This is a genomic window from Nocardiopsis alborubida (assembly GCF_012396365.1).
In the GTDB taxonomy this organism is placed as follows: domain Bacteria; phylum Actinomycetota; class Actinomycetes; order Streptosporangiales; family Streptosporangiaceae; genus Nocardiopsis; species Nocardiopsis alborubida.
In genome coordinates, this window is record NZ_JAAXPG010000002.1 from 167,007 (window position 1) to 279,756 (window position 112,750).

The 112,750-nt window shown below is 69.2% G+C and carries 111 protein-coding genes and 1 pseudogene (2 of these 112 only partly in view); 71 read left to right on the plus strand and 41 right to left on the minus strand.

Annotation, left to right across the window (positions count from 1 at the left end; genetic code table 11):
• The 6 genes from HGB44_RS03050 to HGB44_RS03075 all read right to left on the minus strand — a co-directional run.
• A protein-coding gene (locus tag HGB44_RS03050) for a DsbA family protein (protein WP_061080779.1) crosses the window boundary here: on the minus strand, positions 1-280 show its beginning. The gene continues 416 nt to the left of window position 1, outside the view; only the first 280 of its 696 coding nucleotides appear in the window; the start codon lies at positions 278-280; the stop codon falls past the left edge of the window.
• A gap of 130 nt (positions 281-410) precedes the next feature.
• On the minus strand, positions 411-809 hold the full coding sequence (locus tag HGB44_RS03055) for a hypothetical protein (protein ID WP_061080780.1): 399 nt from the start codon (positions 807-809) through the stop codon (positions 411-413).
• 96 nt (positions 810-905) lie between these two features.
• Positions 906-1,889, minus strand: a complete 984-nt coding sequence (locus tag HGB44_RS03060) for an arsenic resistance protein (RefSeq protein WP_061080781.1) — start codon at positions 1,887-1,889, stop codon at positions 906-908.
• Complete coding sequence (locus HGB44_RS03065) at positions 1,890-2,690, minus strand: MerR family transcriptional regulator (RefSeq protein WP_061080782.1); 801 nt, start codon at positions 2,688-2,690, stop codon at positions 1,890-1,892. It lies immediately after the preceding gene.
• A gap of 348 nt (positions 2,691-3,038) precedes the next feature.
• The gene (locus HGB44_RS03070; RefSeq protein WP_061080783.1) at positions 3,039-3,665 is read right to left on the minus strand and encodes a methyltransferase family protein; all 627 of its coding nucleotides are present in this window, start codon (positions 3,663-3,665) and stop codon (positions 3,039-3,041) included.
• 32 nt (positions 3,666-3,697) lie between these two features.
• The gene (locus HGB44_RS03075) at positions 3,698-4,318 is read right to left on the minus strand and encodes a methyltransferase domain-containing protein (RefSeq protein ID WP_061080784.1); all 621 of its coding nucleotides are present in this window, start codon (positions 4,316-4,318) and stop codon (positions 3,698-3,700) included.
• 43 nt (positions 4,319-4,361) lie between these two features.
• Here HGB44_RS03075 and HGB44_RS03080 point away from each other — a divergent pair, with 43 nt between their 5' ends.
• The 6 genes from HGB44_RS03080 to HGB44_RS03105 all read left to right on the plus strand — a co-directional run bounded on the left by HGB44_RS03080 (position 4,362) and on the right by HGB44_RS03105 (position 9,906).
• Positions 4,362-4,745 carry an ArsR/SmtB family transcription factor gene (locus HGB44_RS03080; protein ID WP_061080785.1) on the plus strand — a complete coding sequence of 128 codons (384 nt, stop codon included), beginning with the start codon at positions 4,362-4,364 and terminating at the stop codon, positions 4,743-4,745.
• The gene (locus HGB44_RS03085; RefSeq protein ID WP_168443918.1) at positions 4,738-6,711 is read left to right on the plus strand and encodes a heavy metal translocating P-type ATPase; all 1,974 of its coding nucleotides are present in this window, start codon (positions 4,738-4,740) and stop codon (positions 6,709-6,711) included. Before HGB44_RS03080 ends, HGB44_RS03085 begins: the two co-directional genes overlap by 8 nt.
• Positions 6,711-7,217: a signal peptidase II gene (locus tag HGB44_RS03090; RefSeq protein WP_061083659.1), complete on the plus strand. Its 507-nt coding sequence runs from the start codon at positions 6,711-6,713 to the stop codon at positions 7,215-7,217. The genes HGB44_RS03085 and HGB44_RS03090 overlap by 1 nt, the downstream gene beginning before the upstream one ends.
• On the plus strand, positions 7,214-7,816 hold the full coding sequence (locus HGB44_RS03095) for a cation transporter (protein WP_061083658.1): 603 nt from the start codon (positions 7,214-7,216) through the stop codon (positions 7,814-7,816). The genes HGB44_RS03090 and HGB44_RS03095 overlap by 4 nt, the downstream gene beginning before the upstream one ends.
• 160 nt (positions 7,817-7,976) lie before the next feature.
• The gene (locus HGB44_RS03100; protein ID WP_168443919.1) at positions 7,977-8,402 is read left to right on the plus strand and encodes a hypothetical protein; all 426 of its coding nucleotides are present in this window, start codon (positions 7,977-7,979) and stop codon (positions 8,400-8,402) included.
• A gap of 478 nt (positions 8,403-8,880) precedes the next feature.
• On the plus strand, positions 8,881-9,906 hold the full coding sequence (locus HGB44_RS03105; protein ID WP_231972679.1) for a cytochrome c oxidase assembly protein: 1,026 nt from the start codon (positions 8,881-8,883) through the stop codon (positions 9,904-9,906).
• A gap of 3 nt (positions 9,907-9,909) precedes the next feature.
• Here HGB44_RS03105 and HGB44_RS03110 read toward each other — a convergent pair whose 3' ends face one another.
• Positions 9,910-10,638, minus strand: a complete 729-nt coding sequence (locus HGB44_RS03110; protein WP_061083656.1) for a ZIP family metal transporter — start codon at positions 10,636-10,638, stop codon at positions 9,910-9,912.
• A gap of 251 nt (positions 10,639-10,889) precedes the next feature.
• Here HGB44_RS03110 and HGB44_RS03115 point away from each other — a divergent pair, with 251 nt between their 5' ends.
• The 5 genes from HGB44_RS03115 (at position 10,890) to HGB44_RS03135 (ending at position 15,952) form a co-directional block, all read left to right on the plus strand.
• Positions 10,890-11,264, plus strand: a complete 375-nt coding sequence (locus HGB44_RS03115) for a hypothetical protein (protein WP_061083655.1) — start codon at positions 10,890-10,892, stop codon at positions 11,262-11,264.
• A gap of 177 nt (positions 11,265-11,441) precedes the next feature.
• Complete coding sequence (locus tag HGB44_RS03120) at positions 11,442-12,593, plus strand: PLP-dependent cysteine synthase family protein (RefSeq protein ID WP_269458497.1); 1,152 nt, start codon at positions 11,442-11,444, stop codon at positions 12,591-12,593.
• A complete protein-coding gene (locus HGB44_RS03125) occupies positions 12,590-13,915 on the plus strand; it encodes an MFS transporter (RefSeq protein ID WP_061083654.1) in 1,326 nt (441 codons plus the stop codon). The genes HGB44_RS03120 and HGB44_RS03125 overlap by 4 nt, the downstream gene beginning before the upstream one ends.
• Before the next feature lie 141 nt (positions 13,916-14,056).
• Positions 14,057-14,464 (plus strand): hypothetical protein, encoded by a 408-nt coding sequence (locus tag HGB44_RS03130; protein WP_061083653.1) that lies wholly within the window; start codon positions 14,057-14,059, stop codon positions 14,462-14,464.
• A gap of 210 nt (positions 14,465-14,674) precedes the next feature.
• The gene (locus HGB44_RS03135; protein ID WP_082768655.1) at positions 14,675-15,952 is read left to right on the plus strand and encodes a L,D-transpeptidase; all 1,278 of its coding nucleotides are present in this window, start codon (positions 14,675-14,677) and stop codon (positions 15,950-15,952) included.
• A gap of 158 nt (positions 15,953-16,110) precedes the next feature.
• Here the strand turns inward: HGB44_RS03135 and HGB44_RS03140 are convergent, their stop codons facing one another.
• Complete coding sequence (locus HGB44_RS03140) at positions 16,111-16,485, minus strand: ArsR/SmtB family transcription factor (RefSeq protein ID WP_061083660.1); 375 nt, start codon at positions 16,483-16,485, stop codon at positions 16,111-16,113.
• 60 nt (positions 16,486-16,545) lie between these two features.
• Positions 16,546-17,341 (minus strand): IS5 family transposase gene (locus HGB44_RS03145; protein ID WP_231972698.1). Its coding sequence is split into 2 segments (ribosomal slippage): positions 16,546-17,011 and positions 17,010-17,341, totalling 798 coding nucleotides; the frame shifts between segments, so codons are not numbered across the junction.
• Between the two features lie 140 nt (positions 17,342-17,481).
• Between HGB44_RS03145 and merA the strand changes: the two genes are divergently transcribed.
• Together merA and HGB44_RS03155 are read left to right on the plus strand one after the other, a co-directional pair.
• The gene (gene merA / locus HGB44_RS03150; protein ID WP_061080242.1) at positions 17,482-18,882 is read left to right on the plus strand and encodes a mercury(II) reductase; all 1,401 of its coding nucleotides are present in this window, start codon (positions 17,482-17,484) and stop codon (positions 18,880-18,882) included.
• A gap of 292 nt (positions 18,883-19,174) precedes the next feature.
• Entirely contained in the window at positions 19,175-19,612 is a 438-nt protein-coding gene (locus HGB44_RS03155) for an NADH-quinone oxidoreductase subunit A (RefSeq protein ID WP_082768317.1), read from the plus strand.
• Between the two features lie 502 nt (positions 19,613-20,114).
• Here HGB44_RS03155 and resB read toward each other — a convergent pair.
• From resB to HGB44_RS03170, 3 genes are read right to left on the minus strand one after another with little or no spacing between them, the layout of a single operon-like run.
• Positions 20,115-21,746, minus strand: coding sequence for a cytochrome c biogenesis protein ResB (gene resB, locus HGB44_RS03160; RefSeq protein WP_061080243.1), 1,632 nt, complete (start codon positions 21,744-21,746; stop codon positions 20,115-20,117).
• A complete protein-coding gene (locus HGB44_RS03165; RefSeq protein ID WP_061080244.1) occupies positions 21,746-22,564 on the minus strand; it encodes a cytochrome c biogenesis CcdA family protein in 819 nt (272 codons plus the stop codon). Before HGB44_RS03165 ends, resB begins: the two co-directional genes overlap by 1 nt.
• Complete coding sequence (locus HGB44_RS03170; RefSeq protein ID WP_082768318.1) at positions 22,564-23,280, minus strand: TlpA family protein disulfide reductase; 717 nt, start codon at positions 23,278-23,280, stop codon at positions 22,564-22,566. The genes HGB44_RS03165 and HGB44_RS03170 overlap by 1 nt, the downstream gene beginning before the upstream one ends.
• Before the next feature lie 170 nt (positions 23,281-23,450).
• Here HGB44_RS03170 and HGB44_RS03175 point away from each other — a divergent pair, with 170 nt between their 5' ends.
• Entirely contained in the window at positions 23,451-23,882 is a 432-nt protein-coding gene (locus HGB44_RS03175) for an ASCH domain-containing protein (RefSeq protein ID WP_231972392.1), read from the plus strand.
• 430 nt (positions 23,883-24,312) lie between these two features.
• Complete coding sequence (locus HGB44_RS03180; protein ID WP_231972393.1) at positions 24,313-25,014, plus strand: DUF6879 family protein; 702 nt, start codon at positions 24,313-24,315, stop codon at positions 25,012-25,014.
• 502 nt (positions 25,015-25,516) lie between these two features.
• Here HGB44_RS03180 and HGB44_RS03185 read toward each other — a convergent pair.
• Positions 25,517-25,990 (minus strand): hypothetical protein, encoded by a 474-nt coding sequence (locus tag HGB44_RS03185; RefSeq protein WP_061080247.1) that lies wholly within the window; start codon positions 25,988-25,990, stop codon positions 25,517-25,519.
• A gap of 116 nt (positions 25,991-26,106) precedes the next feature.
• Between HGB44_RS03185 and fxlM (HGB44_RS03190) the strand changes: the two genes are divergently transcribed.
• The 7 genes from fxlM (HGB44_RS03190) (at position 26,107) to HGB44_RS03220 (ending at position 31,896) form a co-directional block, all read left to right on the plus strand.
• Positions 26,107-27,348 carry a methyltransferase, FxLD system gene (gene fxlM / locus HGB44_RS03190; RefSeq protein WP_061080248.1) on the plus strand — a complete coding sequence of 414 codons (1,242 nt, stop codon included), beginning with the start codon at positions 26,107-26,109 and terminating at the stop codon, positions 27,346-27,348.
• A gap of 38 nt (positions 27,349-27,386) precedes the next feature.
• The gene (gene hemC / locus HGB44_RS03195) at positions 27,387-28,307 is read left to right on the plus strand and encodes a hydroxymethylbilane synthase (protein ID WP_061080249.1); all 921 of its coding nucleotides are present in this window, start codon (positions 27,387-27,389) and stop codon (positions 28,305-28,307) included.
• A 162-nt stretch (positions 28,308-28,469) separates the two neighbouring features.
• Entirely contained in the window at positions 28,470-29,123 is a 654-nt protein-coding gene (locus tag HGB44_RS03200) for an HAD family hydrolase (RefSeq protein WP_061080250.1), read from the plus strand.
• A gap of 165 nt (positions 29,124-29,288) precedes the next feature.
• Entirely contained in the window at positions 29,289-29,897 is a 609-nt protein-coding gene (locus tag HGB44_RS03205; RefSeq protein WP_168443920.1) for a hypothetical protein, read from the plus strand.
• 37 nt (positions 29,898-29,934) lie between these two features.
• On the plus strand, positions 29,935-30,504 hold the full coding sequence (locus HGB44_RS03210) for a C39 family peptidase (RefSeq protein ID WP_231972394.1): 570 nt from the start codon (positions 29,935-29,937) through the stop codon (positions 30,502-30,504).
• A 119-nt stretch (positions 30,505-30,623) separates the two neighbouring features.
• The gene (locus tag HGB44_RS03215; RefSeq protein ID WP_061080253.1) at positions 30,624-30,944 is read left to right on the plus strand and encodes a MazG nucleotide pyrophosphohydrolase domain-containing protein; all 321 of its coding nucleotides are present in this window, start codon (positions 30,624-30,626) and stop codon (positions 30,942-30,944) included.
• A 226-nt stretch (positions 30,945-31,170) separates the two neighbouring features.
• The gene (locus HGB44_RS03220) at positions 31,171-31,896 is read left to right on the plus strand and encodes a protein kinase family protein (protein WP_168443921.1); all 726 of its coding nucleotides are present in this window, start codon (positions 31,171-31,173) and stop codon (positions 31,894-31,896) included.
• Between the two features lie 530 nt (positions 31,897-32,426).
• Here HGB44_RS03220 and HGB44_RS03225 read toward each other — a convergent pair.
• From HGB44_RS03225 to fxlM (HGB44_RS03240), 4 genes are all read right to left on the minus strand, one after another.
• Entirely contained in the window at positions 32,427-32,864 is a 438-nt protein-coding gene (locus HGB44_RS03225) for a hypothetical protein (RefSeq protein ID WP_168443922.1), read from the minus strand.
• Between the two features lie 336 nt (positions 32,865-33,200).
• Positions 33,201-33,863 carry a 3'-5' exonuclease gene (locus tag HGB44_RS03230; RefSeq protein ID WP_061080257.1) on the minus strand — a complete coding sequence of 221 codons (663 nt, stop codon included), beginning with the start codon at positions 33,861-33,863 and terminating at the stop codon, positions 33,201-33,203.
• A gap of 64 nt (positions 33,864-33,927) precedes the next feature.
• Complete coding sequence (locus HGB44_RS03235; protein WP_061080258.1) at positions 33,928-35,064, minus strand: hypothetical protein; 1,137 nt, start codon at positions 35,062-35,064, stop codon at positions 33,928-33,930.
• A gap of 5 nt (positions 35,065-35,069) precedes the next feature.
• Positions 35,070-36,593: a methyltransferase, FxLD system gene (gene fxlM, locus HGB44_RS03240; protein WP_082768319.1), complete on the minus strand. Its 1,524-nt coding sequence runs from the start codon at positions 36,591-36,593 to the stop codon at positions 35,070-35,072.
• A gap of 45 nt (positions 36,594-36,638) precedes the next feature.
• On the opposite strand from fxlM (HGB44_RS03240), the gene HGB44_RS03245 reads away from it, so the two are divergent.
• The 5 genes from HGB44_RS03245 to HGB44_RS31555 all read left to right on the plus strand — a co-directional run bounded on the left by HGB44_RS03245 (position 36,639) and on the right by HGB44_RS31555 (position 40,689).
• The gene (locus tag HGB44_RS03245) at positions 36,639-36,950 is read left to right on the plus strand and encodes a hypothetical protein (protein ID WP_061080259.1); all 312 of its coding nucleotides are present in this window, start codon (positions 36,639-36,641) and stop codon (positions 36,948-36,950) included.
• 116 nt (positions 36,951-37,066) lie between these two features.
• Positions 37,067-37,594: a putative phosphothreonine lyase domain-containing protein gene (locus HGB44_RS03250; RefSeq protein WP_061080260.1), complete on the plus strand. Its 528-nt coding sequence runs from the start codon at positions 37,067-37,069 to the stop codon at positions 37,592-37,594.
• Positions 37,595-37,742: 148 nt separating this feature from the next.
• Positions 37,743-37,880 carry a hypothetical protein gene (locus HGB44_RS03255; RefSeq protein ID WP_168443923.1) on the plus strand — a complete coding sequence of 46 codons (138 nt, stop codon included), beginning with the start codon at positions 37,743-37,745 and terminating at the stop codon, positions 37,878-37,880.
• Between the two features lie 319 nt (positions 37,881-38,199).
• Positions 38,200-39,561: a hypothetical protein gene (locus HGB44_RS31550; RefSeq protein ID WP_210751119.1), complete on the plus strand. Its 1,362-nt coding sequence runs from the start codon at positions 38,200-38,202 to the stop codon at positions 39,559-39,561.
• 681 nt (positions 39,562-40,242) lie between these two features.
• On the plus strand, positions 40,243-40,689 hold the full coding sequence (locus HGB44_RS31555; protein WP_231972395.1) for a hypothetical protein: 447 nt from the start codon (positions 40,243-40,245) through the stop codon (positions 40,687-40,689).
• 243 nt (positions 40,690-40,932) lie between these two features.
• Here HGB44_RS31555 and HGB44_RS03270 read toward each other — a convergent pair whose 3' ends face one another.
• A complete protein-coding gene (locus HGB44_RS03270; protein WP_061080262.1) occupies positions 40,933-41,223 on the minus strand; it encodes a hypothetical protein in 291 nt (96 codons plus the stop codon).
• A gap of 342 nt (positions 41,224-41,565) precedes the next feature.
• On the opposite strand from HGB44_RS03270, the gene HGB44_RS03275 reads away from it, so the two are divergent.
• From HGB44_RS03275 to HGB44_RS03285, 4 genes are all read left to right on the plus strand, one after another.
• Positions 41,566-42,471, plus strand: a complete 906-nt coding sequence (locus tag HGB44_RS03275) for a LysR family transcriptional regulator (protein ID WP_231972404.1) — start codon at positions 41,566-41,568, stop codon at positions 42,469-42,471.
• Positions 42,472-42,635: 164 nt separating this feature from the next.
• Complete coding sequence (locus tag HGB44_RS03280; protein WP_061080264.1) at positions 42,636-43,526, plus strand: MBL fold metallo-hydrolase; 891 nt, start codon at positions 42,636-42,638, stop codon at positions 43,524-43,526.
• A 218-nt stretch (positions 43,527-43,744) separates the two neighbouring features.
• Positions 43,745-43,876, plus strand: a complete 132-nt coding sequence (locus HGB44_RS32365; RefSeq protein WP_267909041.1) for a hypothetical protein — start codon at positions 43,745-43,747, stop codon at positions 43,874-43,876.
• Positions 43,873-45,045, plus strand: coding sequence for a methyltransferase domain-containing protein (locus HGB44_RS03285; protein WP_168443926.1), 1,173 nt, complete (start codon positions 43,873-43,875; stop codon positions 45,043-45,045). Before HGB44_RS32365 ends, HGB44_RS03285 begins: the two co-directional genes overlap by 4 nt.
• Before the next feature lie 150 nt (positions 45,046-45,195).
• Here HGB44_RS03285 and HGB44_RS03290 read toward each other — a convergent pair whose 3' ends face one another.
• Together HGB44_RS03290 and HGB44_RS03295 are read right to left on the minus strand one after the other, a co-directional pair.
• Complete coding sequence (locus tag HGB44_RS03290) at positions 45,196-45,381, minus strand: DUF397 domain-containing protein (RefSeq protein ID WP_061080265.1); 186 nt, start codon at positions 45,379-45,381, stop codon at positions 45,196-45,198.
• Positions 45,371-46,189: a helix-turn-helix domain-containing protein gene (locus HGB44_RS03295; protein WP_061080266.1), complete on the minus strand. Its 819-nt coding sequence runs from the start codon at positions 46,187-46,189 to the stop codon at positions 45,371-45,373. The genes HGB44_RS03290 and HGB44_RS03295 overlap by 11 nt, the downstream gene beginning before the upstream one ends.
• Before the next feature lie 417 nt (positions 46,190-46,606).
• On the opposite strand from HGB44_RS03295, the gene HGB44_RS03300 reads away from it, so the two are divergent.
• From HGB44_RS03300 to HGB44_RS03330, 7 genes are all read left to right on the plus strand, one after another.
• On the plus strand, positions 46,607-47,407 hold the full coding sequence (locus HGB44_RS03300) for an ATP-binding protein (protein ID WP_082768325.1): 801 nt from the start codon (positions 46,607-46,609) through the stop codon (positions 47,405-47,407).
• A gap of 284 nt (positions 47,408-47,691) precedes the next feature.
• Positions 47,692-48,012, plus strand: a complete 321-nt coding sequence (locus tag HGB44_RS03305; RefSeq protein ID WP_061080268.1) for a hypothetical protein — start codon at positions 47,692-47,694, stop codon at positions 48,010-48,012.
• 221 nt (positions 48,013-48,233) lie between these two features.
• Positions 48,234-49,091 carry a DUF6879 family protein gene (locus tag HGB44_RS03310; RefSeq protein ID WP_061080269.1) on the plus strand — a complete coding sequence of 286 codons (858 nt, stop codon included), beginning with the start codon at positions 48,234-48,236 and terminating at the stop codon, positions 49,089-49,091.
• On the plus strand, positions 49,088-49,957 hold the full coding sequence (locus HGB44_RS03315) for a DUF6879 family protein (RefSeq protein ID WP_168443927.1): 870 nt from the start codon (positions 49,088-49,090) through the stop codon (positions 49,955-49,957). Before HGB44_RS03310 ends, HGB44_RS03315 begins: the two co-directional genes overlap by 4 nt.
• On the plus strand, positions 49,951-50,328 hold the full coding sequence (locus tag HGB44_RS03320) for a hypothetical protein (protein WP_061080271.1): 378 nt from the start codon (positions 49,951-49,953) through the stop codon (positions 50,326-50,328). Before HGB44_RS03315 ends, HGB44_RS03320 begins: the two co-directional genes overlap by 7 nt.
• Before the next feature lie 50 nt (positions 50,329-50,378).
• Positions 50,379-50,975, plus strand: a complete 597-nt coding sequence (locus HGB44_RS03325) for a DUF6879 family protein (protein ID WP_168443928.1) — start codon at positions 50,379-50,381, stop codon at positions 50,973-50,975.
• Positions 50,972-51,766, plus strand: a complete 795-nt coding sequence (locus tag HGB44_RS03330) for a helix-turn-helix domain-containing protein (RefSeq protein ID WP_061080273.1) — start codon at positions 50,972-50,974, stop codon at positions 51,764-51,766. The genes HGB44_RS03325 and HGB44_RS03330 overlap by 4 nt, the downstream gene beginning before the upstream one ends.
• A 527-nt stretch (positions 51,767-52,293) precedes the next feature.
• Here the strand turns inward: HGB44_RS03330 and HGB44_RS03335 are convergent.
• Positions 52,294-53,202: an aminoglycoside phosphotransferase family protein gene (locus tag HGB44_RS03335; RefSeq protein WP_061080274.1), complete on the minus strand. Its 909-nt coding sequence runs from the start codon at positions 53,200-53,202 to the stop codon at positions 52,294-52,296.
• A gap of 32 nt (positions 53,203-53,234) precedes the next feature.
• The gene (locus tag HGB44_RS03340) at positions 53,235-54,629 is read right to left on the minus strand and encodes a hypothetical protein (protein WP_061080275.1); all 1,395 of its coding nucleotides are present in this window, start codon (positions 54,627-54,629) and stop codon (positions 53,235-53,237) included.
• A gap of 200 nt (positions 54,630-54,829) precedes the next feature.
• Between HGB44_RS03340 and fxlM (HGB44_RS03345) the strand changes: the two genes are divergently transcribed.
• The 8 genes from fxlM (HGB44_RS03345) to HGB44_RS03380 all read left to right on the plus strand — a co-directional run bounded on the left by fxlM (HGB44_RS03345) (position 54,830) and on the right by HGB44_RS03380 (position 64,162).
• Entirely contained in the window at positions 54,830-56,068 is a 1,239-nt protein-coding gene (gene fxlM / locus HGB44_RS03345; protein WP_061080276.1) for a methyltransferase, FxLD system, read from the plus strand.
• Positions 56,069-56,103: 35 nt separating this feature from the next.
• A complete protein-coding gene (locus HGB44_RS03350; protein WP_061080277.1) occupies positions 56,104-56,298 on the plus strand; it encodes an FxLD family lanthipeptide in 195 nt (64 codons plus the stop codon).
• 228 nt (positions 56,299-56,526) lie between these two features.
• A complete protein-coding gene (locus HGB44_RS03355; protein WP_231972397.1) occupies positions 56,527-59,466 on the plus strand; it encodes a lantibiotic dehydratase in 2,940 nt (979 codons plus the stop codon).
• Positions 59,463-60,695: a lanthionine synthetase C family protein gene (locus HGB44_RS03360; protein WP_231972398.1), complete on the plus strand. Its 1,233-nt coding sequence runs from the start codon at positions 59,463-59,465 to the stop codon at positions 60,693-60,695. The genes HGB44_RS03355 and HGB44_RS03360 overlap by 4 nt, the downstream gene beginning before the upstream one ends.
• Complete coding sequence (locus tag HGB44_RS03365) at positions 60,677-61,690, plus strand: thiopeptide-type bacteriocin biosynthesis protein (protein WP_061080279.1); 1,014 nt, start codon at positions 60,677-60,679, stop codon at positions 61,688-61,690. Before HGB44_RS03360 ends, HGB44_RS03365 begins: the two co-directional genes overlap by 19 nt.
• A 425-nt stretch (positions 61,691-62,115) precedes the next feature.
• On the plus strand, positions 62,116-62,376 hold the full coding sequence (locus HGB44_RS03370) for a hypothetical protein (protein WP_168443930.1): 261 nt from the start codon (positions 62,116-62,118) through the stop codon (positions 62,374-62,376).
• A gap of 52 nt (positions 62,377-62,428) precedes the next feature.
• Positions 62,429-63,382 carry an aminoglycoside phosphotransferase family protein gene (locus HGB44_RS03375; protein ID WP_061080282.1) on the plus strand — a complete coding sequence of 318 codons (954 nt, stop codon included), beginning with the start codon at positions 62,429-62,431 and terminating at the stop codon, positions 63,380-63,382.
• Between the two features lie 204 nt (positions 63,383-63,586).
• The gene (locus HGB44_RS03380; RefSeq protein ID WP_061080283.1) at positions 63,587-64,162 is read left to right on the plus strand and encodes a radical SAM protein; all 576 of its coding nucleotides are present in this window, start codon (positions 63,587-63,589) and stop codon (positions 64,160-64,162) included.
• A gap of 254 nt (positions 64,163-64,416) precedes the next feature.
• Here the strand turns inward: HGB44_RS03380 and hisG are convergent, their stop codons facing one another.
• The 5 genes from hisG to HGB44_RS32625 all read right to left on the minus strand — a co-directional run bounded on the left by hisG (position 64,417) and on the right by HGB44_RS32625 (position 70,214).
• Positions 64,417-65,274 (minus strand): ATP phosphoribosyltransferase, encoded by an 858-nt coding sequence (gene hisG / locus HGB44_RS03385; RefSeq protein ID WP_231972400.1) that lies wholly within the window; start codon positions 65,272-65,274, stop codon positions 64,417-64,419.
• A 68-nt stretch (positions 65,275-65,342) separates the two neighbouring features.
• Positions 65,343-66,521, minus strand: a complete 1,179-nt coding sequence (gene dgt / locus HGB44_RS03390; RefSeq protein ID WP_061080284.1) for a dGTP triphosphohydrolase — start codon at positions 66,519-66,521, stop codon at positions 65,343-65,345.
• Positions 66,518-67,234: a hypothetical protein gene (locus HGB44_RS03395; RefSeq protein ID WP_061080285.1), complete on the minus strand. Its 717-nt coding sequence runs from the start codon at positions 67,232-67,234 to the stop codon at positions 66,518-66,520. Before HGB44_RS03395 ends, dgt begins: the two co-directional genes overlap by 4 nt.
• The gene (locus HGB44_RS03400; protein WP_061080286.1) at positions 67,231-68,835 is read right to left on the minus strand and encodes a carbamoyltransferase C-terminal domain-containing protein; all 1,605 of its coding nucleotides are present in this window, start codon (positions 68,833-68,835) and stop codon (positions 67,231-67,233) included. The genes HGB44_RS03395 and HGB44_RS03400 overlap by 4 nt, the downstream gene beginning before the upstream one ends.
• Entirely contained in the window at positions 68,835-70,214 is a 1,380-nt protein-coding gene (locus tag HGB44_RS32625; protein WP_061080287.1) for a glycosyltransferase family 4 protein, read from the minus strand. The genes HGB44_RS03400 and HGB44_RS32625 overlap by 1 nt, the downstream gene beginning before the upstream one ends.
• A gap of 143 nt (positions 70,215-70,357) precedes the next feature.
• Between HGB44_RS32625 and HGB44_RS03410 the strand changes: the two genes are divergently transcribed.
• A complete protein-coding gene (locus HGB44_RS03410) occupies positions 70,358-71,497 on the plus strand; it encodes a hypothetical protein (RefSeq protein ID WP_061080288.1) in 1,140 nt (379 codons plus the stop codon).
• 139 nt (positions 71,498-71,636) lie between these two features.
• Here the strand turns inward: HGB44_RS03410 and fxlM (HGB44_RS03415) are convergent, their stop codons facing one another.
• The 8 genes from fxlM (HGB44_RS03415) to HGB44_RS03450 form a co-directional block, all read right to left on the minus strand.
• Entirely contained in the window at positions 71,637-72,890 is a 1,254-nt protein-coding gene (gene fxlM, locus HGB44_RS03415) for a methyltransferase, FxLD system (protein WP_061080289.1), read from the minus strand.
• A 120-nt stretch (positions 72,891-73,010) separates the two neighbouring features.
• Positions 73,011-74,057, minus strand: coding sequence for a methyltransferase domain-containing protein (locus HGB44_RS03420; RefSeq protein ID WP_061080290.1), 1,047 nt, complete (start codon positions 74,055-74,057; stop codon positions 73,011-73,013).
• A 27-nt stretch (positions 74,058-74,084) separates the two neighbouring features.
• Positions 74,085-74,510 (minus strand): lasso peptide biosynthesis B2 protein, encoded by a 426-nt coding sequence (locus HGB44_RS03425; RefSeq protein WP_061080291.1) that lies wholly within the window; start codon positions 74,508-74,510, stop codon positions 74,085-74,087.
• Positions 74,507-74,749, minus strand: a complete 243-nt coding sequence (locus HGB44_RS03430; RefSeq protein WP_233458568.1) for a PqqD family protein — start codon at positions 74,747-74,749, stop codon at positions 74,507-74,509. Before HGB44_RS03430 ends, HGB44_RS03425 begins: the two co-directional genes overlap by 4 nt.
• A gap of 38 nt (positions 74,750-74,787) precedes the next feature.
• Positions 74,788-76,608 (minus strand): albusnodin/ikarugamycin family macrolactam cyclase, encoded by a 1,821-nt coding sequence (locus tag HGB44_RS03435; RefSeq protein ID WP_061080293.1) that lies wholly within the window; start codon positions 76,606-76,608, stop codon positions 74,788-74,790.
• Positions 76,609-76,679: 71 nt separating this feature from the next.
• Positions 76,680-76,823, minus strand: coding sequence for a hypothetical protein (locus HGB44_RS03440; protein WP_168443933.1), 144 nt, complete (start codon positions 76,821-76,823; stop codon positions 76,680-76,682).
• A 262-nt stretch (positions 76,824-77,085) separates the two neighbouring features.
• Positions 77,086-78,285, minus strand: a complete 1,200-nt coding sequence (locus tag HGB44_RS03445) for a helix-turn-helix domain-containing protein (protein ID WP_210751120.1) — start codon at positions 78,283-78,285, stop codon at positions 77,086-77,088.
• Positions 78,286-78,339: 54 nt separating this feature from the next.
• Positions 78,340-78,789: an NUDIX hydrolase gene (locus HGB44_RS03450; protein ID WP_061080295.1), complete on the minus strand. Its 450-nt coding sequence runs from the start codon at positions 78,787-78,789 to the stop codon at positions 78,340-78,342.
• A 358-nt stretch (positions 78,790-79,147) separates the two neighbouring features.
• On the opposite strand from HGB44_RS03450, the gene HGB44_RS03455 reads away from it, so the two are divergent.
• A complete protein-coding gene (locus tag HGB44_RS03455) occupies positions 79,148-79,810 on the plus strand; it encodes an HAD family hydrolase (RefSeq protein ID WP_231972401.1) in 663 nt (220 codons plus the stop codon).
• Here the strand turns inward: HGB44_RS03455 and HGB44_RS32630 are convergent.
• The 4 genes and pseudogenes from HGB44_RS32630 to HGB44_RS03470 all read right to left on the minus strand — a co-directional run bounded on the left by HGB44_RS32630 (position 79,807) and on the right by HGB44_RS03470 (position 83,129).
• On the minus strand, positions 79,807-80,652 hold the full coding sequence (locus tag HGB44_RS32630) for a hypothetical protein (RefSeq protein WP_231972405.1): 846 nt from the start codon (positions 80,650-80,652) through the stop codon (positions 79,807-79,809). The two genes, HGB44_RS03455 and HGB44_RS32630, sit on opposite strands and share 4 nt — an antisense overlap.
• 183 nt (positions 80,653-80,835) lie before the next feature.
• Positions 80,836-81,237, minus strand: a pseudogene (locus tag HGB44_RS32635) (helix-turn-helix domain-containing protein); the annotation flags it as partial.
• A gap of 38 nt (positions 81,238-81,275) precedes the next feature.
• Positions 81,276-81,983, minus strand: a complete 708-nt coding sequence (locus HGB44_RS03465; protein ID WP_061080297.1) for a 5-formyltetrahydrofolate cyclo-ligase — start codon at positions 81,981-81,983, stop codon at positions 81,276-81,278.
• A 15-nt stretch (positions 81,984-81,998) separates the two neighbouring features.
• On the minus strand, positions 81,999-83,129 hold the full coding sequence (locus HGB44_RS03470) for a helix-turn-helix domain-containing protein (RefSeq protein ID WP_061080298.1): 1,131 nt from the start codon (positions 83,127-83,129) through the stop codon (positions 81,999-82,001).
• A gap of 303 nt (positions 83,130-83,432) precedes the next feature.
• Here HGB44_RS03470 and HGB44_RS03475 point away from each other — a divergent pair, with 303 nt between their 5' ends.
• Positions 83,433-84,329 (plus strand): phosphotransferase enzyme family protein, encoded by an 897-nt coding sequence (locus HGB44_RS03475; RefSeq protein WP_061080299.1) that lies wholly within the window; start codon positions 83,433-83,435, stop codon positions 84,327-84,329.
• On the opposite strand, the gene HGB44_RS03480 is transcribed toward HGB44_RS03475, so the two are convergent.
• Complete coding sequence (locus tag HGB44_RS03480) at positions 84,326-85,594, minus strand: helix-turn-helix domain-containing protein (RefSeq protein ID WP_168443934.1); 1,269 nt, start codon at positions 85,592-85,594, stop codon at positions 84,326-84,328. The genes HGB44_RS03475 and HGB44_RS03480 overlap by 4 nt on opposite strands.
• A 312-nt stretch (positions 85,595-85,906) precedes the next feature.
• On the opposite strand from HGB44_RS03480, the gene HGB44_RS03485 reads away from it, so the two are divergent.
• A complete protein-coding gene (locus HGB44_RS03485; protein WP_082768331.1) occupies positions 85,907-86,803 on the plus strand; it encodes a phosphotransferase enzyme family protein in 897 nt (298 codons plus the stop codon).
• A gap of 1 nt (position 86,804) precedes the next feature.
• Here HGB44_RS03485 and HGB44_RS03490 read toward each other — a convergent pair whose 3' ends face one another.
• The gene (locus HGB44_RS03490) at positions 86,805-88,145 is read right to left on the minus strand and encodes a helix-turn-helix domain-containing protein (protein ID WP_168443935.1); all 1,341 of its coding nucleotides are present in this window, start codon (positions 88,143-88,145) and stop codon (positions 86,805-86,807) included.
• Positions 88,146-88,422: 277 nt separating this feature from the next.
• Here HGB44_RS03490 and HGB44_RS03495 point away from each other — a divergent pair, with 277 nt between their 5' ends.
• The 21 genes from HGB44_RS03495 to HGB44_RS03595 form a co-directional block, all read left to right on the plus strand.
• A complete protein-coding gene (locus tag HGB44_RS03495) occupies positions 88,423-88,881 on the plus strand; it encodes a roadblock/LC7 domain-containing protein (RefSeq protein WP_061080303.1) in 459 nt (152 codons plus the stop codon).
• 92 nt (positions 88,882-88,973) lie between these two features.
• A complete protein-coding gene (locus HGB44_RS03500) occupies positions 88,974-89,732 on the plus strand; it encodes a GTPase domain-containing protein (protein ID WP_168443937.1) in 759 nt (252 codons plus the stop codon).
• Positions 89,732-90,970: an NAD(P)/FAD-dependent oxidoreductase gene (locus tag HGB44_RS03505; protein ID WP_061080305.1), complete on the plus strand. Its 1,239-nt coding sequence runs from the start codon at positions 89,732-89,734 to the stop codon at positions 90,968-90,970. The genes HGB44_RS03500 and HGB44_RS03505 overlap by 1 nt, the downstream gene beginning before the upstream one ends.
• 60 nt (positions 90,971-91,030) lie before the next feature.
• A complete protein-coding gene (locus HGB44_RS03510) occupies positions 91,031-91,717 on the plus strand; it encodes a class I SAM-dependent methyltransferase (protein ID WP_061080306.1) in 687 nt (228 codons plus the stop codon).
• Positions 91,714-94,632 (plus strand): type I polyketide synthase, encoded by a 2,919-nt coding sequence (locus HGB44_RS03515; protein WP_168443938.1) that lies wholly within the window; start codon positions 91,714-91,716, stop codon positions 94,630-94,632. The genes HGB44_RS03510 and HGB44_RS03515 overlap by 4 nt, the downstream gene beginning before the upstream one ends.
• Before the next feature lie 18 nt (positions 94,633-94,650).
• Complete coding sequence (locus tag HGB44_RS03520; RefSeq protein WP_061081291.1) at positions 94,651-97,113, plus strand: acyltransferase domain-containing protein; 2,463 nt, start codon at positions 94,651-94,653, stop codon at positions 97,111-97,113.
• A 156-nt stretch (positions 97,114-97,269) separates the two neighbouring features.
• Positions 97,270-97,992 (plus strand): HAD family hydrolase, encoded by a 723-nt coding sequence (locus HGB44_RS03525; RefSeq protein WP_061081290.1) that lies wholly within the window; start codon positions 97,270-97,272, stop codon positions 97,990-97,992.
• A gap of 36 nt (positions 97,993-98,028) precedes the next feature.
• Positions 98,029-98,346, plus strand: a complete 318-nt coding sequence (locus HGB44_RS03530; RefSeq protein ID WP_061081289.1) for a WhiB family transcriptional regulator — start codon at positions 98,029-98,031, stop codon at positions 98,344-98,346.
• Positions 98,347-98,665: 319 nt separating this feature from the next.
• A complete protein-coding gene (locus HGB44_RS03535; protein WP_061081288.1) occupies positions 98,666-98,947 on the plus strand; it encodes a hypothetical protein in 282 nt (93 codons plus the stop codon).
• Between the two features lie 189 nt (positions 98,948-99,136).
• Complete coding sequence (locus tag HGB44_RS03540; protein ID WP_168443939.1) at positions 99,137-99,919, plus strand: SAM-dependent methyltransferase; 783 nt, start codon at positions 99,137-99,139, stop codon at positions 99,917-99,919.
• Positions 99,916-101,043 carry a Scr1 family TA system antitoxin-like transcriptional regulator gene (locus HGB44_RS03545; RefSeq protein WP_231972480.1) on the plus strand — a complete coding sequence of 376 codons (1,128 nt, stop codon included), beginning with the start codon at positions 99,916-99,918 and terminating at the stop codon, positions 101,041-101,043. The genes HGB44_RS03540 and HGB44_RS03545 overlap by 4 nt, the downstream gene beginning before the upstream one ends.
• Before the next feature lie 8 nt (positions 101,044-101,051).
• The gene (locus HGB44_RS03550) at positions 101,052-101,435 is read left to right on the plus strand and encodes a hypothetical protein (protein WP_061081285.1); all 384 of its coding nucleotides are present in this window, start codon (positions 101,052-101,054) and stop codon (positions 101,433-101,435) included.
• Between the two features lie 69 nt (positions 101,436-101,504).
• Entirely contained in the window at positions 101,505-102,818 is a 1,314-nt protein-coding gene (locus HGB44_RS03555) for a tetratricopeptide repeat protein (RefSeq protein WP_061081284.1), read from the plus strand.
• 75 nt (positions 102,819-102,893) lie between these two features.
• A complete protein-coding gene (locus HGB44_RS03560; protein WP_061081283.1) occupies positions 102,894-103,430 on the plus strand; it encodes a Scr1 family TA system antitoxin-like transcriptional regulator in 537 nt (178 codons plus the stop codon).
• 203 nt (positions 103,431-103,633) lie between these two features.
• Complete coding sequence (locus HGB44_RS03565; protein WP_061081282.1) at positions 103,634-104,482, plus strand: CPBP family intramembrane glutamic endopeptidase; 849 nt, start codon at positions 103,634-103,636, stop codon at positions 104,480-104,482.
• Between the two features lie 133 nt (positions 104,483-104,615).
• Positions 104,616-105,458 (plus strand): DUF6879 family protein, encoded by an 843-nt coding sequence (locus HGB44_RS03570; protein WP_061081281.1) that lies wholly within the window; start codon positions 104,616-104,618, stop codon positions 105,456-105,458.
• Positions 105,459-105,489: 31 nt separating this feature from the next.
• Positions 105,490-106,191: a hypothetical protein gene (locus HGB44_RS03575; protein WP_061081280.1), complete on the plus strand. Its 702-nt coding sequence runs from the start codon at positions 105,490-105,492 to the stop codon at positions 106,189-106,191.
• A gap of 31 nt (positions 106,192-106,222) precedes the next feature.
• The gene (locus tag HGB44_RS03580) at positions 106,223-107,152 is read left to right on the plus strand and encodes an endonuclease/exonuclease/phosphatase family protein (RefSeq protein WP_061081279.1); all 930 of its coding nucleotides are present in this window, start codon (positions 106,223-106,225) and stop codon (positions 107,150-107,152) included.
• Positions 107,149-110,277 (plus strand): DEAD/DEAH box helicase, encoded by a 3,129-nt coding sequence (locus HGB44_RS03585; protein WP_061081278.1) that lies wholly within the window; start codon positions 107,149-107,151, stop codon positions 110,275-110,277. Before HGB44_RS03580 ends, HGB44_RS03585 begins: the two co-directional genes overlap by 4 nt.
• A 116-nt stretch (positions 110,278-110,393) precedes the next feature.
• Complete coding sequence (locus HGB44_RS03590; protein ID WP_061081277.1) at positions 110,394-112,319, plus strand: ATP-binding cassette domain-containing protein; 1,926 nt, start codon at positions 110,394-110,396, stop codon at positions 112,317-112,319.
• Between the two features lie 53 nt (positions 112,320-112,372).
• Positions 112,373-112,750: the start of an endonuclease/exonuclease/phosphatase family protein gene (locus HGB44_RS03595; RefSeq protein ID WP_061081276.1), read on the plus strand. Its footprint extends 528 nt past the window's final position; the window shows 378 of its 906 coding nt (coding positions 1-378); its start codon is at positions 112,373-112,375; the stop codon falls past the right edge of the window.

Below are 112,750 nucleotides of genomic sequence, written 5' to 3' on the forward strand. Positions count from 1 at the left end.
CCATGACCGGGAACTGGGCGCGGCAGGCCTCGCACTCGAAGTCGAGGAACTCCACGACCGTCACTTCGGCGTTCTCCACCCGGTCGAGGTAACGGCTGTCCTCGCGCACCAGCAGTTCAGCGGGTGCGGTGGGCGTGGTGGTGGGGTCTGGGCTGTTGGGGTTGCTTTGGGCGGTCGTGGTGTTGGTGGAACCGCCGCGGTCGTTGAGGGCGACGAGGAGGCCCGTTCCGATGACGGCGACCATGATCAGGCCGAGGGTGATACCGAGGTTCTTGCTCATGTGAATGTCCTGGGGTGTGGGGCACACGGGAGGGCGCCCGCGAAACGGTCAAGGAGAGGTGGCCGCACCCGGTGTTCGGGCGCAGCTGCTCATCCCCGCACGAAGTGCGGAGGTGAAAGATGACCGTGTTCTAGACCCGTTGGACGCAGAGCAGTGTCAGAAGCCCGTACCCGTGGGGGGCGAAGGGCGCGAGGCTGACGGGACGCGCTGCCGGGCCCGGTCGTGGGGCCAGCAGCAGCAGCACGAAGGTGAGAACGACGCCGAGGGCGATGAGGAACAGGGGCGAGGCGGTGGGCAGTCCGTGCCCCTCAGCCGCCTCGCACGGGTGCGTGGGGGCTTGCACAGGGATCTCGACCGAGGCCGCAGGAGACTCCTGTACCTGATCCGGGCAGTCAACCGCCGCGAGGGAGGAAGCCGCGGCCTGCGGTGCGGCACTGTGGCACAGGGCGCACAGGAAGCACATGACCACCAGGAAGATCAGCGGCACCGCGAGGGTGCGCTGTCGCCGTGTGTGGGTGTGCCTGGCCATACAGGGAACTGTAGCGGCGACTTCACCCAGACGTGCGACGGATACGGGATAAGGAGAACCATCACGAGGTCCGGCGGTAGACCGTGGCCTCGTCTTCTACCGCTTGTCACGAGGGAACGGCTGCCTTGGGAGTCGACGTCTGACCCGCACCAGTTGGGCGAGCAGGGCCAGTACCGGCAGCTCCACCAGCGGGCCGACCACGAGGGCGACCGCGATCAGGGGCCGGTCGGGGAAGGCCGCGACCGCGATCGCCAACGCGATGGGTGAGTTGCGTGAGGTAGTGGTCATGGTCAGCGTGACCCTCTGCTCCGGAGGCAGGCCCAGTAGGCGGGACAGGCCAGTGGCGACTAGGGGCAGCACGGTGAAGAAGACCGCCAGCGGCGCCAGCAAGGCAAGCAGGTCGGCGCCGTGCGCGAGGACGGTGCGGGCCTGCCAGGCGAACATCGCGAACACGGCCACGTACAGCAGCGGCAACACCAAGCGCCCAGCCGGGGCGGTGACGTGGCGCTCGCGCCAGGCGGCGCCCCCAAACCGGGCCGAGGCCCAGCGCACCGTCAGCGCCAGAGCCAGGGGCACGACGAGGACGAGCAGGACCGACTCGGCCAGCGTTCCGGCGTCGACCATCGCGGCCTGTCCGCCCAACAGCAGCACGTACACCGGCAGCAGGACGAGCTGGAGGACCAGGTTCACCGGCAGCAGAGCCGCGGCGATACCGGTGTGCCCGCGCGCCATCGCGGTGAAGACCAGGTACCAGTCCGTGCACGGGGTCACCAGCAGCAACAACAGGCCGATGCGCAGGTCCGGTTCGCCCCCGAGCAGCCCAGCACCCAGGGCCCAGGCCAGAGCCGGGGTGAAAACGAAGTTGAGCACCAAGCTGGTGACCACCAGGGTCCTGGCACGCCTGACCTCGCCCACGTGGGCGGCATCCATCTGCACGAACACGGCGGTGAGCATCACCAGCAGGGCAGGTAGCACCACGTGCTCGGCCGCCGGACCGATCGGCAGCAGCAGGCCCGCGGCCAGCCCGGCCACGGCGGCCAGGGCCACGAACAGGCTCTGAAGGCGTTCGGCGAGCGACACCTACTGCTCCTTCGTGGTGCTGACGGAGGCGTCGTTGATGGCGCCGAGCAGGCGGGTGGCCTGTTCGGCAGGGCTGCCGGGTTCGGGGAGGCGATGGGGGGCCATGCTCACGTGCAGGCGCACCCGTTGTGTGGTGAAGTCCAGGTGCAGGCGCAGGAACGAACAGCACTGGCGTTCGGCCGCGGCCAACTCGGCCAAGGGGCCCGCTTGGGACAGGGGAAGGCTCCAGGTGCACCCCTGAGAGTTGGGTGCCTTGTGCGCGTCCTGAAGCATGAGGTGCCAGCGGTCGATTCGCTGCTGGTAGTCGGCTCCGTCCAACGAGCACGACGGTGCCTCGGTGACCGTCGCGATCGCCAGGTGCGCACGTGGGGCGGGCTCTATCGGTGCGGATGGGTTCATCGTGAGGAAGGAGCAGCTGGGATCGCAGGGGGTCTCGCGGTCGGGCAGCTGCTCCAGGCTTCGTAGCGCGTTCCTGAGCAGGGTCCGGAACTCCTCCAACTCTGCGCTCTTGCGGTCGGCCTCGGCGAGCCGGTTGGTGATACGTGGTTTCAGGGTGGCCTTGACCTGGGCGCAGTGGTGGTCGGCCCAGATCGCGGTGAGCTCGCCGATCGCGTCCAGGTCCAGACCGAGCTGTTTCGCGGCCGTGATGAACGCCAACCGTTCCAGCGCCCGCTGGTCGTAGAGGCGGTAGCCGGCCGGGGAACGCTGGGCCGGAAGCAGCCCCCGCTCCTCGTAGTAGCGCAGGGTCGAGGCCGGGACACCGGAGCGTTCGGCCAGCTCAGAGACACGCATCAACACCATGCGCCCAAGGTAGACCTTCGAGTCGGCTTGAAGGTCAACACCGGTTCGCACCCCATGCCGGACGTTGACCAAACGGCACCAGTATCCGGCCTGGCCTCCTACGGGCAGTGAGGAGTGGATACCTCTGCCTGGCATCGCGACACGGGCGGGGACGATCAGTGTGGGCAGTTTCCCCGCCGAATCGGCCTGAGACGACCACGAACGTTCGTGGCCCCGTTTACCCCCGGACGAGGACGCCGATGGTGGCCAGGGTCGCGACGCTGATAGTGAGAATGACGGCCAGCGCGATTCGACCTACGCGCTCCTCCTGTGGTGTGGGCTCATGGTCACTGGGAGTGCAGCAGCCGCTCACCGGGGCTCCTTGGTGATGGTGTCGTGGACGGCGAGCCGACCGATTCCAGGCAGGAAGCGGCCGGTGCGTGCAGCGTAACCGGAGTAGGCGGCGCCGTGCGTGCGCAGAAGGTAGGGCTCCTCGATGGCTCGGACTTGCACCTGCACGGCGGCGACGAAGACCGCTAAGGCCGCCACGGACGCCGCCGAAAGAATGATGAGTGCCTGCCCGGCGAGCAGTATCCCCATGCCGGTGAAGACCGGATTGCGCATGAGCGCGAAGGCGCCGCGGGTGACCAGCTCCGTGCGTTCGTCCTCGTCCACGCCGATACGCCAGGAGGTGCCCATCGCGGCTTGGGAGACGAGCACCAGGACCAGGCCGAGCAGCATCAGGCCCAAACCGGTGGCTCCCACACTCCGGGGCGGAGTGGCCGTGGCCAGGTCGAACAGGGCGGCCACGGGTGCGGCCAGGCCCAGGACGAGTGCGCCGACGAAGAGCACACTCCCCCACCAGGAGGTGGTGAAGGCGGTGGTGTCCGGTCGGCGGAACCCGGTGTCGCCGGTGCGTCGCCGCGCGGCCAGGGTGCGCACACCGAAGGCCAGGATGAGGCCGAGCAGGTAGAGGGCGAGTGCGGTCACGACCACGGGGGTCTCCGTTCAGGTGGGGTGGATGGGGCTCAGGTGCGGGTGGCGACGCCCAGGAGGTAGTCGCTGCCGATGCGGGTGCGCCAGGCCTCCCCGATGTGCAACCCGTGGCGGGGCAGCTCAGCAAGGAACTCACCCGCGCTGAACCGGTCGGTGGTGGGGTGGTCGAACAGGGCCTTGTAGGTGGGTCGGGCCAGGGCGGTGGCGGTGACCTCGTCGAAGAAGAACCGGCCGCCCGGGGCGAGGACGCGGGCGACCTCGGCCAGGGCGCCGCGCCAATTGGGGATGTGGTGGATGATCGCGAAGTCGAACACCGCGTCGTAGGAGGCGTCCTTTCCGCCACCGACGGGGCCGAAGGCGGCGGCCAGGTCGGTGGCCGAGCCGCGCGCGAGGTAGACGCGCTCGCCGTGGCGCTGAAGGCGGCGCCGGGCCCTGGCCAGCAGTTTAGGGTCCAGATCCACGGCGTCCACGGACGCGGCACCGAAGGTGTCCAGGATGAGTTTGGTGCCGTATCCGGGCCCGCATCCCAGCTCGGCGACGTGGGCGCCGGTGGTGCGCCCGCCCAGCTTGATGAGCAGGTTGGCCTCGTAGTGCTGGAGCAGGCGCCGGGGCGGTGAGTCGATCAGCGCTGACTCCACGCGGTTCATGAGCATGCCCACACCTTCTATTATCGCCATAATAGGATATGATCGTCTCATGACGATGAATAGCATGGATGAGTGTCAAGCCACAACCACCGGCCTCGGCGCGGCCGAAGCCCTCTTCCACAGCCTCTCCGACGGCACCCGGCTGGCCATCGTGCGCCGCCTGGCCAACGGTGAGGCACGGGTGGCCGACCTGGTGGAACAGTTGGGGCTGGCCCAGTCCACGGTCTCCAAGCACGTGGCGTGCCTGCGCGACTGCGGCCTGGTCGACGGGCGCCCCCAGGGGCGCCAGGTGTTCTACTCCCTGACCCGCCCCGAACTGCTCGACCTGCTGGCCTCGGCCGAGGTCGTATTGGCCGCGACCGGCAGCGCGGTCGCGCTGTGCCCCAACTACGGAACCGACAGCACGACGACGATGGAGGTGCGCGGTGAGTGACGCGTGCGGATGCGGCGGCGACGAGCCCCGCAGCAGCGAAGAGACCGAAGAACACGAGCCCCAGACGCTGTGGCAGGTGAGCGAGGTCCGCTTCGCCGCCGTCGCCGCGGTGCTCCTGCTGGCCGGGTACGGCGCGGGCTGGGTCGGCGCCCCCGATCTGGTGGGGTTGGTACTCAAGGCCGCAGCGCTGGCCGTCGCGGGGTGGACGTTCGTTCCCGGTACTGTGCGCAGCCTGGCCAAGGGCAAGATCGGCGTGGGCACGCTGATGACCATCGCCGCCGTCGGCGCCGTGCTGCTGGGCGAGGTGGGCGAGGCCGCGATGCTGGCGGTGCTCTACACCATCGCCGAAGGGCTGGAGGAGTACTCCGTGGCCCGTACCCGGCGCGGTCTGCGCGCCCTGTTGGACCTGGTTCCCGACCAGGCCAGGGTGCTGCGCGACGGAGCTGAGCACACCGTCGACCCGGCCGAACTGGTCGTGGGTGACACGCTGGTGGTGCGCCCCGGCGAGCGCGTGGCCACTGACGGGGTCATCGCTTCCGGGCACACCAGCCTGGACACCTCGGCCATCACCGGCGAGTCCGTCCCCGTCGAGGCCGGTCCCGGAAACGAGGTGTTCGCCGGGTCCATCAACGGCACCGGCGTACTGGAAGTGACCGTGACCACCACGGCCGCCGACAACTCCCTGGCCCGCATCGTGTCCATCGTGGAGGCCGAACAGTCCCGCAAGGGCGCCGGACAGCGCCTGGCGGACAAGGTCGCCAAACCGCTGGTGCCCGGGGTGATGGTCGCCGCCGTGCTCATCGCCGTCGTGGGCGCGCTGTTCGGTGACCCGCTGACCTGGATCGAACGCGCCCTGGTCGTGCTGGTGGCCGCCTCCCCGTGTGCGCTGGCTATCTCCGTACCGGTCACCGTGGTGGCCGCGATCGGTGCCGCCTCCAAGCACGGTGCCCTGGTCAAGGGCGGAGCGGCTTTGGAGGTCATGGGCCGGGTCCGTACCGTGGCGCTGGACAAGACCGGCACCCTGACCCGCAACCGCCCGGCCGTCATCGAGACCGCCCCGGCCCCCGGGCACACCGCCGAGCAGGTGTTGGCGGTGGCCGCCGCGCTGGAGGAGCGCAGCGAACACCCCCTGGCTCGCGCCATCCTGGCCGCCGCCCCCGCACCGGAGCGGGCCGACGGCGTGGAGGCGGTCACCGGCGCCGGGCTCACCGGCACGTTGCACGGCCGCAACGTTCGGTTGGGCAGACCGGGCTGGATCGAGGCCGGTACCCTGGCCGAGGACGTGGAGCGGATGCAGCACGCCGGGGCCACCGCCGTCTTGGTCGAGGACGATGGTGCCGTGATCGGTGCGGTGGCGGTGCGCGATGAGCTGCGCCCCGAAGCGGGTGAGGTCGTCTCCGCGTTGCGTGGTGCGGGCTACCGGGTGGTGATGCTCACCGGCGACAACCACGCCACCGCCACCACCCTGGCCGCCCAGGCGGGCATCGATCCGGGTGACGTGCACGCCGACCTGCGCCCCGAGGACAAGTCCCGCATCGTCGGCCGGCTCCGCGAACACGGGCCCGTGGCGATGGTGGGCGATGGGGTCAACGACGCCCCGGCGCTGGCTACCGCCGATCTGGGGATCGCCATGGGGGCGATGGGCACGGACGTGGCCATCGAGACCGCCGACGTCGCCTTGATGGGTGAGGACCTGCGTCACCTGCCCCGGGTGCTGGCGCACGCCCGTCGCTCCCGGGCCATCATGTGGCAGAGCGTGGGACTGTCGTTGGCCATCATCATCGGTCTGATGCCTCTGGCGCTGTTCGGAGTGCTCGGGCTGGCCGCGGTCGTGTTGGTGCACGAGGTGGCCGAGGTCGTGGTCATCGGTAACGGCATCCGCGCCGGACGCACACGCCGCCTGGGACTGGCTCCCGGTGGTCCCGCCACCGCCGCACCGCGCGAGCGCGTGGAGGCCAGGGCGTGATGCCGACGGCACCGGCCACGGCCGGCACGCTTCCCCGTTGGGGCGTGCTGGCCGTCGCCCTCGCGCTCACAGCCGCCGACCTGGCTCTGAAGGCCCTAGCCGAAGACCGGCTGACCGGCGGGCCCGGACCACAACTCCTGGGACTGCTGGAGTTGCGCCTGACCTACAACCCCGGCGTCGCCTTCAGTCTGGGCGCGAGTATGCCCGCCTGGGTCATCGTGGCCGTCACCGGGCTCATCACCGCAGCCTTGGCCGCCTACGCCTGGTACATCGCACCCGCTGCCCCGCCGCTGGGCCGCGTCGGTCTGGCCGGGATGTTGGGCGGTGCGCTGGCCAACCTCATCGATCGCGGCCTGGACGGTGTGGTCACCGACTATCTGCACAGCGGCTGGTGGCCCACCTTCAACCTCGCCGACGCCTTCATCGTCGGCGGCGCGGTACTGCTCGTACTCACGTCCGCCCGCCATCGCGCACCGGAGTCCATGCAACGAGGGAAGACACCATGACCCGACACCATGGCGACCGGCTCGTACAACGCGGGATGGCGCTGGCCTGGCTGATCGTGGTCTGGGACGTCATCGAAGGCGCGGTGGCGATCAGCGCGGGAATCGCGGCCAACTCCATCGCCCTAATCGGCTTCGGTATCGACTCCGCCATCGAGGTCTTCGCCGCTGGCGTGGTCATCTGGCAGTTGCGCGGCGGCTCCAGAGCACGGCAACGCCCAGCACTCAAGCTGATCGCCGCCACCTTCTACCTCTTGGCCGCCTACGTCGCCTTCGAGTCGATCAGCGATCTGATCGCCCAGAACAAGGCAGGCGAATCCCTCATCGGCATCATCCTCAACATCGTCGCGCTGGCCGTCATGGTGCCCACCGCTATCGCCCAACGCCACACGGGACGCGCACTGGGCAATCCGGTCCTCACCGCCCAATCCACCGAAACCTGGATGTCCAACGCTCTGTCGATCAGCGTGCTGGCCGGGCTGGGCCTCAATACGTTCCTCGGCTGGTGGTGGGCCGACCCCATCGCCGCCCTGGTCGTCGCCGCGCTGGCTGCCTACTCCGGTTGGGAATCCTGGCACGAGGCAAACGAGACCACCGAGTAGCACCAGTGCCCTGGTCGCACTAGGCCGTTCAAACACATCACCGTGGCCCTGAGACCGATCACGGACGAACCGGCACACTCATTTCCGCATGTCACAGCCAGTGGCGAGAAACCCGGGGGTACTTTCGCGGCCTTGTGATGGCCTGGGTAGTGTTCGACCCGTGACCGAGGTGACCAGTGCGCGACGACAGCGGAGCCCCATGCGGGTCCTGCTGCTCTCACTGCTGGTGTTTGGCCACTTTCTCTGTTTGGTCTGTCACGCCACCGCCACCAGCGCTGAGGCCCTGACCGATGCGGACATGGTCCCGGTCTCCGTCCAAACGGCGAGCGGAACAGCCAGCGGCGTGGCGCTGCACGGTCTGAACGAGGACGGCCAGTCCATCTTCGACGCCACCGAAGGCGACGTCAGCGTCGACCAGCGTCTCATCGCTGAGGAAGTGCTCATGCTGTTGGTCCTCGGCGTGATCCTCGTTGTCGTGTTCTGGGCAGTGCCACCGCGACCGGGTCCGTGGTTCGTCCGCCGTCCCCTCGTCATGGCGCGCAGCGGACCGCCCCTCTTTCTGTCGCTGTGCATCCAGCGGGTCTAGGCCGAATCCTCCGTCGCGGGCTTCGGCGCTGACACGCCTGACCCGCGGCGCTTCTCCCTGTTCCCGGGTCGTTTCCAGAGCCTGTACCGGATCAGCGCGCTGTGCCCTCACTAGGTGGCCGTGCGCGCGGTGACCGTCTCGACTTTCTGGTGCATCACCCGGCACAACCCACGCACCGGCCGCATCCCCTGCCTGCCGACCGATCGACGCGCTCACCCTGTGGGGTCTCGCAGTCGTCGCCGCCATCGTCAGACGTTCTGGACCTCCTGGACGTCGCTGTCGTGGAAGCGGCCACTTCCGACACCGCCCACACGATGAGCGCCTGCCGGTCACCGCCCGCCGAGCGGCGGGGCCGGGTTCTCAGGGGACGGATCGGCATGCACGTGCGCCACATAGACCAAGGAACACCGGCAGTGCGCGTCAGCCGCTACGAAGCGCTATCCGGCGCCCCCAACGCCTTTACCTTCCCGGAGGGACTGTGAACGACAACATGAACATGGACCACGGCATGAGCGGCCCGATGTGGGTACCCGTGGAACCGCCCACCCTGGAGGGACTGCTCGCCTGGCATCCGCAGCCCTATGCGATCTTCCCGATCCTGTGCGCCCTGCTCGTCGGCCTGTACGCGGTCGGCTTGGTCCGCCTGTGGCAGCGCGGCATCCACTGGCCGATCGGCCGAACCGTGAGCTGGCTCGTAGGAGTCGCCCTGGTGCTGTGGGTGACGGCCACCGGCATCGAGGGCTACGGCATGGCGATGTTTAGCGTCCACATGTTCCAACACATGATCCTGACCATGCTCGCGCCGGTCTTCCTACTGATGGGCGCACCCGTGACCCTCATGCTCAGGACGCTGCCCGCCGGTAAGGGGCGCCGGGCGGCGCCGCGGCGCGCCCTGGTGTGGCTGTTGCACAGCCCGATCGCCAAGGTGGGCGCGCACCCGGTGTTCACCCTGTCACTGTTCGTCTTCAGCCTCTACGGTGTCTACTTCACTCCGATCTTCGACACCCTCATGAGCACTGTGTGGGGGCACTACTTCATGCTGCTGCACTTCCTCGTCACCGGAATCATCTTCTTCGGGCCGGTGCTGATGGTGGACCCGTGGCCCGGAACGAAGAACCACCTGATGCGGATCATGCTCATGATGGCCGGTCTGCCCTTCCACGCCTTCTTCGCGATCGCGGTGATGATGTCACCGGGCCCCATCGTGCGGTTCTTCGCCTCCCCGCCCCCGTCGTGGAACGTGGACGTCATCAACGACCAACTCTGGGCGGGTGGCCTCACCTGGGTGTTCGGGGACGTGCCCACCATCGTGGTGATGCTCGTGCTCGCCGTGCTGTGGATGCGCTCCGATGACCGGCTCGCCCGCCGCAAGGACCGCCAGGCCGAGCGCGACGGAGACTCCGAACTGAACGCCTACAACGCCTACCTCCAGCGGTTGGCCGACCATGAGGCCGCGGCACGGGAGGCCGGTGGCCGTCCCGCCCCGTTCACCGTGAGGCTCTGACGGTCAGCCCAGGTAGAGGGACACGGCGGCGAAGATGACGAAGCCGACGGTGAGGTAGAAGCTGTCCAGGCGGCTCTGCTTGGCTTCGTGGGCTTCGGGGATCATCTCCTCGATCACCACGCTGAGTAGCGCGCCGCCGGTGAAGGCCAGGACCGACAGGGTCACCACCTCCGGTGCGTCGCGTAGGGCGAGATAACCCAGGACCGCGCCGAGCAGGATCGGCACCACGAAACCGGCGCCCGCCAGCACCCGCCACCTCCGTGCCACACCGGCGCGGCGAAAGGCCGCCTGGGCGGCGAAGCCCTCGGGCAGGTCGGCGGGTGCCTGCCCCACGGCCAGCAACAGCCCCAGAGCGGGGTTGATGACGCTTCCGGTACCGATCATGACGCCGTCGCTGAACAGGTCCAGCGCGACACCGAAGTAGATGCCCAGGGCCCCGCCCGTGCCGCGTTTCCCAGCGCGGGCCTGCAAGAAGCCGGACAGGGCGTCCACCCCGAGGAAGAGCCCTGCTCCGACAATGAACGCGACCAGCGGAACCCAGACGGGGTTGGCCTCCAGGGCACGGGGCATCAACTCCAGGCCGATGACCGCGATGACGATACCGACGGCCAGATGGAGTGCGGCGCTGAAGACCCTCTCCGACAGGGAGACGACTTCGGCGACGAGTCCGCCCAGCATGTTGGCCGCCGCGGGCACAAGCGCCAGCAGTACGACGAGCAGCAGGTTGTCCATGTGGCTCCCTCTGCCCTCTTCCTTCCCGTGTGGAACTCCGGGGGCAGAGGGTGAAAGTCGCAGAAGCTGACTGGTGGGTCAGCTCAGCAATGCGACTTGTTACCGCTTGTGACTGATTGGTGACGCAGATCACTTCGCTCGCGACCGTAACACTGATGCAATCATGTAGTTACTTTAAGTAGTCTCCGTGTGTGCGCGTAGGAATGGCAGCGATCGTGGAGCGGCGGGGGCCATGGCCTCTTCTGCTACTGGTGTTCGTTGCCGTCGCGCATCTGCTGTGCCTGGCCGGGCATGCGGCTGATGCGGTGGGGGTGCCGTCGGTGTCCCCGGCGGTCCAAGCGGCGGCCGAACAGTCGGGTACACAGGCCGTTTCCACCACCGCGGCCCCTCACACGCATTCCGTGGGCAAGCACCAGACCCACGACGGCACGGCCGCGTGCACCGCCGATCAGCGCGGTTCCGCCGCGAAGCTGTGGCTGCTGCTGTCCGACGCGGGCATGGCGTTCACCGCCGTGCTGTGGTGCTCTCCGCCGTGCGGCCATCGCCGACGGCCCAGCGAAGAACGGCGGATCCGGCGGCGAAACGCCGCCCGGCTCCTGCTCTCACTCTGCGTCTGGCGGGTCTAGAAGGACCTTCTTCTGTTCCGGCCCATCACGTCGGCCCGAACAGGACCTCATCCGTCCTTCACCGTCTTCGCGTCGCGGCCCCCACCGAGACGCGGACACGGCGGGCCGCCGTACCTTCAAGGTGCGCGTCCCGATGGTTCACGTATCCCGCTGTGACGCAGCGGGTGGGAGAGACCCGTGCAGACCAACACCATGGGCGCAGCCGTGCCCGAAACCAGCCCCGGCCGACTCCTGGCCACATCCACGGCGATGGCCCAGCACACACCGGCCGGTGTCGTCGGCAACACGCCCCTGCTGTGGATCGGAGAACCGTTCTGCGGTGCCGGGCAGGGGTTCTGGGCCAAGCTCGAAGGCCACAACCCCGGCGGCATCAAGGACCGGCCCGCGCTGTACATGGTCGAGCGCGCCCGCCAACGCGGGCAGCTCGCACCGAAGGCGATGATCGTGGAGTCCACCAGCGGAACCCTCGGCCTGGGGTTGGCCTTGGCCGGCATCACCTACGGACACCCGGTGGCGCTGGTCACCGACCCGGGGATGGAACCGCTGATGCAGCGGCTACTCACCGCCTACGGCACGACCGTGCACACCGTCACCGAGCCCCATCCGAGTGGTGGATGGCAGCAGGCCCGCCGGGACCGCGTGCGGGAACTCCTCGCGGACGAGCCCGGCGCCTACTGCCCCGACCAGTACAACAACCCCGACAACGTCGGGGCCTACACCTCACTGGCCCACGAACTCATCGCCCAGATGGGGCGGATCGACACCCTGGTGACCAGTGTGGGAACCGGTGGCCATTCGGCCGGGGTCTCCCGGGCGCTGCGCCGGTTCTTCCCCGATCTCACGGTGGTGGGCGTGGACACGGTCGGCTCCACCATCTTCGGCCAGCCCGCCGGGAAACGGCTGATGCGGGGCCTGGGCAGCAGCATCCATCCCCGCAACGTCGACTATGCCGCCTTCAATGAGGTGCACTGGGTGGACGCCGCCCAGGCCGTGCACACCGTCCGCACCCTGACGGCATCCCACTACGCCAGCGGAGGATGGAGTGTCGGCGCGGTCGCCACGGTGGCCCGCTGGCTCGCACGCACCCGCCCGGCGACCGAGCGCATCGTCGCGGTCTTCCCCGACGGCCCCCAGCGCTACTTCGACACCGTCTTCAACGACGACTACTGCGCCGCGCACGGCCTGCTCCGGCGGCCGGTCCTGGAGGAGCCCGACCAGATCGCTCATTCCCGCGAACGCGCCGTGACCCGCTGGACCCGCTGCACGGAGGTCACCAATCCGCGCCAGCACGACGCCGACACGGCCATGGCGGTGGAGGGGCGGCGATGATCGAGACCTGGAGGCGCCTGCGCGACTTCGACCTCAGCGTGAAGCTGTTGATGATCAACCAGCTGACCATCAACACCGGCTTCTACATGCTCATGCCCTACCTCGCCTTCCACCTCACCAACAGCGTGGGCATGGCCGTGTGGGCCGTCGGGCTCGTTCTGGGCATGCGCAACCTCAGCCAGCAGGGCATGTTCCTCGTCGGCGGCAGCATCGCCGACCGGCTCGGCTACAAACCGGCGATCCTGGCCGGCTGTGCCCTGCGCACCGTGGGCTTCGCCGCGCTGGGCTTCGCCGACTCCCTGCCGGTGCTCCTGCTGGCCTCGGCCGCGACCGGCTTCGCCGGGGCGCTGTTCAACCCGGCCGTGCGCGCCTATCTGGCCCAGGACGCCGGTGATCGGCGCGTCGAAGCCTTCGCCCTGTTCAACGTCTTCTACCAGACCGGCATCCTCATCGGACCGCTGATCGGCATGGCATTGATCGCCGTGGACTTCTCGATGGTGGCGAGCGTCGCCGCGGCACTGTTCCTGGCTCTGACCGTGCTCCAAGCCCGGGCGCTACCCGCCCGGCGGGCCCCCGCCGTCCAACAGCGCGCGGGCGTCCTCGGCGTGCTGGGAGACTGGCGCACCGTGTTGGCCAGCCGCGGTTTCGTCGTCTTCACCATCGCCATGGCCGGGTCCTACGTCTTGAACTTCCAGGTGTACCTGGCGATTCCGTTGGCGGTCCAGGACTCCGTCGCGGCGGTGGGCCTGGGTCCGGACATCGGGAGCGTGGCGGTCGCGGCTCTGTTCGGGGTCTCGGCCCTGGTAGCGATCGTCGGGCAGGTCCGCGTCACCGACTGGGCCAAACGCCGCTGGAACGCCGCGCAGGCACTCCCGCGTGGCCTTGCCGTCATGGCTCTGGCCTTCCTGCCGATCCTCGCGATGTCGCCCGTCGTCGGGTCCGTGCGCGATTCCACCGCGCCGTCCCTGGCCGTCGCCGCACTCGTCGTGGCACCGGCGATGCTCACCGTCGCCCTACTCAGCCTCGGTACGGCGCTCGTCTATCCCTTCGAAATGGACACGGTGGTCCGTCTGTCCGGGGACCGGCTGGTCGCCACCCACTACGGCCTCTACAACACCGTCTCCGGAATCGGCATCACGCTGGGCAACCTCCTTGTTGGAGCCGGTCTGGAACTCGATCCGCCGATCTCCACCACGGTTCCCTGGATCGCCCTGGCGGCACTGGGAGCGGTGTGTGCGCTGAGCGTGGGACTGATCGGCCGGACCGGCGCGATCACGGCCTCGCCCCCGTCTGGTGAGCCCGCCGCCTCGTCGGTGGACTGACCTGCCGGGCCGCGGTGTGGGACGCAGCACCGCGGCCCGGCAGACGCACACACTCGGCGGAACGGACAGAGGGCGCGGCGGTGGCACAGCAATGCATCCTCGCAACATTCGTTGCCGGGCTCTTTGGGTAGGGTTTGTGCCGTGTTGGCGATGATCCCGAGGCGGCGATGGCGAGCCGGAGCATGGGCCGTACTGCTGTCGCTGCTGTTCGTCGCCCACTTCTTCTGCGCCGCCGGCGCGATGGACACCGCCGCGGCGGCGGAGCCCGACGAAACCACCGCCGTTACCGGACCGGCGTCGGCGGTAGCCGACTCTTCCGTCTCCGATGACGCCGCCGAAGAGCACCATCTGTGTCAGGCGGGTTCGAGCGCCGGCGCCGACCAGCGCGCCTCCGCGGTCGCGGAGGCCGTGCTGCTGGGTCTGGGCACTGGCACGGCCCTGCTGCGAGCACCCTCTCCACGCGCGGTCTCGTGGCGGTCCTCAACCGCTGCCGCTGTTCCCTGGAGCGGTACGCGGCTGCTCTTCTCGCTCTGCGTCCAGCGGGTCTAGTCACCCGACCTGTTTCCCGCGCGGAGTCGCCGCACCACCACAGGCACGGCTTCCTGTTCGCACCGGGCGTCGTCGACGTCCATGACCTCGACCACCGCCCGGCCCGGGTGACACCGCCGCGTTCAACCTTCCCCATTCCCCCGACTTCCTCCCGGGCATCGCCTGTTCTCACAGAACGGCGACCCCGAGAATCCAGACGGAGAATCCACGATGACGGGAACCACCCCTCCCCCTCCGAACAGACGCCTCGCGCTCGGCCTGCTCACCCTCGGCGTGCTGGGCGCGACCGCATGCTCGTCCCCCCAAGCCGACACCTCAGGTAGCGAAGAACCGCAAGAGACCGCCGCCCCGCTCACTGTCCAGATCTCCCCTGAGGACGGTGCGACCGGCGTTCGGCCCGACCTGCCGATCATCGTCGAGGCCGAGGGAGGCACCCTCACCGACGTGCGGGTCAACACGGCCGGGCAGGAGGGTTCCGGTGCCAACAAGATGACCGGCTCCCTCAACGACGCCAGGACCGAGTGGACCAGCGACTGGACGTTGACTCCCGGCGCCGACGTCACGGTGACCGCCACCGCCGAGACCGCCGACGGAGAGAAGACCGAGGTCACCAGCGCCTTCTCCACGCTCGCCGCCACCGAGGGCCAGCGCCTGGAACTGGCGTCGAACTTCCCCGTCAGCGGCCAGACCGTCGGCGTGGGCATGCCGATTATCGTCGAGTTCGACCTGCCCGTGCAGAACAAGGCGCGCGTGGAGTCGACTATGGAGGTGATCTCCGAGGAACCGGTACAGGGGGCCTGGAACTGGTTCGGCGACCAGACGGCGGTCTTCCGTCCCCAGGAGTACTGGCAGCCCAACCAGAACGTCACCGTGAACCTGCGTCTGGCCGGTGTCCAGGCGAGCGAGGGCGTCTACGGCATCGAGAACCACCAGCTCAACTTCACCGTCGGTCGATCCCAGATCAGCACCATCGACAGCGACACCCACCGCATGACCGTCGAACGCGACGGACAGCAGATCAAGGACTTCCCCACCAGCATCGGCCGGGCCGACGTCGAGAGGTACACCACCACCAGCGGCGTCCACCTCACCATGGAGAAGTACGAGACCCTGGTCATGGACTCCTCCACCGTGGGCGTCCCGGTCGACAGCCCCGAAGGCTACAAACTCGAAGTCCAGTACGCCGTCCGCTTCTCCGACAGTGGCGAGTTCACCCACGCCGCCCCGTGGAACAACCAGCTCGGTGAGGCCAACCTCAGCCACGGCTGCCCCAACCTGGCCACCGCCGACGCCAGGTGGTTCTACGAGAACTCCTACATGGGTGACCCGCTGATCGTCACCGGAACCGACCGCGAACTCGCAGTCGACAACGGATGGGGCTACTGGCAGCGCTCCTGGGACGCATGGCTGGCCAACAGCAACACCGGCACGGCCGACGACACCGGAAAGCCCGGTACCCCTGGCTCCCCGCACGAGGAAACCGAGTAAGACGGCCTGGACCGGTCGGGGCCGCAGCAGGCTCCGGCCCCCGCACACAGCACGTCTGTCTGTCCGCAGGAACCCCCGGGACGCCCGGCGCGGCTCCCGGCCTGGGGGCACACTATGTCTTCCCCATTGAGCAAAGCCATGGAGAGAGTGATGTCCCTCTAGTGGGTGTGGGCATCGATGCGATCGCAGCAGGCCAGGGCGGCCCGGTTGTCGGCGGCCAAGGCGTGGGCGAGCACCACCAGGTCGGCCACCCGTGGGTCGGCGACCCGGTAGTAGGCGCGTCGGCCCTCACGACGAGCGGTCACGTATCCGCAGTCGGCCAGGCACGTCAGATGCGTCGACACGCGTCCCTGGGACAGCCCAACGTGTTCGACGCACTCGGTGACGGTGTGCTCGGCGTGTAGCAGAAATTCCAGCAGCCGTAGCCGGGTGGGATCACCCAGAGCGCGGAAGAACTTGGCGACCACCCCCACCCCGGCCCCTGAATCGGGGAACAGCGTCTGCGTCCCGGGCTGAGCCTGGTCTGCGCTCATGGTGTCGTTCACAGGAACACGCCCTCCCGCTCCCTTGATGCATTTGCCTAAGAGCTCATCTCAAAAGCCGTCAGCATGCTTGGCCAGGTGCTTGTAGCAGATGAGGATGCAGGCGATGCCGAGCATGGCCAGGAAGGTGGAGGCCTTGCGCTCCCAGCGCACGTTCAATCTGCGGTAGGAGCCCAGCCAGGCGATAGAGCGTTCGACCTTGTACCGGTGGCGTCCCAGACGTTGGGAGGACTCGATGCCGGGACGGGCCAGGCGCACGCCGATGCCGCGCTCGCGCAGCCAGCGGCGCTGGTCCCGGGAGTGGTAGGCCTTGTCGCCGTGAAGTTTGGCTGGACGCCGCCGCCGGGGACCTCGCCGCGATCGCACCGCCGGAACGCCCCGGACCAGGGGCTTGAGCGCTTCGATGTCGTTGACGTTGGCCGCGGAGACCGCGCAAGTCAGCGGGAGGCCCTGGTTGTCGCACAGCAGGTGGAGCTTGGAGCCGGGTTTGCCGCGATCAGTGGGGTTTGGCCCCGTGCTCTCCCCCTCTCTTGGCGCGGATCGACTGGGAGTCGACAGTGGCGCGGGACCAGTCCAGCAGGGCGCGTCTGCCCAGCTCATCCAGGATCGTGCGGTGGATCGTGGGCCACAGGCCCATCTCGGTCCAGGTCTGAAACCAGCGGTGGGCGGTGGCACGGGTAACGCCGAACAGGCCATCGGCCTTCTCCCAGGAACAGCCGGATGCCTGGACGAACAGCACCGTGGTCAACACGGCTCTTTGGTCCGCCCGGGGTCGGCCGGTCCGCGGCGCGGGAGGCAGTAGCGGCTGGACGATCTCCCAGAGCCCATCGGGCAACACATCGCTCACAGCACGTGATCATGCCAGGCTCAGGAGCATCTCGTAGGGCTTTTGAGATGAGCTCTAAGCGGATACTATCCGAACAGGGTGTATTCGCTAAGGCGAATAAAACTAGGTGGTCCGAGTAGCTGACGCGCAGGGGAACGGTCATGGCTTTCGATCTGGCAGTTATCGGTTCGGGCGGGGCTGCGTTCGCCGCCGCGATCGCCGCGCGGCGCAAAGACCGCTCGGTGGTGATGATTGAGCACGGAACCATCGGCGGCACCTGTGTCAACACCGGATGCGTGCCCTCCAAAGCGCTGCTGGCCGCGGCCGAGGCACGTCACGTCGCCCTGTCCGCAAACCGATTCCCCGGCATCCGGACCAGTGCCGAGGACGTGGACCTCGCCGAGTTGATCGAAGGCAAACGTGCCCTAGTGGAGGACATGCGCGCCGACAAGTACGTGGACCTGGCCGCCGAGTACGGCTGGGAGATCGTGTCCGGGCACGCCCGTTTCGCCGAGGGCCCGGCGCTGGCGGTGGAGTTGGCTGACGGCGGGTCTCGCCGCATCGAGGCCGCCCACTATGTGATCGCCACCGGTTCGCAGCCCTGGGCGCCGTACATCGAGGGCCTGACCGAGGCGGGGTACCTGATCTCCACCACCGCCATGGAGCTGGAGGCACTGCCCTCGTCGCTGCTGGTGGTGGGCGGAAACTACATCGGCTTGGAACAGGCCCAGCTCTTCGCCCGCCTGGGTGTCGAGGTGACCGTGGTGGAGGCGCTGGACCATCTGGCCCCCAACGAGGAGCCCGAGGCCGGTGAGGCCATCGCTCAGGTCTTCGCCGACGAGGGCATCACCGTGCGCACCGGCGCCACGATCTCACGTCTGCGGCGCGAGGGCGGTCGGGTAGTGGCCACGGTCGATGGCCAGGAACTGGTCGCCGAGGAGGTGCTGGTCGCCACCGGACGCCGCCCGGTCACCGACGGCCTGAACCTTGACGCGGTCGGGGTCCAGGTGGATGCACATGGCGAGGTCGTGGTCGATGAGTACCTGCGCACTACCAACCCGCGGATCTGGGCGGCGGGGGATGTGACCGGGCACCCGCAGTTCGTCTACGTCGCCGGAGCCCACGGAGCGGTGGTGGCCGACAACGCCCTGGACGGCGCCGACCGGGTGCTGGACTACCGCCACCTGCCGAGGGTGACCTTCACCAGCCCGGCCATCGCCGGTGTCGGACTCACCGACGCCCAGGCCGAGCGGGCGGGCCTGGACTGTGAGTGCCGGGTCCTTCCCCTGGAGAACGTGCCCCGCGCTCTGGTCAACCGCGACACCCGGGGGTTGATCAAGGTTGTGGCCGAACGCGGCACCGGCCGCGTGGTCGGGGTGACCGCGGTGGCCGAGGGCGCCGGGGACGTGATCGCCGCCGCGGTCTACGCCGTTCAAGCGGGGATGAGCGTCGATCAGATGGCCAACACTTGGTGCCCCTACCTGACCATGGCAGAGGGGTTGAAGCTGGCCGCCCAGACCTTCACCCGCGACGTCGCCAAACTCTCCTGCTGCGCCTCATGAACCACCACACCTGACGAGAAGTCCAAACATGACCGTCGCGACACCGAATCCCTGACCGGCGTTCAACGGGATCCTGCATGCGGAACAACCGTACGAAAACCGGGTGGACCCACGAATGGTCCCGGGCCGAATCATGGTCGCCACTCCCCTGATCAGCGTGCTTCTTCCCCGATTCGTCACCTGTTCTCCTCTAGCGTGGTCCCGGTATGGGCACCATGCCGCATCCTCGGAGTTTGCGACCTCCGACGCCGAGTAGCCGCAGGTGGTAATCGGCCACGGCAGGAGGTATCGAGTGGAGGATTTCGGATCGGCGCTCGTCCTCGCCGGTGTGGTGGCCGCCCTCGTCCTCGGCGTCTACGGCGTGTCCGCGGCGGTACGCCTCCGGCGCGCGCCGGTGACCGTGGCGCCGTTCCTGTCGGGCGAGGCCGTAACCGAGCACGCGGTCTCGCGGTACCACGTGCGCTGGTACACGGTGACGCTGCTGTTCCTGGCCTTCGACATGGAGATGGTCTTCATGTACCCCTGGGTGCTCGTCGTGACGGACAAGGGGGCGCCCGCCGTCGTCGAGATGTTCGCCTTCCTCGCCGTCCTGGCCGCGGCGGTCGTCTACGCGTGGCGGAAGGGGCATTCCGGTGGACCTGACGGGATGGCTGCTGCGCCGCGCCGTACCGCGCGCCTTCATCGTGACCGTGACAGGCATACAGCCGATGGTGTCTCGTGCCGGGTGTGATGGAGACTCTGTCATGTACCGGCTTTGATGGAGCCGTGTTTTCGGATCCTCAGGCCATGGTGCTCGGTTGTCTCTTCTCGAACTCGACGGGTGTCCACCAGCCGATCGCCGAGTGCCGGTAACCGGCCCGGCACCACTACCGACACCAGGCCCACAAGATCGCCGAGTTCGAACATGAGAACCGTGAGCTGCGCAGGGCCAATGCCATCTTCAAGTCCGCGTCGGCATTCTTCGCGTCGGTGCCGGTTGTGTCAGGAGATACTGGTCCGCCTCCCAGAACCCGTTCGGCCTGCTCCGGAAACTACGTGTGTTCGGCTATTGCGTGCGCCATAAGCAGTTCGTGCGCACCGATCAGCGCGAACGAGGGCCAAGCGTCGATGGTCCTCGATCACACCATGTTCGCGGCCGGTGAAGCGCCCGAGCCAATGATCAACAGCGTCTAGGGCAACACACCACCCTTGCGGCCTTGATGAGCAGAGGCGTCGAGGGCCCAACGATCACGTCACGTAGCCGTCAGCTCCGGCGGGCCGGATGGCGTGCTACTTCGGGGGTTGCCGTCTGACTTGCTCTGAAGGCGCCTGGCGAGCTCGGTGGTGAGTTCGTGGAACTCCACGTTGTTTCCGGCCACCTCGGTCTTGCCGAGACCGGCCAGCTCCACCCGGGTACGGCCGTCCTCGCCCCTGGTCGCGCGCACCCACACGCGACGCGGACGGACGAACAGGGTGATAATCAGGCCGACGACGATCAGGGAGGCCGCGGCCAGCGCGGGCAGTCGGGCGCCGTCCCGGTTGATCTGAATGCTGATGTAGTCCTTGTATCCGGAGAAGGTGATCGACCCGGCGCCGTCGGGCAGTTCCCAGGTGTCGCCGATCTCCATCACGGGCGAGCTGCCGAGCTTCTCCATGTCGCTGGTCTTCAGCTGGTAGACCGACTGCGGGTCGATCAGGCCGAGGTCGCCCTGGTAACCCTCCAGCGTGACCCGGGGGTTTTGCACGCCGGGGAATGTGGAGACCAGTTCGCCTTCAGCATTCTCTGCGGCAGTAGGCAGGAACACCCCAACGAAACCAAGCTGCTCGCCTCCGGTGTCGGGCACCTTGACCACACCGTCGGAGGTGTAGGTGGCGGTCTCGCGAAACAGGAACGGAACCGCCTGTTCGAAGACCACCTCGCCGTCGGCGTTGCGCACCTCGAACTCCGGCGCGTACCCGTGACCGAGCAGGTAGACCTGCACGCCGTTGACGCTCAGCGGGTGGTTGACCTCCAGCTGGTGCCGTTCCTCCTCGCTCTGCGGTGTCTCCCTGTAGGTGAGGTCGGCGACATAGGACTCCGCCTGCCCCCGCAGCTCACCCTCCTCAATGAACTCCGCCTCGAAGTCCTCCAGGTGGAGGGAGAACGGCTCCAGGTCGCCGGTGTCGGTCCAGTGCCCGGGGTAGAAGGCGTCGTAGGAGGTCAGGGTGTTGGCGAACCCCTGGCCCTCCACCAGCAACTGGTTGCCCCGGTAGCCGAAGAAGGACCCGGCGGCCAGCGCCAGCAGCAGGCCCAGCAGCGCGAGGTGGAACAGGACGTTCCCGGCCTCGCGCAGGTAGCCCGTCTCGGTGGAGAGGGAGTCGCCGTAGCGCTCGATCCGGTACCGCCCGAGGACCCCGCGGGCCCGTTCCAGCACCGTCTCGGGGTCGGCGTCCGTGGTGAACCGCGCCGCGTACGGCATGCGGCCCAGGTTCCTGGGTGTGCGCACCGGCCGCGACCGCACCGCGCGGGCGTGCGCCATCGCGCGGGGGAACACACAGCCCGCCAGGGAGACGAACAGCAGCAGGTAAATCGCCGCGTACCAGGGCGAGGAGAACACGTCGAAGAGGTAGAACCGGTCCAGCCAGGGGGCCAGCTCGGGGTTCTCCTCGAAGTAGGTCTGGACCTCGGCGACGCTCACCACGTTCTGCGGCAGGAACGAGCCGGGGATGGCCCCGACCGCCAGCAGGAACAGCAGGATCAGCGCGGTGCGCATCGAGGTGAGGACGCGCCAGGCCCAGCGCAGCCAGCCGACCGGACCCAGTCCCCTGGGCTGGTGCCCATCGTTCTTCCCGTCGGCCACGTCGGCCTTCCCTGCGTTCTCAGTCTCAGTTTTAATCGTGCTCATCAGATCACCGTCTGGAAACCGGCGGCCCAGCCCTGCATGGCCATGGTCAACTGCGTCCACAGTCCGGTCACCATCGCCAGACCGACCAGCACGAGCATGGCCCCGCCGACCACGGTGACCGCGCGGGTGCGGCGCTTGAGCCAGTCGAAGGTGCCCAGGGCGCGCCGGTAGAGGAGCGAGGCCAGGACGAACGGCAGCCCGAGCCCGACGCAGTAGACCAGGGACAGCAGCATGCCGCGGCCCGCGCCGCCCTCGACGAAGGCCAGGGTCTGCACGGCGGCCAGGGTCGGCCCGATGCACGGGGTCCAGCCGAGGCCGAAGAGAACGCCGAGCAGGGGCGCGCCCGCCAGTCCGGCGCGGGGCAGCCGGTGGAAGCGGAACTCGCGGCCGAAGCCCGGCATGACGCCCATGAAGGCGAGGCCAAGGACGATGGTGAGAACACCGAGCACCCGCGTGATGGGATCGGTGTAGTCCATGAGGATCTCGCCGAGCCAGCCGATGAAGCCGCCGACGGCGACGAACACCAGCGTGAAACCGGCGATGAACAGGACGCTGCCGGTGACCATGGTCCAGCGGCGGGAGGCCAGTTCGGCGTCGATGTCGGCGACGGTTCGCGTGGCCGAGGCATCCCCTGCGCTTACGTCCCCCTTTTGGTGCTCCCGAACATGGGAACCGCTCACACCGGAGATATAGGACAGGTAGCCCGGCACGAGCGGGAGCACGCACGGGGAGAGGAAGGAGACCAGTCCGGCGGCCAGTGCCAGCGGGATCGCGGCGAGCAGGGAACCGGTGAGGACGGTGGCGCCAATCACATCCATCAGTTGGTGCCTTCCTCGATCGCTGCGTCACCCTTGTTTTCGAGTTCCTTTGGCGATTCTTCGGCGTCTTGTTCGGCGACCCGGGGGCGTTCCTCCGGGTCACCGAAGCCGAACTCGACCACCAGCGGGTTGAGCAGGTCGGTCAGCTGCCCGTAGGTGGTCGCGCCGATGACGCGCGCGGCGATGCGACCCTCGGGGTCGATGACGAGCGTGCTGGGGATGGCCCGGGGCGGGACGGTGTCGCGGAAAGCCTGGGGCACCGCGCCGGGCTGGTCGTACAGGCTCGGGTAGACGACACTCTTACTGGAGGTATAGGCCTCTGCCGCAGCTCGGCTGTCCTTGATGTTCACACCGAGGAAGCCAACGCCGAGTCCTTCGTATTCAGTGTGGACCTCGTCCAGGACCGGCTGCTCGGCCCGGCAGGGGCCGCACCAGCTCGCCCAGAAGTTGAGGACGACGATGCCGCCCTCGTAGTCACTGAGGGAGACCTCCTCGCCGTCGAGGGTGGTTCCCGTGACGTCGGGCGCCTCGGTGCGCTCGGCGGTCTCGAAGGTGGTGGCGCTGCCGTCACCGGAGACGAACCGTTGGTCTTCGTTGGTGGCCTGGATCTCGTTGCCCCCGGCACAGCCGGACAAGGCGAGCACGGCTGCCAAAGCAATCGTCACAGGTCGCGGCACGGCACGATGGCGCCATGTGCCAGGGGTGCTACTGGGCATGGAGGAAACCTCGTGGACACGTATCAGCGGGGCGGACTACAACTACGACGGAGTGTAGTAGTTGCTTTGAGGATCCTTCAGGCGCCCCTACACAAGGGGCGTTCGGCCCGTACACGTGAGGACGTGTGGACTGAAGAAGCTCTGACAGCAGTCGACGAGCAGAGCACATCATGTTGGAGGTCGACAGACCGGGATTTCGCGTCAACCATTTTCGAAGAACACTAGGGCGACTGATGAATTCCCGAACCGCCGACCTCGACCAGCGCCCTCGCACACACGAGTTGGGTATCGACAAGCGGTACTTCGACCTGATCGCCTCGGGCAAGAAGACGACCGAGATCAAAGTCAACGACAGCAGCCGCAAGCGGTTGAAGGAAGGTGACCTTCTCCGATTCAAGTGCCGCGACGAGAAGGTGCTCACCCGGATCACGCGAATCGCTCGGTACGCCGACTTCGATGGGATGTTCGAGCAAGAGCTAGTCTCGTCGGTCAACCCGACCGCGGCCAAGGCCCACCAGTTGCGCAGCATCCGAGAGATCTATCCACCTGAGCGCGAAGCCCTGGGTGTGGTCGCGATCGGTATCGAGCTCGTCGAATCATAGCCGGGCCTGAGAAATACGCCCCGCTTCTGAGCGAGAGTGGATCCGTTCCACACCTCAACGGGTCTAGACCACCGTTGACCGACAACCCTGCTTCCGACAACTGACTTGCCTAATGAACGCCGGGCGCGTTCCACATACCCGCGTCCTAGAGGATCACCACCCGCCTCTGTCGCCGACGTAGGCCCGGCGCGTGTTGTCCGGGACCGCGTCGGCAATCTTGGCGGACGCCGCCTCATGGAGATCCCGGATCCGGCCCCGTACCTGAACGGAGGCGGGGCCTGGACCGATGCCGGGATCGGGAGGGCGTATTCGTTCTCCTGTTGTGTGTGAGGCACCGCGTCTGCGTCTCCTGCTTCAACCTCACGTACTGGACCGGGTATGGACCACATGATCTCCTACACAGAGGTCATAGCACACCGGAAGGAAGGCCGTGGACGGGACCACCGGATCCCCCAGCGCTGAGCACCGCGACACAGCGCTCCCCGATGCGCTGGCTGCGGCAGACATTCGACGGTTGGCTCGTGGTGATGCCGCCTTCGAGGAGGCAGACCGTATCCGCCGCCGGTACCTGCAGGACAGTCGATCCCGTCCATTGACGGAGGAGGAGTTCGACTACCTGTTCCAGGAGTGCCGCTACACGGCCTTCCGGCTGGAAACGCTCCAGGCCTACGACGTCGGCTACGAGCGGGAAGCCTTTGCTGCCTTCATGGCTGATGGAGAACTGATCGAATCCGACTCCCAGCAGGAGTGGGACCGCATCGTCAGCCGCGGCCCCCAGTTCCGTCGGGTCCACGTGGTCACCGAACCCCTGACGGACTACGTGCGGTTCGAATGCGCCTGCGCCTACCGTCGCAGTGTCCGGGCGGGCGAGGGCGTCCACATCCTGCCTATCCAGGAAGGCGCGTGGCCCGAGGGCATCCCCCAGTACGACTTCTGGCTGTTCGACTCACAGCATCTGGTCCGGATGCACTACACCGCCGATGGCACCATGCTCGCCCCTGAACTGGTCACCGACCTTCACCAGGTCGTGAACGCCAACATGGTGCGTGATCGGGCACTTCACCTGGCCATACCCTTCAGCGACTACGACCAGCGGTTCGGTACCCACATGCGTCCCCCTCGTCCGGCGTAGGGGAATCCGGCGCGCGTGCGAGCGGACCCCGTCGGCACCGGAGCGAAGGCGCCGATTCCTTCGGGTGGGTGGGCGATGGAGCCGAGCTCGGCCGCGGCCCCGCGCTGGCGGGCAACCTCCACAGCCCCGGGGGGACGGGTCGAGTCCTAACACGTCCTTTCCCTGCTGTTGGAGGGCCAGGGCGTGGCGTCCGGCCCCCGTATCCACGTCCAGGATGCGCCCTTGGGTCAGCGCTACCGCCCTCTGGTCCAGTTCGGACAGCTCCTCGGCAGGGGTGAAGTAACGGACGGCGTCGGCAGCACTGATGTAGCCGTCATCGCGTTCGGTGATCTCGAAAGCGGCGCCCGGTGCGGCGCCGGCCGCCCAGCAGCGTTGGAGTGTGCGCCCGAACGCGTCACCGGTCCGGGGTTCAGGGATGGTGTGTTCCATAGCGGGTGAGCCTTGCAGCTCTTGGGTTGTGGTGCAGCGGGTTTCTTTCGGCCGCTCAGGTTCGGGCGGGAGCTCACGTGCGCGGCTGGTCGCTGGCCGAGGGGGCAGGAACGAGCAGGCCCTTGCGGTAGAGGGTCAGCGCCAGGTCCACGACCGTGGTCGTGGCCTGGGAGCGGCTGTAGTCGAGGCGGCGCCTGGTGCGTTGGACCGCTTGGGTCAGCCCGCTGGTGAAATGGACCGACTCCATGACGGCCAGGCACTCGTGGTTGAAGTGCCCCGCTTGCCCGGTGCGTTCGTCCCCCACCGCCAAACAGCCCAGGCCGTCATCTGTCCAGCGCACGTACTCAGCGATACCCAACCCGCCTTGAAGGCCTTCGGTCACGGCCAAGTGGTCGATGTCCTGCGCAGGGTGCGCCTGGTGCCAGGCGATCAGGGACTCGGTGTAGCCCTCGTGCAGGTCCTCATCCAGGAGCTGGCGCCATCCGCAACCGGGGCACTCGATCCTGGTCTGGTGCAGGTCTGTGATGGGCGTGTGGGGAGCAGCCATGTCTTGACGGTAGTGCTCCAGAGCGCTTGGGGGGCCTTTTCTCAGAATAGCCCTGCCTGCGGGTGGCCGGCGTTCTACGCTGGCCCTGCCCGCATACTGCCCCCAGGAGAGGTGCGATGACCTCGACCACCACCGGACATCCCCACGCTGCGCTCCGCGAGGCCATGGTGGACCGTCTGACCCAGCAGCAGACTCTCACCGCCCCGGTGGCCGAGGCGCTGCTCGCTGTGCCCCGGCATGTGTTCGTGCCCCACGCTCCGGTGGAGGAGGCCTACGCCGATCGCACGGTCTCGGTCAAGGACGGCCCGGATGGGGATTCCATCAGCTGCGCCTCACATCCGGCGGTGGTGGCCCGCATGCTCGTCCAAGCGCAGATCGAGCCGGGGATGCGGGTGCTGGAAGTGGGAGCTGGCACGGGCTACAACGCTGGCCTGCTCGCCCACCTGGTCGGCCCCCACGGGCAGGTGGTGAGCATCGACGTCGGCCACGACTTGGTCACCGATGCCCGCACCCACCTGGAGCAGGTCGGGGCAGACCAGGTGCAGGTGCGGTGTGCCGACGGCGCCCTGGGGGCGGAGGATCTGGCGCCGTTCGACCGGATCATCGCCACCGTGGGAGCCCACCATCTGCCGATCGCCTGGCTGGAACAGCTCGCCCCCGGTGGGGTGCTGGTCGTGCCGATGCGGGTGGCCGGGGACGTGGGCTATGCGTTGGCTCTGCGCGCCCACCAGGACCACTGGGTGTGTACCAGTGCTGAGCTGTGCAGTTTCATGCCGTTGCGCGACGGGATCGGGGACGACTCGCGTCGGCTGGTGGATGTGTCCGGTGACGCGGGGGTGAGGTTGCAGGTCAACCGGGAACAGGACATCGCCGACGCCCAGGTGGTGGGGGTGTTGGCCGAGCCGGAAGAGACAGTGTGGACTGGGGTGCGGTTCGGTGGCATGGAGTCGCTGGACGGCATGTGGTTGTGGCTGGCGCTGCACCTGGACAACACGCTCTCGCGGTTGATGTACAGCCGAGAGGAAGAGGCTCGCAAGGGGTTGGCGCGCGGTCTGGGGTGGGGGGCCATGGCCAGCGTTCCGGACGGCGAGCGCGGACTGACCTACCTCACCCACCGGATCCTGGAGCCTGAGGGCGAGCAGGGGCCGCGTACGGAGATCGGCGTGGTCGGGCACGCCCCGGCCGGTCAGGCCCTGGCCCGCCGCGTGTGCGAGCTGATCAACGCCTGGGCGCTGCACCGGCACGCCAGGCCCACCTACACCGTGTACCGCGTCGGGGCGCACACGCCCACCCCTGGGCCGGGGGTGTTCGTGTTGGACCGGGGCCCGGTCCAGCTGGTCTTGTCCTGGGACCTGTAGGCGCTCAGACCATAGCCGTTCCGTCAGGAAGAGAACGTATGCCCACGTGGAGGATCGGCTCCAGGGGGAGCCGTCTGGCCCAGACCATGGTGACCGAAGTCCTGGACCACCTGAACGCCGCCCATCCGGAGCACACCTGGGTGCGGCGCACCATCATGAGCGCGGGAGATCAGGACCGCACCAGCAGTCTGCGCGACCTCGCCTCCGCCTCCTCTGGGGCCGGGGTGTTCGCCGGCGCCGTCGAACAAGCCCTGCTGGCTGGTGAGATCGACGTGGCCGTCCACTCCCTCAAGGACCTGCCCACCGCCACCACCCCGGGGACGATGGTCGCTGCGATCCCGCGCCGCCACGAGGTGCGCGATGCCCTGTGCGGCACCACTCTGGACGCGCTCTCCCCCGGACACCGGGTGGGCACCGGTGCGCCCCGTCGGGTGGGCCAGCTCCACCACGCCTGCCCCGGTGTGGTGGCGGTCCCCATCCGCGGCAACGTCCCCCCGCGCCTGCGGCAGATGCGCGAGAAGGGCTTGTCCGGGGTGGTGCTGGCCGCAGCCGGGCTGCACCGGCTGGGCCTGCAGGAGAACATCACCGAGTACCTGGACCCCGCCTGGTGGCCGCCCTCTCCTGCCCAGGGGGCGATCGCGGTGCAGGTGCGCACCGACGACACCGCGTTGGCCCGTGTGGTGGCCGCGGTGCACGACGAGGAGGCAGCGGCCACCACACGGGCCGAACGTGCGCTCATGAAGATCCTGGGGGGTGGCTGCCATGTGCCCATCGGCGCTTATGCCACCACCCGCGCCGGAGGGCTACATCTGCTTGCCCAGGTGACCTCAACCGACGGCTCCACCACCATCCGCGCCGAGGCCACCGGAGTGACCGACCAACCGGAGATGGTGGGTGAGCACGTGGCTCAGCGGCTCCTGGACGAGGGGGTAGAGGCCGTCCTGGCCTCCAGTGTCTGAAGCACAGGGTTCTGACAGGTTCCGCATCCGACAGCGAGGGCGACGGGGGTCGTTCGGGCGGTGTGAAGGCGGGCGGGCAGGGAAATCACTGTTCTGGCTGAAGACTCGCCGAAGCGCGAGAACCCGGTTGTGTCCTTCCCCCTCCATGAACGGACAGACCCCATGTGCTCCGCCCCTGCCGCTCCCCCGTTTCGCGGGCTCATCCTCGACTTCGTCGGCGTCCTCACCACTGAGGTGGGCCCCTCATTGCGACGCTGGTGCGTGAGCCAGGGCCTGCCTGCCCACGCCTGGAGACACACCCTGGGGTACCACCCCGAAGGGCGCCGCCTGTACCAGGAGCTGGAGGCTGGACGTTTGGCCCAGGCCGAATGGAACCGGCTGACAGCCGCGCTGCTGCAGGTTCAGGAGCACGACAACCTCATGGGACGTGCCTGGGCGCAGGTGCAGCCTGCCGCACAGATGATCGAGCTGGCACACGCAGCACGCCGTGCTGGTCTGAGGACGGCGCTGCTGTCCAACAGTTTCGGCCGCGACCCCTACGACCCCTACCAGGCACTCGGTGTGACTGGGCTATGTGAGGTGACGGTGCTCTCCGAGGTGGAGGGCATCGCCAAACCCGATCCGCGAATCTACCAGCGCACGCTGGACCGGCTGGGTCTGGACAGCGCAGAGTGCATGTTCGTGGACGACAACCCCGACAATCTCGTCCCTGCTCAGGAACTGGGGATCATGACCGTGCACGCCGACGGCAGCCCTGGTCTGGCTCAGCGGGTCCAGAACCTGCTGGGCCTCGGTCACACCAAGGAGGGCATCTGAAGGTTCACCCCTTGCCCGCGGTGCGGCCCCAACTCGAGGAGCGTGCCGGCCCGACCCTGCTCCCCCGGTCGGACGTGGCCGAGGCCAACCGGGGCGGTTCCGATGGCGGAGTGACCTTCACGCTCATCCGGTGCCCTACCTACCCCTTCGACAGAATGGGCGCCCATGAACTCCCGACAGCACTCGCCAACTCCGGCTGGTTGCTCAACCACCCTCACCTACGGCTCCTTCACCGTCGGTGTGACCCCGGGCGTGCTCACGGCACCGACGATCGCCTGGTTCCGGCAGGGGGCGTGCCCGCTCATGGCTTGGGCCCTGATCCATCAGGCTGCCCAGCACGGCCGCGAGTGGGAGCTGGCCATCATCGGAGACGCCCTCAATTGGGGCGATTGGTGGCACATGGGAGCCGTGACCGAGGACCAGCGCTACTTCGTTGACGCCGGCGGGGCCACGGGGGTAGAGGAGGTGTGCGAGCAGTGGCAACAGGAACACCGCGATCGTCGTCACCCTGGCCACGACACCGCGCTGCGAACGGTCCAGACCTCCTTCTTCCTTTTCCTCTGGCCTGACCCGCGCACGGTAGACCCCTCTACCCGCAAGGTGACTCTGGAGTTCGCCGAGCACATCCTGACCGCCGAAGGGCTGGTGGGGTCGACCCACAGACGCCGAAGGACCACCTCACGCTCGCCCTCCCAGGGCCGTGAAACCGCACACGAAGGGGAGGACGATGCATTCACAGTGCGGAGCCTGTACGGGCCTGGCCACACTGCATGAGCCCGTACCGGCGATTACCCAGTACGCCTCGCCTGCCTTGATTGAACAGATCGCCTACCAGGGGTACGACCCTGGAGAAGACCCTGCCTGGGAGGTTTCAGGGGCGGCGTCGCAGGAGGAGTATGCCCGGTGGTGCCGGCACGCCTGCGGGATGGCGAGTTTGCGTATGGTACTGCTCCACCGTGACGGGCATGCCCCGCCCCTGATGGAGCTCCTGCACGGGGTACGTCGGGCAGGGGGGTATCTGGAGCAGGCTGACGGATCGGTGAAGGGCTTGGTGTACGCGCCGTTCGTGGAGTACGTCCGTGACCATCACGGTCTGCGCGCGCAGGTCCGCACCGACCTGGACACCACAGCGATGCGCGCGGAGCTGGACCGTGGGCGGATGGTGCTGGCCTCGGTCCACAAAGAGATCCGCCGCCCTCACCTTCCACCGCCGGGAAAGGGTGGACACTTGGTGTTGGTGATCGGTCACCGCAACGGCCGCTTCCATATCCGCAACCCATCCGGGCACACCCCCGAGGCGGTCTCCGCTGTGCTGTCCGAGGCACAGGTCTCCCAGTTCTCCGCTGAGCGCGGCATCGTCGTTGACCCCACTGGGCTCTGATACGGGTCCAGAGCCGGGGCCGTTTCTCGGATCTGGCGTGTTCGCCCGTTTGCCCACCTACGGGGGCGCTGCGCTGGTAGCGTCCGTGCTCTGATCCCTCCTCTGTGAAGGCGCTCTGTATGCAACCGCTGTCTCCCGGCCCGCTCACCCTGGCGCAGATCCAGGAGTACGTGGCGAGGATGGAGCTGGAGCGCGGCTTCGCCGGCAGCACCACGATCGAGCAGGCCCTGAAGCTGGCAGAGGAGACCGGGGAAGTGTGCAAAGCCGTGCGCAAGGGCGCTTCGCTCAGCATGGACCCCAACAGCTCGGTCGGGGAGCTCGGTGCAGAACTGGCCGACGTGCTGATCTATCTCGCGTCGATCGCGAACCGGGAAGGCATCGACCTGAGCCAGGCCCTGCGGGACAAAGAGTGCGTGAACGAACAACGCATCTGGCAGTGACTCCCCCAGCGCCCACCCCTTGCTGGCAGGTCGGGGACGCTCACAGAGGGTTCTCGGCGCCCGGCCGCGTAGAAGACGTAGGCGGCTCACGTCGTCCGCCTCCTGCCCGGGCAGAAGGGGCGCTGGGCGATGAACCGCGGACCCGCCTGCTGGCTACTCCCAGAAACCGAGGACATGGATTCCGAGCTCACCGAACTCATCACCCCACACCGGGCGCATCACCGACGTGAGCCCTGTTGCCGAGGGCAGTGACTACTCGACCACTGCCGTGGGCACCGGCCAGGAAGGGCGCGTGTTCCTCAAGGCCGTCCCCGACCGTCCCGGAGGCGTGCTGGCTGAGGTGGAACGTGAGGGGCAGATCAACGCGCACCTGGACGGGCTGGCCCCGCCCCTGCTGTGGCAGGCCCGCGGGGCCGGGTGGTTCGCGCTGGGGTTCGAGGTGATCGAGGGCAGGTCGGCCGACTTCGCCCCGGGCTCACCGGACCTGCCCCGAGTGGTGCAGGCGGTGGACCAGATCGCCGCTCTCCCCGTCCCGGAGGTGGCCCGCTCGTGGGTGGAGACCCGGTGGGACCGTGCTCTGCCCGGGGAGACGGTCGAGGTGGTCCGTGGCAACCACCTGACCCATGCCGACCTGCACCCCCGCAACATCCTCATCGACCGCACCGACCGGGTGTGGGTGGTCGACTGGGCATGGCCCACCGTGGCCTCGGCGCTCGTGGCACCGTCGTGCCTGGCCGTGCAGCTGGTCTCCTCGGGCCATGACGCGGCCGAGGTGGAAAAGCTCCTGGCGGCGTCCACCCTGTGGGGGCAGCTCGACCTCGACGCGCTGGCGGTGTTCGCTCGGGCCGATGTGTTGATGAACCGGCATTACGCGAAGATCCGCCCCGAGCAGGAGTGGCGGAAGGCCTTGGCCGAGGCCGCTCAGCGGTGGGCCGACCACTGGACTGAGTAGCAATACGTCGCAACTATTTGTCGCTGGCCCACTCCTTGACCTGCGGTGTTCTCGGGCGGTGAGACTAGCCTTCTAGGGGTGAGCCGGCCCGAGCGCGAGCTCGGCGCATCGCCACGACAGTTTCTGGGCGTAGTCGACGTGTCCCAGGGCCGTCATCTCTACGTCTCGCACGTCCTCGAGTGTGACAGCGGGCAGAGCGCGCCGGGCTCGCTCAGTGTTGATGGCTTCCAGCAGTAGCGCCCGTTCAGCGAACACCCAGGCCGGGGCTGTTTCTCCCCCATGTGTGCGAAAGCCCGGCCGTGTGTCTCGTCGGGCAGACTCGCGCCTCAGCAGACGAAGCAGATCCCCGTTGATGCGATGCACCTCTACGTGGTCCATGGAGAGGCCTTTCTTGAATGTTCGCTGTCTCGTGCTGCTACGGGGCGGTTGCCCAAGGCCTACTGCGCGCGAGTTCGTGTGGTGTCCCCCGGGACCGGCCTCCCGTTCTGCTGCTCCTGCGATGGTGGCTGGTGTGGCAGGCGGGAGCCAGGTCAGAACGGCGGCCCGTCCTTGAAAGCGTCAGTATCGATGACGCGCAGGCCTACAGCCCTCCACCCCTGGACGCTGACACGGTCCTCGTGATCGCTTGCCCACCAGCGGCTGACGGCGTCGTGTAGAGCGTGGTCAGCAGTGGGTCCGAGCGTGCGCAGGTAGTCCAGCAGGGCCTGTTCGTCGATGTCCCACCGGGAGCCGTAGGTGGCTAGGGGCAGATGATCGTTGTTGGCCAGGCCGAAGGCGTCAGCGACGTTGGCATAGACCGCGGGTACCCGAACGGCTACGCCCGACGTCACCTGGGTGTCCATGAGAGCATCGGCGATACAGTTGGCCTGGTTCAGGGTGAGCCGGATACGGCGTAGTTCGGCGGCCAGCGCGTAGCGGAACGTGCTTACCTCGACGCGGACCTGCTCGGGGCGGGAGTTGCCCTGCATTCGTTCAGCACGGTCGTCCAGCCAGGTAGCAGTGTCCTCATCCAGCCGGACTTGCACTCGGTTATCACTCATCGTTCTCCCTCGCAGGTGGGGTACTGGGCCGAGGCGACTGCTCGGTGCCGTCAGCCTCAGACACACCATGACACAGACTGGTGACAACTGTCAGCAGAATGAGTCAAGCTCGATGTGGTCAGCTCCCCTGCGATGTGTAAGCAGCGCTACCTCGAGATCCGACCGGCCCTTCCCCACGGCGCGCCCTCGGCACACCCACCCTGGTACCACGCGTAGAGGCCACAGCTGCACGACCTCGGCGAGGGTGTCAGTGATAACGGTCGGTCACAGGTCGAACAGGTCCTGTTGGACGGGCCGGTTGGCCTTGGCGGTGCGTCCAGCGATCTTGACCAGCCCAGCGAGGTCTCCGATGGTTCCTTCGCGGTCGGCAGCGTCAATGAGCCGCATGAACACCAGCGCTGTGGCGTCGACGTCGGCGTAGGCCCGGTGGCGGTCCGCGGGGCGGGGAATCGCGAAGTGGGTGAGCAGCGTGTCGAGCCTGTAGTTGTCCAGATTCGGGACCAAGTGCTTGGCGAGCGGGATGGTGTCGATCAGGTTGATGCGGGCCAGGGTCGGGCAGTGCTCGCGCTGGTGGTAGAGGAGGTTGGCCTCGGTGGTGGCGTGCTGGGCCACCAGCAGATACCGGGTGCCCGCGGTGAAGCGCCGGTCCAGCGCACCCAGCGCCTGGGCGGGGGACGGCGCCGTCGCGAGCTGTTCCGGGGTCAGGCCGTTCAGAGCCGTGGTGGCGGCCGTCACGGGAGCGAAGGCTGGCGGGCGGATGAGGGAGGTGCTGCGGCCGGCCTCCCTCCAGCGGCCGGACCCGTAGCGCAGCGCCAGAGCAGCGACCTCGATGGGCTGAGGGGGGCGGCCTGCGGGGGTGGTCGCCTCGAAGTCCAGGACTACCCACACAGTGCCCAGGAAACCCGGATCCTGCGTCAACCCGCCCATGTGCCCTTCCTCGTGCTGTCGTGGGGCCTGCCAAGCACCGCTGCGAGGCCCGGGCCCTTTCTGTTCACCGAGTCGGTGGTGTGGATACAGGTGAGGTGGAAGGGCATTCGAGGGTCCTGCGCACAGTGAGTGCGGCCTGGTCTATGGCTGTGGTGAATGCGCAGCGGTGGGTGGTGGGTAGTTCGCCAGTGTCGATCCCTGCTGCTGTCAGGACGTTCGTGAGGCGCTGGTGGTGTGCGTGGCTCAGGTACGGGCCGAGCCCGCAGTGGGCGAGCGCCTCCCGGGCCGCGTAGGCGTCGAGTGCGGCCGCTGCGGCGGTGGCCTGCCGCAACGGTTCCAGGTCTGGGTTGGTGTGCTCGTGGGGCAAGTCCAGGGCGGCCAGGCCGACGCGGGTTTGGAACACAGCCGCCTCAGGGTGGGGAGAGGACAGGGCTGTGCTTGCTTCGCGCAACGCGGTGTCGATGTCCTCATCGGGTGCGAAGGCTCCCTGGGTCGGGCAGGAGGCGCGCAGAAGCGCCAAGACCGTGCTCTCCCAGGGTTCGGTGGGGGCGGAGGCGTCGATCGTGGCGCGGGCCTGCTCGTAGAGGTCCTGTTCCAGCAACGACATGATCAGCACCTGGCGGCCGTCCAACAGCCGGGTTCCGACCCCGCGGTGCGCCCGCATGGCGTCGGCGGCCTGGGTCCAGCGACCGAGACGGGCCAGGGCGCGGGCGCCGTCGACCAGCAGGACGCTCCACAGCTCCTGGCACACCGGCCGGTGGTCCGGGCCCTGGGTGAAGGGGCCCAGGTCGACGTCACGGCCGAGGATGCGTGTGCTGGTGCGCTCCTGAGCTGCTTGGTAGAGGCGGGTGAGGATGCTGTAGGCGCCCTCGCCGTCGCCGCTGCGGGTGAGCAGTCGGGAGAGGTTGACCAGGGGCATCAGACCCATCACAGCGATCTCACCGGACAGGTGGGGGGCTTTGGTGAAGATGTGGAACTGACGCCAGCACAGGTCAGCGGCGGTCTGGGGCATGCCCAGGTCGGAGGCGATCAGGGCGGCGTAGTTGAGGGCCGCGCAGGCGCGGGCCACCTGGTCTCGGTGGCTCGCGCCTGCGGGTTCGACGGCCAGCCCGGCCAGGTGGTCGATGCGGCTCTGCAGCGGCAGGGCGGGTTCCTTGCGGCGGCGTACCAGGGGCAGCCGTCGGGCGATCGGGGGGATCATCGGGGTCAGCTCCGGCGCGGCCAGTCGACGACCAGGCGGCTGTGGGGTTTGTCGATGACGAACCCGTCGGTGCTGGTGAGCTGGTCCCGGGCCGCGCCGGTGGCCATACGGAAGCCGGGCTCGGGGGCGGTGTTGCCCCATCCCTGGTCCCACTCGCGGGTGCGGGTCAGGACGTGGTCGGTGAGCTCGGTGGCGCGCGGGCCGTGGCCGATGACGCCGATCTCCCAGAACCGGCCCTGGTCGTCTTCGCCCTCGCGGACGGTGAAGTAGGCGAGGGTGGCCCCCTCCAGAGCGGCCATGGCGCCCCAGCCGAAGCTCGGGGTGAAGCCGGGGCGCGAGCCGGGCATGCGGGATAGGCCGTTGGGGAGCGTGCAGGCCAGGTACAGGTACAGCCACTCCCAGGGGGCTCCGGCCCGCAGCTTCACTCCGGTGTAGGCCTTGACCGGGGGGTGACCCAGGGCGGTGCTCAGCCCCTCGCGGTTCACGTCCTGTTCGCTGAAGGTCTCCACGTGCAGGGCGCCTTCGCCCTGGAGGGGGACGCGGGTGTAGACGTCGTTGCACACGCCCTCGCGCAGGGGCACGAAGGTGCTCATCTCACACGAGACCGTCCGCCAGCAGTTGCCGTCGCGCTCGAACGCGAAGCTGCGGGAGATGCTGCCGCGGATGCGCATGGGCAGAACCAGGCGCCCGCCGGGGGCGAGCTGGTCCAAGATCTTGACGGGGATGTCGCCAGCTCCGACGGTGAACTGGATGCGGTCGTAGGGGGCGTGCTCGGGCAGCCCGGCGGCGCCGTCGCCCAGCACTGGGGTGACGTTGTCGGCCCCGGCCTGGGCCAGGTTGGTGCGGGCGGTCTCGACCAGGTCGGGGTCGACGTCGATGGTCCATACGTGCCCGCGGGGGCCGACGAGGCGGCTCAGGAGGGCGGCGTTGTACCCGCTGGCCGCCCCGGCTTCCAGGACCCGGTGACCGGGTTGGGCGTCGAGCTGCTCCAGCTGGGTGGCCACGATCGAGGGGGCGGAGATGCAGGAGATCATCTCGCCGGTCTCGTCGTGCTTGATGGGCACGGCGTCCTCGACGTAGGCCTGCTGGGGGTCCACTCCGGGCAGGAACCGGTGGCGTTCGACGTGGCGGAAGGCGTCGGTGATGTGGGGGGTGCGCAGGCGCTGGGCGTTGGTGAGGCGGTCCACGAGTGCGTGGCGCAGCTCAGCGGGCTCGGTCGCGGGGGTTGGGGTGTTCAGGGTGTTCTCCATTCGGGTCAGCGTAGGGGTCGCCGTGTCCCTGGGTCGGGTGGACACGTCGGTGGTGGTGAAGGCCAGGTGGGAGCCGGTCAGGGCGGTGGCGGCCTGCTGGTCGGCGGCTATGCCGGCGCGGTTGAACGCGAAGATGGCGTGGTGGGCCAGCACGGCGCGCAGCCCCCGGGTGAGGTGCCCACGGGTGGCCAGGACACGGAGCTGGGTGTCGGCGTTGGCGAAGGCCTCGATCCGGTCCTGCCATCCGGGTTTGGGGTCGGGGCGGCGGGTGGCGTTCATCAGGCGACGCATGGCCGTGGCCGCCTGGTCCAGGGCAAGGCGGGAATGGCCGCCCGCTACTTCGACGGTGCGCTGCGCGCCTCCGCCGAAGCCAACGACCCGACCGCCGGCGCCTGCGCTGCCTCTTTCGCTGCGATCCAGTGCTACTCCACCCCCGGCCAGGCCGAGAAGGCCATCGACCTGCTCCAGACCGCCCGGAACCGGGTGCGCTGGCACGCCACCCCGCGTATGCACGCCATGCTCGCCGCACGCACCGCACGCGCCCTGTTCGTGACCGGCGCCAAGCAGGAGTGCGCCCACCAACTACACCTGGCCCTCACCGCCCTGAGCCAGGGCCCCAGCCAGCCAGGCCGATGACCGGACCTTCGACTTCTCACTCTGGCGGCTGAGTTCGAGGAAAACTCCCCCTCGGCGACCGGCGAACCGCGATGCTGAGAACACACTCTGGTGGCATGCGAAAAGGAGCTCCGTCGATGTCCCCCTGGCGCTACGCCGTGAACCTGGCCGCGACCGAGACCGAACGTAAGGAGGTGGCTGAGCTGGTCAACGCCGGGTTCACCGGCAAGTGGATGCCCTTCACTGCTCCCGAGCGGGTAAACGGGGTGTGGGCGGCCATCGTGGAGGCCACCGAGGCCGGGCGCCTGGGCTGGAAGGCCAAGGTCGCCACCGAGAACAAGCCCGGTAAGGACCGGCTGATCTGCGTCTACACCAGGGACTGGCGCGACCGGCGCGACGTGGCCCGCGTGCTGGGCGAGCTGCGGGCGATGGGGATCGACCAGCGCCTGTCCTACAAGGAGGACGCGGCCACCCACGCCCTGCTTTACGGTCAGGGCGCCTCCCTGTACGTGGCCGGACCCGGGTCGGAGGGCTTCACCCAGCGCCGTGACGCCTGCACTACAGAAGACCAGCATCCGATCTTCGGTGCCCCTGGAGAGGAACTCGAGCGCACCCCGGAAGAGATCTTCGCGCGCGCCGAGCCCTACGGTCCGTTCCCGAGCTGAAAGGGTGCCCCCCATGTCAACCTTCGACGAGGGTGCGCGTCCGGGGGCACGCTACTGCCCGAGGTCACCGCGGCCTGGCATTTCGAGCGCAACGCCGACAGCGGAGCTGGCCGCTGCGGCGCGCGGCTTCGCCGATAAGGCCCAGGGGATGATCGCCGCTGTCGACGTCGAACCCGCCACGTCGGCCCTGCTGGTGGCCGAGTGGCGGTGGTGGGCGACCAAGCACCTCCAGGGCGCTCTGGCCTCCTGCCGTCGGGCATCCAGCGCTACGGACGCCTGGACGTAGTGCTGTGGTACCCAGTCTTCGTCACCGTCGTGGTCGAGGTCGGCTCCGTCCCGACCGCTCCTCGTCCGCCAATCTGGCCTTCGCCAGCGACGTCGACGTCCTGCCCCTGTGGGTGAGCTTCGGTCAGGGTCCAGCGGAGGGGCCCACGGGGATGCCGGTGGCGGACCTGTGCCAAGAGCTCGCACTGATCCGCCAGAGTTGGTGAACACAATCCTGCACACAGAGTCCGGGGTCCGGCGGCGGGGCGGCGCCGTCGCACTGCAGTCGTGTTCCTCGATTTCGCCCCCAGGTTAGAGGCGACCCGGTCATACTGCTGGTCGTGAGCTACACGTTGGTCGAAGCACGGTTCGACTCAGACCTCCACGCGCGCTGGTCAGTCTTCTTCGACGACCTCCACATCAACTACCTGTACACGCCCTGCACATTCAAGGACAGAACGGGCCAAGATTACTCGCCCGCGTTCTACCTTCCCGAGCAGAAGGTGTGGGTCCACGCCGAGGTAGAACGCGCACCACAGTGGTGGAATGAGTTCCGCCTGAACGCCAGCAAGTTGCTGCGAACGAACAGATCCCAGTTCGCCCCTCAGTGGCGCGGTGACGCCCTCCTGACGGTTGGCCCGTTCCCCTTCCCGTACCTGTACAACACGCCCGCAGGGCCTTGGCACCCCCACGAGGACCCCGATGTGCAGATGGGTGGAAAGGCCCACTACGAGTGGACGCTCTGCCCGATGTGCGGAAGCTTCGGCGCTACCTACTTTGGGTACGCCGAACAGCTACCGTGCCGGTGCCTGGAATACGAGGGTCACAGAAAGGTGCGCAATGGTGACGACTCCCGGCTCCTCCGGGCCTACCGGTCAGCCTATGAGGAGAACACCATCAGGCCGACCGCCGCGGGAGGCCGGGTCATCCGCTCGGCGATCCTTAACCCCGACGATCCGCCGCCGTTTCAGAGCCGACGCTGCGCAGGCGCCTGCCAAACGGTCGCGGAACTGACCGGCGCCGACTCCCCCGGCAACCCCAGCGCCCTGGAAGGCGCTGAAGCCCTGTGTGGCCTGTGCCCGGAACTCGTGTGCGGGGAGTGCGCACAGCGGCCGACCGATGAAATCGGCGGACACTGCCAGGTGTGCGCGCCGCGCCCCCTGCTGAGTGAATTCGGTGCGCGCAGGGCGCTCAACGCCTACGTCACTGCCCAGGCTGGCCCCCCAGGAACGCCGGACTTCGAGAAGGCCTGTGCCTTCTTCAACAGCGACATCAACCACGCCATGGGAGTACGCAGCCGCCCCGACGCCAGCATCGCTGACCTCGTAGCGGGTCTGAACTTCGCCCACGACGAGACCGACTCCGCAGAGCCTGGTATCGAACACCTCATGGCCCGACGCAAGGCTCGCACCGACGCTTACTACAAGGAGCTGCGGGAACGTTCCAAAGCGGCCAAGACCAGCCCTCTCAGCCAAGCTCAGCACGATTACCTGGTCAGGCTCGCCCACCGGGTGGGCCCTGAGGTCTTTGATGCCCACCTGGCGGTCGCGATTCGGGGCACGGATATCGCACCGCGGGCGCGCAGGGAGCTGTGTGTGCGGGTGATCGATCGGCTGACCGGGGCGACCGCGAGCAAACTCATCTCGCGGCTCAAGGCCCATCTGCGTCGACCCGCCCCGAAATCGAAGTCGAAACCGACGTAACGACGCAGTCGGACGTGGGGGTGCGCGGAGGTCAACCACGCCTGCCGTGGCGTGAAAATGAGGTGGGGGGTAGTCCGACACGCTTCGCTCACCGCGTCTCATTGGCTGTTCCCGGTGTTCGAGCGGGGTGGCTCCGACTTACGCGGCCCAGAAGCGGGGACCAGGAGAGCCTGAACGCGACCTCGTGTGCCACTGGGAGCTCGCTGCTTCTGCCTGATCGGCCAGTGACTCGGTTGGTTGTTACGGCCTCCAGGAGCTGAGGGGAAGGAAGAAGCCGTGACGTTATCGCCTGCCGTTGCCCGATCGGACATGATCGGGGCATGGCATGACGCAGCCACCGCCATGAGCCTGAACACTCAGAGCGATCTCGATCTCCGTCATGGTGTGGGTGACCGTACGGTGAGCGGTCCCGTCATCCATCCCGTTGAGGGTCGGGCGTGGCTGCGTCTGATGCCCGCGCCGGCATCGGGGGGCCGGTTGTGGGAGGGCAACCCGTTAGCCGAAAGGCTTCTTCCCCCGTCCATCCCCCGGCCTCGACTGCTGGCCGAACACACCTGGGGCGAGCCTCCCGACGTGTTCCAGGCCTTACTGTTCTCCTTTGTCGAAGCGACCCCGGTGTCTGCGACGCCCGACCTGCGCGCGCCACTGCCCCGCGGGCTCGGCTCCGCCTGGTGGGCAGAGTTGCGCACCGTTCTTCACCGGCTCGGCCAGGTGCCCGTCCCCGAAGGGCGTCGGAGCCACACGCCGGGCTTCCTCGACCGCATCCCCACCTACCTGCCCGAGGCGGGAGAGGCCGGGGTGGACCTGAAGGTGGGGACGTGGGTGACCTCGCACGCGGACCTGCACTGGGCCAACCTCACCCACCACCCGCTGGTGCTCATGGACTGGGAAGGGTGGGCTGCGGCACCGCTGGGGTACGACGCTGCGGTCCTGCACGCCTATGCCCTACCCGAACCCGGTACAGCTGCCGTGGTCCGTGAGGTCTTCGCCGACGTGCTGGACACAGAAGAGGGACGGCTGGCACACCTGATCATCTGCGCCGAGATCGCCCAAGCGGCCGAGCGGGACCCGATCCACCGGAGACTGGCCCCGTACGCGCGCCGGTTCGTCCTGGAGTTGATGGGCTGATCGTTGCTCGTGACCATCTCGGTTGAGCATCTGCTCCGGTGAACTGCTCAAACGGTCACGGGTTGGCTGAGCAGGTTGGTGAACCCCCAGACCCTGACTCGCGAGGAGGTGGACACACGGCTGGACTGCACCGACGAGGGCTTGGCCCTGCTGCTGACCCGGTACACCGTCGGATCCGAAGAGGCCCTGTGCCGAGCCCAGCAGCGCGCCCTGCCTTTTCTGCGTCCAGGGGCGGCCGTGAGGTCAGGCCGCCAACCCGGGCCAGTGCGGGGTTCCGACTCCGGCCGCGTGCAGGGCCGTGCGCAGGAGGGCGCTGAACAGCGCGGCGTCCTCCGCCTGATCTGCGGACGTCACTGTCGCCGACACCACCAGCTGGTAGCCGGACAGACCGCCCGTCACGGTCGGGTTCACCGCGTCCGGGAGCTGGCCGAGCACGGCGACCAAACGGTGCGTGCACGCCTCGAACGCGGCGGCGTGGGCCGCTTCGTCGGCATCCTTGGTGGGGGTGAAAGCCACGGTGGCATGGAAGCGCATGGAACGACCGTAGCCCGGGTGCCCCTTCCGTGCCGGGGTATCCCGGGAACTTCATGGGGGCCGAGTTCGCCTGGACCCTCGCTGATGTCGCCGGAGGGTGGCCACCCTCCGGCTGAGACGAGAACGCCACGGCCACGAAGAACACCACCACGTCGGCCGCCGCTGAAGCCATCGTGCGGGCCTGCCACTGGCTGGTGCAGGGTCTTTCGCGTGCCCGGGCCCGAAACGACCCGGGACGGGTCCGCATGGTCTGGGTACACCCTTTACCAGCGCTTTCCCCTGTTATGGGCGGAGGGGATCGTACGGTGCCGCTTCACCCACCGAAGGGAAGCGCCTGTGTCCATGCCTTTGTACGCCGACCCCACCGACATCGCCCTCATCCAGGGCATCCGGGACCGCGGCAGCATCGCAGCCGCCGCACGCAGCATGCCCCTGAGTCCCGCGGCAGCCGCCAGACGCCTCACCAGACTGGAAAACCACATTGGAGGCCCCCTCGTGAACAGAGGATCGCGCACCACCACACTCACTCCGCTGGGAAAGCGGTACGCCCGCTGGGGCGCCGAGGTCCGCGCCCTGTGGGACTCCCTGCCCGACCACCCTGACGACCCCGGCACCGACACCGTCTACGTCGCGGTCCTGGGCGCCGCCCTGGGCCCGAACGGCGGAGCCATCCTCGAAGAGGTTCGCCACCGCTACCCGTCAGTGCGCCTGGTGGAAATGCCGGTGACCGCCCGTACCATCGGCGACCCCATCGCCGGAGGAGCCGATATCGTCTTCGGCCAGCTGCTCGGGGACGAGGAACGCGAACTGGGCTGGGAGACGCGGGTGACCGGTGAATGGGACCGGGCCGTGGTCGTTCCGGCCTGGAGCGACTACGCCGACGCCGACCGGCTCGCGCCCACCGAAGTGGACGGGCCTTGGCTGTACTCGCCCGCCGGGGACCGCCGCCACGCGAAATGGATGGACGACACCCCGGTGGCCGAGGCGCCCCGCGACATCGTCGTGGACACCCCCTGGCGGGTGGCCGGCGCGGTGGAGATCTCCGGCCGCCCAGGTCTGCACACCATGATGGCCGCCCCCTACATGCGCACCCCCGGCACCGCGTGGGTGCCTCTCCAGGGGCAGGGGCGCGGAGTCAAGATCGGCGTCGGTATCCGTGCCGGAGACACGCGGGCCGTGGTGCGCTCCGCCTTCGACCTGGCGGGCATGTGCCACGGCGCCGCCAATCTCGACGACCTGGACGCGTAGAGGCTGCTCCGGATTCTGTCAAGAGGTCAGCGGCGCACACTGTGCGCCGCTGACAGCTACCGGGCGGCCACGAGCCGTGGTGACCTGGAGATGGCCGCCCGGCCCACTCTCCTCCACCGTCCGGGCGGCCACCCAGGCCGTCACAGACCGGAGGTAGGAACAGGATGCTCGCCGACGCCACGCTCACCCGCACCCACCACACCCACAGCCCAGGCGCTCCGACCCTGTCTCGACTCAGCCCGCGGGTGTGGACCACCCGGTGGACCGCGAGCCCCGGCGCCAGCCTGCTGGTGGACCGTCACGCGAAGCTGACCCTGGTCGACCACGGGCTGACCCAGGAAGCCGCCGAAGAGCTACTCAGCGAGCTGTACACGAGCGCGCCGGGGCTGCGCGTGGCCCGGGTGGTCTGGCTGCGCTGGGACCACGGCCTCTCCGAGCGCGTGCCCCAGCGCGTGGAGCTCCTCTACCCCCGCCAGATGCAGGCCTCGGACGCGCCGCCGCCCGCGCCCGCGCGCCCGCAGGACCGGCAGTGCCGGGCCCGCACCCACCACACGCCGCTGATCGGGCTGCCCGACGTGACCCTGCACGCCATCGCCCCCGAGCAGGGCATCGTGTGGGACGCCGCCGACCGCATCCTGATCGCCGGGGACCTGCTCGCGCCGCTGGCGCCGGAGCTGAGCGCGCTGACCCCCACCCAGGCCGCAGCCGCGCTGGAATGGGCGCTGGACCACCAGCCCCGGACGGTGGTGGGCGCCCACGGCACCCTCATCCGCAGCACCGATCACATCGAACGCGCCCTGCGCGCCCGCCTGAGTTACCTGCGTGTGCTAGAGGGCGTGTGCATCCAGGCCCGCCGCACCGGCGCCCCGCCGCAGATCGCGGTGGGCCAGGCCATGGCCGACGGGCGCCTGGGCGCCTGGCCGGTCGCACCAGAGCGGCACTTGGTCAACATCCACGCCGGTTTGGCCGAGCTGGAGGGGCGGGCGCTGGACCTGCGGGAGGTGGTCGCGGACGTGCGCGCCCTCGCGTCCGCCCGCCCTGGCCGCACCCGGTGAACCGCCGACCCGCTCTCCTCCTGGAGCGGGCCCTTCCCAGGCGCCCTAGTCTCCGGGGCGCCCGGCCCCCGGCGTGCCTGCCCGCCGGGGGCTCGCCGTGTCCGCGCCCCCTTCGGCGCTGACCTGGCTGGCCAGGTTCAGACATACCCGTGACAGCCCGTCCGCCCCGGGCTACCGTCCAGGAGAGACCCCGTCCCCCGAGCAGCGAGGAACACCTTATGGGCACCCACGGTAACCAGGACAAACCCACCGACACCGGGCGCGGCAGCGACTCCGACGGCCAGCAGGGAACCAAACACGGCTCCGAAGGCCTGCCCAGCCCGTCCCAGGACGGACACGCCGGCACGTGAGCCCCGGCGCAGCCCTGGCCCGCGTCTTGAGTGCCAAGGGCGCGCTCACCGACCCGGCCTGGCAGCGCGCGGTCCTGGCCGTGGACCGCACCGCGTTCGTGCCCGACACCGTGTGGGCCGCCGACGGCGACGGCTGGTTCACGCCCCTGCCTCGCGCGCACGCCACCGTGCAGCGGTGGATGGGCGAGGACGTCTCCCTCATCACCCAGATCGACGACGGCCACCCCACCGGCGCCGACGGGCGCGGACGCACCCCCAGCAGCTCGCTGTCCCAGCCCTCCCTCGTGGTGGCCATGCTCCAAGCCCTGAACGCCCGCGACGGGATGCGCATCCTGGAGATCGGCACCGGAACGGGCTACAACACCTCCCTGCTGTGCGAGCGGTTCGGGGCCGACGCGGTCACCTCGATCGAGATCGACCCCAGCGTCGCCGAGCAGGCCCGCGACGTGCTGGACCGGCTCGGCTACAAACCCACCCTGCTCATCGGCGACGGCGCCGCCCCGACCCCGGGCGAGTACGACCTGCTGCTGTCCACGGTGGCCGTGCGCCACCTGCCCGCGGCCTGGTCGGCGGCACTGCGCCCCGGCGGGGTCATCGTCACCCCGTGGTCGCCCGGTGCGGGGTTCGCCTCCGCCTGCCTGCTGCGCCTGGAGACCTGCACGGACGGGGGCGCCCGCGGGCGCCCGCTCGCCGACGCCGCCTTCATGCTCATGCGCAGCCCCGCCCATCGGCCTGAGCCATTGGGCCGGGACGCGTTCGTGGACGAGGACGCCCCCGGTGTGCGCCAGGGCCTGATCCAGGTCAACCCCCGGGTCGTGACCGACCGCCACCCGGGATGGACGCTGGCCCTGGGCCACCTGGTCCCCGGCCTGGGCTACGCCGTCTACGAAGCCGACATCGACGCCAACCCGGCGGCGGCCGGGGAAGCCACCATCTACGTGTTCGACCGCGACGGCGCCTCGTGGTCGCTGGCCGAGTACACCCCTGCCGGGTCCCCCTTCGAGGCGAAACGGTACGGGCCCCGGGACCTGTGGGCGGAGATCGCCGCCGCCCGCGCCGCCTGGCAGGCGACCGGATCTCCCGGCCGGGACCGGCTCGGCGTGGACGTAGACCCCACGGGACACGCCCACCTGTGGGTCGATGAACGCGACAGGCCTTTAGCTGTGTAGGACAGGTAGAACTCGCAGAGGTTCCATGGGATGGGATGCACCGCCCGCCATGCAGCCTTGGACCAAAAGCACATGCCGGGTAGCCTCGTGTGGCGACATGGAACCGGCCCCCGCCAACTGCTCTGGCGGGGGCCGGTTCACTTGTCGCCGCTACCGTCCAGCAAGCGTGCCGAGCAGAGCGCTCCACTCATGGGCTTCGAAGTCGAGGTTGGCCAGCGGCCGGTTCTGGGTGTCGCGAACGAAGGTCTTCTCTCCCTTCCCTCCCGCCTTGACCTCGACGCAGTTCTGCGCGCCTGCGCTGTAGCTGGACTTGTGCCAGCCCTGCTCAACCTGCATATTCCTTGCTCATCTCCTTGAGGAAGGCCACGGACGCGTTCGGTGTCCGGGCGTTCGCCTGCAATGTACTGAACAGGACTCCGAACTGCCGAACCTCAGTTGGCACGTCCGTGGTCTGCCCGCGGTAGATGGACTCTACGTGCACTAACTCGGGCGCTGAGGGTGAGGCCAGCAGCGAGAAGGGGCCATCGAGCCCCGCATGCGGGAACTGACCCCACTCGTGCATCTGCAGCATGATGCGCCCTGACTCCGCCAACTTCACCACGGCATCGATCTGAGCTCTCATGACGGCGTTCGGCCCGATGGGGCGTCGTACCACAACGTCATCCAGCACGACGTGGTACTGCGGGCCATCTACGCGTAGCACATCCTTGGATCGTTCGATCCGCGTGCGGATTCGCTCACGGACTTCGGCTTCACTCATCCAAGGAGCACCCGCGTGAAAGACGGCTTCTGAGTAGGGCTCGGCCTGAAGCACCCCTGGGAACAGGCTGTTGTGGTATTCGCGAATCACTGCCGCTTCTGCCTGCAACTCGTGGAGTTGCCCCAGCCAGTCGACGTGCTCAGGCTCATACAGCTCACTGTAAAGACGCACCAGACGTCCGCCCGCTTTGAGGAAGTTATCAACACCTTCTACTTCCGCCTCGTTGAGCTGTCTGCGCCCGTTTTCGATGTGGGACACATGCCCCTTGCTGCACGTCAGATGACCCGCTAGGGCCGTTTGCGTCTTCCCCGATCTCTTGCGCGCCCTGGTCAGGGCCTGGCCAAATCGAACATCTGAGACATTTCGGTCATCGATCTCTTCCATGGCGCTTATTCAACCAGGCGGGTTGCGTCATGTCTACAGAAAGTTGTCATAAGTTGCGCCCGAGTATTCAGTAGTGGTCATGTGGCTCGATGCTCTTTAAAGGCTGCGCCCTCAGTGGAATCTTATGAGCACCGGGACGGGATCCTAGCCGGAGATGTGACTCCGGACGTGCAGGTTCCTCAACGCCTCTGTTCAAGGGAAGTCAGAAGCAACACCCAGGCGACCCTCACTGAACAGGCCAAAGAACCTGCCATCCATCAACAGGTGTCGCAACAAGAAAAACGCCCCGGTGCCGAGTAGAGGCGGCTCCGAGGCGTAGGCCCCACCACGACGCATCCGAGGTGAGACGACGTGAAGTGTATCGAACCGACCAATCCCCCCACCACGCCCACAACCGAGTTCCCGCAGGAGCTCTCCATGCCGCAGAAGGCGTCAGCGGCATCGTGCAAGCAGAGCTTGCCCGGAGAGTGTGCTTCCGTGGGTGAGGCGCGCGCCTGGCTGGACACGACCTTGCGGGCGCTGAGGGTCCCCCCTGCGATGATCGACAGTGCCACGCTGGTGCTCTCGGAGCTGGTCACCAACGCCATCACGCACACCCGCAGCGGTCAGCAGGGCGGTGAGGTGATGGTGGAGGCTCTGGTGCATCACCAGGGTGCGCGTACCGAGCTGACCGTGCGGGTGGTCGATGGCGGCGCTACCACCGTGCCGCGGCCCCGAGAGGTTTCCCCGGACGCCGAGCACGGCCGCGGTCTGTTCCTGGTCCAGGCCCTCGCCCAGGCCTGGGGGGACCTGAGCGACGGGCGCTGCGGGGTGTGGGCGCGCTGGTCCTGGCCCACCCTGGCCGCGCGCCCCACCTGGGCGCTCGGATGGCACCTGGATGTGTCCGACGACGGCAGCGCCGTAGTCGCCCACCACCCTGGCGAGGATCTCACGCTGGTTGGTCCGGATCTGTCCTCGCTGCGCGAGCGGGTGCGCGCCGTCACCGATGTGCGGCGTCTGCGCGAGTACTACCGCCACGGCTGGTCCCTAACCTTCGACACCAGCCACGAGGGTCCGAGCTGGTTTAGGGCCCAGCGGCGCGAACGGCTCTGCGCGCCCGGACGCGGGCAGGTGGAGGAGTTCACGGCCTCCACGGTGGGTGAGCTGCGGGGGAGGCTGCTGGGTCAGGTAGCGGCCGACCGCAACGCCGACCGGGTACGCCCGGTTCCCATCCTCTGATCTGCCGCCGGGTGTCCTTCGTGGGCACCCGGCGGTCACCGACCCGCGCTGTGTGGCTCATACGGCGCGGCGGGGGGCCAGTCCCGTGGGGGGAGCTGGCTCCGGGGCTGTCCCTCGGGGGCACGAGGGACAGCCCCCTCCTTTCTCCCACCCCGCCCGGGTTCTGTTGCACTCCCGCACGGCCCGGACACCCACGCCACCGCCACCCCGGCCCCGCAGCGGGGTGGCTTCCCCGGGGCCGCCGGACGGGGACCGGCGGCCCCCTCTCCTACGAAAGGGCACTCGTGAGCACTGCTATCGCGTTGACCAGCTGGAACATCCGCCGGAGCAAGGATCCCTCGATCCTGCTGTTTCGCCGCCCTTGGGACGCTGAGGAGCAGACGGCCCATGTCGAGGACGTGGACGCTGGTCTCCGTCTCCTGCGGGCCTTGGAGGCCATCGAATCCCACTTCGAGGAGTGGTGCGTGGGCATCCGCTCGGGTCTGGCCCAGGACGGCCGCGGCGTCTTCTGGGGCCAGGTCCCTGGCGAAGGCGTGGTCTACGCCAGAACAGCCGCGGAGCTGGAGCGCAAGATCGTCGATGCTCTGGCCGCGCTCAACCTGTAGAAGCACGCGGTGACCTCATCTGCTTTGGGGGCGTGGGCTTGCCTTGTGCCCGGGCGCGCAGGGCTCTCGATCGTTCCCATGCGCCTCCCCGCGCCCAACGGCCCGCTTCGCCCCCCGCGGATGCGCCAGAGGCCGCTTCCTCTTCAACAGCGCGGGGGCCTGTAACCGCCGCGCACCGGCATCACGCGCCACACCATCCACGATCCGAGGACCACACCACCGTGCCCCCCACCACCACATACGACCTGACCGCTCTTGGCGACCGAACTCTGGCTCTGGCTCAAGCTGGCGAGGACATGCACCGCCGCCAGGCGCGGACCCTACTCGGCCTGCCTCCCCGAAGGCTCGCCCTGGCGATGGACGAGGGCACCATCGTGCCCTCCCGCACACGCCTGGACCATGTGACCACGCAGAGCCTGTGCTCCTACATCGCCAACCGGGAAGCGGGGGTGGTGACGCTCTTCGACGCCCTGGCGCGCCAGGCCGCCGCCGTGCAGGGGCAGGTGCTCACCGAGCCGGAAACCCGCGCCCTGCTCGCCAGGCTCCACGAGGATCCCGAAGAGCACGGTCTGCCCGTGCGCACCCTGCGCCAGCCCACCATGCCGCCGGTCACACCCCTGTGGGAGCAGTGGTACCAGGGGCACATCGCAGCGGCCGTGCACGGCTTGGACCAGTGGCAGCAGGACCTGCTGCAGCAGGAGCGCGAGGCCGCGGTACGGGCCCGCTGTGACGCGGCGCGCTCGCGCCTGCTGTGGGTGGCTCAGACACCGCTCACCCCCTACCAGTGTTTCCTGGCCGCGGCGCTGTCGCGCCGGGTGGCCGTTGGCCAGCAAGTGCGTGTGCTGGACAGTGTGGACGTGCGGCACTTGGAGCATGGCGGGCGTCTTCCGGAGGTGGAGGTCTACGTCTCGGGGGTGATTGTGGTGCACACCCACACCCAGCTCGGTCGGCCGATTGGAGCCTTGCAGCTGCACGATGAGCCCTTGGCCCAGGCGCTGATCGGTGTGGTGGATGAACTCCTCCGTATGGGCCAGAAACTGGCCGTCTTCGCCGCCCAGCACATGCGGGGGCGACGGTGACCCACTCCCCTGCGGCTGCCCGTTGCGAGGTCGACCTGGATGCCGCCCAGGCGCGCACGATCCTGCTCAGCCCACCCCAGGTGCCCGCGCAGCTGGACATGGCACACGCACTGGAGGTCAGCGGCCTCACCCGCGCCGAGCTCCTCGCGCTGCTGGAGGACGGGGTCGTCTACGCCGAGACCGCGACCGGGCGCCGGTGGCGCGGCCTCTCCCGCGACCACCTGTTCGCCTACCTCACGCGGGTGCGTCATCAGCCGCTCACGTTGTTCACCGCCCTGCTGCGCGAGGCCGACGAGCGCGGCGTGCGCCTGGACGAGGGCGCCTTCCAACGTGAGCAGTCCGCTCTGCGTGCGCAGGTGCGGGAGGGGAGCATCTGTCGGCTGCTGCGCCAGGGCCGGCGCGCTCCCGACGGCGGCCCGTGGGAGACCTGGTTTCGTGGCCACTACCGGCACGCCGTGGACCTGATCAGCGCACGCAACGCCCCACGTGCGGCCGAGGCCGAGCACCTGGCCCACCGTGGGGTCCGGGTGCGGACCCTGTGGGTACCGCGCGCCCCGCTCACCCCCTACCAGCGCTATGTAGCCGCGGCTCTGCACGGCTGCGGATTTCCCGTCCGGGTTCTGGCCAGCACGCTGGTGCGTCACCTGGAGCACGCCCAAGGCCACCCCCTGCCGGACTTGACCGCCTACGCGAGTGCGGGACGCGTCTACCTGCGCACCTACACCGCTCTGGGGCGTGCCGACGGCGGCGTGGTCGTGTCCCACCCCGGGTTGTGCGCGCGCCTGTGCGAACAGATCGAAGACCTGCACCAGCAAGGGAGCCTCTTGGCCGACTTCCACCTGGACCACGGAGGCCGACCATGGTGATGCTGCGCTCCCGCCTCCCCCGACGTCCGGCCCCCACCATGGAGTTCGACGTCTGGGCCCGCTCGCAGCCCACCGCGTCCAGGCCCAGGCCCGCCGGTCCGTGCGGCGCCTACCTGGAACGGCGCATCCAGCAGGCGGGCGGCACCGATGTCGTGGCCGCGGCCGAACAGCGAGCCCACTCCCACCCGCGCCCCACCGAGGAGGCGCACTACCAGCACTGGGCCCCGCTGACCCACCGGGTCCGCACCTGGCTGGCCCAGCAACCGCACCGCACCAGCCCGCAGACCGACCCGGAGCACTCCATGCCCACACCACTTCCCACGACAGGCGTGCTGGCCGACGCCTCCACCATGAGCAGGCGCTCGATCTGATGCGCCGCTGCCGAACCCCGTCCCCCCTACCCCACCAGGGTCAGGCCATCATGGCCGCGCTGCAGCAGACCCACCGGCTGTGGTGCGTGGAGACGATCACCCCGCAGACCTGCGCGGAAGAGCAGGACCGAACGGGGCGTCCCCGCCCCGGTGCGCACACCCAGCAGGTATGGGACGAGGTCGTTGGCCTGCGTACTCGCGGCGGGTTGCTCACCCAACGCGTGGTGATCCTGCCCGCCTCGGTGACCGAGCAACAGCGCCGTCACCTGCTGGACGTGGAGCTCGAAGCAGCGCACACCTCCGGAGAGCAGGTCCGCGTGATGGACGCCGCTCCTTTCTGGGGCCCGGCCCGGTTGCCCACGCTGTGGGTGCTGGACCAGACCCGGATCGTCATCCACCCCGGCGGCCGGGGCGTGCGGCTGATCACCCACCCGTTGGAGGTCCAAGCGGCTCGGGCCGTGCGGGACCGGCTGATGCAGCTCAGTCTGCCCCTGGCCCGCTACCGGAACCTCGACGCCGTACTGTGGCCGCGCCTGCCCCAACCGGAGGAGACCTCGTCCCCGCTTCCCCCTACCTCGGCGGCCCAGGCCACCGCCCCGGCCCCTCGTACGCCAGCACCGACAGCATCAAGGGTGGACAGCCGATGAGCCTGGGACGCCTGATCCGCACGGCACGCGAGCGGCGCGGCTGGGCCATCGACGACCTGGCCCGACGCGCGAATGCCCCCAGCGCCCTGGTTGCCTACGTGGAAGCCGGTATCCCCGTGCCCGAGTGCCGCGCCCAGGTCGAAGCGATGGCCCGCGCGCTCGGGCTCACGCCCTCCAGGGTGTGGGAGCAGATCGTGGCCGAGGCCGGGCACACCCCCGGACCGCGCATGCTGGGGTGGGAGGTCGTCCACCTGCGCGTGCTCGTGCTCCAGGGGCCTGTCATGGGCCTGAGCGCCGTGCTCGACGCGGTCGACGTGGAGTACGGGGGCTGGCGCCCACCCAGCCTAATCGTGGCCCGCTGCCCGGGGTGGGACACCACCGATGATGCGCAGGCCCTGGAAACGGCACAGCTGCTGAGTGATTGCTACGGTCCTCTCTACCAGGCCCGCAGCGGCGCGGACCTGGCTGTGCTGTGGGATCCGAGCGTGCTGGGCCTGGTCCGGTGGCGCCCCGGCCGTGTCGAGTACCAAATCCCCGCCGGTAGCCGCCTGGTGGTGTGCTCTGAGGCCTCCATGGTGGGCGAGTGCCCGGCGGGGATGGTGGTAACCGCCACCGACACCCCACCCGATGCGGATGTTGCTGTGCGCCCGTTCGCTCCTCGCGTCTGGCTCACACCCCAGCTGCACGACGCCGTGATGCCCCTGGCCTTGGACTATGAGTCCTCGGTGCCTCAGATGCACGTCATGTTGCCGCTGCTGGAGGGGAATCAGGGCAACAGTGGGTGGAACTGAACGCGCCCTGTGCCCGCTACCGGCACGCGATGGACACGTCGAGCATCCCAGCGGTGGAGTAGGCCGCATGGTGAGCTCGCGGTGGGCCCACCACTTGGACGCAGCGGCACCCGGGGGCCTAGTGTCGGTGTCGCTGTTGTGCTGGGCCCCGGTCCCCGTGGGAGTGGTGGTCGTCTACGTCGTGCTGGTGGGACTGGTCTTGGTGCTGGCCGCCTGGCGCCATCGTCCAAGCGGGTGCGGGTGGTGCCACCGGGCAGGGCCGCGCCGCGCCGCGGTACCGGTTGGCCGGCGTCGTCTCGTGCGGAGGGCGTTTCATCGGGCTCTCTACGCCGATGGACTGGTCGTGGTCGTGCTCGTGGTGTGCGCGGCCCTTGGTATTCTCCTGGGCTCACAAGTGGGCGTGGGCGCGCTGGGAGCCGGTTACGCCCTGATCTTGTGGGCCTGCCGGTGTCGCATACCTGTGCAGTCCCCGTGCCCTGGGGGGTGCGCCCCGCAGGACGAGAGGGCCAACTTGGGCCCCATCAGCCTTACAAGATGCTCCACTGCAGCTCTGTTTCCTGGCGGAGTCCGGTGATCCGGCGACGCACCTCAGCGAGTGTGCCTGGCGTGTGGTGGGCTTTGCGGGCGTTGGTGGCGATCATGCGCAGCTCTCGCAGATCACGCAGCACCGGGTAACCGGACCAGGCTGTCACCTCGAACCCGTAGGCGTCGGCGAACGCCTGATAGTGGGCTTTGCCATGGCCGAACCGACGGCAGTGGATCTCCAGGGTCACCAGGTCCCACTCCGGCTGTCCCCACGCCAAGGTGTCCCAGTCGCACAGCACCGTCTGTCCAGCTTGGTGGTCGTGCAGGGCGTTGCGGTGTTGGGGGTCGCCCTGCACCACGGACGGGGCAAGGGCGAAGTCGACCTCGGACAGGGCTGATGCCAGATGGTCGAGCCGTTGGCGCAGGAATCGCATCTCCTCGTCGGGGAGCGTGGTGATGGCGTCCAAGGAGGTACGGATAGCGGCGATGTTGTCTAGGCTCCGCAGTCTCACGGGGGGAGAAGGCAAGGAGTGCAGGGCGCGAAGGGGGCGGGCCAGGTCCGCCGCATGGACTGGGACGTCGTGCTGGGGCAGGTAGGTCCACACCGTGATCGGATGGCCGTCGATGATCAGCGGTTGGTCCACACCGGGGTGGAGGGGAACGGTTGGGAATCCGCGGTTCATGAGCCAGCGCACCGTGGCCACGGTGCGTTCCACCGAGGCCGCTGGAGTGCCCTTACGGGCGATCTTGACGACGACCTCGGGAGAGCGCAGACGCACCACGGCGTTGGTGTGTCCACGCAGGAGCTCCGCCTTCGCCGGGTCTGCCCCCAGTACATGGCTGATGCGGCTGAGCAGGGTGCGCATCTGTCGTTCGCTGAACCCGCCGTGGAGTGGCGCCAGTACGGTCATGAGTTCAGAGTCTCCGATCGGCGCTGGCGTTGTCACCCCGGGGTGGGTAGCTGGAGGGCGTCGCGCAGCTGACGGGCAGCGCGCGCAGACCTCATCGAGGGGGGCACGACATCCAGGACATGGCGTGCTCGGGCGGCGAGGATGGGGGTGCGGTGGGCCTCGGGTACCTGGATGTAGGTGTCCTGGGCCATGTGGCAGGCCTCGGTGAGGCTGTGATCCTGGGCTAGGCAGATGGCCTCTTCCAGCCGTAGTAGGGCGGGGTCGATGCCTGCGTGGTCCGGGTACAGAGCGAGCGCTTGGTGCTGGATCTGGCGGGCTTGGCGTGTACGCCCCAGGTGGGTGTAGGCGCCGCTCAGGTACAGCAGGAGTCTGCGGCGGGGGAAGGCGAAGGCGTCGTCGTCGGGGCCGTGTTCACAGCTTTCGAAGGTGCGGTGCGCGATGGTGATGACCTGCTCAGATCCTGCGGCGTCGCCGTTTCTGGCAAGGGCGCGGGCCTCAGCGGCCGCGGCGAAGGCTGCGGTAGCGCTGGTGCGGTGGCGGGCGAGCATACGGGCCTCGCGCGCTAGGGCGATGGCCGTTTCCAGGGACCCGTAGTAGTAGGGCAGCATCGCCGCCTGGGCGCGGACACGGGCGCGCAGTTCTGGGGTGGCGCTGTCATCGGCGGCTGTGCGTGCTGTGCCGTACCAGGCATGGGCTTGGCGCAGGTGGCCCAGTTTCATCAGGGCATCGGCAACCAGGGCGGCCAAGACGGCGGTGATCTCCGCCAGGTGTGCCTGAACGGTGGCGGGTTGGCGTTCGGCGGCCAGGGCGCGGACTTCCTCGACCTCTGCCAGAAGGGTGGCGAGCATGGGAGCGGGGGGTTCGTAGATGTAGTGGTAGCGCAGCCACTGCACGCGTTCGTCCAGCAGGTCCAGCTGCGTGGAGCTGATGCTGGCCTGGGCCAGGGTGCGGTCCAGGCTGCGCCGGGTGTGGTCGGCGCGCTGGGCGAGGTCACTGGGCGAAGCGGGCGTAGGCGTGCTGGCAGGTGGGCGGTTGGGAAGGGCTGGGGTGAGGGCCGACTCTACTTCGGTGCGTGGTTGCGGCAGGGCGGGGATGCGGTAGTCACCGGCCAGGCCGAGCTGGTGTGTGCTGGTTCGGTAGAGCCGGCACAGCAGGTCGATGGTGCGGGCGCGTGGCCGGTGGTGGGTGGTTTCCCAGCGGCCCAGTTGGTCGGCGTCGAGTCGGGCTGCGCCGGGTACGTCCTGGGTCAAGAGCCGGTACTCCTGGACCGCGTCTTGGAGGGTCCAGCCGCGGGCCAGGCGGTGGGCGCGCAGTCTGCTCACGCCGCAGCACTGGTAGATCTCCTCGACCGTTTTCTCCAACTCCCATCCCTCAGCTTTCGCACGTTGGCGTAGCTGTTTGGCGCAGGAGAGGCGGTGCTGTGACATGTCCACCTCCGGTGTCACTGGTGTACCGAGCGTAGTGAGACATGGCATGGTCCGCGAGGCGAACCCGTGACTTTTCACGGGTGCGGCCCGCAGGGTGTGCCGGGTTGGCGGTCACCCGTGAAAACCTCTGGTTGCTCGCGGGTGGTGAGCCGGCAGAGGGTGTGGGTGTCCCCGTTCCTGCGACGCCGCCTGGAGTGCCTATGAGCGACCACGTCACCGCCAAGCCCCCTACCGCTGACGACCTGCGTGCCGAGATGGTCGACCAACTCGTCCAGGACGGTTTTCTCACCAGTGCGGTGGTGCAGCAGGCGATGCGTGCCGTGCCGAGGGAACGGTTCGCCCCGGAGGCTGCGCTGGAGGAGGTCTACGCCCCCTACGACGCGGTGATCACCAAGAGGGACGAATACGGGGTCTCGGTGAGTTCGGTGTCGGCGCCGCAGATCCAGGCGATGATGCTGGAGCAGGCTGAGTTGCAGCCGGGACACCGGGTGCTGGAGATCGGCTCGGGTGGCTACAACGCCGCCCTGATCGCCGAGGTCGTCGGCGAGGCCGGCCAGGTGACCACGGTTGATATCGACGCCGAGGTCACCGATCGGGCCCAGCGCTTCCTGACCGAGACCGGCTACCCCCAGGTGCGGGTGGTGTGCGCCGACGCCGAGGACGGGCTTCCCGAGCACGGCCCCTACGACCGGATCATCGTCACCGTGGGCGCGTGGGACCTCCCGCCGGGGTGGGTGGACAACCTGGCCGAGGGCGGTCGGCTGGTGGTGCCGCTGCGCATGCGCAATCTGACCCGTTCGATCGCCTTCACCAAGGCGGGCCACCACCTGGCGGGGTCGGACCCCCGGGTGTGCGGGTTCGTGCCCATGCAGGGTTCCGGGGAGCATGCCGAGACTCTGGTGCTGGTCAACGGCACCGAGGAGATCGGGCTGCGGTTCGACGACGAGGCCCCGGCCGATGTGCACCTGTTGGACAACGCGGTGCGCACCCCGCGGGTGGAGACCTGGACGGGGGTGACGGTCGCCCCCCAGGAGTTGATCGGCACCCTGCAGCTGTACCTGGCCACGACACTGTCGGGGTTTTGCACCATGGCCGTGGACCCGGATCTGGACACCGGCCTGGTCGCCCCCAACAATCCGCGTTTCTCCATGGCCGCGGTCGAGGGCGGCAACTTCGTCTACCTCATCACCCGCCGCACCCCCACGGGCGACGTCGAGTACGGGGTCCACGCCTTCGGGCCTGAAGGCGAGGCGTTCGCCAAGACCGTGGCTGAGCACGTGCAGGCCTGGGGGCGCGAGCAGCGCGGCGGTCCGGGCCCGCGTATCGACGCCTACCCCGTGTCCACCCCCGCTGAGGAACTCCCCAGCGAGCACGTCATCACCAAGCGGCACACCCGCATCACGTTCTCCTGGCCCACGGCGGATACCGCCCAGGGCTAGGTCCACCCCCTATGAGAACAAGGAGATTGATCCACATGATGGGTTCCACCACCAGCGGCGGCACCGCTCTGGCCGAGCGGCCGGTCGAGGACGACTTCGCGCTGGACGTGCGCATCGTCGTGGCCGCCCACCCGGTCGGCAAGCTGATGTGCAACACCGGTGACGGGTGCGGGAACACCTGCGCCGGTACCGCTTCGGCGTGCAACTCCTACGTCGGCGACCCGTTCTAACCCCTCACCTGGTTGCGGGTGTGTCGGGACACCGCTCCTGCGGTTCCTGGCACACCCGCTCCGTGTCTGTTTGCGTGTACGGAAGAAGGCACCGTGCCCACACCCCCCGTCTTGGGGTATCGGTGGCAAGGCGGCGTAGCGCTCCTGCGTGCCAGCACCGACCCCGGAAACCTGCCTGTCCCCCACGGTCCAACGGCTACGGAGACGCCCTCCGCCGGACGAGCGTGGTTGTCGGCCCTGTGGGAGCGCCCGCAGATCCGCAACGCCTTGAGGGCGTCCAGCCCCGGGCTGAGCGCACAGGTCGAGGCCATCGTCTCCCAGGAGTGCGCCGATGGGCGGCGCATCCGCAAGGCCGTACTGTCGATGGCCTCCTACCTCGCCCGCTGGCAGCGCCCCACACCCTTCGGGCTGTTCGCAGGCATCGCACCGGTCACCGTCGGTTCTCGCCCGACCGTGGCCTGGGGCGAGGAGCACCGGCTCTTCCTGCGTGCCGACAGCGAATGGCTCTGCGATGTCATCGCACGCCTGCACCAGTGCCCCGACTTGGTCGAACGCTTGCATGTGGTCGCCAACAACACCGCACACGTGCGCGGCGGCCGGGTCGTGGTCGCGGGGCAGTCCGCGGACGGGCACGCCCACCTGGCCGCCCCCGTGGAGGTGTCGGTGCGCCATACCCCGCCGGTGGCCGCGGCCCTGCGAGCCGCACACACCCCGGTGCCCTACCACCAGGTGCGTGAGGACCTCGCCCAGCGCTTCACCGGCGTGCCGGTGGAGAAGATCACCGCACTGCTGAACGACCTGCTCTCCCAGCACGTGCTGTTGTCCACCCTGTGGGCACCGATCACCCATCCGGACGCACTGGGGTACCTGTGCGACCAGCTCATTGACATCAAGGCTGATCAGATCAACGAGATCGACGGCCTCGTCGAACAGCTCCACACCATCCACGCAGACCTCGCTCCATCGGTGCCGCACACCGCCTGGCCCCAGCAGGCTCCGGTGCTGGAGCGCATGCGCCTCCTCAGCGACGTGGCGCCGGTGCCCGTCATCGTCGATACCGCCCTGGACTGCCGCCTGCAGTTGCCAGCGCGGGTGATGCAGACCCTGGAGCGGACTGCGGAGGTACTCACCCGCGTCTCGGCTCACCCCTTCGGCCGTCCGGAGTGGCGCGACTACCACCACCGGTTCCGTGCCCGGTACGGACCCGGCGCGGTGGTACCGGTGCTGGAGCTGGTGGCCGACAGCGGTCTGGGCTGGCCCGCCGGATACCTGGGATCGGATCGGCGGCGCCCGTCCCAACTGCTCACCGACCGCGACACCACGCTCCTGGGCCTGGTCCAGCAGGCCATGGCCCAGGGGGAGGAGGAGATCGTCCTGACCGAGGAGGTGATCACCCGCCTGGGTCCTGCACCCGGTGAACCGACTGTGGCGGCATCGCGGGTGGAGATCGCCGCGCAACTACACGCCTCCACTGTGCAGGATCTAGCCCGAGGGGAGTTCACCGCGGTGGTGACCGGCGCCCCCCGGCCGGGCAGCAGCATGCTCGGCCGGTTCGCACACCTACTCCCTGACGAAACTCAGCAATCCCTCGCCGCCTCCTACCGCTCGTGCGACCCCGGGGTGGTGGTGGCGCAGCTGTCCTTCCCGGCGCGCAAGCGCCGCAACGACAACATCACCCGCACCCCACAGCTCCTGCCGCACGTGGTGGCACTGGCCGAGCACCACCCCGAGGGTGCTGCGGTGATCGCCGTGGAGGACTTGGGGGTGGGCGCTGATGCGACCGGTCTGCAGCTGCGTCGGCTCTCCACGGGCCAACGCGTCGAACTGCGGGTGGCCCACGCCTTGGAAGCGGGCACCCACACCCCGCCCCTGGCACGGTTCCTGTCGGAGGTGGCCACGGCGCGTTGCGCGGCCTACGGTGCCTTCGACTTCGGCGCCGCCGCACGCCTGCCCTACCTGCCCCGGGTGCGCTACGCCAACACCATCGTCTCGCCTGCCCGGTGGCTGCTGAACACGGGCGACTTCCCAGGCTCGCAAGCCCCGCATCAGGAATGGGAGAAGGGCCTAGAGCAGTGGCGTGCACGCTGGCAGGTGCCCGAGCGGGTGGCGTTGGTCGAGCACGACCGGCGCCTGCCCCTGGACCTGTCCCGGCCGCTGCACCGCCACCTGCTGCGCCAACGCCTGGCCCAGCACGAACGCGTGGAGCTGAGCGAGACCTGGGGGTCTGAGCGGATGGGCTGGATCGGCCGCGCCCATGAACTGGTGGTGCCCCTGCACGCGCCCGCGCCGCACCCCACAGCCACCGTGTCCTCGCCTGGGCCTGTACGTCCGGCCCGGGTCGAGGAGTCCCACCTGCCTGGCAGCGATGTCCTGCACACCCGCCTGTTCGCCCACCCTGAGCGCGTCGAGGAGATCCTCACCGACCATCTACCCGCGCTGATCGCCGCCGTTCCCAGCGCGGCGCGGTGGTGGTTTCGGCGCCAGCGCGACCTGATCCGTCCCGATGCCGCTACCTCCCTGGAGCTGTCCCTGCGTCTGACGCAGGGATGCAGCTACGGCGATGCGGTGGTGCACCTGCACGACTGGGCGCGACAGCTGCGGCGCTGCCGCCTGCTCGCGGATCTGGAGCTGGCCACCTACCACCCCCAGCACGGCCGGTACGGGCACGGGGAGGTGTTGGAGGCGGCCGAGGCGGTCTTCGGCACCGATTCCGGCGCCGCCGTGGCCCAGATCCGCCTGTCCCGCACCGCGGGGTTCGACGCTCAGGCTCTGGCCGCGGCCAGCATGGTCAACCTGGTCACCGCCTTCACCGACTCTCCCGGCCAGGGCCTGGAATGGTTGGTGACCGACCTGGCCTACGCTCCCGGTCCGGTGGACCGGGACGTGCGGCGCCACGCCCTCCAGCTCACTGCGTCCGAGGTCGAGGATGACGTGGCACTGCGGCAGTTGGTCGGGGGTGAGGTGGCTCAGGCCTGGCAGGAGCGTGCCCAGGCCCTGGCTGACTACCGCAAACAGCTGGTCGCCGAGCGCGAGCCGACCACGGTTCTGCGGTCTCTGCTGCACCTGCACCAGGTGCGCGCGCTCGGCGTGAGCCCGAACCAGGAGGCCGTCGTGCTGCGCACAGCGCGCGCCGTGGCCTTGGCCCACACCGCCAGGAGGCCGAAGTGAGTGTCCCCGCGCCGACCATGGATGCCGTGGCGGCGGTGGCCGAGCGCATCGCCGCGCATCTGGACGGCCCCACCCCAGGTGGTCAACCGTGGCTGGGGCAGTCCCTGGGTGAGGGGGCGGCCGGGATCGCCCTGGTACACATCGAGCGCGCCCACACCGGGCGCGGCACCTGGCAGCACGCACACCGGTGGATCAAGGCCGCGGTCGCCGAACAGGTCAGCGCCGCCGACACCACTGGTCTGTTCCTGGGCGCCACCGCCATCGCCTTCGTCCTGGCCTCCGCCGACACCGGCCCCGCCGCCGGCCGCTACACCACAGTCCGCGCAGGCCTGGACGCTCACGTGGTCGACCTCGCGCACCGGCGCGTCGACGCGGCCATGGAACGCATCCGCCGGGGTGAGTGCACCTCTTTCGGGGAGTACGACACCTTCTACGGGCTCACCGGTATCGGCGCCTATCTCCTGCGCCAGAACCCGGGCGGGAGCGCGATGGGCCGCGTCCTGGGCTACCTGGCCGCTCTCACCCGCCCGGTGATGGTGGACGGTGAGCCCCGGCCGGGGTGGTGGGTGGATCACGACCCCCGCAGGGAGCACTCGGCCCACTTCGCGGGTGGGCACGGCAATCTCGGTGCCGCACACGGCATCACCGGTCCGCTCATGCTGCTCAGCCAGGCGCAACGGCGCGGCGTCACCGTCCCCGGCCAGGTCGAGGCGATCGCAGCCATCCTTGCCCACCTGGACCAGTGGTGCCAGGCCAGTGAGCAGGGACCGTGGTGGCCCGAACACCTCACCGTGCGGGACCTGGCCGCCGGCCGTCCCCACCAGCCGGGCCCGGCACGCCCCTCGTGGTGCTACGGAACCCCCGGTATCGCGCGCGCCGGTCAGCTCGCCGCGCTGGCCACCGGAGACCAGGCACGACAGCGCGTCTACGAGCACGCCCTGGAAAAGTGTCTGGCCGACCCCGTCCAGATGGGGCGGCTGCGTGATGGGAGCCTCTGCCACGGCTGGGCCGGGGTGTATCAGACCACCTGGCGGGCCGCCCTCGATGCCACCACACCCGATCTGGCCACGCATCTGCCCACTTTGGCCACGGCCCTGATCCGCCACGCCGAGGACACGACGGAATCGGGGTTACTCGAAGGCCGCGCGGGCTCAGCCCTGGCACTGTCCACGGCCGCGATGGATGCGGCACCGCTCTCAGGATGGGACGCATGCCTGCTCATCGACTGAACCCGCCTTCCTCCGCTGAAGTAGGTGTGCGGAGCGAGCACGCCATCACACGCGTACTGGCAGGCGAGCCGCTGCACGTCACAGCCGCAGACGCGCACATGGACCCCGCCGCGCTTCAGCACCTGGTGGAGGTGTTCAGACAAGCTGGGCGCCGCGCCTTGGCCGACCATGCCGCCGCGGACTGGTGGCAGGTGCACGTGGAGTTCCCCGACTGGGTCAGGGCCGAACCCACAGCAGTCCGACATCTGGCCCCTCTGCTGCGCGACGCTCACGCCGAGGGTGGCATCACCAGCTGGTGGTTCATCCGCAAGCACCCCTGCTGGCGGTTGCGCCTGCACACAGCGCGCCCCCCGGTCCGGGCTCGTCTCAGCACCGAGCTGGACCATCTGGTGAGCGCCGGCCACGTGGCTCGGTGGTGGGAGGGAGTGTATGAGCCCGAGACCGCCGCGTTCGGCGGCCCAGAGGGAATGGAGGCAGCACACCAGCTCTTCCACGCCGACAGCGACGCCGTTTTGGACCTGGTCGCGGTCGGGGCCAGCCCTTTGGGGCGTCGGGAGTTGTCCCTGCTGTTGTGCTCCCAACTTCTGCGGGCCTCAGGCCTGGAGTGGTACGAGCAGGGCGATGCGTGGGACCACGTGTGCCGCGAACGCCCCCTGCCCACCGACGTCACCGCAGAACAGCTCCACGGCCTGGTCGAGGACGTGCGCCCCCTTCTGCTGGCCGACACCGCCCCCGACGGGGCGATGTTCGGCCTCGGCCACCCCCTGGAGGGCTCTTCTGCGTGGGCGAACGCCTTCGACCGGACCGGTCGCCGGCTGGGTGCTGCGGTGCGCGACGGCGTTCTGGAGCGGGGACTGCGCCGAGTCTTGGCCTACCAGGTCATCTTCCACTGGAACCGGCTGGGTCTCTCGACTCGCGCCCAGGCGGCGATGGCCTGGGCGGCGCGCGCAGCCATCCTCAACGTTCCCGACCAGGACGGGCGGGTGCGGCCATGAGCACGCTCGCACACGATCAGGTGGCCCTGCCTGGAGTGCTTGGTCCGGTTCCCGCTGGTGAGGCGGCCTCGCCTGTCCTGCCCGCCCCTGCAAGAGCGCGTGCACCAGGTGACCTCTTTGGGATAGCGCTTGAGGTAGGTGGCCAGCGTGGTCGAGATGTGGGCGTCAGTGATCGCCACCGGTCACCTCCGCACCAGCCCGAAGGCCATGTTCTTCATGGTCGACGGCTCGCGGACGAGGGAGAGCAAGGGGCACGGGTTGGCTCCAGAAGGTGTACAGCTGCTCGACGCGGGCTCGCAGCTTACAAGCGGTACCTGGTCAGCGTGTGTACTACGCGGCACAGTCTTGATCTGAGGGCAGGACCGGTTGCGATGAGCTGGCGCTGTGAGCGGATGAGAGCGCAGATCGACAGGCAGGAGGTTGCTGTGTTCACCCACCAGCCCACTACCCCGACTCCAAACCTGACCCGGTTGGAGAACCCTGGCTTTCGCGGTTTCCGCGCCACCGATCCCGCCGAGCAGCACGTCCACGGCGCATACGGCCGTCGCGCCGCCGATGATCCACACCTGGTGGCCGTCGACATTCTCGGGCTGGGTCCACAGCAGGTGCACCAGGTCGTCCTTCGCGCGCTCGCTGACCACGTCTCGAAACCCACCTCGGCCGAACACAGTTCCCTGATGCAGTAGAGCGGTCAGTCTGTCCATCACGCCGATCACCAGAGTTCAGGAAGTACTGCGCATGCGTCCCACGCGCCTCGCCCCGCCCGCTGCTCTTCTCGCCGAGCTGCGCGACGCCCGCACCACAAGCCAGACCCGTCTTGAGGACGTGTTGGAGAGCCATGGCCTGCGTCTGCTTACCGGAGGCTTCCAGAACAGCGTCTACGCCTGGGAGGATCCCGATCGCGGGCCCATCTGCATCAAGCTCTACGCCAAGGGCCACCACCGCCGCCGCGTCGAGCGCGAGTGGGCAGCCCTAACCCTGCTCGCCGAACACGGGGTTGACGGCGTCCCTCGCCCGCTGTGGCTCGACGACGACAGCGTTCCTGCCATCGGTATGAGCTTGCTGGCGGGCACGCCGCTCCTGGAGAGCGCCGACCGCGAAGCCGCCCTCAAAGGCCTGGCCCGCACCACGCGTCGCCTGCAGAATGTGCCCTTGTCCGGTCTGCTCGCCGACATCGAGCGCATCGACTCCGGCGCCCACTACCTGCTGCGCCTCACCAGCAGCTGGCCCGAACTCCTCGCAGACCACGAGAACGACCCTTTGACCTGTGACATGCGCGCCCTGCTTGAGGCCTGGCACGCCAGCGGTGACGCCGAACTCGTAAGGGAGAACGCGGCCCCCGCTGTGTTCTCCCGGGGCGACTCCAACCTCCTCAACTGGCTCCGCGAGGGCGACAGCACCCCGTGCGTGGACTTCGAATACGCCGGGCACAGCAGTGGCTTCTTCGACGCCGCTGACCTGATCGAACACATCAGCGCCCGCGAGATCCCCGACAGCACCTGGATCGCGCTCTTGCCCGATCTCGGAATCACTTCCGCCAACCGGCACCAGTTCCTCGCCGCCCAGCGCACCTGCGCCCTGCGTTGGCTCGCGATTCTGTGGAAGCAGCGCCATGCCCGCGCCGCCGAGTTCGCCACCCAGCACGCCCGCGTACGGCTCCTGCAGCTGCCCGACAACCCCTGGCGTGGCTGACCCCCCTTTGCGGCCAGGCGTCACCACACCCCCTGGCCGCCACCGGCCGACGAGCAGCAGCGGCCGCGCCCGCGGCCGCCCGATCGTTTGAGGATGACCATGACCCTGATGCCGCAGACCATCAGCCTGCTGTGGGCGCTGCGTTCCTACTGTGGCTCACACCAGTGCAAACCCTGCTACTTCACGTAGCTCGACGAGCAGCGCGTGGCCAAGACCCCCGGTCTGCTGTCGCACTTTTCGCCCCACGATCTGCCCACCAGGGAGGTGATGGCGTTTGCACGCACCCTGAAGGGATCGACCGTAGGTCGGGTCTTCGTCGCTGGCGGCGAGCCGTTGATGTGGCGGCTCGTCCTGGGTCTCATCGAGATCCTCAAGGACGGCGGGATCGAGGTCGTGGTGTGCACCAGCGGCGTGGCACTGAACCAGCCGGGCATGTCCGAGCGCCTGGTGGAGCTGGGAGTGAAGGGCGTCTCCGTGTCGCTGGACTCTACCGACCCCGACTACAACGACACCTGGCGCCCGCCCCGCCGGGAAGGCGATGGTTGGGAAGGAGTCGTCCGCGGAATTACGACCCTGCTGGCTGCCCGCGGCTCCCCGGTCCCGGGTCGGCCTCTACACGGTCATCACCAAGCTCAACCTGTCGGATGTCACCGCCGTGCCCCAGCCGTCGGCTCGCGCAGCACCCTGGAGCCCTCGTCGGGGTTGGAGAAGATCACTCAGGCCAAGCACGATCCCACAGTGCTCAGCCGTGCTGAGCTGGAGACCGCCCGGCAGCGCTGACCGGCCCTGGCCAGGGGCAGGACGTCGGGACGCAAGGTTTCACGGTGGTGCGGTCCCATGGAAGCGCATCTGGTTTCCAGGTGGGCCCTACTCCATCCGGGTGGGGCCCACCTGTGGGTTGGACTCTGGTCACGGGTCCAGTGGCCCTGGGCGACGTCGACTACTACGACAACGATCCCCGCCGCTACCTACGCGGGCCCAGGGTCTAACACCTGTGGACTCACCCCATGGCCTGGGGCGAGTCCAGGGAGGCTTCAGGCGCGGCACGCCCGGATCTGGGTCACCAGGATCGCGCGGGCGCCGACCTGTTCGAGCTGGTCCATGATGCTGTGCGCCTCAGCGGTGGGCACCATGACACGGACGGCCGCCCAGCCTTCGCGGTGCAGCGGAGAGATGGTCGGCCCCTCCTTACCGGAGGCGATCGCCACAGCCGCTTCCAAGTTGTTGGCCTCGATGTCGTAGTCGAGCAGCACGTAGTCGCGGGCGACCAGGACGCCGCCCAAGCGGCGCAGGAATCGCGTCGAGGCTTCGGTCTTGGTGTCGCTGCGGTCCTGGATGACGACGGCTTCGGAGCGCATGATGGGCTCGCCGATGATGCGCAGCCCCAGGTGGGCCAGGGTGGCGCCGGTTTCGACCACGTCCGCGATCACGTCGGCCACGCCCAGGCGCAGCGCGGTTTCCACCGCGCCGTCCAGGCGCACGATGCCTGCGGGGTCCACCCCGTGGTCGGCCAGGTGCTTGGCCACGACCGAGGGGTAGGACGTCGCGATGACCTTGCCGTGGAGGTCGTGCACGCCGCGGGCGGAGTCGGGGTCGCCGGCGAAGTGGAAGGTGGAGCGGGCAAAGCCCAATGCCAGGACTTCCTCGGCCGGGCCTGCGGAGTCGATAAGCAGGTCACGGCCGGTGATGCCCATGTCCAGCTTCCCCGAACCGACGTAGGTCGCGATGTCACGGGGACGCAGGTAGAAGAACTCGATGTTGTTCGCCTCATCGGTGACGACGAGTTCTTTGGAGTCGGTGCGCTGCAGGTACCCGGCCTCATGGAGCATCGCGACCGCCTTGGCGTGCAGGGAGCCCTTGTTGGGGACGGCGACGCGGAGCATGGACGACATGGGTGCCTCTCGTGTGTGGGTGAACGCTGCCATGGTCTCAGGTCCAGACGTGGTCTGTGGGGTGTTTGCTACAGCCCGTGGGTGCGGGCATGGGAGTTGACCTGTGGTTCGGTCATGGTGGCGATGTGGTCCAGGACCGCGCGGGTGCGGTCCTGGCTGGTGGTGGCCTTGTGCCAGAGGTGGTGTGCGCTGGGGTTGAGCTGGCCGGGGTGGTGGTGCAGGTGCTCGAACAGGTGGGTGAGGGCTTGCCGGATGCGGGGGCGGTGGGTGCGGCGCTGGGGTGGGCGCAGCACGTGGTGCAAGGTGGCGGCCTTGACCCAGGCCACTTCGGCGTGAGCGCGAGGATCGACCCGGATGCGGGCGTGGTGGCGGCGCACCGGTGTGCCTTGGGCGGTGGTGGCCTGGAGCCAGCGTGTGGTGAGGGTGCGCGTCAGTGCGCACAGCGCCTCCCGCGCCCGGGGGGTGGCGTCGACTTCTTCCTCGGCCAGGGCCGCGAACTCCTGCAGTTGCAGGAGTTCGCGGGCAGCTTGGTCGATGTGTTCCGCAGGCTGTGTGCTCAGACATTCGGCGGCCAGGTAGCTGAGAAAGCGGCGGTGAGCGTTCTCGGTGAGGGTGCGCGGGCGCAGCAGGCGGGCGCGCACGCCATCTTCGAGGTCGCCGGTGGCGTTGGCGATATCGTCGGCCCAGTCCATGATCTGCGCTTCGGCGCTGACCGCGCCCTGGGGAGCGCCGTGGCGGGCCCAGGCGAAGGCGTCGGCGTCCTGGGGGAAGACCCCGAACTTGTGGCGGCCCTCCTGGCGGGGCCAGGGGTACTTGCAGGCGGCGTCGATGGTGGCGCGGGTCAGGTTCAGCCCCGAGCTGTGGCCGACCGGTTCCAGGCGGGTGAGGACGCGCAAGGTCTGGGCGTTGGCCTCGAACCCGCCCGCGGTCTGGCCCAACGCGTCCAGAACGCTTTCGCCGTAGTGGCCAAAGGGTGGATGTCCCAGGTCGTGGGCGAGCCCGGCGGTTTCGACCAGGCGAACATGGGCGCCCACACGCTGGGCGATCCGCCCTGCGATACAGGCCACCTCCAGCGAGTGCGTCAGGCGGGTGCGGGGGGTGGTGGCGTCCTCCTCCAGGTGCAGGGACTGGGATACACCGCCCAGGCGGCGCAGCGCCGCAGAGCGCAGCACGCGGGAGTAGTCCTCTTCGAGAGGGTCGTGGTCGCCCGCGGTAGGGGTGCGGCGTTGCAGGTCGCGCTCGTTCACACCTGCTCCCCTGCCGCCGTGCTGGCATCGAGCAGCGTGATGATGGACTCCTGACTCAAGTAGCGGCGGTAGAGGGCGTCGGCGCGCAGCTCGGTGCGTGTGCGCCCGACGAAGGCGGCCTCCAGGTACATCAGCCGCCGAAAGAAGCGCCCATGGACCCACCTGCGTTGGATGTCCAGGCTCTGGCCCGGACCCAGCGCACGCAAGGCGCGGGTGTTGATCAGCCGGTTGGTGTCCACCAGCCGCACCCGCCCGGCGGTGTCGACCGCCAGGTTCAAGAAGCGGTCGTCGATGATGTCGGGCAACAGCACGTCCTGGTGGGCGACGCGCTCCAGCAGGCGGCGGGTGGTGGCGATGAACTCGGCCAGGTCGTGACGGGCCGAGGCGGGCAGTCGCTCGGCGCTCGTTCGGCCCAGGTTCCATTCGGCGCGCACCGGCACCCATTCCTTGACCAGCACCATCTGGCACAGCGGCGCGTCGGCGGCGGGGCGGATGAGGACTTGGTCGGGGATCAAGTTGGGGCAGGTGGGTGTGTAGGTGCGCATCAGGTAGGCGTATTCGGACTCCACCTTGTCCGGGGTGAGCTCGGGGGCTTGGGGCAGGAAGTACTGCACACAGAACCGCCCGCCGTGCGGTGGGCGGTAGACGCGGCTGTGCTCGCCGTCGCCGATCAGTTCGTACCCGGCGGGCGGCCGGGCGGGCAGAGTGTTCACGCCCTGTCCTCCAGTTCCACCAGCACCTGATCGGTGACCAGGGCGTGGGCGCCCAGGCGGTTGGCGCAGGCCAGAGCCTGGGCGGCGGTCTCGACCAGGGGTTCGCCGGGACCGTTGAAGCTGGTGTTGAGCAGCACCGGCGCGTGCCCACGTCCAGCGAGAACATCCAGGACCTCCCACACCAGGTCTTCGGCGCCCGGTTGGAGCTGTTGGGGGCGTGTGGTGCCGTCCTGGTGGCGCACCGCGGGCATCAGCGCGGCGCCGGTGTCGCTGAGGTGGGCGGCACCGAGCATGTAGCGGTGCAGGTGCGGTGAGGGCTCCCACCACCCGTGCTGGCCGTGGTGGGTGAGGGGGCCAAAGGGTCGCCACTGTTCGCGGCGTTTGAGCGTGTTCATGCGCTGGCGCATCCGCGCCTGGGTGGGCAGGGCGAGGAAGGAGCGGTGTCCCAGGGCGCGCGGGCCCACTTCGCTGCGGCCCCGGCACACCCCCACGATCTTGCCTTGCTGGAGCAGGTCGGCGATGTGGTCGGCGTCCACGTCGCGGACCCGGCCGCCGTCGACATCGGGCAAAGTTCCGGGGGTGCCGCCGGTGTAGGGGTCCATGACCTGGGGACGGGTGGGGGCAGCCAGGGTCCAGGCCGCTCCCAGGGCCACCCCGGCGTCGTGCGGTACCGGGGGCACGTACACCGGCCCGTCCAAGCGGCCGTTGGCGGCGCAGTTCAGGCCCACTCCCCCGGCGATGCACACGCGCTGCAGACCGCTCAGGGTGCGCGCCTGCTCGACCAGCCAGGCCAGGGTGTTTTCCACGGTGGTCTGGGCGGCGGCGGCCACCCGCACCGCACGCTCGTCCTGGGCCAGGCTGGCCGCGGGATGCTCGGGGCGGGCGGCGCCGGCGAAACGGGTGATGTGGTTGGCCCACCGGCCGCGGGTGGCCTCATAGTCCAAGGTGGGGTCATCGCCCAGGGCCGAGAGCAGGCCGTGCTCGCCCACACGGATCCACCCCGGGTCGGGGCGCTGGTCGGTGTAGGCGGCCAGGCCCATGGTCTTTCCGGCACCGCGTTTGCCCAACCCCAGCCAGCTGGAGGCGGCCTCGTACAGGTGGCCCAGGCTGGCCACCTGCGGCCACACTGCGATCTGGACTAGGGGGTGACCGCGCTGGGCTCGCCACAGCGACGTCGACTCGCTTTCGCCGTTGCCGTCGACCACCAGCACCGCGGCGGCCTCATCGCCGCTGGCGTGGAAGGCCGAGGCGGCGTGGGCCTGGTGGTGGGGCACACAGTGCAGGCTGGGCCGGTGGGGCAATCCCAGCGCGGCCAGGAAGTGGGCTGGGGAGGTGAATTCCCACCCCCGGCCAGCTGCGGCTGCCAGGCGCGGTTCGTCCCAGCCCACGGCCACCGCGTCGACTTGGTGGGCGTCGATGCCCGCGATGCGCAGGCAGGCGGCCACCGCCAGGGTGGGCATGTGGGTGCCCACGGCGTGACGCATCCGGCTCAGGCGTTCCTCCTCGATGTAGGCCAGTACCGTGCCGGAGTCGTCGACCAGACAGGCCGCGGCGTCGTGGTAGGTGGCCGTACCGGCGTTGACGCCGAGGATGTAGGTCATCACAGGCTCGCTTTCACAGCGGCGGGGGTGCGAGACAGGACGTGGGCGTAGGCGGTGAACATCCGCTCCAGCCCGAATGTCAGGGCCTTGGCGCGGCCCCCGTGGGACAGGCGCTGGTGCAGGGCCGGGTCGGACAGGACGCGGTGCAGGGCCTGGGCCAGAGCCGTGGGGTTGTGCGGAGGCACCAAAAGACCGCTGTGGCCGTGGTCGATGTACTCGGCCGGGCCGCCGTGGGCGGTGGTGATCACGGGCATCCCGGCGAGCATCGCTTCGATGTTGGTGTAGCCGAAGGGTTCGGGTTCGCGGCTGGGGTGAGCAGCCACATGCGCACCTGCGTAGCAGCTGACGACCTCCTGCGGGGTGAGGGCATCCAGCAACACCACACGCCCACCCAAGCCGCGCTGGGCGATCATCTGCTCCAGGTCGCGCTCGAAGTGAGGGGTGCGGGTGTCTACCAGCCCCGCTCCGTTGATGGCCACCACGGTGTTGTCCAGCTGGCCGCGGGTGTGCAACAGGTGGGCGGCCTCGATGAGGTCCTCGTGGCCCTTCCACGGCACCCGCCGGGCCGAGAGCAGCACCACCCGCGCTTGGGCGTCAAGGGTGTTGCGCTGTCGCACCTGCGAGAAGACGTCGTGGTGGCGTACGGCGTCGAGCTGGTGGAGGAAGCTGGTGGTGTCCATGCCGTTGAACACCGTGCGCACCGCGTCCGCCGCCACTCCGGCTGCGATCAGGGCGCGGCGGATCGTCTCGGAGACCGCGATCAGCCGCACCTGGGCACGGGTGTGCTCCAGTCGCTGGGCCAGGTAGGTGAACCGGGCGTGCATCTGGGCCGCGTCGTGGATGACGCCGGTGATCTGCAGCCGCTCGACTCGCTTCGCGGGCAGGTGGGAGTGCTCCTCGGCCTTGAGCAGCGCGACCAGGGGGTTGATGTTTTGTACCAGCAGGTCGTCCACACCCGCGGACAGGACCTGGTCGGCGTATTGACGTGCCAGCTGTGACCAGACCGGGTTGGTGGCCTGGTCGATGAGGTCCTCATAAAAGTGCTGGACCCGGGCTGGGTCCTTACCGCCGGTCGCCGCATCGCCCAGGTACTGCGGGAAACCGGTGGCCACACCACGAAGGCGCACCAGGTGGCCTTCGGGGGTGCGCAACGTGCCCAGGTAGCCGGGGAGGTCCGCGCCGGTGCGGGTGATGGTCAGCTGTGTGGTGGGGTGCTGTTCGGCCAAGCCACGCAGGAGCTGGTGGGTGTGGTTGACCAGGCCGGTTTGCCGGGTGGGCTTGGGTTGCCCGGTCGCCGTCATCGTGCCGCGCACGTCGTAGGTCAACAGATGCAGCGCAGCGGGGAAGGCCTGGGACAGGCCGGGGGTATCGGAGTTCACGGGGGTCCTCACACTCGCCAGAGGGTGATCACAGAACGTGAGAACAAGATTCGCCTCGCAGACGAAGGCAGTACCAGTGACGTTCGCGGACGAACACGGACGTTGGTTGCGTCCGCTGTCCGTCCCGGGGGAAGGAACGGGCCATGACCCCACAGACCCCGCACCTGCCCAGGTGGGCACAGGCTCTACGGCAGCAGCGCACCGAGCTGGGATGGGACGTGCACCGGCTCGCGGTGGAACTGGTGCAGGCCGCCGGTCGGCACAACACCGCCACTGCCGAGAGCCTGGCCCGACGGATCCGGGCCTGGGAAGCAGGCAGTAGCGGTATCCGTGAGCGCTACCGGTTGTTGCTGGCCCAGGTGCTCCAGGTCGACCCCGAGGTGTTCGCTGACCAGCCGGTCGAACCGGGAGCACCGGCCCAGGCGAGTCGTATTCGGTCAACCAGCGCCCATCTGGTGTCTTTGGACGTGGCCTTGGGCGGAACAGATCTGGTGCCCGCAGCGGTGCGCGCGGCGCGCACGGCCCACGCCAGCGCACGAGCGGGAGCGTCAGCGGACGTGGTCTCGGCGGCCGCGGAGGCGTTGCAGGTAGCCGGGTGGCTGGCCTTCGATGCCGACGAGCACGTGCTGGCTCGTCGGCTGACCAGCGCCTCGGTTCTGGCGGCGCGTGTGGGTGAGGACCGCGGCGGTGAGCTGTTCGCCTTGTCACAGCTTGCGATGCACGATGCTCACGAACGCCTGCCCCTTCAGGCTCGCCAGGTATGCGAACATGTGCTCGACCAGCAACTCTCCTCCCGTCTGACCTGCCTGTTCGAGCTTCGTCTGGCGCGGTCTCAAGGGCAGAGCAACACGCCGATCCGTGCTTTGGGTACCTTGCGCCGAGCTCGCTCTCGTCTTCAAGACGGCGCTAATGACGATGACCCGCCTTGGGCGTGGTGGATCACCGAAAGTGAGCTGACCTGGCACGAGGCCATGATCCACGCCGACAACGGCAACTGGGACCGGGCCCAGGAGCTGTTCGCGCTGGCTCGGGAGCAGCGTCCTGCCCGCTACCCGCGCGGGCCGCTGGTCGATGCGGTCCACCAACTGCACGCGCTGGTGCATCTGAGGGCATGGGGCGCCGCCCAGGAAGTACTGACCACAGCGGTGATCCCTGCGGTGGGGCAGGTGCGGTCAGCACGCACCAACGCTCTGCTCGCCCGCACCGTAGGGCTCAGCGAGCGCGCTGCGGCACCGATATCGGTGCGTGAACTGATGCGGGCGGCAAGTGCTGCAGCGTATTAGGAACCTTAAGTCGCGGCCAGGGTCCGCGTCCGCAGACGGAGGACGACGGGGTCTTCCTGTCCCGTCCAGGACAAGATGGTGAACTTCCCGGTGGAAACTTCCACGACGTTGAGGACTTTACGGGTGAGCGGCCTCTCCTTCAGGGCCTATTCGTCCAGTTCAGGACCAACCGAGTGTGCCGCTTGTCCACGACGCGTCCAGGCGGGAGCTGGTCGTTGGGAGTGTCGGCCGGGACCAGGGTGATGCTGGGGTCGGGGCCGTGACGATAGTCGTGGTCCCACTCCTGTATCAGCGCGCACAGTCGCTCGGCGGTAGCGGCGCCGGTGGGGCCGTGACCGATGGCGCCGAACTGCCACCGGTCCTCACGGTCGGGGTGGCGGCGCAGGGTGCGGTAGGCAAAACTCGCCCCATCGGGGGCGATGAGGGCGGGGGTGCCGTGGTTCCAGGTGGGCTTGACCAGCTTGGCCTTGACCGCGCCGGGGTCGGCGGTGAGCAGCGCCCAGTCGTCGATCACCGTGGCCAGCCACAGGTCCTGGGCGTCGGTGGCCTCGTCATAAGCCACCAGGGCCTGCGACCAGGCGGTAACGGGCTCCTGGGTGAGCGCGGTGCGCAGGGCCTGGACGTCAACGTCGGGGCCGTCCTCCAGCCGCAACCCGACGCGTTGGCCGTCGGTGTCGTTGAGGTAGGGCATGTCCTCCCAGTGCTCGCCCGCGCCGGTGATGCGCACGAACCCGCACAGGTCCTGGGACAGAGCCGACCAGTGTCCCTGGCCGGTGTGCTCCAGGGTCAGGCACCGGGTCAGCCCGCGGATGCGCATGGGCACCACCAGACGCCCCCCGGGCACGAGCTGCTCGGCCCAGGCGGCGGGCACGTCCCACGCGCCGGCGGTGACGATGATGCGGTCGAAGGGGGCCCGGGAGGAGAAGGCGTACTCGCCGTCGGCCACCGCCAGGTGCACGTCGGTGTACCCGGCGCCGGTCAGGCAGCGGTGGGCGCGGTCGATGACGTCGGTGTCGATGTCGATCGAGGTGACCTGCCCGTGCTGCCCGACGAGTTCGCTGATCAGGGCGGCGTTGTAGCCGCCCGACCCGATTTCCAGGACCCGGTGGCCGGGGCGGATGTCGGCCCGGTCGAGCATGAGCGCGATGACGGTGGGCGCGGACACCGAACTCAGCGCCACACCGCGCCCGGTGTCGCGTTTGGTCACCACCGCCTGGTCGGCGTACACCTCACCCAGCTCCAAGCCGGGCAAGAACGCCTCTCTCGGCACCTGGGACAGGGCCTCCTCCACGGCCGGGGCCAAAGGCACGCCGACGTGGGCGCGGTTGGCGACCACCTTACGGACCATGGCCTCGCGCAAGGTGTGCGCCGATGGGGTGGTGGTGCTGGTCATGGTGCCTGTTTCGTTGAGTGGTCACGTCGGGTGAAGGTAGCAGAAGCGCCTTGGCCTCAGTCATCTGCAGAGGTGGGCTCTATCGGGCTTGGGGGAGGCCGTCGGACGCAGGGCGCGTGTTCAGGCGACGCTTCTTGGGGCGGGGGCTAGCGTGAGCGCCCACCCTTGGTCGATGGGTGTGGCGTGCACGCCCAAGGTGTCAATCGTTGGTCGGCCGTGCTCCTTCCACTCCTGGATCAGGTCGCGAACGTGCTCTAGGGGCGGTGACGTAGCCGAATCGGCGATGAGCCGGGGTTCGGGGAACAGAGCGGCGAATCCGGCGTGGTCGGGGGTGGTGATGCCGACCATGGTCTCCTTGCCGCGGTGGGCCATGGTCAGCCCGGCCGGTTTGTGGGCGATGGCCCAGAGCTTGAAGTGTTCGATCTCTGGCCAGCCGACATCGACGGGCTCGGTGTGGGGGGCGTGGAGCATGCGGGTGAACACCGTCTCGGCCAGGTCCTGGTCATCGGTAGCGGTGATCCAAGGAGCGGAGATGTAGGAGGGGCTGCGTTCACCGTCGATGATGCGGGAGACGGTGGCGTATCGCGACCGGTCCAGGGCGGGGGTGGTCATGGGCACGTACTGGCCCCGGGACAAGGTGATGGATCCAGGGGTGTGGTCGTTGGCCACGGTGATGCGAGCCATGGCGGTGGAGTAGGCGATCGGTGCGCACACCAGCGGGGCCAAGATGATCCCGCCGGGGCGGACCTGTTCGACCCAGGCGGTGGGCAGGTGGGGCGGGGTGGTCCAGGCGATGAGCCGGTCGAAAGGCGCCTGGCCAGGGGCGCCCTGGTAGCCGTCTCCGGCCAGGGAGGTGATGGTGGTGTACCCGGCCTGGCGGTGGAGTTCGGTGGCGCGGATGATGAGGTCGGCTTCGACGTCCACAGACACCACCGTTCCGTGGGGGCCAGTGAGTTCGGCCAGGAGCGCGGTGGAGTAGCCGGATCCGGTGCCGATCTCCAACACCCGCATCCCTTCTTGGATGTCGAGGAGGGGTAGGTGGCGTTCGATGACCGAGGCGGGGGTGGTCTGTCGGACGGCGCGCTTGTCGGTGCCGCGGTAGTGGGTCTCGTCCACCCGGGCCAGGGCCGCGGTGACGACAGGCGGGGTGGTCGTGGTGTCGGTCATTGGAGGATCCGGTTCGTTGTGGGCGGGTCAAATGCACAGGGCTGTGGTCCACGGCCAGACGGTGGTGTCGTCTTCTCCGACGGGGGTGCCGTCGGGGGTTTGGGCCCAGGCGTGGGTGGCGGGTGGGTCGAACCGGCCGCCCAGGCACCAGTGGAGTCGGCGGCCGGTGAAGACGGCGGCGAGAACCAGGGTCAGTGAGGTCTCCAGGCAGGCGGCTCGGCCTGGCCACCAAGCACCGACGCGGGCGCAGGCGTTCGCGAGGCGCGCGATGGTCGTGTCCGCGGTGGTGGGGGTGGTCAGCGGGAGCCGGTGCAGGATTTCGATGGTGGCGATGGTAGTCCGAAAGGGCAGGCGGAGCAGGCAGATCGCGCAGATGAACGCCAGCGTGGCGAGCGCCTTGGACTGCCACGTCACCGACTTGTGGTGGTTGGGTAGGGCCATGGGACTGGTCACCGGGGCTCCTGTGTGGTGATGAGGCGTCGTTGGCACAGGTTGTCCAGGAGTGGGGCCAGGTCGGCGTCCAAGCGTTCGGGGGAAACGTTGAAGCGCTCAGCCAGGGCCGTCAGTGCGTCGAGGTGGGTGCGGCCCCCGGTGAGGGCTTCGTTCCAGTAGGCAGCGGCCGTGGGGTTGAGGTGGGTCCAGGAGCCGTCGCGCAGGTTCAGGATCAGTGCGCCGCGACCGTGTGGGTCCATCGCCACGGCGGCCCATCGGGTCGGGCGGACACGGCCGATCACGGCCTCTCCCCCACGGTGGCGGTGCGGTGCGGGTGGGTCCACCAGGCGGATTCGTCTGCCAGGGAGCGCACCCACATTTCGGTGGTGATGATCTGGGCGAGGGCTCCCAGGGGTGCGGTACGCCCGTCCACGGCACGGCTCAAGGCCGCCAGCACGGGTGCGGTTTCGATGACGCCGAGTTCACCCAGGTGGGCGGTGGTGAGCAGATCTCGAATGGCCGAGGCGTTGCGGCGTAGGCCTTGGTAGGCGTGGGTGGTGAAGGCGTCCTTCGACGCGCGCTCCCACACCCCTGGCGGCAGTACTCCGGTCATGGACTGGCGCAGGGTGGGCTTGAACCGGTGGGCGTCAGCGCGGGTCCAGGAAGGGGCGGTCAGGGTGGCGCGTACGAGGGCGTTGTCCAGGAACGGGGCGCTGATGTCCACGCCGAGGTCGTAGTGGGCGAGGTCGCGGAAGGTGGCGTGGCCGGCGGCGTAGTAGCGCAGGCCCCGGTGGTCGGCCCACTGTCCGGGCAGGAGCCTTGCGTGGTCGTGGGTTTCGGCAGCGTGGCGGGTCTGGAGGGCCAGGAGGCGGCACAGGGGCGGGGTGAGCCAGGCCGCGGTGGCGGTCGGAGCCGTCCAGGACAGGGTGCGTTCCAAACGCGGGGGCCGAGCACGGTGCTCCAGGTTGTCGGCCAAGGCCCGCAGCGCGTCGGGGTAGCGGGTGCGGGCCAAGTGATGAACGGCGCAGGCGAGGCGGTGGGCGGGTACGCGCCACAGGCGGGCGTGGGCGAGGGTCTGGGTCCAGGCACGGCGGTGGTGGCCGCTGGCGAGGAGGTCGGCCAGGTGGGCGGGGCCGGTGGACAGGACGTTGTCGCCGCCGTTGCCGGTCAGGTGCACGGTGCTGCCCGCTTCGGCTGCGGGTGTGAGGTAGGCCCGGTGGCGGCTCCAGGCGCGTAGGTCCAGGGCGGGGGCGTCGGTCGCCGTGGTCTGGTGCAGGTCGGTGTAGGGCAGGGTGTTGGGGCCGCCGTGGACGAGGCGATGGGTGATGGCGGGCGTGGTGGCCGCCGCGGTGCGGGCGTGGTGTAGGTCGGTGTGGTTGCCCAGGTCGGGTGCGGTGTAGGTGACGGCGTACACCTCGGTGGTGCGGGCGGCGAGCAGGGCGATGGTGGTGGAGTCCATGCCGCCGGACAGGTCTGCGCTCACCTGTTCGCCTTCTCGGGTGCGCAGGGCGACGGCTTCGGTCAGGGTGGTGCGCAACCGTTCCGGGACCTGGCCGGGGTCCAGGCCGGACAGGGGAGCGGGGGCGATGGTGGTGGCGCGGTCGTGGGTCAGGTGCAGGGTGTGGCCGGGTGGGACCTGGTGGATGCCGTGCCACAGGCTGCGGGTTGAGCGCAACTCTTCGACCAAGGGAGCGGCCAGGTGCGCAGCCAGCGCTTCTACATCCAGCGCTGCACCGGTGGCCTGTGCCAGGGGACGGGCGCGGGTGGCCCAGAACCACCCGTGGTCGTGGTGGGTGTAGTAGAGGGGCCAGACACCAGCCAGATCGGGAACCGCCACGGTCTCCTGCCTGGTGGTGAGGACGGTGAGGTAGGAGCCTGCCCAGTGGGTGAACACCGACCAATCCCGAGTCCGCAACGCCTTCTCCGCTGCGGCGCGCAGTTCAATGTCGCTGGCTGCGCAGCGGCCGATGACAGTGACGGCGGCCTGATCGGTGGTCACCGTGCGGTGCGGGGGCGCGTCCATCATCCAGACCGGCATGTGGTGGACGGTGAGGGGGATGGCCGTGGCGGGGGCGGCGTGCGGAGGGTGGGTGTGGTGGTGTCCGGCGACCCAGCGCATCGACAGGGATGTCCTTTCCAGCAGAGGGCGTCGCCGCCCACCGTGCGGGTGGGCGGCGACCTAGCGAAGAGCTATGCGTCGTCGACGCCGACACCGACGTCGGTGAAGTAGCGGTCGTTGTCCTCGCTGTCCTCGGGGACATCGCCCAGGGTGTGGGTGTGGACGGTGCCGAGTGTGGTGGCCTGGGGCGGCGTGTAGGCGAACACGGCGTCCATGGGCGTCACCTTCCCTTCGGTTCTTCTGGGCTCGTCGCGGTAAACGAGCCCCTGCACTCACCGAAAGTAAGCGTGCTCCCCCATGGAGTGAAGGGCCATGCTGCCCCTGTGCTCTGACGGCGTCCGGTGCGGTGGGCCGTAGTGGCCTACCCGCGCAGGTGAGGGCCGTGCCCACCTTCCAAAGGTTCACGCGGGCGAGGGCTCCCCCATCGTCAGTGGACCGTGTCGGTAGCCGACGCGATATAGCGCTGCCTGGTCCTCTTCACTCCTCCAACCGGCGGGCGAGTCCGATGAGACCTGGGGTGCGTCGTCCGTTGCCGCGTTCCAACAGTGTCTGCGCCGTGGTGCGGGCTTGAGGGTGGTAGCGCACCCACTCGGGAGCGATACGGTGTGCCTCCAGCAGTGCCGCTGTCGCCTGCTGGTCATGCCGGAGTTCAACACGGGTGTGGGCGCAGTTGAGCAGATAGCGGGCCTGCCAGGACGCCGGCACTCCGCGCGTGGTGGGCACCTGTCCGATGAGGTGGTGGGCCAAATCCAGGTCGTCAAGCTCAACGGCGTCGTTGACGGCAGTCATCGCCACCACCCCGGGGCCGAACACCGCCCACTGGTCGATCCGATCGCGCCCGAGGCGTTCCGCGGCCGACCGTGCCACAGCCGTCAGGTCACGGCAGCGTCGTGCCCCTCCAGCCCGGGCAGCCGCACCAGCGGCATTGACCAGCAGCGCACCGAACACCGCCAGTTCCTCCTCGCTGGCACCGCTCCAGGAAGGTTCGGCGGTCTCAGCTGCACGGGTAGCGATCTTTTCGGCATCATCCAGGCGGCCCTGGCGACGGTAGATCCAGGACAAGAAGTTCGCGGCGGCCGCATGGTGCAGGTGCGATCCGCTGGCGCGGGCGGCGGCCATGGCCCGCTCCACCGCCAGGAACGCCAGGTCCTTGTGGCCCAGCGTGATCGTGACCCCGGCCGCGGCCTGGTAGGCGGTGGCCAAGATGCCCTCGGCTTGTACCTGTGCGTCTTCGCCACTCTCGCGGGCGGCGGCGCGAGCCTGGCTGATGAGTTCGGGCAGACGGACAGTGACCTGGGTGTAGGCGCCGTCCTGGTAGAGCGCCCACACCCGTCGCATCTGCTCGCGCAATTCCGCCAGGTCTGCGGGCTCGGGTTCAGCTGGCTCGGTCAGGCCGAGCGCCTCGGGCGCGGTGAGGGCGTGTCGGATGCCATCGACCGTCAGGAGGGGCTCGACCGCCGTGCGTTGTTCGGGGGTGAACAGCGCGGCTGTGGGGCACCCCAAGGCATCGGCGAGCGCGTCGAGGGTGGACAGGCGTGCGCTGGTACGTCTGCCCTGTTCCAGCCGGCGCACCACGTCCACGCTGACTCCGGCTGCGGCGGCCAGTTCTTCCTGGGTCAGAGCACGCCTGCGCCGGTGTTGGACCAGTTGCGGGCCGATGTGGGGGGAGGTCGGCACGGGCACCACCTTGTAGGTGACGTCGGGGCGACCACGGTTCTGGCCGCTCTGGGGTCAGTGTGCCCGGTCCCAGCCGTGGGTGGAGAAGGTTTCACCTGACCGGATCCGGTCGATGATCGTGGCGATGTAGGGGATCGTGGTCTTGGGCAGGTCGGCCGGATCCTCCCAGGACAAGCCCGAGCACAGGTCGGGTTCCATGTTGGTCGGGGTGCCCTGCCAACGTGTGGTGGTGAAGAAGAACCCGATGCGGGTCTTGCCCTTACTGTTGCGGTGATGGGCCACGTGCGCGCACACCAGGTCGGCGGGGTCGATGACCACGCCGAGCTCTTCTTTGAGCTCACGGGCCGCTCCCTGGGGTGCGGACTCGTCGACCTCCAGGTGCCCGCCGGGGATGCCGTACTGGCCGTCGGCGAACCCTGTGGCTTGGCGACGACCGAGCAGGACCCGGCCGTCCTGGCGGGTGAGCAGAACGCACACGTCTACGGTGGGCTCGGCCCTGGTCATGGCTGGCTCCTTCGATGGTGGACGGCATGGAAGAAAGACGTCCTCAGGATGCCGCACCGACCCCTACAGCGCTGGATGAGGGGCCAAGGGCATCAACCAGTCCATCCCGGCGCGTTCACGGCTCGTGCGATACGGGGCCCGACCAGGGCTCCGGTCATCGATCGACGGTGAGCACGTCCAAGGCGGCGACCTTATCCGCCTTGGACGGCAGGGCGTAGCGGCGAATGGTGTTGAGGTCGGCGTGTCCCATCAGCTCAACGACGGTCACCAGGTCCACCTGCCCGGACGGCGGAACCGGATCGGTTGTCTGGTCAGGGTCGTCGCGCTCGCTAGGGTGTGTCCGGTGTAAAGCCCCTTGGTGCTGGAGGAGGTCGTGGTGGTCCGGTCGGTAGTGTTCGATGTGGGTGAGACGCTGCTGGACGACACCCGCGAATGGGGGCGTTGGGCCGACTGGATCGGCGTGCCCCGCCACACTTTCTCCGCTGTACTGGGCGCGGTCACCGCCGAGGGACGCAACAACGCCGAGACCTTCCAGTACTTCCAACCAGGTTTCGATTTGGCGGCTGAGCGGCAGCTGCGGGAGGACGCCGGGTGCGGTGAACTGATCGAGGACGAGGACCTGTACCCGGACGTGCGACCGGGTCTGAAAGGGTTGCGGGAGGCGGGCCTGTGGGTGGGGATCGCCGGGAACCAGACGTCCCGGGCTGCCGAGCTGCTGCGCGCCCTGGAGCTGCCGGTGGATGCGGTTGCGACGTCGGGTGAGTGGGGTGTGGCCAAACCCGACCCGGACTTTTTTGCACGCGTCGTCGAGATGGCGCCGGGGCGGCCGGAGGAGATCGTGTACGTGGGTGATCACCGTGACAACGACGTGGTGCCCGCCCGCGCGGCCGGGTTGCGCACCGCGCTGATCCGCCGGGGCCCGTGGGGGCACCTGTGGGCCGAGGATCCGGTGGTGCGCGAGCAGGCGGACTGGGTGATCGACTCCCTCGACCCACTCCCCGACCTGCTGGCCAACTCCTAGGTCGGCAGAGGGATCCCCGCGGTGATGGCGAACGCCGTCGCTGCGGAGCGCTGACGGCTCGGTCCCCGCACCAGGTCGGTGAGTAGGCCGTACACCTGGGGGTGCACCCGGGTGTGTTCGGGAGCGGTCTGCCAGGCGCTCTCCAGCGCGGACAGGGCCAGTTCGGGGCGGCCGGTGCCTGCTTGGGCGCGGGCGAGGTCGACGTAGAAGTGGGAGCGGCGTTCGGCGGGCAGCGTCAGGGGAGGCGTCCAGCCGGCCGCGGCGGCGAGGGCGTCAACAGGCTCTCCCGAGTCGACCGCCAAGGTGACCTCGTGGATGCGCACCGAGGCGGGGCCGAACGCGGTCCCGGCGTAGACGCCTTCGGCTGTGGAGGCCGCAGCCTGGCGTGCTTCGGCCAGGTGGTCACGCCCCTGGTCCAGGTCTCCCCCTCGGGCGGCCAGCACGGCGGCGCGCATGTGCAGGGCGCCGTAGGTGGCTTGTGCGTGTGGGGACGCGAGGGTGAGTCGGTCAGCGGTGGTGTCAAGGTGGCGGCGGCCGAGTTCGAAGCTGTGGGTGGTGAAGAAGGTCTCCGCGCGCACGTAGGCGACCATGGCTTGGACGGTCTCGTCGTCGGTCTGGGCGGCGGCCCAGCGCATGATGTGAATCAGGTGCGCCGACAGGTCATGCAGGCCGCGTTTGTCGGCGATGGCGTCCGCTGCACGGTAGGTCTGGACCAGAAGCCGGGCCGCGTGAGCACGTTGGGTGCCGTGGTGGGTGTGCAGAGCACGCGTCAGCTCGGGCAGCAGTGTGGGCAGCAGGTCCAGGAGACGCTCGTAGCGCGAGTTCAGGCGGTCTTGGACCACAGCAGCGACGTAACGTCGCAACTGTCCTAGAGGGCGAATCGGCCCGTCCTCAGGCAGATCGTAGGTATGAACAGTCCGTCGCAGTGCCGCGAGTCGTGTGTCCGCTACGACGTCGGTCCCCGTGGCCGGTGGCACTGGAACAGGGTGTGCTGCGTCCTCTCCAGTGACGTCGACGGTTGGGGCGCCCAGGCCTTCGAGTACGCGCTGTGCCCGGGTTCCTTCCAGATCACGGCCGGACTCGACACGGCTGATCGTGCTCTGGGACAGATCACACATCGTGCCGATGTGTTCTTGAGTCAGCCCGCGCACGCGGCGACGCAATAGACGGATGACCTCAGCAGCTTCGCCTCGCTCTACAGCATGGGTTACGTCCGGTTCAGCCCAAAACCACACGGGGATGCATGCGCACGCTGAAACCGAGGCCTGGTGTGGGCGACCACAGTTGGCGCAGCTGGCCGTCCCCATGTGGGTGACTCCTCCATATGCAGGGTGAACCCTGTTCGGGTTGTGCCAGCGTAACCAGTTGCCTCCGGCCAGGCTCGGGACTTTGGTCCTGAGGATCTTCAGCCGCAGTGTCGAGGCCATGGTGTGTGGCACGCCAGCACGTGGTGCTGCGTCGCGTTTCACTGAGCTTGGAGGTACGGGTGCAGTGCCGGGATGGTCGTCTTCTGTTCGGTGCTCAACGCCTCGGCGAAGATGCCCTGGGGTCGGCGTCGGGGTGGGCAGGTGATGGTGCGTGTCGGTGTCACGATGAGGTCGACGCTGGCGTCATGGGGCCCTTCGGGCAGGTCTTCGTCGAGGACTTGAAGGTCGTGCACGGTGGTGACGATCAACGTCTCAGGTCCCATGAGCCCAGCGTCGGCGAGCAGGCCCATCTCGATGTCGCTGTAGCCGGCGCCCTTGCCGAGGCGGATTCCGGCGGAGTTGACGGCGACGCTTCCGCACACGACCACATCCACGGGGCGCATCTGGGGCACCGTCACCCGCGGGGCGTGTTCAGCGGCCCACGCCTTCGTCGCAGAAACACGCCCTGGCACTCCCAGGGCAAGGTCCAGGGAGTAGAAGGGCTGGAGGCTGGCCAGGCGGGGCACGGCCATGTACACCTGCTTGCCCGCGTCGATCGCGGCCTCTCGTACTTCGGCCTGGGCTTTGTCGGGGTTGGACTTGACCACGTGCGCGGCGCGCCACCGTTCATGCTCGCTCAGGCGTTGAGCGGCATCCGGTGCGCCGTGGAAGTCGGGGATCTTGCCTTGGACGCTACCGGTCCGGCCGGCACCTGCGGTGTCCATGCGTTCCCAGACGCGCTGGCGCACCTGCTCCTTGGTGTTCATGTGCTGCTTTCGGTGTCAGGAAGCGAGGAAGGTGAACAGCCGGTCGTGGATGTCAGCGACCCAGGGCTCGCGGCGCCACGGTCGCAGTTCGCGTGAGGCTGTGGCGACCAGGGGGAGGGCACCGCCAGCCCAGGTGGTTTCGACCATGCCCAAGGCCTGTTGGAGGGACTGTACTGCGTGATCGGGGCGGCGTTGGCGTATGTGGGCCAAGGCGAGGTTGGCGACCACGATGGCTTGGGATTTGACACGCCCATGCAGTAGAGGAACGGCCTGCTCCAGAAGGGTTTGAGCCCGGTCAGGACAGTTCAGGGCGAGGTAGATGGAGCCGGCCATGCGCAGACGGCGCCCCGACCATTCGTCGGTGTCGAGGTCGGCTTGTTGCGCGTAGGTGTCGGCGGCGTCCAAGTGGTGTTCGGCCTCGGCGCGGTTGCCCATGCGGGCGTGGGCTTCGCTGATGTGCAGGGCCACCGAGGCTTGGGTCGCGGGGTGGCCCTCGGCGGCGTGGGAGGCGCGTTGCGCGCTGGCCAGGGCTTCGTGAAGGTCTCCGCCGCTGCTGTAGAGAGGGATGAACGCGCGTCGCAGGAGCGCTTTCGCGGCAACCGTGCGGTCCCTGCTCTCTTGGGCGGCCAGGACCGCTTCGTTCAGGTACATGGCTGCGGTGGAGCCGTCCTTGCGGTGGGAAGCATCCCAGACGAGTTGTCCCATGAGCAGGGCTGACCTGCCTCTGAGGCCCAGCAGCATGTGAAGTTGGGATGCAGACCTGGTGCTGGTCCTGATGAGGGCGCCGTGGAGCTGTCCGGCCTCGGCGAGCACGGAGGCTGAAGGCAGCACGTCGTAGTCGCGTTCCAGGCGTTGGAGTTCGCTACTGAGCCAGCCCACAGTGTCGGTATCGGCAGAGGCCAGAGGCTTCCACACAGGGTCGCGCTGCTGAGATGGAGGCGACTGCGGGGAAAGCGGAGCGTGGTCCCAGGCGCCGAGGCCTTCGAGCGCGGTATGGGCGAGGTTACGGTCGAGCGGGCGACCGCGCTCCACACGGCTGATGGTGCTCTGATGGACGCCGCACATCCGCGCGAGGGCCCACTGCTTCAATCCGGGTACGCGTCGCCGTAGCTGACGGATCACCTCGGCGGCGTCTGTCTCAGCCACAGCACGCGCTACCTGAGGTTCCGTCCAGAACCAGGCGGGGACGCATTCGCACCCCGACACCGAGGCCTGGCGTGGGCGACCACAGTTGCCACAGATGGCCGTCCCCATGCGGATGACTCCTCCATACGTCAGATCCAACGGTGTGGATGTGGTGCCAGCGTAGCCAGTGCCCACAGGCCAAGATCGGGACCTTGGTCCCGAGGTCACCGCGATCCTTGCGTTGCGGCTACTTCGACCTGAGTTCAGGGTTTTACAGAAGGCCGGTGTCCGTGACCTCACTCGAGGTGCGAAACAATGAGCGCGATGGACACCGAGACCTTCGACGTAGCCAGCAGCCTCAAAACCCTTCGCCTCGCATGCACTGCGGTCGGCCTTTCGATGGCACAGGAGCCTGAACTCATCCGGTTGGGTGAGAACGCGGTCTGGCGCCTGCCGGAGCACCGTCTGGTCGCTCGTGTGGCACGCTCCATTGATCGTTTCCCCCTCGCGGAACGCGGCGTTCAGCTCGCCCGGTGGATGCACAGCCACCACGTTCCCGCTGTGCTACCCTCCGACGAGGTGGCCAACCCCGTGCGTACCGACGATGATCGTGTGGTCACCTGGTGGACCGAGGTCCGCCACCACAGGCCCGCCACCCCCGCGCAACTGGGAGCCGCGCTCCGTGCCCTGCACGACATGCCACTCCCCACCCCCGACCTCGTCAGCCTTCCGGAGGCATCGACCGTCGACAAGGTCGACCAGCGCCTCGCCGCGGTGAGCTTGACCGAACCCGACCGGGACTTCTTGCAGAGCATGGCCGCCCGCCTGCACAGGGAGTACACCGATCTCACCTACGACCTGCCTTACGGGCTCGTCCATGGTGACGCCCACGCGGCGAACCTGCTGGTGACGTCGGACAGTCAACTGGGATGGGTGGACCTGGACGGTGTGGCGATGGGACAACCAGAGTGGGACCTGGTGCTCACCCCCATCGAACACGAATGCGGCTGGGTCACCTCGGACGCCTACCAGGAGTTCGTCGATGCTTACGGGTACGACGTCACCACCAGCCCCGCTTACCCGGTGCTCCGGGAGGTCCGGCTGCTGAGGATGACGTCCTGGTTGGCCCAACTTCCCAGCGCACAGGCCCGTGACGAAGTGACGCGTCGCATCCGGGACCTACGCGAAGGCACTCCCATCCAAGGGTGGCAGGCGTTCTAACGGGGGAACTCCTGCAACGTCCGTTCCACGTTGTGGCGCATTCGGCTCGCGACCGGGTCGTTGCCGAACGCGATCGTGGCCGAACTCAACTCCAGCAGGTCTTGGCGTACACGTGCGGAGCGCACCGTGGTGACGGCGCTCAGCAGCGGTGCTGAGGCCTCGTCTGCGCTCTGGAGGTCTTCCATGGCCAGATGCAGGCGGGCGAGCTTGGCTCGGGACAGGGTCGAGGCGCGTGCGGCATCGGCGGTGTGTCCGTGTACGGCCTTGCCCAGAAGGTCCACGGTCTGTGCCCGGTCATGGCCGCCCATCGCGATCGGGTGTAGAGCCTGACCGGCGTCGCCGGCCAGTTGGGCCGTGTCGTAGAAACTCATCCACTCCGGATCATCGCCTTGGTCGTGGTGTTCGAAGTAGTCGTGTGCTGCCTCGATGTGGCTCAGGCATTCGCGCCGGTGGCCGAGCGCGCCGTGAGCGCGTGCGGTGACGACTGCGGCGGCCGTGCGCAGAAGGTGGCTGGATTCTCGGGCTGAGCCGGACGCCATGCCCAGCATGTCCAAGGCGTCCTTGGGAGCTCCGTTGTGGATGGCGGCCCGTGCCATATCGGTGAGCAGGCTTGTCAGGACGAGGGGATCTTGCGCTTCGGTCGCCATGGACAAGCCCAGCAGCCAGCAACGGCGGGCCGTGGTGAGGTCATGATCATCGAAGGCCATCCACCCGGCGACTTTGCTGATGCGAGCCAGGGCCACACGCAGGAGGTTACGCACCTGGGGGCCACACGAGGCGTGGCGGTACACCTCGCTCACATGGTGGAGTTGGCCGAGCACAGCGCTGCGTGATAGTCCGCCCCCGTGCAGGAAGTCCCAGCGCTCCATGAGGTTCGTGGTCTGTTCGAGGTACGCCACGTCCTGGGCGGACACACGTGTGGGGATCGTGGTCGTGGGGCGAATGCCGTCCATCAAAGCCGAGACCGGTATGGGTGTGCCGCCGAAAACCGTCGTCCCGGCGTAGCTGACGAACGACCCGGCCAATGCAGCGTCGCCTGGAAGTACCGCGGCTGAGGACCGCGAAGGCAAGGGTGTCTCTGGGGTTGGCGCACCGAGGCCTTCGAGAGCTGCCTGGGCGAGGTTGCGATCGAGCGGGCGACCGCGCTCCACACGGCTGATGGTGCTCTGGTGGACGCCGCACATCCGTGCGATCGCCCACTGTTTCAGTCCGGGCACTCGCCGTCGTAGTTGACGGATGACCTCGGCGGCGTCTGTCGCGGCCACAGCACGCGACACCTGAGGCTCATTCCAGAACCAGTCAGGGATGCAGATACAACCGGTGACCGTGGTGCCGCGGCTGCGGCCACAGTTAGCGCACGTCATTCGATCAGACTCCGCAGGGTGATTCGGCGACGCAACGTCGCCAATCAGAATGAAAGTGGGACAAACAAGACAAGCGCAAACTCCCTCTGGTGAAGGGATGAGCGAAAGACGTTGATATCACGTCTGGTGTTCCCTTCTGATGCGGAATCCCATAAACGGATCAACGGCGCGGATCACCCTTCCCGGATACGGCAGCGGCCCTACAGTGACAGGGTGGACGCTCCTTCTTCGCCCGACCTCACAGCCGGCTTCGCTCTCAGCCTCGCCGCGCGGGCAGCCGAGATGCTGGGATGTTCCTCCCAAGGTGCAACAGTGCTCGGCCCGGTGGGAGACAACGCCACCGTGCTCCTGCCCCAGGAACGGACGGTGTTGCGCATCAGCGCCGCCTCCCAGTACGACCGTGCGCGTCAGGAGCTGCGTCTGGCGCGATGGCTGACCGAATCCGGCATCCCCGTCACCCAGCCCATCAGCGGTGCTGGCCCACTGCGGTGTGAGGGGTGGGTGGTGACCGCTTGGCGGGAGATCACCGGGCTGCGTCCGGCGAGCACCGAGGTGATTGGTGCGGTCTTGGGCCGATTGCACCAACTGCAGGAGCCGCAGTTCGGATTGCCCGAGCTCGATCCGCTGGAAGGAGTGGAGGGTTACCTACATGTCAGCGACCTACCCCAGAGCGACCTGTGCTTTCTTCGACAGACACTGGTGGAGCTGCGCCAGGCATGGGGAAGGCTGGAGTCCGCACTGCCGGTGGGGCCGGTGCACGGTGACGCCCACCGCAAGAACATCGTCCAAGACAGTGCCGGGCATCCGGTAGTGCTGGACCTGGAACGGTTCAGCATGGGCATGCGCGAGTGGGATCTGGTGATCGCTGCGGTGTACGAGCGCCTGGGCTGGTTCAGCCCAGGCGAGTATGCCCGGTTCATCGACGCCTACGGGTGGGACGTACGCACCTGGGAAGGGTTCGAGACCTTGGTTGCGGTGCGGGAGCTGCGGATGACAGCGTGGTTGTGCGCCCGCACCCGGCGCGAACCGCGCCTGTTGCCCGAGGCCCGGCGTCGGGTGGCTTCGCTCCGCGCCCCTGAGGGCTCACGCGATTGGCGTCCTGGGGTGTGAATCAGGAGCTGAGAGCGCGCTCGGTGACATGGTCGCGGAACTCGCGAACCGCCGGCGTTCGGGCGTAGGGCTCCAGTTGCTTCTGGAACCGGTCGAGGTAGGCCTTGACCCGTGCGGACCGCAACCGTCCGGCCTCGTTGAGGACGCGGGTGGCGGTGGCACAGGCCGTTTCTAGGTCGGGGCCGCCCGGGCGCATCAGGTGGGCACCAGCGTGGATGAGGCCGGCGAAGGTACGGCTGCGGCGGAAGGCGGCGGGCGCGAGGTCCACGGATTGGCAGGCGTGCTCGGCCGCTAGAGCTCCGTGGCCCAGGTCGTGGAAGCAGTGGGCGAGTTCGTCGGAAAGTTCGGAGGCGTCGAAGTAGGACATCCACGGCGGCTCTTCGTCTTGGTGGATGCGGGAGAAGGCGGTCTCCATCTCCTGTAGAGCGCGCGAGCAGGCGCGCTCTTCGCCGAGAGAAGCGAGGGCTCGGGCTTCCATGGCGGCGAGCATGGCCTGGATGGCGGGGGTGCTGTGCCCTTGGGTGCCGGTTTTGGCAGTGCGGGCGAAGTCGACCGCGGTTCGGTATTCGCCGAGGAAGTTGGCCTGATGGCTCAACAGGGCCAGAGCCTTGGCTCCCAGGAGCCGGTTCGAGGCCAGATGTGCCAGGTTCAGTGATTGCAGAAAGTAGCGCCGTCCCAGGGCGTGCAGTCCGGCGTCGTAGGCCATGGCACCGACCTTGGCAGCGAATCTGGCCGCCGCGCTGAACAGGGAGCGGCCGATTTCGGGGGTGAAGTTACCGTGCAGGAGAGGTGTGACCTCGCTGTTGAGGTACTGGACCGCGGCCGTGCGCGCGTGCCCCCCTCCGAACTCGTGGTCCAGGGCTTCGAACAGGTCACAAGCACGGGTGATCGCTAGGACGTCGTCGGCTCCCACACTCAACGGCGCCTGGTCGTTGGCCTCGAGTAGGGCGGGAGGGGCCACGATCCAGCGCAGCACAGGGGCGCTGAGGTGGTCGGCGGGGGTCAGAGCCCAGGTGAGGGGGTCTTCGTGGTGCAGGTCGGCGCGCCAGAGCCGGTGTGCACTGGTCACAGCGCTGCGGCTGGACTCGGTGAAGAGCTCAACATCCACCAGGGTTGCTGTGTCGGGGCTCTGCGCGGACGGGGTTGGCTCCTGTACCGCGGACAGGGCTGCCTGGCCGGGGGTGGGGGCTCCCAATCCATGCAGTACACCGTGGACCACGTCGGGATCGGTGAGAGGGCGGCCCTGGCCAGCGCGGCTGATGGTGCTCTGGTGAACACCGCACATCCGAGCGATCGCCCACTGTGTCAGGCTCGGTATGCGGCGCCGCAGCTGGCGGATCACCTCCCCAGCGTCGGCACTCTCCACCGCACGGGCCACTGCGGGCTCGTCCCAAAACCACACGGGAACGCATGCGCATCCTCGTGTGCCCTCACCACGGGACCGTCCGCAGTTGCCGCAGATCATCACCCGGTTCACCTGGGCTTTCGTGCTCATAAAGGGGGTGGTATGACGGAAGCTCCCGCGTGCATACTCGTTTATGCACAGGGCATCTCAGAATATGCACAGATGCATAGACCTGGGCATAGATTTATGCACATGCGCGCGCAACAGTGGCCTCATGACGCCTCGGAACAGCCCCTCTACCCAAGGGGATGACACCGGCAGCGACCCCCTGCCCGAGCTGTTGTCCTCGTTTGTCCACCACCATCCCGGTGTGGAAGGTGCTCTGGTTTTCACGCGCGATGGCCTTATTCGTGCCTTTTCGTCCACCATGCCGTTGGAGGACGCGGAGCGGTGGTCGGCGATCGCCAGCCAGCTGTTCTCCATGGCGGGCAGTTTCGCCCGCTACGCACAGCGCGGCACGGTGGAACAGCTGCTGCTGCGTATGAGCGACGCGTTCCTGCTGGTAATGGAAGCAACACCTGCCAGCGGCCTGGTCCTACTCGCCAGCCGCGACACCCAGTTGAAGCAGGCCGCCTTCGACGCGACCCGGCTCGTGGAGAACCTGCAGGATGCTCTGCCCCAGGAACTGTCGTCGAAGGTGGGGGCACCGTTGCTCACCGGAGTGGCCGCATGAACTCTCTTCTCCAAGCGCCTGAAGTTCCGCGCCAGAGCGTGCAGATCCGCTGCCCCCAGGTGCAGGTGATGGTGCACTCGATCGTTGCTCGCATGCCCCGCTCGACGCCGCCTGGTCCGGGCAGCGCCGAGTTGGTCCGCCGTGTCTACGACGCCTGCGCCCAGATCGGTCGCCCGCTCTCAGTCGGAGAACTCGCCGAGCAACTCGCCTGCCCGCCCGCGGTGGTCGGGGTCGCGGTCAGCGACCTGATCCACCAGCACCGCCTGTGCCTGTACACCGGATCCCACCAGCGTCGCACGGGCCCTGGCCGGTACGTGCTGGAGCGGTTGCGCGACCGGCTGCGTGAGCGCGCCCCCTACAGCGCCGACACCGTCAAGTTCGTCGTGGTTGGTGAGGACGACCGCGACGTCACCACCTTTCTCACCCACATCAGCGGTGAGCACCCCTTTCCTGTGAGTTCCCAGGAAGGACGCACCGAGGTCGAGGGCGTGGTGAGCCGCGTCGACGCCGACCTGTACCTGGCCGTGCTGGGTGTGCACCAGGTGCAGGTGTTGCGCGAGCAATGGCCCGACCTGATGCGCGAAGCCGATGGCGCCCTGCTACTCACCCGCTCTGATGAGCTGACCCGGTCACGCTCAGCGGCCCGGCTGCTGGCCAACCAGGCGTCGGTCCCCTACATCACCGTCGTGCACCTGGCCGACGAGGACGACCTCGACTCTCCCCGGGTGCACGAGGAACTGCAGTTGGAGGAGATGGTGCCCGTGGTCATGGTCGACATCCACTCCCCCGCCTCAGCGACCACCGCGCTGGCCGACCTGTGCACCTGGGCCCTGGACGAAGGAGAGCGCTGATGACCCGCATCATGGTCGCCGGCTCCGGCCACGCCGGGTTGGGCGTGGCCACCGGCCTACTCGCCGCCGGGGTGGACGTGGACGTGTTCACCACCCACACCACCGAGGAACTCCTGGGCGGCCACCCGCGGCTGACCCAGCTGACCTTCCCCACCGTGCACGCGGCGGAGAAGAAGGCGGGCCTGGACCTGTGGGAGCAGATCTCCCCGGTCTTTTCCACCATCGGCTTCACCGTGGCTCCTGGGCAGGGCGAGACGCAGTCATTCGTGGGCCACCAGCGCCAGTTGGGCACGGCCGTGGACCACCGGGCCAAGACCGCATACTGGCTGCAGGAGGTCGAGCGCCGCAAGGGCCGCATCCACGTCAAGACCGTCACCCGCGAGGACCTGTTCTGGTTCGCCAACAGCGGCATGTATGACCTGGCCATCGTCGCCACCGGCGACAGCGACCCGCACCTGGCACCGCTGTTTCCCGCCCAGCCTCAAGAGCGCCCGGCCACCGTGCGCGCCGTTATCCAGGCCCACTTCGAGGGTTCTCCGCCGGGCCCGGACGTGCAGGTGACCACCACCCCGGGCGGGGAAATCTTCTGCTACCAGGTGCTGACCGCCAACGGATCGGCCACCTACCCGGAGGTCTACCCGGGCACCGCGGTGCAGATCTACGCGCGCGCTGGCGGCCCGCTGGACCCGGCCACCGAGAACATCGAACCGGGACAACGCCCGGAGAACCTGCAGCGGATCGGGGACTTCGCCCACCAGGTCCTGGCCACCTACACCCCCGAACTGGCCGAATGGTGTGCCGGGGCCGACCTGGTCCCGCGCTCCCAGCTGCTGCGGTACGTGCACCCGGTGGTGCGTCAGCCCGTCGTCACCGTAGGCACCACCCCCGTGCTCGGGGTCGGTGACGCGGTGCTGACGGTGGACCCGACCTCGGGTCAGGGTGCCAACGCCTCCACGCTCGCGGCCACCACCGTGGTCGACAAGATCACCGAACGCCTGGCTCAGGGCGGTGCGCTCGCCGACACGCACTTCCTCACCTCGGCCTACGGCGCCTACTACGCCGCCCACGGCCGCTACACCAGCGTGTTCAACAGCCTGGTCACCGACTTCTGGAGCGGTACGCTCCCGCCCCACATGGGCGAGAGGTTCGGCCGCAACTTCTCCGACCAGGCGCAGGCCGACCGCATGGTCGTGGGCTGGGACGACCCCTCCACCCTGGGGTGGCTGCTCAACCCCTAACCCCCGCCATCACCCTTTTCCATCCCTAGAGCGGCCGAGCCGCCGATTCGAGGTACCCCCATGCCCAAAACACCCCCCGCCACCACCAACGAGGCCAACCCCAGCGTCTACAACCGCCTGGTCATGCGGCTCGTCTACACCGTCTGGGTCCACGGGATCTGCCACCCCCTGGCCTGGGGGATCTCCAACCGGTGGATCCGCAACGCCTACCGCGTCTGGTCCGGCCCGGTGCACCTGACCATCGGCCCCGGCAACGGCCGCTTCCTGCGCCACCTGCCCGCGCGAGTGCGGGTGCTGCACCTGATGGACCTCAACCCGCAGTGCCTGACCATGGGGGCGCGCGTGGCCCGCCGTCGCAGCCGGGTTCTGCACGCCCACTTGCAGGACCTGCTCGCGCGGTGGAAGGACCTGCCCGACAACAGCGTGAACAGCATCGACATCATGATGGTGCTGCACTGCCTGCGCGGGGCGTCCTTCGCCGACAAGGCCGCGTTCATCGCCGAGGCCCATCGTGTGCTTGAGGACGGCGGGGTGCTGTTCGGCGCCACCATCGTCGCCTCCGGCACCGGGGTGCGGGTCAACCGCTTCGCCCGCCTGCTCATGGGCGTCTACAACGGTGCCAAGAACGTCTTCTGCAACGCCGGGGACACCTCCGACGAGCTCTTGGCCCAGCTGCGGATCCACTTCCCCGACGTGGACTTCCAGGTGCAGGGCTGCACCGCGACCTTCGTGGCGGTGAAGCGATGAGCACTCCCACACACCCCGAGGTGCCTGAGTCGGCGGTGGCCGTGGTCGGCATGTCCTGCCGCCTGCCCGGCCACATCCGCTCCCCGCACGCCCTTTGGGACGCGCTGCTCGATGGCCGGGACCTGGTCACCGACCGCACCGAGGACCACCCGCGCGCCGACATCCTGCCCGCGGCCGTCCTCACCGACGACGAGCAGGGCTTCGACGCCACCCATTTCGGCCTCTCGCCTACTGAGGTGGCGGCGATGGATCCCCAGCAGAAGATGCTGCTGGAGCTGGTGGATGAGGCCTTCCAGGACGCGGGCATGGCCTTGGCCGACTGGCGCGGGAAGCGGGTGGGGTTGTGGGTGGGTTCCTCCTGCCTGGACCAGGCCCTGCTGCGGCTGGGCCCAGGCCAGGGCGGCACCATGGTCGACACCGCCGGTGCCCTGCCCTCCATGCTCGCCAACCGCATCTGCCGCCACCCCCACTTCGACTGGACGGGCCCGTCCGAGGTCATCGACACCGCCTGCTCGGCGTCGCTGGTCGCCGCGCACCGCGCCCGTCAGGCGCTGGTGTGCGGCGAGGTGGACCTGGCCGTGGTGGGCACTGCCAACACCCTGAGGTTGGACACCCACACGCGGATGTTCGCCCGCTCCGGGGTGCTCTCCGACGACGGGCGCGTGCACCCCTTCGACCGGCGCGGCACGGGGTTCGTGCGCGGTGAGGGTGCCGGGGCGGTGGTGCTGCAGCGAGCCGCCGACACCTTCGCCACCGGGACGCGCCCGCGCGCGCTGGTGGTGGGCAGCCTGACCAACTGCGATGGTGCCGGGTCTCCGATCGGCACCCCTAACGTCGCTGGGCAGGTGGACCTGCTCACCCGCGCTTACGCCCAGGCCGGGCTGGACCCACGAGACGTGGACTACGTCGAGGCCCACGCCACCGGCACCGCGGTCGGCGACGCGGCCGAGTCCCGCGCTCTGGGCAAGGTGCTGGGCCGGGCCCGTGATGAGGACGATCCGCTGCTGGTGGGCGCGGTCAAGCCGAACGTGGGCCACCTGGAAGGTGGCGCGGGCCTCATCGCACTGATCAAGGTCGTCCTGTGTCTGGAACACCAGGTCATCCCACCCGCCATCCACCACACCACCCCGTTGCCGGTGCTGCGCCGGATGGGAGTGGCCGTGCCCACCACCGCCCGCCCCTGGCCCCGCCGCGGTCACACCCCGACCGCGGGGGTGTCGGCGTTCGGGTTCGGCGGCACCAACGCCCACCTGATCCTCCAGCGAGCCCTGGCCGCGGTCGACCCGCCGGCTGGTCGCACCGACGGGGCCGACCGCTCGCACGTCGTGCCGGTCTCGGCCAGCAGCCCTGCGGCGCTGCGCCGGACCGCGGCCACCTGGTCGGCGGCCGTGCAGGACGAGGTGGCGGTGCGGGAGGTGGCCTCGACCGCCGCGCACCGGCGCGACCACCACACCGGGGCGCGCGCGGCCGTGGTCGCCTCCATCCCGCCCCTGGTGCGCTCCGGACTGGACGCCCTGGCCCAGGGCCACACCCACCTGTCCCTGGCCGGACCCCGCCAGCCGGTGCACAAGCCGTTGGTGGTGTTCGTCTACCCCGGCCACGGCGCCCACCCCAGCACCCCGGCCGGCCCCCACGGCATGAGGGCGGAGCCGGTGTTCACCGACGCTCTGCTGCAGGCGCGCACGGCCTTGCTCGTCGAGCGGCTGGAGATCGATCCCGCACCCGGACTGGCGCGGATACAGCCCTCCCAGTGGGCATGGCAGGTGGCCGCCACCGCCCTGCTGGGGTCGTGGGGCATCACCCCGGACGTGGTGGTGGGCCACTCCCTGGGTGAGATCGCCGCCGCCCACACCGCCGGGGTGCTGAGCCTGCAGGACGCCGCCCTGGTGGTGGCCCAGCGCAGCCGCCTCCTGGAACAGACCGCTGAGCACGGGGAGCTGTTGGCCACCTCGTTGGACCCGGTGCGAGCGCACGAGCTGGTGCGGTCCTGGCCCCGGGTGGCGGTGGCCTCGATCAACGCGTCCCACGCCACCGTGTTGTCCGGTCCGGTCTCCGATCTGGCCGCGGTAGATCAGCAGCTGTCCCAGCAGGGGGTGTGGACGCGCCGCATCGCCGACGCCCCGCCCGCGCACAGCCCTCTGGTGGCCGAGCAAGCCCAGCAGCTGCCCGACCTGGTGAAGTCCATCCGGGCGCGCCCGGCCAGGACGGCGCTGTGGTCCACCGCCACCGCCGCCCGCGTACAGGGACAGGAGATGGACGCCGCCTACTGGGGACGCCAACTGCGCTCCCCGGTGCTGCTGCACCAGGTCATGCGCCACCTGGCCGGACAGGAGCGCCCCATCGTCGTGGTGGAGGTCGGTGCCCGGGCGGTGCTGGCCGGTGCGCTGGCCGCCACCCTGTCTCAGACCCAGCGGCGCTACGAGGTCGACCCGCCCCTGGTCACCACGTCCGGCCCCGCTGCTCCGCGCGAGAACTTCCTGACCGCGCTGGGGAACCTGTACACCTTCGGTCTCGACCCGATCTGGCCCACACCCCGCACCGCAACGGCGGTGTCCTTGCCGTTGCGGGCCTGGACCCACCAGGACCCCAGTGCGCCCCCCGCAGCCGCTGAGGCGGTCCGGCTGGGTCCGCTGGATCCTGACCAGGCGCGCGCGGTCATCGCTGAACAGGTCATCTCCCTGGTCCACGGCTTGGCGCCCCAGGGCGGCCCGGATCTGTCCACAGGCACCGTGCTGGCCGAGGTGGGGCTGGAGTCCCTGGCGCGAGCACACCTGCACACCCAGCTCATCGCCCACCTGCCCGACCTGGCGGGGCTACCGGCCGCGGCCGTGCACCGGGCCACCACCACGGGCGAGCTCATCGACGCGGTGATCGAACACTGGTCGCCCTCCCACACCCACCTGTCCACCTCCTGAACCGGAAGAACGCCTGACATGACATCCCGGGTCCAGCAGCAGACCGCCACCAACGCGGCGCTCATCGGTATGAGTACGCGTCTGCCCGGCGCGAGCACCCCGGCCCAGCTGTGGCGGCTGCTGCTGGACCCCACCCAGGCCCACCAACCGGGGGTGGCGCACGGGCCCATCACCGCCGAGCTGCTGCGCCAGCTGGTCGCCGAAGCGCTCGCTGATGCCTCCCTGCCCACCCGCACACTGAAGGGCTCCCCCACCGGGGTGTACGTGTGCACCCACCCCGACGCCTACGCCGACCCCGACCTGGCCGCATCCCTGAGCGACTACCTGGGCCTGGCCGGGCAGGCGCGCACCGTCTCCGAGGCCACCGCGGTGCCGTTGCTCCACCAGGCCCACTACGACCTGCGCGTCCACGCCGTGGACCGGGCCATCGTCGTCGCCTTTGACGAACGCGACGACCTCACCCGCGCGATCGCGCTGGTGTTCACCGCCACGCCCCTGGTCGCTCGGCACCGGGCCTACGCCCACATCACCGGTACCTGGACCACGGCCACCCCGCTCCAGGACGGTGGGCACGTGCAGGTGATCAGCCACGCCCTGTACCAGGCCAGGTGCGGCTTCGACCGGGTGTGGTTCTGGCACTCCCCCACCGCCGACCCCGCGCTTCCCGGTTCGGTCGTCTTGGCATCCGACCAGCGCGGGCGCAGCCCCCAGCTGTGCGCCCTGCCCGAAGCGCTGTCCGCCCCCGGCAGCGTGTCCGGCCTGGTCTCGGTGACGGCCACAGCGCTGGCTCTGCACCACCGCGGTCTGCCCGTTCCCGACGGCGCGGTCGACGGTGCCGTGCCCCCTTTCGATCCCTGTGAGGTGCATGTGGCCGGGTCCTACGACAACTCTGCCCCGCGGCTGTCCGCGACCGTGCTCACCAGCGCACCCCGCCTGCCTCTGCCCACCCACCACGATCCGGTGTCTCTGCCTCAAATGTGTCCCGTCTCCGCGTCCTCCCTGACCGCCCTGACCCAGGCCGCCCGTGCGTGCGCCGAAACCACCCCAGCCGCCGGCAACATGGCCGCGCTGGCCGACACCGCTCTGGAGCACACCGACCACCACCCCCTGCGCGCGGCCGTGATCAGCGACAATCTCGGTGAGGCGATGCAGGGCTTCCGCTCGATCGAGGATGGCGCTCCCAACCACCACGTGATCGGCCCGCGTGCGGTACCTGCGGTGCCGCCGCGGCTGGTCTACGTCCTGACCGGACTGGCGGATGTGCATCCCAACGCTGGCACCGAGCTCATGCGGCTGAGCGAGTACGCCGAGGCGGTGGAGGAGGGGCGCGCGGCGCTGGCCGAGCACACCAACGCGCCGGTGTGGGGTCCAGGGGAACGGCTGCTGAGCGTGCAGCACCGCCACCAGGCCACCTTCCTCACCCAACTGGCGCTCACCGCGGCCTGGCAGGCGCGCGGTCTGGTTCCGGACGCGGTGGTGGGGTGCGGCGCCGGGGAACCGGCCGCCGCCGTGGTGGCCGGGGCGCTGTCGGTGCGCGATGCCGCCCGGGTCGTGGTGGCGCGCAGCACTGCCTTGGTCAGCCTGTCCGCAGCCTCGGTGCTGCTGGTGTACGCCTCGCGGGAAACGGTCGCGTCCCTGCTCGCTCCGGTGCGCGCGCGGGTCCATGTGGCGCTGCATCTGCACGCACGGGCCTGGTGCCTGGCCGGTCCCGCTACCGACCTGACCGCGCTGGCGCACACGCTCCAGAGCCGGGGCGATCACGCCCGGCTGCTGCGCGGGGACGCGGCCCACACCCCGGCGGCGGTCAAGCTCACCCCTCGGCTGCGGCAGGCACTGCGCGGGCTGCGCCCCCGCCCGGCCGACCGCGCTCACCTGGTCACCGCGACCCCGCGCCCGGTCGGACGCCCCCTGTTGGACGCTGCCTACTGGGCCAGCCAGGTCGCCGCTCCCGCGCACCTGGGCGCGGCGCTGGGCCTGGCCACCGAGGCCGAGCGCCCCAGCCTGCTGGTGGAGGTCGCCGCCCGGCCCACCCTGTCCCGCGCCGTGCTGGACACCGTCGAGGCCCGTCACGACGTCGTGTCGCTGGCATGTGACCCGGGCCAGTTCGCCCACGCCCTCGGCGAGCTCTACACCCGCGGGCACACACCCCGGCCCGCGCACAGCCGCGCCAACGCCCACCTCGTCCTACCGCCCGTCGATGTCGCAGCCGAAAAAGACGCCCCGCTCCTTGGCGCGCCCGCCCCCGAGCACACGCAGGACCACCTGCTGGACCTGGTCAGCCGCATCGCCGACGCCGACGGCACGGTCACCCCGGCCCGTACCTGGGCCGGGCTGGAGCTGGGCGAGTACGACCTGGTGCGGCTGGTCTGCGACCTGCGCCAGGTCTGGGCCTGGCGAGATCTGACCACCGCCGACCTGGACCCACACCAGCCGCTGGCGGTGTGGGCCAAGGGCCTGGCCACCCGCCTGGAGGCAGCGTGAGAACGCCTACCCGCCCCGCTGCCGAGACCTGATGACCACACCCCTCAAGGCGCTGACCGTTCTCCCGTGACCCCGGACGGCGCCCCGGGTGTCCTCGCCCCGACGTGGGATCCCGGGGCGAGGACACCCACCACCCACTCCCGCTGGAGGTAGACCATGACCCGGCCCCTGGCCGTGACCACGCTCGTGGTCGGCTACGACCGCATCCTGAGCGCAGAGACCGACCACGACTACCGACCACACGGCGGCCACCTGCGCGCGGTGCTGGCCGCGCACGACGTGGACCTGCCCGCCCAGGTGCTCTCCGACTACGACCAGCACCTGGTCATCTGGCAGCGCCTGGCCCACGCCACCGCGCTCACCGACCTGATCAGCATGGTGTTCACCCGCCACGGCATCGCCTGCCCCCTGCCGATCGCGGAGCTGGCGGTGCAGGTGTGGGAGCGGGCCGGGGACGCCCCGGTCACCCCGCAGGCCGCCTACCTGCTCGCCCGGCTGGCCGAGCAGGGCTACCAGGTGCTGGTGGCGACCAACACCTGCCGCCCCCACACCCAGCGCGCCAAGTCGGTGGCTGACGCCGGGCTGGGTGACCTGCCCCTGATCACCTCCAGCCAGCTCGGCGTGGCCTCCCCCGACCCGGCGTTCTACGAGCACGTCCTGCGCCGCTGCTCCTCGGCGCCGTCGCGGGTGGCGTGGGTGGGCGCCGACCCCATGCACGACGTGGCCGGGCCCCGCGCCCACGGCATGCACGCCGTAGCCCTCCTGGCGGCGGACGCCACCGCCGAGCGCCAGCAGGCGCTGCGCTGCGGCGCCCACACGGTCCTGTCCGACCTGGCTGAGTTGCCCGACCTGCTCTTGCCGCTCCCGGCACGCCCCTAACCCCCGAGTCCCTTCTCCCCCAGGAGCTGGACAGCCATGGACGCACCCTTCACCGCAGAGGCCAAGTGCCGTGATCTCGATCCCGACGCCCTGTTCGTGCGGGGAGCACGCCAACACGACCTCAAGCCCATGTGCCGCAGATGCCCCGTGCAGACCGATTGCCTGGCCGAGGCGCTGGACGGGCGGGTCGAGTTCGGCGTGTGGGGCGGCATGACCGAGCGCGAGCGCCGCGCCCTGCTGCGCCGCCGCCCCGAGGTGACCAGCTGGAAGGAGCTGCTGGAGAGGGCACGGACGGCCTACGAGCAGACCCACCCCACCCAGACCCGCAGTCCACTCTCCGCCACCGCTGTCTGAGAGGAGCCGAAGCCGTGACGCCGCGCCCTACCACCAGGACCGTTCCCTCCCGGGGGAGCGCACGCTCGATGCCGACCAGTACCACCACGCCAAAGCCCTGGATGCCGAGTACCCGCACTGGTGGATCCTGTGGGCTCCCTACCAGCGCGCCTATCTCGCCTTCTTCCTCGGCCCCCACCCCGTGGGCCCGGTGGACGCTGGCACGGTCGAGGAGCTGCGCGAGCAGTTGGCGCACGCTGAGCACCAAGCAGCCCTACCACCCGCGGCTGTGTGGCGGTCGGGCCCGCAAGCTCCGATCGTCGGCGGCAGGTGAGTGGTGATGGCGGGCTTCAACCAACCCCAGCGGCACATGCTGTCTGCACTGGTCGACGCTGCCTTCCAAGCTGGGCTGTCACCGCGCCAGCAGGGTGGTCAGCTGTTCCTGTCGCGGTTCGGGCATCGCGTGCATGTCCGCCAGGACGCGGGCCAGTGGTGGGTCGATGCTCCGAACGGTGAGGCTGTTGGCCCGATCGAGGACGAGGACGCGCTCATGGTGGCCGCGGCCGAGGTGCTTGACACGGTCAGTGCCCGCTCACGCCAGACGCTGGTACAAGGCCGGTGACCCCATGACCACGTCTTCTCCTCCCACATCCGGTACCGAGAGCGCCAACGACCGCCGCGCGGCGGCCCACCAACCCCTTGCCGGGTTGCCGCGCGGCCTCCAACCTGCCCCGGCAGTCACCTGCCGAGCCTTCCTGGAGGATGCGCGCACGGTGTGGGGCCGCCCTGGCTACACCGAGGCGGCGCCCCGGTGAACGCGCACACAACCGCACCCGAGCCCTGCAGCGTCGCCGAGGTACAAGCGGCACTGCTGGGCGTCTCCACCACACCACGCGCCGAGGCCTACGCCCGCATGATGCACCAGGTGGTGCCGCGGGCGTGGGGGTTGGCCCATGCCGGACGCGACTGGGTCGGCGCCCTCCTGACCCAGCTCCGCCCCTGGGGCCTGACCCAAGTCGCTGATCTGGGATGCGGGATGCCCCGCCGCACTCCGGCGACCGCGTCGCACCCGGTCGACACCCACGAGTACGCGCTCGCAGTCCGGATGCGCCGGTGCGCCTACCTGGACATCGACCCGGCCGTGGTCGAACACCGCCGCGCAGGGCTCGCCCCCTACCAGGGCGGCGCCGCACTGGCCGACCTCACCGACCTCGCCCAGGTGCGGGCCGGGCTGGCCGCCTGCGATATCGACCCGCATCAGCCGACCGTGCTCATCCTCGGATGGGTGCTAGCCCTGCTCGACGACGACCAGGCGCTCAGTGTGCTGGCGTCTCTGCCGAATCTGGTGGCCCCTGACAGCTACGTGGCCGTGTCCCACCCCACCGGGCGAGGGCCGTGGTCGGCGCTGATGACCCGCACCACCGGCGCGCTCGTGCAGTTCCGCTCCGCCCCGCACCTGCTCGACCTGATGACGCAGAGCGGGATGGTGCCCCACCAGGGGCCCACCCCGGTGACGGCCTGGCCGACGCCCGCCTGCCCCACCCCGGGTACCGACGTGCTGTGCGCCTTGGCCCGGATCGGAGGCCAGCGGTGATCGACGAACGAAAGCTCGGCCAGGCCTTGGCCGGGTTACACCGCAACAGCACCGCCCAGGAGTTGCGACTCGTCTACGAACAGGGCGCCACCACAATCCAGGTGGCCGCTGCCACGGGCCGCTCCCTGGGGTGGGTGCACAGGCGGCTGCACGCGGCGAAAACACGGATGCGTCCGAGCGGGCCGCAGGGACAGAAGCGCCCGCTCCCCAACTTCGCCCCCACGCCTGCGGAGCAGGAGCACACCGATTCCCTCGCCGGGCCCTCGGCCACGGTGCAGCACCATGTGCTCACCCACCGGCTGCGTGAGCTGCGCACTCAGGCCGATCTGACCCAGGTCCACACCGCTCGCGCTGTGGGCGTCTCGCACGCCACCCTCATGCGGGCCGAGAACCCGCAGGCGTCCGTGACCTTGGACGTGCTGCGCTCGCTGTGCGCCTGCTACGAGGCGTCGCAGCAGGTGCGCGAGGAGCTCATCCGGCTCTGGTGGGGTAGTCGTGCCCCCCAATGGTGGGAGGTGCAGCGCCTGCACGTGCCCGAGGGTGAGCGCGCCGCGGTGGGGTTGCGGGGCGATGCCCGCCAGGTCTACGGCTGGGCCGACCTGCTCATTCCCGAGCTGATGCAGACCGAAGGGTATGCGCGCGCCATCGAGCGCTTCTTCCACGACGACCCAGCGCACCTGGAGATGGCGGTGTCGGTGCGCCTGGCCCTGCAGCGGCGCGTGCGCCGACGCGGAATCGACCAGCGCTACGTCGTCGACGAGACGATCCTGCGTAAGTGGTGCGGCGGCACCCAGGCGATGGCCGAACAACTTACCGCCCTGCGCGCGCTAGCCGCTCGTGGACGGCTGCGGGTGCTCTCCCACGCCAGCGGCCACTTCTTCGACTCACCGTTCGAGCTGTGCTCAATCCCCGGACTCGCCGATGAGGCCCTCTACTTCCCCGGGATCAGGGAAATCCACATCGGTGATCCACCACCTCCCACCTACTCACTGCGGTTCCTGCGCAACGCTCTGGAACGGCTGTGGGGGTGGGCCGAAGACACCTCCGGCAGCGTGGCCCTCATCGACGACGCCCACGCCCGCCTGCTCGCTGCAGGCCCCGTGCCCGCGACCGCTACGACCTGAAAAGAACCATGCCCCACTTCTCCCAGCACCGCACCTTTGCCCCCGCGACCGAGTCCCCCGCCGACATCGCCGCGTACACGCACACCACCCTGACCCGGTGGGGCCTGCCCGCACCGCAGGTCGAACTCCTCACCGCGCGGGTGCGCACCCTGGCCACCCTCCTGATCGCGTGCTCGGCCACCGAGGTGCGCCTGCACCTGCTCTGGGCCGACGACCGCGTTCGCGTCGAGATCGCCACCCCCGCCATGGTGCTCTGCCACCGGCTGCCCGCCTGGCAGGGACGCCCTGGTCAGGCGCACACACGCTACGCCACCCAGGTGGACTCCCAGGCGCGAACCAGCGAGGACACCGAGCCCGCTCCCCCACTCGCCCAAGACCTCAGGAGCGCGTGAACCACCGCGACGACGCCCGAGACGCAGATCCCGCCAGGCGCCCGAGCGCCCCGTACCAAGGACTCCACCATGACCCAACCGCCACCCGCGCCGGACGCCGACAGCGCGGCCCGCCTCATCCGCCACCTGGTCACCACCGACCGTGACGCGGCCGTGCTGCTCACCGCACACCCGGGCCCGCACTGGACCCTCGACCTGGCCGCCGCCGTGTGGTCCCTGCCCGTTCCCGAGACCCGGGCCCGGCTCGACCGGCTGGTCCACTCCGGCGTGCTCACCCGCCATGACGACGGCCACCACACCATGGCTATCGAAGTGCGCGCCGCCCTGGAGCGCACCGCATCAACGGTGCTGTTGCCCGGGTGCCGCCGCGCTCGCGCCCGTGTGGTGAGCCACTACGCCGAGCACGCCATCGCCGCCGACCTAGCCCTGGACCCGGGCCGGTGGCGGTGGCACCCGCCCATGGTCGAACAGGTCCGCCTCACCACACGCGACCAGCTCAGCTCCCGCGCCCAAGCCCACGCCTGGTTCCACGATGAACTGGACAACCTCCGTGAGGTGGCTGGCATGGCGCACCGCACCTCCCACCACCAACAAGCTGTGCTGATCGCCGAGGCGATCGGGGTCTGGGACGAGCTGCAAAGGCCCAGCGGCACGCGAGGCATCATCGATCTGGGGCTGGCCTCAGCAGAGTCCCTGGGCGACGACGGAGCCCACGCGCTGATGCACCACGCCATCGCCTTGTGGCACCTGCGCCGCAGGGAACACGATCTGGCCTTGGCCTCGATCAACTACGCGCTCGCCTTGTGGATGAGCAGTGAGCAACCCCGACGCTCCCACCACTACCACAAGCGCGGATTGACCCACTTCTACCTCGCGGTGAGCTATGCCTACGGCCAGGCCAGCCACCACCTCATGGCAGCCCACTACGCGCAGTTGGCCCTGCACTCCGGTGAAGAACTCGGCTGGCGCCGCGACATCGCTGTGGCCCGCTACCGCCAAGCGCTCCCCTTGTACATCGACGAGCACTGGACCCAGACCGCAGCGCTGCTGCAGTCGGCCCTACCGCCCCTGGTCGAAAACAACGAAGAGCTCATGGCGGCGTGGGTGCACCGGGACCTGTGCGAAGTGCTCATGGACCTGGGCCGCTACGACAGCGCCCACGAGCACGGCCAGGCCGCCCTCGCCCTAGCCCCGCAGGAACAGGCGCCGCTGCTGTGCGGACAGGTCCATGAGTCGCTGGCCTGGGTGGCCCGCAAACAAGGCGACCACGACCTGGCCCGCGACCACTTCGAGCGCGCCTGGTCCTGTTACGCGCCACTGGATTCCCCCCTGGCGGTGCAGATGCTCGTGTCCAGTCTCGACTTCACCAACCCGAGCACATGACCCTCTCGTCCCACGACCCTGACCCACTCCACCGCACCACTCTGTCCTGCACCACGACAACGAGAAAGACACATCATGACCACGAGGTTCGTCACGACGGTCTTCGACGGCGGCCAGGCAGCCCTGAAGACCGAGGAGTCCGCCCATGCGACCTGGCAGTACGCGCCCGGGGCCATGCCGGGTCTGCTCCAGACCCCCGACTACGCGACCGCTCTGGCCGACGCCCTACCCCACCTCGACGAGGGCCGAGAAGACCACTTCCGGCTGCGGATGGAACGCGGCCAGCAGATGCGCGAACTGACCCATCTGCGCCACTGCTTCCTGCTCAGCGGCGCCGTGCACGACCACGCCCCGCACACCGAGCTGATGGAAGACCAGCGCGCCCATCTGGCCGACCTGGACCGCCTCGACCACATCGAGATCCGAGTGCGCCCGGCTGCCCCGGTCCTTACCGACCCGACCGGGTTCACCATCCGAGGCCAGAGCGCCTGGGTCGAGTGCGGCGACCTCTACTTCGCCGCCCCCGGCGACGTCCAGACCTGGATCGCGGAGTGGGAGCGCCTGTGGTCCTGCGCGGTCCCCCTGGCCACCTACCAGCGCGGCAACCGATAACACCCGCTGACTGAACATCGAGCCAGGCTCTCGACCGGCCTGCGCACAGACCCCTCCCTCCGCGGGAGCCGACCGTCCTCCCCTGCTCCTGGAACGGCTCCCTGCCCCGGTGTCCTCGGCCCCGCGCAGATGGGGCGCGGGGCCGAGGACCCACCCGCTTCTTCCTTGCCCACCCGATACGACTCTCCAAGGACAACCCACCGATGAACGCTCCCAGCACCACCGACGCCCCGCCAGCCAGCTCGCGGCGCCGGCGGTGGCCGATCCCGGCTCCAACCCCGGCCGAACTGCTGCTCCAGCCCCGGCAGGTCTCAGCGTGGGCCGCCTACCCGGTGCTGGCCGTGGTCTACCTGCTCGTGTTCGGCTACCCCCTGGCCGGAATCGTCACGGCCACGCTCACCGACCAAGCCGCTCCCCGCTTCCCGGCGCCCAACGCCGACACCTTCTGGGCCCTGGCCTTGTCGCAGTGGATCATGCACGCCGTGCTGCTGGGGTTGACGTTCGTCTGCCTGTGGCTGGTGTGCCGCTGGCTGCTGCGCATGCCCATCGCGGCGGTGTTCAACCGCACCAGCCAGCAGGAAGCGACGCCGCACCGGAGCTGGGGCCAGGGGTGGCGGGTGTTCGTCTGCGCCTTCGCCGCCATCGTGACCTGGATGGTCGGCATGGACCTGCTGAGCGCCCTCATGCCCGAGGCCGCGGTGGGCGGGCCGGTGATCGAGGACCGCGCCGACGCCGTCTGGACCGTGTTGATGCTCGGCCCCGCCCAGCTCACCACCGCGCTCGTGGAGGAGCCCATCGTGGTCGGGCTCCTGGTCGTGCTGCTCACCGCCGCCCGACGTCCGGCGTGGGAGATCTACACCCTCGCGATCCTGGCCAAGATCGCCTACCACCTCACCTACGGGCTGCCCGTGCTTGCCCTGGTCCCGGCGGCGCTGGTCATCGTGTGGCTCTACCGCCGCACCGGTCGGCTGTGGCCGGTGATCCTCGCCCACGCCGCCTACAACCTGTGCTTCTCCGCGCTGGTCATCGCCTGGCCCGCGACCTTCGGCTGACCCCTAGCTGCGGGTCTTCTTTGTCCTCCTCTCCTCAGAGGAAGACCCGCGTCACGGTCCCGCCTCGCACCGAGGCGGGACCGCGCCCCTCGTCCCTGCTCCTGTGCTTGCACCAACAACCCGAGGACCGACCATGTACGACGTCCCCTCCCCGTACTCGATCCTGCTGGCCCGCGCCCGGCTCCTGCTCACCCCGGCCGGGGAGTATCTGACCCCGGGAGCAGCCGAACTGCTGACCGGCCGGGCCTCCGGAAGCCTGATCAACGCGGCCAAGCGGGGCGATCTCCTCGCCGAGCAGAGGCGCCCCGGGGCGCACCGGCGCTACCCCACCAAGGAGATCTTGGCCTACATGGCCGACCGGGGCATCCCCGCGACCGCGCTGGACGCCGTCCACTACGCCGCCGCCTCCGGCCGGGGCCAGCGGTTGGACGAGCAGGAGTTCCTGGTGGACGAGGCCTACACACGCCAGCGCTCCCCGGGGGTGTGCTGGCACCTGGAAGCGCGTAAGCGCCTGTCGGACCCCGACGACCTGGCGCTGTCCACCTGGCACCGAGGCGACCGGATGCGCGCGGTCAACTGCTTGGTCGAAGAAGGCGACCGCCTCACGGCCCAACGCCAGGCCCACCTCTCCCAGGGCGTGGACGTGCGCACCGTGTGGGCCACCCACATCCCCCTGGACCACCACCGTGCCTACCTCGCGCACGCCTTTCGTGTGCGGGAACGGGCCGGATTCTCGGTGCGGGTGGTGGACCTGACCAGCGACGGCCGCCCCGTCCTGGAGCACGCCCACCCGGTGCCGTCCCTGATCGCCTACCCCGGGCGTGTGCTCTACCTGCTGCGCCACACCGAGCAGGGCCGCCCCGCCGGGGCCATTCGCCTGGACGATGCGCACCTGGCGACCGCCGTGGGCGACCTGCTCACCCACCTGTCCGCCCACGGCCAGAGCGCGGACGGCTTCGCCCGCCTGCGCCTGTGACCAGCCCATCCAACAACGAAAGACCCCGCCGATGCCCAGCCGGTCCTGGTTGCCCCGCCCCGCACCCGAGCACATCCGCACGCCCGCCCTGCACCTGGCCCCGTGGAAGGCCTACGCCCTCCTCGCGATCATGTGGGCGATGAGCGGCGGCTTCGCCCTGGCCCAGCAGGTAGCGAGCATCACGGGGATGCCCGTCTTCGTCTCCTTCGCGGGCACCGTCCTCGCACTCATGCTCCTGTTCCTGGCGGCCCGCGGGGACGGTACCAGCGCCGACATGGTCGGGATCCTGCCCGCCTGGCCTACCGCTCACCGGCCGCGCCGACGCTGGGTGGCCCAGTGGTGGGCCACCTGCGCCTACGCCGTGCTGGCCCTGCTGCTGGGAATCGGGGCCTACACCGCCCTGCACCTGGCCCTGCCCGCGGGGTGGACCGGCCCCGGCATCCACCCGTTCGCGGCCCGCGAGCCGTTCCTGCACGTGGTCACCGTCGGCGCGCCCGTGGTCCTGCTCGGCGCCGCACACCGACCGACGTGGGAGGTGTACGCCGTCTCCGCCATGGCGACCGTCGTCGTGTTCGTCGTGCCTTTCGGGGTCGGCAGCCTCGCCGCCGCCCTGCCCGTGCTGGTCCTGGTCTGGCTCTACCGGCGCACCCGGCGCCTGACCGCGCTCATCGCCGCCGAGGCCATCCTCGCCCTCACCACCGTAGGCATCGACCACGCCCTCGCCCAGTGGTGACCCCCCGGTTCGTCTTCCATCAAGGAGCCCTATGACCTCCGCGCCCCTGCGAATCGCCACCATCAACATCCAGGACGGCGGCACCCGCTGTCCGGAAGGGATCGAGCACGTCCTGACCGAACTGTTCGCACCCGTGAAGAATCCGCCGGGGCTGATCATCGTCAACGAGGCCAAATACTGGCAACGGGACAGCCACCGAGTGGGGTTCAAGGTAACCGGGCTCCTGACGGACATGTTCGGGCCGCGCTACCAAATCCGTGTCGGCCACATGAGCCGGGCCCCGGCGCCGCCCGCGGTCATCTGGGATCCGGCTCTGCTGGCCCTCACCCAGTGGGACAGCCCGGAAACCGCACCCGACAACGCGGACGCATGGAACAGAGCGACCTTCCAGACCCCGTGGTGGGAAGAACCGCTCGTGGTCATGCCGATCCACTGGCACCCCTGGGACCGCGCCGACCGGATGCGGGCAGCTCGCGTCTTGTCCGGACTCCTGGGCGGGCAAAAGCGGGTCATCGCCGCAGGGGACGCGAACTGCCAAGCTTCCGGTCCCTGGTACCCCACCCCGGACTTCACACGCCTGCCCGTCCACCGCCGCCACCACAAGGCATGGCAACCCCAGGGACCGAACGGCCCCTGGGTCGCAGACACCGCCCCGCTGGACCACCTGCTCGGCGTCGCCGACCCGGTCACCGGGGAGCGCACCGGCGGCATCGGGTGGGAAAGCGCCATCGAGGCCGCATGGCGGCTCCAAGGCCGCCCCGCGGGGACGGTGTTCCCCCCGACCGTCAACGACGGCGTCGACAACGGTGCGGAGCTGACCATCGACAAGATCCTCCTGTCCAAGCTGCTGGCCGACGCGGTGGTACCCGCAGAAACCGAGATCCTCGTGCCCCGCCGCCGCCCGGTCTCCGACCACAGGGTGGTCATCACCGCTCTGGACACCGGGGCCGCCGCGTCATGACCACCCCCACGCACCCGATCGCGGTCGGGGTCGCCGTCGCTGCGCATGTGTCCGGCACCTGGACGTGGAGCGTGCACACCAACACCGCCCGCTGGCGCGGCACCCACCCCGACGCACGACAGGTCAGCGACCTCGCGCCCCACATCCTGGACCAGATCCACGACCGCTTCGGCGAACAAGTGTGCGTCGTCTGCCCGCCCGAGCTGGGTCTGGCGCTGCCGACCGGGCGGGAGGAGACCTTGCGCCGAGCCGCCGAGCACGCCCGCCGTGCCGCCCGGGATCTGACCACCGGGCACCTGCGCACCCTGGCGATACGCCGCCTGCCCGCAGAGCACCACCTCCTGCCCGGCCAGGAGTGGACGGTGAGCGTGCACGCCGTGGTGGACGATGACGGTTCGGACTGGGTTTGGGTCACCGGCGGCGGCTGGTACGCCACCGGCCAGTCCACCTCCCCCGACCTGACGCAGGTGGCGTTCGAGGCCATCGACGCCGCGGCCACCGCCTCTCCCCTCGGTGGGCGGGTGCGCGTGGAGTGCGACGAACCCGTCGCGGTCAAACGCGCCCAGAGCCTGGCCGAGGCCCTGCGCCAGGTCCAGCCCAGCTCCACCACCGGCGTCGTGCCCGACCAGGTCGACATCACCCACGTCGAGACCGGCTCGACCCCGCACCACCGGGCCGCGGTCACAGTGTGCTCCGACCTGCCCGATGAGGATGAACGCCGTGCTCCGGGCGCCCTGTACCCCTACCAGGAGCGTGGGATCTCCGCGCTGGTCACGCTGTGGGACACCCACGACCGGGGCCAGCTTCACTGGGCGTGTGGGACCGGTAAGACCGTCGCCTACGCCGAGAGCGCCCGCCGTATCGGTGCCCGCCGCACCCTCGTGCTGGTGCCCTCCCTGGACCTGGTGCCCCAGATCGCCCAGGAGTGGATCGCCCGTGCCGGAGCCCATCTGCGCCTGGTGGTCGGGGTGTGCTCTGAGCGTGAGACGCTCTCGGCCGCCGCGGACGAGCCGCTGGCCCGGATGCAGCACCTGCACGCCACCGTTGTCCAAGACGCCTCCGCCCTGGCCGCCCTGGCGGCCCTGATCAGCCCCGTCCTGGTCGTGGGCACCTATCAGAGCCTGGGCGTGCTGGTCCACGCGCACGCCGACCACGGCCTGGACCCGTGGGACGTGGTCTTCGCCGACGAGGCCCACCACACCGCTGGAGGCTGGGACAACACCTGGAGCGTGGTCCACGACAACACCCGTCTGCCCGCCCGCCTGCGCTGCTATGGCACGGCCACCCCCCGCATCGTGGTCGACCGCACCGGCAACGGGGTGGCCTCCATGGACGACGAGCAGGTCTTCGGGCCCATCGCCCACACCATGACCTTCGGCGCGGCCATCAGCGTCGGCACCCTGGCCGACTACCAACTCATCGGCGCCCTGGTCCACGCCGACCAGGTCGCCCGCGCCATCACCCATCGCTCCCGCATCGCGGTGGACGGACATCAGCTCCCCGCGGACCTGGTCGCCGCCCAGATCGCTCTGCTCAGGTCGGTGCGCACCCACGATTTACGCAGCCTCATCTGCTTTGCCCCCAATCTGGCCTGGGCCCGCGTCTTCACCGACACCCTGCAGGCCACCGCCGACCTGTTGGGCCCAGACGGCCCCGAGCGTCCCGTGAGCGCCCTGCACATCCACGGCTACTCCACCGGCCAACAGCGCCAACACGCCAAGGACGCGCTCGCCCGCCCGGGTCGTGGCGTGAGCGTGGTGACCGTGGTGGGCTGCTTCGTCGAAGGCGTGGACGTGCCCGCGGTGGATGCGGTAGGCCTGTTCAGCTCCAACCAGGTGCGCGGACGCCTGATCCAAAGCATCGGGCGGGCCCTGCGCACCGGCGGCAGGAAGAACAAGGTCGCCAAGCTCATCGCTCCGCTGTACGTACCGGCCGACAGCACCCCCGAGGAGGTGCTGGAGCACTCTCGCCACGCCGCGTTCGTTCGAATCGTGCACGGGTTGAGCTCGGTCGACGAACGCTTCGCCCACGCCCTGACCACCCAGCAGACCACCAGCCGCGGCCCTGGGCGCGCTCTGCCATCCGACCTGGAGCGGTGGGTGCACATCACCGACACCGGCACGGGCCTGGCCGCCGACTTCATCGAGCAGGTCACCACCGTCGTACTGGGCGAAGGCACCTCGCACTGGTGGCACAACTACCGCATCGCCGAAGAGTGGTACAAGGCGCACGGGCACCTGAACGTGGACGCCTCGATCACCACCACCAGCGGCAGGTTCACCCTGCGCCAGTGGCTGGTCAGACAGCGCTCCCTGCACGCCCGCAACCTCCTGCCCTCCCGTTACGTCGACGCCCTGTCCCGCATCGGTATGGACTTCACGCCCCAGACCGGTGGCCCCTTTTGGCCCCGGGCGCAGACAGCGATCACCCAGTGGCTCACCACCCACGACGACCTCGTGCCCTCCCCGACCGATGCCCTGTACGCCCAGCTCAGACACCTGCGCAACCTCTACAAAAAGGGCAAGCTCACCCCAGACCAGATCGCGTGGCTGGACGAGCACCACATGATCTGGGACATGTTCCACTACCGGCGCACCCGCTCCATCCACGAACTGGGCCGCTTCATCATCGGCAACAACCGCTTCCCCGACCGGACCCACCCGGAAGAAAAACGCCTGTTCTTCTACCACCGGTCGCTGCGCATGCTCCACCACCGAGGCCAACTCCACCCCGAACACCAGCGTCTCTGTCATGACCTGCGCATTCCGCTGTCCAGGGACGACGTGCATGCCCTGCCCCCGCCCCCGTTGGGCCCGCGCACGTTCACCCTGCACGCCCGTACGGCACAAGAGGTGATCCGGGCCATCAACGAGGGGGCCTCCCAGGAGGAGATCGCGCGCGCCGCCGATCGCACCGTGGAGTTCATCAGCGTGCTGCTGCGCGAAAGTGGCCAGCCCACATTCAGTGTCCTGCGCCAACAGGCCATCCTCACCCGCATCCACAACGGGGAGTCCTACCTTTCGATCGCACGCAGGTTCCAGATCCCTGAGCTGTCCGTGGGCAACGTCGGTTCGCGCTCGGCGCTCGTGGTCGGCACCGGACGCTCCACCGGCGCCTGGCTGTGACCACCACTGCCCCACCCAACCTGGTTCTCCCCATGCCGCGCCGCCGTCTTCCTGGGGAGAACCACAACGCAACCGTGGCCTGACTTCACCGCACCGACACCGCTTGGAGCACACCCATGGCACCACCCCCCACTCCTGAGGGCGGATCCGACGTCTCCGACACCGGGCTGGAGGAGGAACTCACCGCCCACCGATGGAGGCATTTCGACGGCGACCTGGCCCGTACCGGCTTGTGGACCAAGCTCGTCCGTATGCCCGCGCTCACCGCTTCCGCCCTGAGCTGGGCCTGGCGGGCCAATCCCCGCGACCTGATCCTGGCCCTGACAGCGAGCACGCTGGCCGCCATCCTGGGCGCTCTGAGCCTGGCCTCAGTCACCTGGGTGCTCGACGCCCTGCTCACCGAGGGGCCCCTGCCTGAGCGGGTGCGCGCTGCCCTGCCCGCGGTGGCGGTTGTCGCCGCTGTGGCCGCCGTGTCCGGGTCCATCCGCCTGGTCTCGGACTGGGCTCTGGCCCGCCTGGGCACTCAGACCGAGCGGATCGTCGAGCTGGAATTGTTCGACCTGACCACGCAAGTACGCCTGGCGGCTTTCGACGACGAGCCCTGGGCCGATGCGATGTATCGCAGCCGCGACCGGGGTGTGGTCGAGGTGCCTCGCCTGGTCACCGCCTGTTTGGAAGTCCTCTCCGGTGTGGTGGGGTTGCTGTCCCTGGCCGGAATCTTGGCCGTGCTCCACCCCCTACTGCTCCCCCTGCTGCTGGTCAGCGTCGTCCCCGCCGGGTGGGCGGCCACGCGCGCCGCACGCTCCGAATACGACGCCCAACGCCGCCTGAGCACCAGCAGGCGCCGACGGTGGATCCTGGGCGACCGCATGGCCTCCCGAGACTCGGCCGCCGAACTACGGGCCTACACCATGCGCCAGTCTCTCCTGGCCGACTACACCGCTCTGGCCGACCGCGAGCGCAACGCCATGCTGAGGGTGGCCTGGTACCAGACCCGGATCCGCGCCCTGGGCGGGGCCATCGGTGGAGCGGCCACCGCCCTGACCTACGTGACCCTGGGCGCGCTACTGATGGTGGGGTGGATGCCGCTGGCGGCCGTGGGCACCGCCGTGCTGGCCCTGCAACGCGCCCAAGGGCAGATGCACAATTCGTTGCACTCCCTCAACCGGGTCTACGAATCCGGGTTGTACTACGGCGACTTCCTGGACTTTTGCGACCAGGCCCGCGCCCAGCTGCCTCCAGCCGCCGTCGCACCGCCCCCGGAACAGCTGGAACGGGCGCAGGTGCACCAGGCGACCTTCACCTACCCCACCGCAAAAAAGCCCTCACTGGCAGCAGTGTCGGTGCACGTGGACGCAGGCGAGACGATCGCTTTGGTGGGTGAGAACGGCTCAGGAAAATCCACCCTGGCCCGCCTGCTGGGCGGGCTCTACCAACCTCAGCACGGCGAGGTGACGTGGAACGGGGTCGACTACACCGACCTCGGGTCCAGGGTGTGTGAGCGCATCAGCGTCATCATCCAGGACCACACCCGCTGGCCGATGACCGCACGCCGCAACGTCACCATGACCCAAGGCTATGACCCAGCCAAGTTGGAGGAAGCGGCCCAGTTGAGCGGCACCGACGAGGTCATCACTTCCTTGGACCGTGGCTGGGACACCCTGCTCGACTCCACGTTCGCCTCCGGAGTCAACCTGTCGGGGGGCCAGTGGCAGCGCATCGCCGGCGCCCGCGGCTTCTACCGGAAAGCGGACCTGCTCATCGCTGATGAGCCCACCTCCGCCCTGGACGCCCGCGCCGAGCACACCTTCTTCTCCACCATCCACGACCACGCCCGCCGCACCGGCTCAGCCGTCGTGCTCATCACCCACCGCATGGCCTCGGTCCGTATGGCCGACCGCATCTACGTTCTGGATCAGGGACAGGTCATCGAACGCGGCACCCACACCGAACTCATGGCAGCTCAGGGGCGCTATTACGAGCTGTTCACGCTCCAGGCCAGTGCCTACCACGACGATCCCGACCCCACCCCCACGCCCTGACACACGAACCATGCCTCACAACTCCTCTCGGCTCTTCGAACAGGAACAACCGCGTGCCCAACACGAACCTGCGCTGCATGTCCGTCAACGCCTGGCGCTCCGGAATCCACAACCCGGACGGCACCTACAACAACCGGATCCCTGCCCTGTGCGAGGCGATCGCCGCCCACTCCCCTGCCCTAATCGGGTTCCAAGAGGTCAACGAATGGGCCAAGAACGACCGCACGCTGCTGCGCGAGGTCGAAGAACGACTCGGCCTCACCGCGGTTCACGACTCGTTCGTGCCCGGCCGCTCGACCGGCCTGCTCTATGACCCCAACGCCATGGAGCTGGTGGAGTGGGAACCGGTCACGGGCAGCGAACACACGTGGCAGGGCTTCGGCGGAACCGCGCGTTTCGACATCGGCCTGCCCTTCTCGCTGTCGGTCGTG

What these genes read in the sequence shown, in the direction of transcription:
- HGB44_RS03055 (WP_061080780.1), bottom strand. Translation starts at nt 809, where the DNA reads ATGGCCAGGCACACCCACACACGGCGACAGCGCACCCTCGCGGTGCCG.
- HGB44_RS03065 (WP_061080782.1), bottom strand. Translation starts at nt 2,690, where the DNA reads ATGGTGTTGATGCGTGTCTCTGAGCTGGCCGAACGCTCCGGTGTCCCG.
- HGB44_RS03075 (WP_061080784.1), bottom strand. Translation starts at nt 4,318, where the DNA reads ATGCTCATGAACCGCGTGGAGTCAGCGCTGATCGACTCACCGCCCCGG.
- HGB44_RS03080 (WP_061080785.1), top strand. Translation starts at nt 4,362, where the DNA reads ATGACGATGAATAGCATGGATGAGTGTCAAGCCACAACCACCGGCCTC.
- HGB44_RS03090 (WP_061083659.1), top strand. Translation starts at nt 6,711, where the DNA reads ATGCCGACGGCACCGGCCACGGCCGGCACGCTTCCCCGTTGGGGCGTG.
- HGB44_RS03095 (WP_061083658.1), top strand. Translation starts at nt 7,214, where the DNA reads ATGACCCGACACCATGGCGACCGGCTCGTACAACGCGGGATGGCGCTG.
- HGB44_RS03110 (WP_061083656.1), bottom strand. Translation starts at nt 10,638, where the DNA reads ATGGACAACCTGCTGCTCGTCGTACTGCTGGCGCTTGTGCCCGCGGCG.
- HGB44_RS03125 (WP_061083654.1), top strand. Translation starts at nt 12,590, where the DNA reads ATGATCGAGACCTGGAGGCGCCTGCGCGACTTCGACCTCAGCGTGAAG.
- HGB44_RS03135 (WP_082768655.1), top strand. Translation starts at nt 14,675, where the DNA reads ATGACGGGAACCACCCCTCCCCCTCCGAACAGACGCCTCGCGCTCGGC.
- HGB44_RS03140 (WP_061083660.1), bottom strand. Translation starts at nt 16,485, where the DNA reads ATGAGCGCAGACCAGGCTCAGCCCGGGACGCAGACGCTGTTCCCCGAT.
- merA (WP_061080242.1), top strand. Translation starts at nt 17,482, where the DNA reads ATGGCTTTCGATCTGGCAGTTATCGGTTCGGGCGGGGCTGCGTTCGCC.
- resB (WP_061080243.1), bottom strand. Translation starts at nt 21,746, where the DNA reads ATGAGCACGATTAAAACTGAGACTGAGAACGCAGGGAAGGCCGACGTG.
- HGB44_RS03165 (WP_061080244.1), bottom strand. Translation starts at nt 22,564, where the DNA reads ATGGATGTGATTGGCGCCACCGTCCTCACCGGTTCCCTGCTCGCCGCG.
- HGB44_RS03170 (WP_082768318.1), bottom strand. Translation starts at nt 23,280, where the DNA reads ATGCCCAGTAGCACCCCTGGCACATGGCGCCATCGTGCCGTGCCGCGA.
- HGB44_RS03175 (WP_231972392.1), top strand. Translation starts at nt 23,451, where the DNA reads ATGTTGGAGGTCGACAGACCGGGATTTCGCGTCAACCATTTTCGAAGA.
- HGB44_RS03185 (WP_061080247.1), bottom strand. Translation starts at nt 25,990, where the DNA reads ATGGCTGCTCCCCACACGCCCATCACAGACCTGCACCAGACCAGGATC.
- fxlM (WP_061080248.1), top strand. Translation starts at nt 26,107, where the DNA reads ATGACCTCGACCACCACCGGACATCCCCACGCTGCGCTCCGCGAGGCC.
- hemC (WP_061080249.1), top strand. Translation starts at nt 27,387, where the DNA reads ATGCCCACGTGGAGGATCGGCTCCAGGGGGAGCCGTCTGGCCCAGACC.
- HGB44_RS03200 (WP_061080250.1), top strand. Translation starts at nt 28,470, where the DNA reads ATGTGCTCCGCCCCTGCCGCTCCCCCGTTTCGCGGGCTCATCCTCGAC.
- HGB44_RS03205 (WP_168443920.1), top strand. Translation starts at nt 29,289, where the DNA reads ATGAACTCCCGACAGCACTCGCCAACTCCGGCTGGTTGCTCAACCACC.
- HGB44_RS03215 (WP_061080253.1), top strand. Translation starts at nt 30,624, where the DNA reads ATGCAACCGCTGTCTCCCGGCCCGCTCACCCTGGCGCAGATCCAGGAG.
- HGB44_RS03225 (WP_168443922.1), bottom strand. Translation starts at nt 32,864, where the DNA reads ATGCAGGGCAACTCCCGCCCCGAGCAGGTCCGCGTCGAGGTAAGCACG.
- HGB44_RS03230 (WP_061080257.1), bottom strand. Translation starts at nt 33,863, where the DNA reads ATGGGCGGGTTGACGCAGGATCCGGGTTTCCTGGGCACTGTGTGGGTA.
- HGB44_RS03235 (WP_061080258.1), bottom strand. Translation starts at nt 35,064, where the DNA reads ATGATCCCCCCGATCGCCCGACGGCTGCCCCTGGTACGCCGCCGCAAG.
- fxlM (WP_082768319.1), bottom strand. Translation starts at nt 36,593, where the DNA reads ATGAACGCCACCCGCCGCCCCGACCCCAAACCCGGATGGCAGGACCGG.
- HGB44_RS03245 (WP_061080259.1), top strand. Translation starts at nt 36,639, where the DNA reads ATGGCCGCCCGCTACTTCGACGGTGCGCTGCGCGCCTCCGCCGAAGCC.
- HGB44_RS03250 (WP_061080260.1), top strand. Translation starts at nt 37,067, where the DNA reads ATGTCCCCCTGGCGCTACGCCGTGAACCTGGCCGCGACCGAGACCGAA.
- HGB44_RS03255 (WP_168443923.1), top strand. Translation starts at nt 37,743, where the DNA reads ATGATCGCCGCTGTCGACGTCGAACCCGCCACGTCGGCCCTGCTGGTG.
- HGB44_RS03270 (WP_061080262.1), bottom strand. Translation starts at nt 41,223, where the DNA reads ATGCGCTTCCATGCCACCGTGGCTTTCACCCCCACCAAGGATGCCGAC.
- HGB44_RS03275 (WP_231972404.1), top strand. Translation starts at nt 41,566, where the DNA reads ATGCCTTTGTACGCCGACCCCACCGACATCGCCCTCATCCAGGGCATC.
- HGB44_RS03280 (WP_061080264.1), top strand. Translation starts at nt 42,636, where the DNA reads ATGCTCGCCGACGCCACGCTCACCCGCACCCACCACACCCACAGCCCA.
- HGB44_RS32365 (WP_267909041.1), top strand. Translation starts at nt 43,745, where the DNA reads ATGGGCACCCACGGTAACCAGGACAAACCCACCGACACCGGGCGCGGC.
- HGB44_RS03290 (WP_061080265.1), bottom strand. Translation starts at nt 45,381, where the DNA reads ATGCAGGTTGAGCAGGGCTGGCACAAGTCCAGCTACAGCGCAGGCGCG.
- HGB44_RS03295 (WP_061080266.1), bottom strand. Translation starts at nt 46,189, where the DNA reads ATGGAAGAGATCGATGACCGAAATGTCTCAGATGTTCGATTTGGCCAG.
- HGB44_RS03300 (WP_082768325.1), top strand. Translation starts at nt 46,607, where the DNA reads ATGCCGCAGAAGGCGTCAGCGGCATCGTGCAAGCAGAGCTTGCCCGGA.
- HGB44_RS03320 (WP_061080271.1), top strand. Translation starts at nt 49,951, where the DNA reads ATGGTGATGCTGCGCTCCCGCCTCCCCCGACGTCCGGCCCCCACCATG.
- HGB44_RS03325 (WP_168443928.1), top strand. Translation starts at nt 50,379, where the DNA reads ATGGCCGCGCTGCAGCAGACCCACCGGCTGTGGTGCGTGGAGACGATC.
- HGB44_RS03330 (WP_061080273.1), top strand. Translation starts at nt 50,972, where the DNA reads ATGAGCCTGGGACGCCTGATCCGCACGGCACGCGAGCGGCGCGGCTGG.
- HGB44_RS03335 (WP_061080274.1), bottom strand. Translation starts at nt 53,202, where the DNA reads ATGACCGTACTGGCGCCACTCCACGGCGGGTTCAGCGAACGACAGATG.
- HGB44_RS03340 (WP_061080275.1), bottom strand. Translation starts at nt 54,629, where the DNA reads ATGTCACAGCACCGCCTCTCCTGCGCCAAACAGCTACGCCAACGTGCG.
- fxlM (WP_061080276.1), top strand. Translation starts at nt 54,830, where the DNA reads ATGAGCGACCACGTCACCGCCAAGCCCCCTACCGCTGACGACCTGCGT.
- HGB44_RS03350 (WP_061080277.1), top strand. Translation starts at nt 56,104, where the DNA reads ATGATGGGTTCCACCACCAGCGGCGGCACCGCTCTGGCCGAGCGGCCG.
- HGB44_RS03365 (WP_061080279.1), top strand. Translation starts at nt 60,677, where the DNA reads ATGCCTGCTCATCGACTGAACCCGCCTTCCTCCGCTGAAGTAGGTGTG.
- HGB44_RS03375 (WP_061080282.1), top strand. Translation starts at nt 62,429, where the DNA reads ATGCGTCCCACGCGCCTCGCCCCGCCCGCTGCTCTTCTCGCCGAGCTG.
- hisG (WP_231972400.1), bottom strand. Translation starts at nt 65,274, where the DNA reads ATGTCGTCCATGCTCCGCGTCGCCGTCCCCAACAAGGGCTCCCTGCAC.
- HGB44_RS03400 (WP_061080286.1), bottom strand. Translation starts at nt 68,835, where the DNA reads ATGACCTACATCCTCGGCGTCAACGCCGGTACGGCCACCTACCACGAC.
- HGB44_RS03410 (WP_061080288.1), top strand. Translation starts at nt 70,358, where the DNA reads ATGACCCCACAGACCCCGCACCTGCCCAGGTGGGCACAGGCTCTACGG.
- fxlM (WP_061080289.1), bottom strand. Translation starts at nt 72,890, where the DNA reads ATGACCAGCACCACCACCCCATCGGCGCACACCTTGCGCGAGGCCATG.
- HGB44_RS03420 (WP_061080290.1), bottom strand. Translation starts at nt 74,057, where the DNA reads ATGACCGACACCACGACCACCCCGCCTGTCGTCACCGCGGCCCTGGCC.
- HGB44_RS03430 (WP_233458568.1), bottom strand. Translation starts at nt 74,749, where the DNA reads ATGGACCCACACGGTCGCGGCGCACTGATCCTGAACCTGCGCGACGGC.
- HGB44_RS03435 (WP_061080293.1), bottom strand. Translation starts at nt 76,608, where the DNA reads ATGCGCTGGGTCGCCGGACACCACCACACCCACCCTCCGCACGCCGCC.
- HGB44_RS03440 (WP_168443933.1), bottom strand. Translation starts at nt 76,823, where the DNA reads ATGGACGCCGTGTTCGCCTACACGCCGCCCCAGGCCACCACACTCGGC.
- HGB44_RS03450 (WP_061080295.1), bottom strand. Translation starts at nt 78,789, where the DNA reads ATGACCAGGGCCGAGCCCACCGTAGACGTGTGCGTTCTGCTCACCCGC.
- HGB44_RS03465 (WP_061080297.1), bottom strand. Translation starts at nt 81,983, where the DNA reads ATGAACACCAAGGAGCAGGTGCGCCAGCGCGTCTGGGAACGCATGGAC.
- HGB44_RS03475 (WP_061080299.1), top strand. Translation starts at nt 83,433, where the DNA reads ATGGACACCGAGACCTTCGACGTAGCCAGCAGCCTCAAAACCCTTCGC.
- HGB44_RS03495 (WP_061080303.1), top strand. Translation starts at nt 88,423, where the DNA reads ATGACGCCTCGGAACAGCCCCTCTACCCAAGGGGATGACACCGGCAGC.
- HGB44_RS03500 (WP_168443937.1), top strand. Translation starts at nt 88,974, where the DNA reads ATGCCCCGCTCGACGCCGCCTGGTCCGGGCAGCGCCGAGTTGGTCCGC.
- HGB44_RS03505 (WP_061080305.1), top strand. Translation starts at nt 89,732, where the DNA reads ATGACCCGCATCATGGTCGCCGGCTCCGGCCACGCCGGGTTGGGCGTG.
- HGB44_RS03510 (WP_061080306.1), top strand. Translation starts at nt 91,031, where the DNA reads ATGCCCAAAACACCCCCCGCCACCACCAACGAGGCCAACCCCAGCGTC.
- HGB44_RS03515 (WP_168443938.1), top strand. Translation starts at nt 91,714, where the DNA reads ATGAGCACTCCCACACACCCCGAGGTGCCTGAGTCGGCGGTGGCCGTG.
- HGB44_RS03520 (WP_061081291.1), top strand. Translation starts at nt 94,651, where the DNA reads ATGACATCCCGGGTCCAGCAGCAGACCGCCACCAACGCGGCGCTCATC.
- HGB44_RS03525 (WP_061081290.1), top strand. Translation starts at nt 97,270, where the DNA reads ATGACCCGGCCCCTGGCCGTGACCACGCTCGTGGTCGGCTACGACCGC.
- HGB44_RS03530 (WP_061081289.1), top strand. Translation starts at nt 98,029, where the DNA reads ATGGACGCACCCTTCACCGCAGAGGCCAAGTGCCGTGATCTCGATCCC.
- HGB44_RS03535 (WP_061081288.1), top strand. Translation starts at nt 98,666, where the DNA reads ATGGCGGGCTTCAACCAACCCCAGCGGCACATGCTGTCTGCACTGGTC.
- HGB44_RS03550 (WP_061081285.1), top strand. Translation starts at nt 101,052, where the DNA reads ATGCCCCACTTCTCCCAGCACCGCACCTTTGCCCCCGCGACCGAGTCC.
- HGB44_RS03555 (WP_061081284.1), top strand. Translation starts at nt 101,505, where the DNA reads ATGACCCAACCGCCACCCGCGCCGGACGCCGACAGCGCGGCCCGCCTC.
- HGB44_RS03560 (WP_061081283.1), top strand. Translation starts at nt 102,894, where the DNA reads ATGACCACGAGGTTCGTCACGACGGTCTTCGACGGCGGCCAGGCAGCC.
- HGB44_RS03565 (WP_061081282.1), top strand. Translation starts at nt 103,634, where the DNA reads ATGAACGCTCCCAGCACCACCGACGCCCCGCCAGCCAGCTCGCGGCGC.
- HGB44_RS03570 (WP_061081281.1), top strand. Translation starts at nt 104,616, where the DNA reads ATGTACGACGTCCCCTCCCCGTACTCGATCCTGCTGGCCCGCGCCCGG.
- HGB44_RS03575 (WP_061081280.1), top strand. Translation starts at nt 105,490, where the DNA reads ATGCCCAGCCGGTCCTGGTTGCCCCGCCCCGCACCCGAGCACATCCGC.
- HGB44_RS03580 (WP_061081279.1), top strand. Translation starts at nt 106,223, where the DNA reads ATGACCTCCGCGCCCCTGCGAATCGCCACCATCAACATCCAGGACGGC.
- HGB44_RS03585 (WP_061081278.1), top strand. Translation starts at nt 107,149, where the DNA reads ATGACCACCCCCACGCACCCGATCGCGGTCGGGGTCGCCGTCGCTGCG.
- HGB44_RS03590 (WP_061081277.1), top strand. Translation starts at nt 110,394, where the DNA reads ATGGCACCACCCCCCACTCCTGAGGGCGGATCCGACGTCTCCGACACC.